This window comes from Acidovorax sp. ACV01 (assembly GCF_014851495.1).
Taxonomy (GTDB): domain Bacteria; phylum Pseudomonadota; class Gammaproteobacteria; order Burkholderiales; family Burkholderiaceae_C; genus Acidovorax; species Acidovorax radicis.
Genome location: NZ_JACUZT010000002.1, coordinates 1 through 114667 on the forward strand (window position 1 = coordinate 1; position 114667 = coordinate 114667).

Consider the following 114667-nt stretch of genomic DNA (forward strand, 5'->3'; position numbering starts at 1 on the left):
AGCTTTGAGCGCTGCCCGCATAGTGACCGTGCTGGGTGCGTTGCGGCCCATGTGCTCAGCCCAGGCCAGGGCCAACTCGGGCAGTGTGGCCTGTGGGTTAGCGCGCACCACTTCGCGCAAGGCCGCGTACTCACCGGGAGATATCACCGGAGGTCGGCCGGTCTTTGCCATCGTATTGCTCCTGCGGGATCAGCACCCCAGGAGCATAGTTTATTTCTTCGACACCCTCTTGGCGATGGTGAATCAAAGGGCCTGGCTCAGTGCATACCGCCATGCACTATATCCCCCGCCTGTACACGGAGCACAGGGAGGAAGATCGACGTACGGCCCGCCGATTTGGGCATGAGGTGGACCGTCGCGTCGGGCTGGCAACCACTCTGTGGCACCCTAGTAAACCCGGCGACTGCACGGGTATGGCTCCACGCCTACGATGCCGCATCTTTCCTCACTGGAACCCGCATGACCACGACCCTCAAGATCGATTTCGTCTCCGATGTCTCCTGCCCCTGGTGCATCATCGGCCTCAAGGCGTTGGAGCAGGCGGCCGACCGGCTGAAGGGCGACGTTGCACTGGATCTGCACTTTCAGCCCTTCGAGCTGAACCCGCAGATGGCGCCAGAAGGCCAGGACATTGGTGAGCATCTGCATGAAAAATACGGCGCGACGCCCGAGCAGAGCCAGAAGAACCGCGAGGCCATCGCTGCACGCGGCGCGGAACTGGGCTTTACCTTCAGCATGGACAAGCGCAGCCGCATCTACAACACCTTTGATGCGCACCGGCTGCTGCACTGGGCTGAAGAAAAGGGCGTGCAGCCCGCGCTGAAGAAGGCGCTGTTCAAGGCCTATTTCACCGACGGCCAGAACCCCAGCGACCACGAGGTGCTGGTGCGCGTGGCCGCTGAGGTGGGGCTGGACGCTGGTGAGACGCGTGCGCTGCTGACGTCCGACCGCTACGCCGACGAGGTGCGTGAACGCGAGCAGCTGTATCTGCAAAACGGCATTCACTCGGTGCCCGCCATCATCATCAACGAGCGCCACCTGATCCAGGGCGGCCAGCCTGTGGAGGTGTTCGAGCAGGCCCTGCGGCAGATTGCAGCGCAGGGCTGACCCGCCTTGGGGATGGAGTTTGCTATTAATTGGATAGCTGTAAACGCTCTACATAAAAGCGCTAATGGCCGATTTGACTAGGAAATTGCAGCTGAGGCGCTAGTTTTTTACAGGTCTTGCGGGTGCCGTGTGGCGGAATGCCAGCCGCTTCCCTCAGCTTCGCGGTGCAATGGCCCTGGCTGACTCTGCGGGCCACGAAGCTGAAGGCCTCATTCCAGCGCCTGCAGCAGCGTCTGCGCCCACTCGATCTCGCAAACTTCAAAGCGGATGCCGCGTTGGAGGATGGCTCGCTGGATGCGGTCCCGGCGGCTCAGGCCCTCCAGTTCGGGGAAGTCACGCTGCTCAATGGCCTGGTATTCGGCCAGGCGGGCCTGGTGCAGCGCCATATAGGCCTGGGCCTCGGGCCGCAGGTCCAGTTCTTCCATCACGGCGGCTGCGCGGACCTTGAGCGTGAAGGCATCGCGTGGCAACAGGTGTTCAGCGGGCTCGGCCGTCCAGCGGGCGAGTTCGCCCCGACCCGCGGGCAAGACCTGGTAAACCCGTTTGCGCGTGCGGCCCGCGTCGTCCGCTGCCTGGCCTTCGATCCAGCCTGCGGCTTCCATCCGGCCCAGCTCGCGGTAGATCTGCTGGTGGGTGGCGTGCCAGAAGTAACCGATGGAGCGCTCAAAGCGCCGTGCCAGCTCGAACCCGGAGGAGGGTTTTTCCAGCAACGAAATCAACAGGGCGTGGCTCATCGACATGGCCGGCAGTCTAGCTTGTGAAAAATCAATTCAACCAGTTGCATTGATGGGTTGGGTGGCATATATTTATGCAACTGGTTGCATTGTTTGGGCAGCCATCTGTCACCGTTGTCCTGCCATCCCCCACTGGAGCCACCATGTCATTGCCCGCCTCGCGCCTGCCAGCCCCGCTCAACCGCCTGCCGTTTCCGGTGATCGCCTCGCCGCTGTTCATCATCAGCACGCCCCAGCTGGTGATCGCCCAGTGCAAGGCGGGTGTGGTGGGCTCCATGCCGGGGCTCAATGCCCGGCCTGCCTCGCTGCTCGATGAGTGGCTGGCCGAAATCACCGAAGCGCTGGAGGCCCACAATCGGGCGCACCCCGACAAGCCCGCCGCGCCTTTTGCCATCAACCAGATCGTGCACAAAAGCAATGAGCGGCTGGAGCACGACATGGCACTGTGCGTGAAGTACAAGGTGCCCATCATCATCACGTCGCTCGGGGCCCGCGAAGACATCAATGCTGCCGCGCACAGCTATGGTGGCGTGGTGCTGCACGACGTGATCAACAACAGTTTTGCGCGCAAGGCGGTGGACAAGGGGGCCGACGGGCTGATTGCCGTGGCGACTGGCGCAGGTGGGCATGCGGGGGTCAAGAGTCCGTTTGCGCTCATCCAAGAAATCCGCCAGTGGTTTGACGGCCCTCTCGCGCTTTCGGGTGCGATTGCAACCGGTGGCGGCATCCTGGCTGCCCAGTCCATGGGGGCAGACTTTGCCTACATCGGCTCGGCTTTCATCGCCACCGAAGAGGCTCGTGCCGTGGAGGGCTACAAGCAGGCCATCGTGAACTCGAGCTCAGACGATATCGTCTACAGCAACCTGTTCACCGGGGTGCACGGCAACTACCTGCGGCCGTCCATCGTGGCCGCGGGGCTGGATCCTGAAAACCTGCCCACCAGCGACCCCAGCAAAATGAACTTTGGCGGGGGCGCCGCCAAGGCCTGGAAGGACATCTGGGGTTGCGGCCAGGGCATTGGCGCCATCAACGCCATTCGGTCCACCAGTGACTATGTCGACCAATTGAAGCGGGAATACAACCAGGCCCGCAGGTCGCTGCTCGAGGTGGCCTGAACCGGCCAGCACACAGGCCAGGGCGGTTCGGCCCCGGCGGTTACTTGCGCAGCGGTATCACCGTGGCCCGGTCCACTGGCACGGCGGTCACACTGTTCTGGGGTGATCCGTCGATGAGCTTTTCGGAGTAGGTGAGGTAGACCAGCGTGTTGCGGGCCGGGTCCACCATGCGCACGATGCGCAGGCGCTTGAACAGGATGGACATGCGTTCGCTGAACACTTCCTCCTGCTTCTTGAGTGGCTCGGGGAAGCTGATGGGCCCCACCTGGCGGCAGGCGATGGAGGCTTCGGCGCGGTCTTCGGCCAGGCCCAAGGTGCCTTTGATACCGCCGGTGCGCGCGCGGGAGACGTAGCAGGTCACGCCCAGCACAGCCGGGTCGTCATAGGCCTCCACGATGATGTCGTGGTCGCGACCTAGCCACTGGAAGGCCGTGTCCACCGTGCCGACCTTTTCGCCCGATGCCGCCTGGGCCAGTCCGGCACCGCCCATCACCCCAGCGATGGCGATCAGCACGGCCGTTGCAAAGCGCGCGCCCTTGCCGGGCACTGCAGGCTTTGTCATGCGGCGGCTCCGGCTTCGCTGCAGCGCTGGGCCAGGTGGGCCAGCGCTTCTTCCACCTGGTCCACCAGCACCAGGCACAGGTCACCTGGTTGCAGGCGGGCCAGGGCCGCGTCAATGGCAATGAACTCGCCCCGGATTTCTTCGACGTGCGTGGTGCGCGATGCGCCCGCCAGGCCCTCGCGCAGCAGGGCCATCACTTCGCCATCCGCGCGGCCGCGCTGGGCGGCATCCTGGTACAGGATCACGTCGTCGAACGCGGCACCCAGGATCACAGTCTGGTCGCGGATGTCCTCGTCACGCCGGTCGCCGGCGCCGCTGATCACCACGCTGCGGCGGTTGGCTGGCAGCGCTTCGACAGCGCCGACCAGCGCGCGCATGGCGTCGGGGTTGTGGCCGTAGTCGGCGATAACGGTGGCGCCCCGGTAGTCCATGATGTTGAAGCGGCCCGGTGCGTTGTCGCTGTCGTTCACGAAGCCCGACAGGCCGCGGCGGATGGTCTGCCAGGGCATGCCCACGCCCCAGGCGGCGGCCACGGAGGCCATGACGTTCTCGACCTGGAAGCCGATCTTGCCGTTGCGCGTGATGGGCACGTCGCGCAGGTGGATGGTCTCGCGCCACGATCCTTCCGAGGCCACGATGGAGTCGCCGTCCACGTACACGGTGCGGTGGCCTTGTGCGCGGTGCGTGGCCATCACGGGGTGGTGGCGGTCGCTGGCAAAGAAGATGATCTTGCCGGGGCAGGCAGGCGCCATCGCGGCGACGATGGGGTCGGCCGCGTTGAGCACGCCGTAGCCTGTGGTGGCCACGTTCTGCACGATCACGCGTTTCAGGACGGCCAGGTCTTCCACCGTGGTGATGTAGTTCAGGCCCAGGTGGTCGCCCGCGCCGATGTTGGTGACCACGGCTACCTGGCAGCGATCAAAACCCAGGCCTTCGCGCAGGATGCCGCCGCGGGCGGTCTCGAACACGGCTGCGTCCACCTCGGGGTGCAGCAGCACGTTGCGGGCGCTCTTGGGGCCACTGCAGTCGCCGCTGTCGATCTGGCGGCCGTTCACGTACACGCCGTCGGTGTTGGTCATGCCCACGCGCAGGCCCTGGGCCGTGAACAAATGGGCGATGAGGCGGGCCGTGGTGGTCTTGCCGTTCGTGCCGGTGACGGCCACGGTGGGGATGCGGCCGTCGTCGCCATGTGCATACAGCTTGTCGACCATGGCCTGGCCCACGTTGCGGGGCTTGCCGTAGCTGGGCGCCAGGTGCATGCGCAAGCCGGGGGCGGCGTTCACTTCGACAAAGCCGCCGCCTTGCTCTTCCAGCGGGCGCAGCACGGTCTCGGCGACCATGTCCACGCCGCAGATGTGCAGGCCCACCATCTGGGCGGCGGCCACGGCGCGTGCAGCCACTTCAGGGTGCACGTCGTCGGTCACGTCGGTGGCGGTGCCGCCGGTGGAGAGGTTGGCGTTGTTGCGCAGGATGACGCGCTGGCCCTTGGCGGGGACGGAGTCGGGTTTCAGATCTTGCATGGCAAGACGGGCCACAGCGATGTCATCGAGGCGGATCTTGGTGAGCGATGTAGCGTGGCCTTCGCCCCGGCGTGGGTCCAGATTGACCTGGTCCACGAGTTCGCGCACCGTGTGTTGGCCGTCGCCCAGCACCTGGGGCGGTTCGCGGCGTGCGGCGGCCACGAGCTGGTCGCCGACTACCAGCAGACGGAAATCATGGCCGGGCAAAAAGCGCTCGACCATCACGGTACCGTGTTCAGCGGCGGTGCGGAAGGCTTCTTCCAGCTGTGCGCGGTCGGTGATGTTGACCGTCACGCCCTTGCCCTGGTTGCCGTCCTGGGGCTTCACGACCACCGGCAAGCCGACTTTGAGCGCCACTTCCCAGGCTTCGTCCACGGTCTCGACGGGTTTGCCCAGCGGCACCGGCACGCCGGCAGCGTGCAGCAGGCGTTTGGTCAGGTCCTTGTCCTGGCCGATGGATTCGGCCACGGCGCTGGTCGAGTCGACCTCGGCGGCCTGGATGCGGCGCTGCTTGGAGCCCCAGCCGAACTGCACCAGGCTGCCGCGCGTGAGGCGGCGGTACGGAATGCCGCGTGCCACCGCCGCGTCCACGATGGAGCCGGTGCTCGGGCCCAGGCGCTCGTCTTCGTCGAGTTCGCGCAACTCTGCAATGACCGCATCGGCGTCAAAAGTCCCGGTGCCCTGTGCAGCTTCGACGAGCTGCTGTGCGTATTCAAAGGCCTTGCGGCCCACGGCTTCCTCGCTGTATTCGACGACCACCTGGTACACGCCTGCGTCGGTGGTGGCGGTGGTGCGCGCAAATGTCACCGGGCAGCCGGCCTGCGCCTGCAGAGCCAGCGCAGCAGCCTGGAGCACATGGGCCAGCGAAATTTCGCCGCCGCCGCTTTCAGGGTGCAGGGCACCGATGGCGGGGAACAGCGCCCGCAGCCGGGTTTCGAATCCGGGCATCTGGCCCACGGCGCGCTCGGCTTCCGAGCAGGCCACCACGGCTTCAATGGCCATGTGGCGGCTCCAGAGATTGGGGCCACGCAGGGCCCGGGTGCGGGATACATCCATGGGGGTCTCTTTCAGTAATCGATCGGGGCTCGCGGGCCGCGTTCCAGTCGAAGTCTTGCGTTGCTTGGCGGGATGGATCAGGAGGGCAATCCGGCCGGGGCGGGCAGGTCGGGTTCGAAGGTCTTGATGCCCGCGCCGATGAGGTCGGGGGCAATGTCCAATGCCCAGGCGGCGCCGATGGCAGCCAGCAGCGCGTCGGTGTCGGGCGCCACGGCATTGCGGCCAAAGGTCAGGTCCGCCAGCGAGCCCAGCACATGTTCGGCACTGCCGGTGGCCAGCACTACGCGCCCGTTCTTCACGACCACGGCGCGGCCGTTGTCCTTGGCGCGGTGTTCCACGATCACGGGCAGGGTTGCGTCCTGGGCATACAGCACGACGGCGCCATCCGACAGCGGGGCCAGATCGGCCACCTGCGGGATTGCGGCATTCAGCACGGCCGCGCCTTCGGCCAGCACCACGTCCACCTGGGTGCGCATCACCTTGGTCATCTGGTCCTGCTCATGCACATCGAACTCGGCCAGCGTTTCCACGCCGTCCATGTCCGTGACCACACCCACCTGGCAGCGGTCGTAGGCCAGGCCGTCGCGCAGGATGGTGCGCGCATTGCTTTCGATCACGGCGGCCTGCACCATCTTGTTCATGAGCAAGCGGTGTGCGGCTTCCCAGTGGGCGCAATCGGTCGATTCGACGCAGCGGCGGTCCAGGAAAAGCCCTTCCCGGCAGGCCAGGCCCGTGTGGTGTCCGCTCAGGTGCAGCAGCCAGGCCACTACGCGGGCGATGGTGGAGGTGCCGCGCGTGCCGGCCACGCCCACCAGGGGGATGCGGCCTGCCTGGCCTGCGTCGTCTTCCGATGGGAACAGGTGCTCTGCAATGGCCTGGCCCACCGGGCGCGGCGCGCCCACGGCGGGCTTGAGGTGCATCAGCAGGCCTGGGCCTGCATTGACTTCGACAATCGCACCGCCCTGGGCCAGCAGCGGCTTGGAGATATCGAGTGCCACCATGTCGATGCCTGCAATATCGAGGCCCACCACCTTGGCGGCCAAGGCCGCGATATAGGCGACCTCGGGGTGCACGTCGTCCGTGCAATCCACCGCCACGTTCCCGTTGCGCTGCACCACGATGTTCCGGCCCGCTGCTGGCACGGAATCGGCATCAAGCTCCTGGCGCTTGAGTTCCAGCTGCACGGTCACATTGGTCTTGATGTCGATGATTTCGAGCGGGTACTCTTCTTCGTAGCCGCGGCGCGGGTCAGAGTTGAGCTGGGTGTCGATCAGTTCCTTGACGGTGGACCGCCCATTGCCGGTGATGCTCACCACCTCGCCCCGCGCGGCTGCCACCACCTTGCCGCCCACCACCAGCAGGCGGTGCTCGTCGCCGGGGATGAAGCGCTCGACCATCACGTCGCTGCCCTCGGGGTAAGCCACGTGGTAGGCGGCTTCGATGTCTTCCTTCTTGCGCAGGTCCAGGGTCACGCCCCGGCCGTGGTTGCCGTCCGAGGGCTTGACCACCACGGGCAGACCGACGTCCTGTGCGGCCTCCCAGGCTTCCTCGGGGCTGTTGACCACCTGGCCTTCGGGGATCGGGACGCCACACGACTTGAGCAGGCCCTTGGTCAGGTCCTTGTCGCTGGCAATGCCTTCGGCGATGGCGCTGGTGAATTCGGTCTCGGCGGTCCAGATGCGGCGCTGGCTGGCGCCGTAGCCCAGCTGCACCAGGTTGCCATCATTCAGGCGGATGTGGGGGATGCCCCGGTCGGTGGCGGCGGTGACGATGCAGGCGGTGCTGGGGCCAAGGTACTGGTCATCCACCTCGGTGCGCACGCGGGCCACGGCGGCCTGCACGTCGAAGGGCTCGTCGTTGATGGCCGCCATGATGAGCGCATGGCCCTGGGCGAGCGCCACACGCGCCACACTCTCGTCGCGGGCACGGAACACCATGCGGTAGACGCCGCGCTGGCTGGTGCTGCGCGTCTGCCCGAAACCGGTGGGCATGCCCGCCAGGTTGAGCAGCTCGATCACGATGTGCTCCAGCACATGGCCACACCAGGTGCCTTCCTGCAGCCGCTGCAGGAAACCGCCGCGCTCGCCCACGCCGCAGTGGTGTTCGATCAGCGCGGGCAGCCAAGTGGTGAGCCGGTCGTTGAAACCCGGAAGGGTGTTGGAGGGGTGGTCCTCCAGCTCTCCCAGGTCCAGCCAGACTTCCAGTACAGGCCGATAGGTCCAGATATTGGGACCGCGCAGGTAGTTGATGCGAAGCAGTTGGATGTCGTTGAGTTTCGCCATGGATTGCAGCGGGTGTGGTTGTCCGGCCGGGTAAGGGCTATGCGGGAGAGGAAGAAACTGTGAAAGGAAACTTTTGTGGACGAGGATTGTGCTCCAGTCCGGGGGCTGCGCGCAGTGTCAGCCAAATGAGCGCCAGAGGCGTTAAATGAGGATGCCGTCGCACAGTGGCATGCAGTATCGGGGAGAATTCGCGCTTTCGCGAGATCGGTCACCGCAGGCAGCCGGGGGCGAAAATACCAACCAAAAATGCAACATCACCATTCTGTGGACGCCTCGGGTGTCTTTTCTGGCCCTCTGGGGGGCGATTTGCGGGCCATGCTCGCCTCCAAAGAGAACGTACTGGCAGCGCTTCAGGTTGACCTGAGCACCGCACTGCGTTTTGCGACAGGCTGGGTGGTGGTGACATCTGAGCGCCTGCTGGCCTGCGATCCGGGCACCACGGTCTGGCACAGCTGGCCTCTGGGCGACGGCCTGGCGCTCAAGCTCCAGGACCATGGCGGTGTGGGCTCACTGGAGTTGCACGGCCCGCAGGCCCGGTTGGCCCTGTGGCGCTTTACCCTGGCGCACCATGCCCAGGCACTGCGCCTGCTGCAGCGCTTCGAGCAGCAAAGCGCCCGGGGTGACAACGGCGCCGAGGACGAGGCTGACGAACCCGCCTGCCCCACCTGCCATACCCCCCTGCCGCCTGATACCGATGAATGCCCGGCTTGTGCCCGTGCCCAGCCGCCACAGACCTCTACCTGGGTGCTGCTGCGCCTGTGGCGCTTTGCCCGGCCCTACCGCAAGCAACTGGCGGCCGGTTTTGCACTGACCCTGGCCTCCACGGCGGCCACGCTGGTGCCACCCTACCTCACCATCCCGCTGATGGACGACATCCTGATCCCGTTCCAGAACGGCAAGCAGATCGAGCCTGGCCTGGTGCTGCTGTACCTCAGCGGCCTGCTGGCGTCGGCCCTGGCGGCCTGGGGCCTCTCCTGGGCGCGCACCTACATCCTGGCGTTGGTGTCCGAGCGCATCGGCGCCGACCTGCGCACCACCACCTACGAGCACCTGCTGCGCCTGTCGCTCGACTACTTCGGCGGCAAGCGCACCGGCGACCTCATGGCGCGCATCGGCTCGGAGACGGACCGCATCAACGTCTTCCTGTCCCTGCACGCCCTGGACTTCGTGACCGACGTACTCATGATCATGATGACGGCGGCCATCCTGTTCTCCATCAATCCCTGGCTGGCCCTGGTCACCCTGGTGCCGCTGCCCTTCATCGCCTGGATGATCCACACCGTGCGCGACCGCCTGCGCACCGGCTTCGAGAAGATCGACCGCGTCTGGTCCGAGGTCACCAACGTGCTGGCCGACACCATCCCCGGCATCCGCGTGGTCAAGGCCTTCGCCCAGGAAAAGCGCGAGGCCCAGCGCTTTCGCGATGCCAACCAGCACAACCTGGAAGTGAACGACAAGCTCAACAAGACCTGGTCGCTGTTCACCCCCACGGTGTCGCTGCTCACCGAAATCGGCCTGCTCGTGGTCTGGGGCTTCGGCATCTGGCTGGTGTCGCGCAACCAGATCACGGTGGGTGTGCTCACCGCCTTCATCGCCTACATCGGGCGTTTCTACAGCCGGCTCGACTCCATGAGCCGCATCGTCTCGGTCACGCAGAAGGCGGCCGCAGGTGCCAAGCGCATCTTCGACATCCTGGACCACGTGAGCAACGTGCCGGATCCGGCCCAGCCGGTGAAGGTGGACAAGGTGCAGGGCGCGATCACCATGCAGGGCGTGGGTTTCCGCTATGGCAGCCGTGCGGTCATCAAGGGTCTGGACCTGGATATCCGCCCCGGCGAGATGATTGGCCTGGTGGGCCACAGTGGCTCGGGCAAGAGCACGCTGGTCAACCTGATCAGCCGCTTTTACGACGTGAGCGATGGCTCGATCCAGGTGGATGGCATCGACATCCGCCGCTTTGCGGTGGCCGACTACCGCCGCCACATCGGCCTGGTGCTGCAAGAGCCCTTCCTGTTCTTCGGCACCATTGCCGAGAACATCGCCTACGGCAAGCCCGAAGCCACGCGCGAAGAGATCGTGGCGGCAGCCCGCGCCGCCCACGCGCACGAATTCATCCTGCGCCTGCCGCACGGCTACGACTCGCTGGTGGGCGAACGTGGCCAGGGCCTGTCGGGCGGCGAACGCCAGCGCATCAGCATCGCCCGGGCGCTGCTGATCGACCCGCGCATCCTGATCCTGGACGAAGCCACCTCCGCCGTGGATACCGAAACAGAAAAGGAAATCCAGAAGGCCCTGGACAACCTGGTGCAGGGCCGCACCACCATTGCCATTGCCCACCGCCTGTCCACCCTGCGCAAGGCCGACCGGCTGGTAGTGATGGACCGGGGCGAGGTGGTGGAAGTGGGTCCCCACGACGAACTCATGGAAAAGCAGGGTGCCTACTGGCGGCTGTACGAAGCCCAGGCCCGCCGCGCCGAAGAAGATGCGCAGGCCGCGGGGGTCATCATCGACAGCGGCTTGCTGCACCCCGCTCACCCGGCTGGCAATCCGTGACAACCGCATTGCTGGAAACTGCCATGAACTCCACTTCCTCGCTTTTGCAATCGCTGCCCGCGTTCACGCTGGCGCGCAATCCCCACGGCCGGCTGGTCCTGACGCTGCCCGACGGCACGGCCCACGAAGGGGTCACACCCGTGCGGGCTTTTCCTATCGCCGCGCCCGCCAATGGGCTCTCGCTGATCGGCTCCGATGGCCATGAACTGCTGTGGATCGACCGGCTGGACCAGCTGGAAACCACTGCACGCCAGCTGATCGAGGAAGAGCTGGAAGTGCGAGAGTTTGTGCCCACTATCGAAAAAATCGTTGCAGTGTCGAGTTTTTCGACCCCCAGCACCTGGCAGGTGGAGACTGACCGTGGGCCCGCCAGCCTCGTCCTCAAGGCCGAAGAGGACATCCGCCGCCTGGGCGGGCGCACCCGGTTGCTGATCGCCGGGGGCGACGGCGTGCAGTTCCGTGTCAAGGACACCACGGCCCTGGACCGGCATTCGCGCCGGCTGCTGGAACGCTTCCTCTGATTCGCTGGCCTGGCACGGGCTGTCCCCTGGGATTTCATCAACAAGGCGCTACCGTGGTGCCAGGCCACGCCGCGCCCGCTCCACGGGCAATCCAGCTATTTCAAGCCAAGTGTCGGTGATAGGCAGGGAGCGGGGTGGGTAGTCATCAATCGCACCGGGGCTCTCCAAAGCGTGACAAGAACTAGGGAAAACCCTAAATTTGGGCCAATCGGTGAAAAAGACCTAAATTTCCCCTTCTTTTTGCCGTAATGAATTACGAAGACGGCGAAAAAGCCTCTGAATTCCGAGCACATCTATCAACCATTGGGGCCACTGCCATGCAAATGCCACCTGTCGACCGATCGCCGAGTTGGCGTCCTCAGGGCGCTGATTTGTATTCCACTGGCGCCTCTGGCGCGCCGCCGGTGCGGCCCATCAATGCGTCCAACCCCGTCGAATCCATGGACCGGCTGGGGGAGGGCGCCATCGTGCGCGAGCCCGACAAGCCCTCTGCGTCCGATGTAGCCAACCGGGACTGGACCGAGGTCAAGAAAAAGGACACCGTTGAGGAGCCGCCAGAGCCGCCCAAGGAGCCCATCTACAAACAACTGCTGGAGCTGATCCAGTCGATGTGGCGGGCCAGCGGCAGTGCGGTGGAGGTGGCGCAGGACATCAACAAGATGACCCTGCAGGAGCGCATGGCTCAGCAGGTCAAGAATGAGCCGCTGACCTACTCGGACCCCAAGATCAAGCGCACAGGCGGCTTATGAAGGATGTGCTCCTGAAATAATAGCTATTAGCGCAATCCGGATAAGCGCCAGGACCAAATTTCATTCAATTTTAGTGGCATTTCCGGCGTCAAGGCCGGGGCGATGAGGCGGGAGCCGTTGCCTGGGCCGCCCGCTGGTGCTCCCGCTCCGCGCGGTACTTGGCGGCCAAGGCCCGCACTTCCTCGTACGACACATAGCCATCCTTGTCCGTGTCTGCATCGTCGAACGCGGCGGCCAGGCGGGGAAAGAGCTTGACCTCGGTGCGGCTGAGCTTTCCGTCCCCATTGAAGTCCAGCATCTTGAATTCGCGCATGGCCTTGATCTCTCCCTTGCTCAGGGCCGCCTGTGACTCTGCCGGGGCGCTGACGGCAGGTGGTACCGGCGCAGCGGCAGGAGGTGTGGCCAGTGCGGCGCTGCCCAAGGCTGCCGCCATGGCGCTCACCGCCAGGGAAAATCTGATGCGCAAAACAGGCTCCTTTGTGGACTGGCAACGATGTTGGCACAGTTGAGCGTGCGCGGGCGGAATGCAACCCAAGCTTTGCAGCTTTCACCCGGTGTTGCAGGGGTTTGCAGAACTTTTCGCAGAAACGCGGGCCCGCGTTCGGCGCCGGTTTACCCGCCTGCAGGGCGCAGGGGGTTGGAGATGCCACTGTTCACATGCCCGGCAGGGACATGGCGGGCCGCCGAGGTCACATGGCCCGTCTGGTCGTCGAAGAAAAAGTCGGGTTCGAACTCGCGCAGGAATTCGCCCTTGGGCAGGCCGCCCAGGAACATGGCTTCATCCACGTCGATGTTCCAGTCCATCAGCGTGCGGATCGCGCGTTCGTGCGCGGGGGCGCTGCGCGCCGTGACCAGGGCCGTGCGGATGCGCATGCCGGTGGTGCCGCCGGCCTCACCGGCGGATTGCAGCCGGTGCAGCGCCGCCAGCAGGGGCTTGAACGGGCCATCGGGCAGGGGCAGGGCGGCCTTGTCGGTCTCGTGCCGCTGGAAGGCGGCTAGGCCTTCGGCCTGGTACACCCGCTCGGCCTCGTCGGAGAACAGCACTGCGTCGCCGTCAAAGGCAATGCGCACTTCCTGCGGGTTCGCGTCGCCGGCCCGCACCGATTCGGTGATTACTCGCGCAGCGGGGTAGCCCAGGTGCAGCGCTTCGCGCACATCGGCCTCATTGGCCGACAGGAACAGGTGCGCGCCCAGGGGGCGCAGATAGCGAAACGGGTCGCGCCCCTGGGTGAACACGCCGCGCTGGATGGTCGGCAGGCCATGGGCGTTGCAGGAGCGGAACACGCGCATGCCACTGACCGGGTCATTGCGCGAGAGCAGCACCACCTCCACCCGCTGGTGCTCCGAAGTGTTGAAGGCGAGCAGCTTGCGCACCAGTGAGAACGCCACGCCAGGTGCGGCGGGCACGTCCAGGCGCTGGCGTTGCAGGTCCACATAGGCTCGGTCATCGCTCTCGTGCTCGAAGACGCGGTTTTCTTCCTCGAAGTTGAACAGCGCCCGCGAAGAGATCGCCACCACCAGCTTGTCGTCCAGGGTCACGGCCATAGAGTCACTTCACGAACTGGTTGAGTTGGATGATGGGCAGCAGCACGGCCAGCACGATCAGCATCACGATCATGCCCATGCCGACGATGAGCAAAGGCTCCAGGATGGTGGCCAGCGCCATGGCGCGGCGCTGCACCTCGGTGGAAAGCTGCCGGGCGGCGCGCTGCAGCATCACCGGCAACTGCCCGGTTTGCTCGCCCAGGCGCGCAAACATCGACAGCAGGCCGGGGAAACGCTTTTTCTGCGCCAGCGCCGAGGCCAGGGGCGCGCCTTCGCGCACCAGCACCAGCGCCTCCAGCGCGTCGGCGCGCAGTGCGCGGTTGTTCAGTGTTTCGGCGGCGGCCTGCAGGGCCTTGAGGATGGGCACGCCCGCACCTGCCAGCATGGCCAAGGTGCCCGCAAAACGCGCTGCGTTGTAGCCGCGCGCCAGCTTGCCCACCAGCGGCAGGTTGAGCCAGGCGGCATCGAATTTTTCGCGAATGTGGCCGATGGTGAGCGCCCAGCGTGTGCTGAAAGCTATCAAAACAAAAGCAATCAGCATCATCAAACCATAGCTGCGCACAAAAGCGCTGATGCCCAGCATGGCCACCGTCAGGAAAGGCAGCGCGCGCTTGGTGCCTGCAAACACGCTGGCCACCTGGGGCACCACGTAGCCCACAAGGAACAGCACGATCACGATGGCCACGATGGTCACGATGGCGGGATAAAGCGCAGCGCCCACCAGCTTGGCCTTGAGCGCCTGGCGTTCTTCGAGGTCGTCGGCCAGACGCTCCAGCACCAGGCCCAGATTGCCGCTGTGCTCGCCCGCGCCGATCACGGCGCAGTAGATGTCGGAAAACTCGCGCGGGTGCTGCGACAGGGCGCGCGCAAACGTGGCCCCCGCATTGACCTCGGCACGCAGCGCGGCCACCAGATGGCGCTGGCGTTCGTCGTCAGATTCTTCGGAAAGCGCTGTGAGGGCGCGTTCCAGCGGGAGGCCAGACGACACGAGCCCGGCAATCTGCCGCGTCCAGATCGACAGGGCCGTTGCGCTGAACACAGGCCGGGTGAACAGGCGCTGGCCGAGGCTGGCCGAGCGGCCATCCAGCGACTGGCCGGTCTGCACCAGCTCCACGGCCAGCGGCACCAGCGCCTGGGCCCGCAGCAGGCTGCGCGCGGCCTTGGCGGTGTCGGCCTCCATGAGGCCCTTGCGGGTCTGGCCCTGGGCGTCCAGGGCTTCAAAGGAAAAAGCGGGCATGCGGGCGTGGGCGGTAAGGCGTGGGCGTCAGGGAATCACACAACGGCGGGTGGGGGCAAAACTGCCCTGCAGTCCGTGATGGTAGCCGCTACCCGAGGGCACTTGCCGCGCGGTGGGTCCCTCTGTCAGCGGCGTGACCCAGGTCAAGGTGCCGGTACACCGGGCGCGCAGAATGAAAACGGATCTGTGGCATCGGGTTGCAGGTGTTCTGAAGGAACCAGGAGTCTTTCATGCTGAAGAACAAGGTGGCGTTGGTCACGGGGGCATCGTCGGGCATTGGGCGTGCCATTGCGCTCGTGTGGGCGCGCGAAGGCGCCAAGGTGGTGGTGTCGGATGTGAACGCGCAGGCGGGCGAGGAAACTGCTGCGCTGGTGCGTGCAGCGGGTGGCGACGCCATTTTTGTGGCGGCCGACGTGGGCAAGCCTGAGGACTGCGAAACGCTGGTCAACCGTGCTGTTGCCCACTACGGCCGTCTGGACGTTGCCTGCAACAACGCTGGCATCGGCGGCCCGCAGGCGGCCACTGCCGACTATCCGCTGGAGGGCTGGGCGCAGGTCATCAACATCAACCTGTCTGGCGTGTTCTACGGCATGAAGTACCAGATCGCGGCCATGCTCAAGAACGGTGGCGGCGCCATCATCAATATGGCGTCCATCCTGGGCTCCGTGGGGTTTGCCACCGCGCCGGCCTACACGGCCGCCAAACACGGTGTGGTGGGGTTGACCAAGGCGGCAGCCCTTGAATACAGCAGCCATGGCGTGCGCATCAATGCTGTCGGGCCCGCTTTTATCCACACGCCGATGATCACCGGGCTGGAGCAGGACGCGGGCATCCATGCCATGCTGGTGGGCGCACACCCCATCGGCCGCCTGGGGCTGCCCGAAGAGGTGGCCGAGCTGGTGGCTTGGCTGGCGTCCGGCAGGGCTTCGTTTGTGACCGGGGCGTATTACCCGGTGGATGGCGGATATCTGGCGCGGTGAAGCGCCGGTTCGGTGTCTGGTCCGTCCACCACGGATGGCGGCAAATGGCGGTATGGCGCTGGCGTGTTTCGGGGCGGAATGCTTCCCGTGGGCTCGGATGTGGCGCGGGCGAGACGGGTCGCCGTGGTATGCAATCTAGGCCTGTGCCACTTGCGGTACCTGCGCTTAAGATGCTCCAGTTAGGGTTGCCGCCATGGCGCCGGCCCCAGTATTGACTCACTAAGGAGAAAAACGTGAACAAGACGACTGCCCTGGGAGGGGTTTTTGCCGCTTTGGTGTTATCTGCGTGTGGCGGAGGCGGAGATGACGTGGTGGCGCCCCCGGCCAAACCTCCCGCAACCGTGGTCACGGGCGTGGAAGGCCTGTGGACCGGGGCGACCACCGACCCACTCAATGTGCAGGGTGTGGTGCTGGAGAATGGTGAAAGCTGGAGCATTCTGACCGACACGGTCGGAACCGTGGTGGGTATGTCGCTAGGTACCGTCCAGACAGCGGGCCCAGATGTCGTCTCTGGCAGCGGGCGTTTTCTCAATGTGGTCGATGAGGCAAACGTTGCCAACCGGAAGACGGAGCCTGTCAGCTACACCGGCAAATACGCGGTGCGGGACTCGGTGCAAGTCACGGCTTCCAATGGCGTGAAGTTCTCAGGCACCTATGGCGTGCTCTATGAACAGCCTGCTGTCGTGAGCGAGTTGCTGGGTAATTTCACGGGAACGGGCATTGGCAACCAGGTCAGGGAGCCCCTGATATCCGTCGCCATCACCACGGGCGGATTGGTGTCAATTCCTTCCTACCCAGGCTGCTCGGTGCGTGGGACCGTGGTGCCACGCGCCAGCGGCCGGAATGTGTTTGATCTGCCACTGACCTTCAGTGGGACCAGCTGCCCGGTGGGCGATGGTGTGGTCATCCAGAACGTCGTTCTTTACAACGACACGACCCAAGCGATCGTGATCATGGGTCAGAGCGCTAGCAAGGCGCAGACCTTCTTCTACACAGGGCAGAAAACCTAAGTCCTCACGGTCTTTGGTGGCGGTGCTCCTACGCTTCGGCGTGGGCCTGCGCCGCGATGTCCAGTGAGCGCAAGCGCAGCGCCGGGTCGTGCACATCGCTCACCAGCATGAGTTCATCGGCCCCGGTGGCCTCGCTGAGTTGTGCCAGGCCGGTGCGCACCGTGTCTGGACCCCCAATGACAGCGGCGGCCAAGAAATCGCCAATCGCGGCGCGCTCCTGCGGCTGCAGGTGCGCCGCATAGTTTTCGATGGGCGGCAGCAGGCGGCGGCGGTCGCCCGTCAAAATGCCCAGCACCCGCTGGTAGGTGCTGCTGGCCAGAAACTCCGCTTCTTCGTCCGTGGGCGCTGCAATCAGCGGCACCCCGATCGCCACATAGGGCTTGGGCCAGGCGGCGGACGGGCGGTACAGGTTGCGGTACAGGTCGATGGCCTGGTGCAGCAGGCGCGGCGCAAAGTGCGACGCAAAGGCATAAGGCAGGCCGCGCTCTGCCGCCAGCTGCGCCGAGAACAGGCTGGAGCCCAACAACCAGATGGGCACGTTGGTGCCCGCGCCGGGCATGGCGATCAGGCGCTGGTTGGGTTCGGCGGGTGCCAGCAGGCGCTGCAACTCGGCCACATCCTGCGGAAAGTCGTCGGCTGTTTCCACTCGGCTGCGACGCAGTGCGCGCATGGTGGTGGGGTCGGTGCCAGGAGCGCGGCCCAGGCCCAGGTCGATGCGGCCGGGGTACAGCTCGGCCAGCGTGCCAAAGGCCTCGGCCACCACCAGCGGCGCGTGGTTGGGCAGCATCACGCCGCCCGAGCCCACGCGGATGCGCGAGGTGCCGCCTGCAATGTGGCCCACCAGCACGGCGGTGGCCGAGCTGGCAATACCCGCCATGTTGTGGTGCTCTGCCAGCCAGTAACGGACAAAACCCAGCTTTTCAGCGTGTTGCGCGGTGCGCAGGGCAATCTGCAGCGCGTCGGCCACGGTACCGCCCTCTCGGACGGCGACAAGGTCGAGCATGGACAGGGCGGGGCGGGTGGCGTTGGACATCATCTGCGCATTGTCCGGCGGCCACCACATCGGTGCTGGCTGCCGGCGCAGAGCTGGCAGGAACAGAAGGGTTGCCTTGCGCAGTTTTTACCAGTGGGTGATTTTTTGGTAGCCAAAATGGCGCCGCACCCACAGAATGTTTCAAGGCACTTCCGGCGGGACCATTTCCGGTGCTGCGGGCGGGGCGCCTTCACAGGGACCAAGCATGGGTTTTTTCAGCCGTTTGTTCAAGATCCGGGAGCAAGACCCCACCAGCCCCGACACGACCTGGGCCATGGAAGACAACGGCAGCGAGCTAGTGCTGGACGCAGAGTACGCCTCCATGCTCATGACCGAGATCGACATCGATGCGGCCATCGCCAGCCATGAGCGCTGGCGCCTGCAACTGCAGGACATGGTCAATGGCCGCTCGCAGGAGGTGATGCGGCCCGAGCGCATCTGCCAGGACGACCGTTGCGACCTGGGCCGGTGGCTCTACGGCACGGGGCGCGTGCGGCTGGGGCATTTCCCGGCGTTCGACATGCTGGTGGCCCGGCACAAATACTTTCACCAGCAGGCGGCCGATGTGGTGACCGCGTTCCAGGCGGGCGAGCAGCAAAAGTCTGTGCAATTGCTCAACAGCAGCTGCCGCCATGCGTCCAACCAGGTGCTGCTGCTGCTCAAGGAACTCAAGCGGGGCCTGGGGCGCTGACACCTGGAGTGTTGCCGGCGTGCGCAGACAGGGGCGGTGCCCACCCTGCCATCGCGTGTTGTATGGGCTCATTTTTTAATAGCAAAAAATGTCCTTCAGCTAAGCGCTAGAGCCATTTTCACGGCAAATTCTGCGGTGGTTTCCGCCACCACGCCTGCGCCAGGCCTTGCCGCCTCGGTCCGCCCGCCAGCATCGGCACACAGTTCTTACATCTGAAGACACGGCTGCCCGTGAGAAACGGCACTTGCGTGGCTATCCTCCGGCGCGCGCCAACCATTGCTTGCAGTTGGTTGCGCAAAAACACAATCGATTCAAGACCAATCAAAAAACTGACTGACGTCAGAGAGGGAACCCCGATGGACCGCCGTAAATTGTTGACGCTCGTGACCCTGGCTTCCGGCGTGAGCGCCGTATCGCCCGTGTGGGCGCAGTTTGACCTGGGCAAGATGCTGGACGCGGGCAAGGACCTCGCCAAGTCCGAAAGCCTGTCGGACGAGGAACTCAAGAGCACGTTCGACCAGATGTCCGCCGAGATGGACCGCCAGAACAAGGTGGCCCCCGCAGGCAACCCCTACGCAACCCGCCTCACCAAACTCACCTCGGGCCTGGGCACGTACGACGGTCTCAAGATGAACTTCAAGGTCTATCTCACGCCCGAGATCAACGCCTTCGCCATGGCCAACGGCACCATCCGCGTGTATTCGGGCCTCATGGACAAGTTCACCGACGACGAAGTGCGCTACGTGATCGGCCACGAGATCGGCCACGTCAAGGCAGGCCACACCAAGGCCCGCATCCAGACCGCCCTGCGCACCAGCGCGCTGCGCAATGCCGTGGCGTCGAGCAACGGCAAGGCCGGTGCCATCGCCAGCTCGCAGCTGGGTGACCTGTTCGAGAAAGTGGTGCGCGCCCAGCACTCGCAAAGCAATGAGCGCGAGGCAGATGACTACGCCATGGGCTTCATGAAGGCCAAGCGCTACCAGCCCGCAGCCTGTGTCACGGCCCTGGAAAAGCTCGCCGCCATGTCGAGCGGAGATTCCACCAGCTTCCTGTCCACGCATCCTTCGCCCAAGGAGCGTGCTGATCGGCTGAAGACGCAGGTCGCCTGACCCTTCGCTGCTGCGGAAACCCTGGTGGGGCTGTACCGCGCTTTTGGGCGCGGTATTTTTTTGCCCGGCTTTTGTGCCGTAGGCAGGCCGTGTCCGGGTGAATCAGCCGCCCCCATGTTCCGGGGACGCCTGGGGGTCAGTAGCTGCGCCCGCCCTTGTACATTGCATGCTGGCGCCGGTTGAGCGTGGCCGCTTCCCCCAGCCGGCCCATGGCCGCCCCGGCATGTGCGTGGGTGATGGCCATGCCCAGGCCGTCGGCGGCGTCGGTGCCCGGCAGGCCGGGCAGGCTGAGCAGGCGCCGCACCATCTCCTGCACCTGGCTCTTGGCGGCGCGGCCGTGGCCGACCACGGCTTTTTTCATCTGCAGCGCGGTGTATTCGGCCACCGGCAGGTTGCTCGCCACCAGGGCCGTGATGCAGGCGCCGCGCGCCTGGCCCAGCAGCAGGGTGGACTGCGGGTTGACGTTGACGAACACGATCTCGACCGAAGCCACGTCGGGCTCGTAGCGCGCTGCCACTTCGGTGATGCCGTCGAACAGGATCTTCAGGCGCCCGGGCAGATCGCCCAGCGCCAGCGTGGTGGTGCGGATGGTGCCGCTGGCCACGTAGCTGAGCTTGTGGCCGTCCATGTCCACCACGCCAAAGCCGGTGGTCTGCAGGCCGGGGTCGATGCCTAAGATGCGCATTTGCTCATTATTTGATAGCATTTGGCGCTTATCCATCAAGCGCCAGCGGCCATTTTTGCTTGTAAATTGACTGCCGATCACCTAGAGACCGAAGTACCAGCGCACCGAATGGAAGAACACCGGCGCCGCAAAACACAGCGCATCCACCCGGTCGAGCAGCCCGCCCGCGCCGGTGACCGACATGCCCTGCATGCCCCAGCTCGTGATGCCACGGTCGCGCTTCAGGGCCTTCATCACCAGGTGCCCCAGGCTGCCCGCCACACAGGCGAGCAGGGCCATGCCCAGCGCCTGGCCGGGCTTGAACGGGGTGATGAACGTGAGCAGCCCGCCGGCCAGACCCCCGGCCGCCACACCGGCCAGCCAGCTCGTCCACTGAAAACTCTGGCTCACCTGCGGCGCCACGGGCTTGTGGGGGAAGCGCCGCCCCAGCAGGTGCTGCACCAGCATGCAGGTCTGCACCACAAACACCAGGAAGAACACCAGGAATGCGCCCTTGTCGCGGTAGCCCGGAAAGTCCAGCAGCAACAGCGCGGGCACATGGCTCATGCCATACACGCAGACCATGATGCCCCACTGCAGCTTGGCGTTGCGCTCCAGAAAACGCTGTGGGTCGTTGGCCAGCGCGCTCACCACGGGCAGGGCCAGGAACACGTAGACGGGGATGAACACCGTGAACAGGTCAAAGTGCTTGCTGCCCACGATCCAGAACTGCAGCGGCAGCACCACGAAGAACGCCAGCACCAGGCTGCGGTGGTCGCCACGCCGCGTGGGCGACAGCGTGATGAATTCGCGCAGCGCAAAAAAGCCCACGATGGCAAACAGCACCGTGGCCACCGTATCGCCCAGCACCCAGCCAATCCAGAACACCGTGGCCATGGCCCACGAGGTCTTGAGCAGGCCCCAGAAGCGCTTGGCCTCCAGCACGCGTGCTTCCGCTTCGGGGTCGTCGCTGGCGTGCTCGCGCAGATTGCGCACAAAGGCCCAGACGGTGACAACGGACAGGATGCCAAACATCACCAGGAACAGGGCGCCGATTTGCTGGGTGGCCGTGAGATTGCGGAGGAAGTTGTTCATGTCGTTGCCGCCCGGCCGCCCGAAGGCAAAGACGCTCCCCCCTGGGGGGCAGCGATACGCGAAGCGATGAGCGTGGGGGCTTCTAGTGCGGTTGCCGCCCGGCCGCCCGAAGGCAAAGACGCTCCCCCCTGGGGAGCAGCGATACGCGAAGCGATGAGCGTGGGGGCTTCTAGTGCGGTTGCCGCCCGGCCGCCCGAAGGCAAAGACGCTCCCCCCTGGGGAGCAGCGATACGCGAAGCGATGAGCGTGGGGGTCATCTTTAAACTTCCCGCAAGGCGATCACGGCGCGGCGTGCGCGGTCCAGGAACGGGCGACGTTCTTCGCCCGCTTCCAGCTGAACAGGCTCCCCAAAGGTCACCGAGCACAGGATGGGCACCGGCACTACTTCGCCCTTGGGCATCACGCGCTGCACGTTGTTGATCCAGGCGGGTACCAGCACCACCTGCGGAAACATCTGCGCCAGCTTGAACAGGCCGGACTTGAACGGCTGTGGCTCGTCGCCATGGCCGCGCGTGCCTTCGGGAAAGATCACGATGGAGTCGCCGCTCTCCAGCGCCCGCACCAGCGGGGCCAGCGGGTCGGACTCGGGCAGGGCGGCGCGCAGCTCCTCGGGGCTGGGCGTGCGGGGCGGGGCTTCGGGCGAGGGGTCGGGGCCTCCGGCCATGGCGGTGTCCGTGCTGGCAGAGGCGACGGCCATCGCGTCCAGCGCACCGGCCGATTCAGCCGCCACGGGCACAGGGGCGCGCGCGGGCGTGGCCTGGCGGTCTACATACACGGCGTTGAACACGGCGGTGGTGATCCACTGCCGAAACGGTGTTTTGGTCCAGTAGTCCTTGGCGGCAATGGGCCGGGTGATGCTGCGCAGCTCTTCGGGCAGCGCTGCCCAGATCAGCACCATGTCGGCATGGCTCTGGTGGTTCGCAAAATAAATGCGCTGCTCGGCCTTGGGCGGGCAGCCGTACCAGCGGGCCTGGGAGCCGGTCAGAAACCGCACGATCCCCAGCAGAAGGAAACTCATCAACTTGGCAAGCATGGCGCGGATCATACGGGGCGTAGGCGCGCTGGCCTTGGCGGGAGCTCGATTCGACTGCCGCCTGAACGGAGGTGGCCGAGCGAGGAACTTCCGGCGTCAACCTGTTACTCAGTTGTCGCTGGATTTACCCTGTTCTCAAAGCACATCGATTCTGACCACGTTCTGGTTCACAGGCCCCAGAGGCTGCGCAATGCACACCTCAGGGTGTTTATTGATGTTCTGCAACAGTCGGGGGTTCAACGGTTCGGTGTAGAACACCGCTTTCACGCAGGCCAACTCATCGGGCCTGGTCACTGTTTCCAGCAGGTGGGCCATCTGCGCTTTCATGTGGTCTTCGGTATGGTGGGGCGAGAGTTCACCAGAGCCATCCATGCGGAACACGACCAGATTGATTTTGAACTGGTGCCCATCAATCTGCCTGGATTGAAGACTACCCACCCAGCACCCGTCTATCCGTGGATTTGCGCTGATCGCATCGCGGAACAGGCCACGGGCCGTGGTGGATAGAGGTTCCAGGGGTTCGTTGGCGAAACGTATCCACAGGTCTTCGTCGATGAAGTTGCCTGTCCAGTGCAACGCGGAGTCCAGTTTTCGGATGGATCTTTCTATGGCGTGAGCGCAGTCGCCGTTCACGCGGTGCTCGAAGATCCTGCGCAAAGCTGAAGGCGCCATCTTTTTGTTCAACCGCACAGCGGCCTGCAAATAGTCAACGCCTTCCTCATGGTCGCCATCCAGCAACGCGCAACCGAGTTCGTAATTCAAGTACGCGTCGGACGGATGGTCTGCCACCAGTGCCTTCATCGCGTCGAGCGCTGCCGCGGAGCGGGATAGTGACGCCATCGCAACCGCTTGCTGCACCAGATCGTGAGGATTTGCGTCTGCTTGGGCCTGCAGCCAGCGCAGGCGATAGTGAGAAAAGCCCCAAGAGTTCTGGTGTTTGCTAACCCAAGAGGCCTGGTGTTCTTTAAAGATGGATGTCCATTCATCTGGGAACGCTTCAGCACCCGCGCACGGGCCGTCCCACTGCGGTGGTTCTATCGTGATGGACAAATGGCTTGCCCGCTGCTGAATACGCGGATGAGTGTCATGCAACCCTGAAGGACGCGTGCTGGTAGCTGCGAGCATGGGCACGAACGACTGTGGAGCATAGTGCTGCACCCTCTTGATGGTCGTCTCAAGGATGTCCTGCGGTGGCGCGTCTGACTGCATTTTCCATCGCACCCAGTCTGGTTGCATTGCGTGCTGCTGGATGTGCTCGTGCAGTTCAATTTTTACCAACGCATCTATCAAGCTCCTGGCCAGGCCCGCACGTTGGGCGCAGTCGTCTGCCTCGTACTCGCACTGGTGTGACCACGCGGAAGACTGGCGCAGGAAGAGCGGGATGAACCAGCGAGCCACTAGCTTTTGCAATGACTGGATGAATCCGTCCTGCGCAGATCGGCGGCCTAAAAGAAAAATGCTCCACTTGTATCGAACGCGGTAAACCCATTGGCCTGCCCGGTTGTGTTTAAGGGAGAAGTGCCCCAATTCGTGGGCCATGATGGCTTTGACTTCGTCGCTACGAAGGTAGTGCAACAACGGTAGCCCTATGCGGAGCGTTCTTCGTGCTCCCAGCCCCCAAAAACCTGGCGAGACAGAGGCAGAAGCATTGAAATCGTCGGTCAAGACAATGTGATGGATCCTACCTGCGTCCACTTTGGTAGAAAGCTCGCGGACCCAGTGGTGGAGCCCGCTGCCCGGCGCTACGGCGATGGCATCTCGGTCATCGACAGCGCCTGGTTGAATGGTCCACAGCACCACAAGAAAAAGTACAGCGCCTATCAACCATGCGGTTTTTGGCGCGTAGAAGATGGAGCAAAGCCAAGTCATTGCTGCCGCGGGAACAAGCGCCAGAACGTAGTAAATGCCTTCCACCAAAACACACAAAGCTAAAAGTCTCAATTTTTGAGAAGTCGAAAACTGCATGGATTTTTGAGAAGGGGTTGCCGATGGGAGTGTCTGATACGCCGCGTGGAGGGCGGTGCTCGACACTTGGGTCGCATTGAAACAGATGACGAACCTCGGTGCATCCACAGGGGTGGCTGGATCAGGACTTTGAAGAGCCGACGAAGTGCCTGTCGGTACCGCCGGGGCTACACCCAGATGCGATACGCCCAGAACGCTTCGTCACCGTAAATGCCGTCGTACAGCGCCTGCGGGGCGTAGCCGGTGATGCGCCGCGTGACGCGGCACAGGTGTGACTGGTCCGAGAAACCCGCGCCCGCCGCCACATCCGCCCACTTCACCGTGCCGTGGGCGGCGTCGGCTGCGATGGTGTCGAAGAACGCCTGCTCGGCCTTGCCAAAGCCGCGCAGCTCGCGCAGCGGCAGCCCGGCCCAGCGCTTGATGCGGCGCTCCAGCTGGCGCAGGCTGCGGCCTGGGGCCGACACGGCGGCGCGTTGCGCGAGGTGCATGGCCCAGTCGCCATAACGCTGCGCCTGCATTGCTTGCACGGGTCGGCAGGCTTGCCAGCGGGGCTCCAGAAACGCCTCCAGGCACTCCATGCGGGCGGCGTCATCGGGCTGGTGCTGCACGGCCTCGCACATCGTTATCCAGTCGGGCGGCAGCAGGGTTTGCGCGTCCAGCATGCGGTCGGTCAGCGCCTCAGGCTCCAGGCCGGTGAGCTGGTGCAGCGCATCGGGCATGAACATCACCATCATGGCGTGGGTAGGCTCGGCGCAATAGCTGGTGCTGGGCCGGGTGTGCGGGCCGGCCAGCACCCAGCGGCCGGGGATGGGGTCACGCGGACTGTTCAGGTCGGCCATGGTGTCGGGGCGCTCGGGCACCAGGCATTCGCTGCGCCCCTCAAACCACCAACTCAGGCTGCACAGGGGGGTGGCCGGGAAGCGGTTGATGCGTTGTGCATCACTGAGAACATGGCCAACCGTGCTGCGCACCAGCGTGCCGCGCAGGCATGCCGACAGGCTCGCGCGCGGTAGCCACAGCTGGCCCGAGGGGATCAGCCCCTGTGGATGCCGTGCGGAAGGTGGGACCAAGGTTGCCATGCGCCGCGAGTGTAGGCGAGTTGCGATGTCGAATTCGTTCAATACCTGGCCGCTGTTGCACCGCAACATGCACGCCATGACCCACACCACCACCACCGCCACCCCATCGATGCCAGCGGCACCCTCTCCCTCTGCGCAGACTGCACCAACCCGGGGCCACCAGCCCGGTGGCCCGGCCAGTCGCTGGTGGGGCCTGCCCTTGCTGAGGGAGATGCGTGCCGATTACCTCGGTTTTGTCACCCGCCTGCAGCGCGACCATGGCGACCTGACCCGCATGCGCCTGGGCAACGAAGACGCCTGGGATCTTCTGTCGCCCGATCTCGTGCGCGAGGCGCTGGTCACCCACGCGGACCAGCTGATCCGCTGGGAACGCGGCATTGCCGTGTTCGAGCAGGTGTTCGGCCAAAGCGTGCTGGTGACCGAGGGCGACACCTGGCAGCGCCAGCGCCGCATGTTGATGCCGGCTTTTACCCCCAAGCGGGTGGCGGGCTACGCGCAGCTGATGACCGATGCGGCCACCAGCGCGCTGGATGCTGCGGTGCCCGCAGGCCAAGCCGAGGCCTTGGTGGCCATGGACACGCTCTGGACCGATGTGGCGATGGATGTGATCCTGCGCACGCTGTTCAGCGAATCGGCCAAGGCGGACGCCCGCGATGCCGCCTGGGCCACGCAGACGCTGTCGGAGACGGCGTTCCGGGAAATGTTCATGCCCTTCACGCTGCCAGACTGGCTGCCCCTGCCCGGCAAAGCCGCCAAGCGCCGCGCGCTCAAGGCGCTCAAGGCGCTGGTGCAGCGCCACATCGATGCGCGCAGACGGGAAGAGGACGACCCGGCCGGTGTCCCACCACCGCGCACTGACCTGCTGCACATGCTGCTGGCGTTGCGCGACGAAGGCACCGGCGAGTCGCTGTCGCCGCAGGAAGTGTTCGACCAGTGCATGGTCAGCTTCCAGGCCGGGCACGAAACCAGCGCCACGGCCCTGCTGTGGTGGAGCCGCCTCATGGCCGAACACCCCGAGGCCGCCCAGCGCGCGCAGGCCGAAGTGGACAGCGTGCTGCCGTCCGGCCACACGCCCGGGCCCGAGCACATGGCGCAGCTGCCGTTTCTCAGTGCCACGCTCAAAGAGGCGCTGCGCCTGTATCCCCCGGTGGCGGCCTTGATGACCCGGCGCACCACAGCGCTTATCACGCTGACTGGCGTGGACGTGCCCCAGGGCGCCATGCTGCGCATCACGCCGTGGGTGCTGCACCGCGACCCGCGCTGGTTTGCGCAACCCGACCAATTCGTGCCCGACCGTTTTCTGGATGGTGCCCCGCCCATCCCCAAGGGCGCGTGGATCCCGTTTGGCGTCGGCCCGCGCGTGTGCATTGGTCAGCACTTCGCGATGCTGGAGATGACACTATTGGCGGCGCTGCTGCTGCAGCGGTATCGGTTGAGGTTGCCGGATGGGGCGGCGGCGTGCATGCCGAAGCTGCAGGTGACTTTGCGGCCGCAGATGCCGGTTCACATACGACTGCAGCGGCGGGCCCCGGGCGGGCGGCACGAGCAGTGAGCCCGGGCGTCCGTAAAGAGCCGCATGGCTCCAACAAAAGACCCATTGACTTGGCTGCTCGGGGGCCGTCAGGTCTGCCTGCGCGACGAGCCCGGCTGCATTAGTGGGTCGAGGGGGGTGATATGCCTTGCATGCCAATGAATCCCTCAAGCGCCATGAATTCCCTCAACCACCGTTGCACGCTGCTATAGGCAGAGAGATCAATGCCGCCTTCGGCAGCCAGGGCGGTATAGGGAAAGCAGGAAATGTCGGCAATGGTCGGACAGGAACCTGCGAGCCATGGAACATGGCTCAGGCGAAGGTTCAGCACTTCGAGAGCCCGCTTCCCGGACTGCTGGGCAAGCCCCAGATCTCCCTCGTATCCAAATCGCTGAATGGCACGTGCCAAAAAAAGCCCGGATTGAATCTCATTCTGTGCCAGTTCGAGCCATTGCATCACTTGAGAAAGATTCTTGGGATCACGGGGCAACCATCTTCCCGATGCGTCGTACTTCGATGCGACATAGCAAAGGATCGCTGTGGAGCCCCATACGACGACGTCCTCGTCCTGCAGCGTGGGAATCTGCCCTCTGGGGTTGAGCTGAAAATAATCGTCGTGAACCTGGTTGCGCCCATTCACGAGTGGAATGGGACATCGTTCATAGGCCATTCCCAAGAACGAAAAAAGCAGCCTGATTTTGTAAGAGTTCCCGGACGTCTCGCGCTCATACAGTTTCATGGGATGGCTTCCAGTCGATACCTGTAAAAAAGGGAAGGACACGCGATCTGCGTAGGAGGTAGAGATGCTATGACCCATGGCGCGATGCTGGTATCGCAATATTTTTCTGTTCAGCAATCGATTTTTTCGATGCTGACAGCGCGGTGGCGCATGGCTAGGGGGCTCCGGGCCGGGCAGAGGAAAGTCCATGCGACATTGATGGCTCCACAAGCCGTGCGGTCCGTGTTTTTTGCTGCCAGAGGTTCTGGCATGGCGAGGGCCGTCAAGGTTGCTTCGTGCTCCCTATTTGGGCCGAAACGGTCGGTGCCCTCTCCGCCAGCGCGCGGTGTGATTGCGCACGAACGTTTCCTGGACGATGCCCCGACCATCCCCAAAGGCGCGTGGATTCCCTTTGGCGCAGGGCCGCGCGTGTGCATTGGGCAGCACTTTGCGATGCTGGAGATGACGCTGCTGGCGGCCATGCTGCTGCAGCGGTACCGGTTGCGGCTGCCGGAGGGGGCGCCAGCCTGTGCGCCGAAGCTGCAGGTGACCTTGCGGCCGGAGATGCCAGTGGCGCTGCTGCTGACGCGAAGGGGATAGACGCTTTTATCTATTGAACTAGGCACTCCAGTTTGATGCCGAAGTGCTTCTACGCAGAGGTGCGTCGCCGATTCTTCAAAAACCGATAGATCGAGATGTAGGCCCACCACTGCGGCCCGCAGAGGGTAGTCCACACCAGTTGCTTGAAGGCCATAAAGGCGGCGAAGTCCTGGCCATAGAGAGCCTTCGCGGCAAGTGCGGCGGGCAACCACGAAGGGAAGTTCAGTGTTACCAGCACGGCCTCGGCATAGCCCGGGACGCTACAGCATGCTGAAAGCGGAATCCGGCCGTAGGCGACCCCGATGCTCCAGGCGCTAAAGACAGCGACCAAAGCGATATTCGCGGCAACCACCCAACGCTCGGTGTGGGTGAATTTCATCAGCACGTGGGGTCCTTCACGGCAGCTCCGCCCCCCCCATCCGCGCCAGGATGGTCCGCGTCCGCCCCGCCAGATACGCCGACCCCGGCGTCTTCTCAAACCGCTTGGGTGCGGGCAGCATCACCGCCAGGCGCGCAGCTTCGGCGGCGGTGAGGCGCGATGCGCTTTTGCGGAAGTAATGCTGCGCGGCCGCCTCGGCGCCGAACACGCCTTCGCCCCATTCCACGCTGTTGAGGTAGATCTCCAGGATGCGTTGTTTGCTCAGCAGTTGCTCCAGCAGCAGCGTGAGCACAAATTCCTGCCCCTTGCGCAGCAGGGTGCGTTCGCCCGACAGCAGCAGGTTCTTGGCCAGTTGTTGCGTGATGGTGGAGCCACCCCGGATCTTGGGCGCGCGCACGGGGCGGTCGGGAGCGCGGGACTGGGCCTTGTTGGCCAGGGCTTCGGCCTTGGCGTTGCGCTCCCAGGCTTTTTCAATGGCGTTCCAGTCCACGCCGTCGTGGCTCACAAAGCCATCATCTTCCGAGGCGATGACGGCGCGCTTGAGCGGGTCCGAGATGCTGGCGTAGGGCACCCACTGCTGGCGCCAGGGGACACTGCCCTTGGTGGTGAGCAGTGTCCAGGCCTCAGAGCGCTGAAAGCTGGTGGATTCCGGGTCGATGACCACCATGGCCGCAATGCGGACCACGAAGAACAGCTGCAGTGCCACGAAGGCGAGCACCACCAGTCCCAGCCAGCGCAGCACGGCTTTCATTGCGGTGTGTCTCCCCGTGTTCGGTGTTGTTATCTAGATGGCCTGCTGCATTTCCTGCAGCACCTGCGCCGATGGCGGTCGCACGCCGCGCCACAGCAAGAATGCTTCGGCGGCCTGCTCCACCAGCATGCCCAGGCCGTCACGCGGGATGGCACCGTGGCGCCGGGCCCAGTCCAGAAAACCCTGGGCGGCAGGGCCGTACATCATGTCGTAGGCCAGGCAGCCCGGGCGCAGCACGTGGGCGGGCACCGGCACTTCGGCACCGGCCAGGCTGCTGGCCGTGGCGTTGATGATGACATCAAAATTGGCATCTAGCGCTTGTGGGGAAAGCGCTAGTAGCTCTGATTTTTGTAGCGATGCCAGTGCACTGTGCGATTGCGCCAGGGCCTGCGCCTTGGCCAGCGTGCGGTTGGCCACGGTGACGTGGCGGGCACCGGCCAGCAGCAGCGGGCCCAGCACGCCCGCTGCGGCGCCACCGGCGCCCACCAGCAGCACATCGCGCCCCGCCAGGGAGACACCCGCGTTGCGCGTGATGTCGGCCACCAGGCCCAGGCCGTCGGTGTTGTCGGCATAGATGCTGCCGTCGGCGCGGAAGGTCAGGGTGTTGGCCGCACCGGCCAGTTGCACGCGTTCGCTGCATTCGGTGGCCAGACCGGGTGCCTCGGTCTTGAAAGGCACGGTGACATTGCAGCCGCGCCCGCCCTGAGCCGCGAAGTCGCGCACGCCCTGCGCAAAACCATCCATGGGCACCAGGCGGCGCTCGTAGGCGATGTGCTCACCCGTGAGCTGGGCAAAGCGGGCGTGGATGGCAGGCGAGCGGCTGTGCGCCACCGGGTTGCCCATCACGCAGTACAGGTCGGAGGCGAGAGGCGAAGAGGTCATGGGAACAACAAGGGCTGCATGCAGGGAGCGGGGTCAGGCCGGGGCTGCCGCGGAACTGGCTTTGCCAGGCCGCTGGCGGCGTCCCACAGGGGGAAGGCGCCGCAGGCGACTCAGGGGGGTTACCGAACACTGGTTTCGAGAGTTTGGTCCCGCGTGAACTTGAAGCGCGCCACCATGGCGATCTGGTCGGCTTTTTTGCGCATGTCGGCGCCAAAGGCGCCAAAGGGGCCGGCTGCGCGGGCAATGGCCTCGGCGCGCCGGTCCAGCGTGGGGTTGCCCGAGCCTTGCACCACCTCGGTCTCCAGCACGCGGCCGTCGTGGTTGACGGTGACGATCATGGTCAGCTCGCCATACAGCTTCTTGCCGCCCTGTTCGGGGAAGTTTTCGGTGCCCTTGTCTTCCACCTTGCGGCGCAGGCCGTCGTAGTAAATGGCGTAGGCCTCTTCGCGTGTGGCGGGGCTGATGTAGCGCTTCTTGGGGCGCGAGTTTTCTTCGTTGATGCGCTTTTCGATCTCAGCCAGCAGCTTGACGAGCTGGCGGCGCTTTTCCTGCTCGTTCGCCTGCTCGGTGCTCTGGCTGGCCTGGCGCGGATCGGGCTCGGGCATGGTGGCCAGTTGCTTGCGCAGCTGGGCCAGCAGCTGCGCCTGCTGCTCCTGCATGGAATCCATCTTGCGCTGTGCTTCCTCAAAGTCGTCGCCGATGGCCGTGAGGGCCGAGTAGGGCAGGGGGCTGGTGGCCCGGCCCTTCTCGGCGTCGCCACCGCCTGCCAGGTTGGACTGGGCAATCGCCTGGGCCTTGTCGGGGCGCTCGTTGGACTTGGCATTGACCAGGATGACTTCGAGCGGCGTGTCCTGGAACACGCGGTTGAAACCCTCGGGGTCAATGAAGCGCACCGAGATGAGCGCGGCGTGCACGGCCACCGAGACGCCCAGCGCGAGCTGCAGCGTGCTGAAAGTGCGGAGGAAGGCGGGGAGTTTCATCGCCGGCAATTATCAGGGGGTATTTCGGGGCTGTCGGTGGCTGTGGGGGGCAGTCAGGAAGTCGCGGCTGCCACAGTGGCTTCGGCAGGGGCCTCGTTCACATCCACCGCGATGGCGATCGGGCCGGCCACGGTGTCGTCGTCCTCGGCATCGTCTACCGGGCCGTCGTCGCTGGTGTCGGCCGGGTCGTCCAGGCGCTCGATCACGGTGCCATGGATGTCCAGCGTGATCTCGTCCACCTCGCCCAGCTTGACCAGGAGGCGCGCGCCGCGCGGCAGGTTCTGCGCGCCCAGCACCGGGAAGACCAGCGGAATGTCGTCCGCCCGCACCAAAAAGCTGCCGCCCGGGCCTTCCTTGAAGACGGTGGCGTTCAGCTCGGTGATGCCGTGCTGCTCTACATATTTGAGCGTCCAGAAGCGTTCCATGCCGGCCTGGTAGCCGTTGTAGGCGCTGTAGGCACCGTCGAAGCTGCTGATGATGGAGAACAGGTCGGCGTCCTTGGGCTTGAAGGGCGCGGCCAGCGCGGCGGTCTTGCCGTGGCGGGCGCACGCAATGATCTGCCACTGGTTGACCAGGTCGGTGTAGCGGCGCAGGGGCGACGTGGCCCACGAATACGCTTTGACGCCAATGCCCGCGTGCGGCAGCGCCTTGGTGCCCATGCGCACCTTCACGCCGGGCGCCATGCTGGCCTGGCTGCGGTAGATGCCAGGCACGCCCAGCTCGGCCATCCAGCTGCCCCAGGTGCTGTTGGCCACGATCATGGCCTCCGCCACGATCAGGTCGAGCGGCGCGCCACGCTGGCGCACGCTGATCTGCACCTGCTCGTCGCCCGTGGGCTCGGCGCCGTTGTTGCCGACCAGGCGGAAGTTGTAGTCCGGCCGGTTGAAGTTCTCGGGCTTGCCGCGCACCACCTCGCGGCGGGCCTTGAGGTCTTTGGCCAGGCGGTGCAAAAATGATAGCTGGTGGCGCAGGTCGGACAAGCGCTGGGGGTCATTTTGATGCTCGAACGCCGGGTTGGACAGCCATTCCTCCGTCACCACCGCGTCAAGCTGGTCGTGGCGCAGGTTGGCGACCACATGCACGCGCTCGAGCTTGGTCTCGGAGCTCTTGAACTCCAGCGTGACTTCGTCGATGGTCACGTACAGCGACACAGCCGGGTTGGCGCGGCCTTCGTCCAGCGTGTAGGTCTGCACCACATCGTCGGGCAGCATGGTGATCTTGTAGCCCGGCATGTACACCGTGGACAGGCGTGCGCGGCCGAGCTGGTCGATGGCGCTGCCCGGCTGGATCGCCAGGCCCGGCGCGGCGATGTGGATGCCCAGCACCACGGTGCCCGTGCCCAGGCCCTGCACCGACAGCGCGTCGTCGATTTCAGTGGTCTGCGAGTCGTCGATGGAGTACGCCTGCGCGGTAGACAGCGGCAGCTCGTCGGCAATGACAGGTGCCGTGACGGCCGGAAAGCCCGTGCCCTTGGGGAAGTTCTCGAACAGAAAGCGCTTCCAGTGGAACTGGTAGGCCGAGTCGATGGCGCCGGCCTTTTGCAGCAGGTCGAGCGGCGCGGTATGGGTGGCGCGGCTGGCGTCCACCACGGCCTTGTACTCGGGCGCGTTCTTGTCCGGCTTGAACAGGATCTTGTAGAGCTGGTCGCGGATGGGCTGCGGGCATTCGCCGCGTCCGAGGGCCGCGGCCCACTCGTCGATCTGCGCAAGCAGGGCTTTTTTCTTCTCGATGGCGGCCAGCGCCTGCTGCAGGATTTCGGCCGATGCCTTCTTGAACCGGCCCTTGCCCGCGCGGCGGAAGTAGTGCGGCGCGTCGTACAGGCGGAACAGGGCGCCGGCCTGCTGGACCAGGGTGGCGTTCTCGGAGAAATAGTCGCGCGCCAAGTCGGCAAAGCCGAATTCGTCTTCGGGCGCGAACTCCCAGGCCAGGTCCAGTTCTATGGACTCGGCCACGGCCTGCGCCTGGGCGATGAGTTCCGCCGGGGCCGGCTTTTCGAACTTCAGGAGGATGTTGGCGGCCTTGACCTTGACCCGCTTGCCGGAGTCGAGCTCGACCTGGGCGGATGTGTCGGCTTCGGACAGGATACGGCCGGCCATGAATTTGCCAGCTTCTTCAAACAATGCATGCATGGGCGGCATTGTCCCATGGGTGCCAAGCCGGTCCGGCGGCCCATAGGAACCTGCCGGATTTGGAAATCGTCGGCTGTAAATCGGCCGCAGCAGTCCATTTTTGGCTCCGCCGCTCTTCGAGAACACCGTCTTTTTGCCCCATAGCTCGGCTATGGGGCTGCAAATTCGGCAAAAACTGTCCTCGCTGGGGCCGGTTTCCGCTATCGACGCTCCAAGTCCGACAGGCTCCTAGGCCGCCCCTATGATCCAGGGCTTTACACGATGGCCCGGTTCTTTCGACATGTTTTTTGATGCCATTGCCGTTCCGCTGGCCTTGCTCGCAGTGGCTTTGCCGTTTCTGTTTGCCGTCACCGACGCCCCGATCGCCAACTTCTGGCCGCTGTTGACGTCCTGGGTGTGTGGGGCGGTGCTCTTGCTGCTGGCTGCCGGGTGGGCACGCGCCGGGGTATGGCGGCGCCAGGGGCCTGTGGGGTGGGGTTGGCTGCTGGCGGGTGGGCTGGGGTTGGCTGCGCTGGTGGCCAGCGTCATCGGACTGGTGCAGTACCTGGTCGGCGACGTGGGGCTGGGGCCGTGGATTCACGCCTCGGTGCCGGGCCAGGCGGTGGGCAACCTGCGCCAGCGCAACCAGCAGGCCACCCTGCTCAGCCTGGGCGCATGGGCCTGGCTGTGGTGGACGCTGCATGCCCGGCCGCAAGGCAGCGCGGACTTGATCGGGGCGCCTGCAGGTCCAGGCCGCCTGCCTTTCTCGGGGTTGTGGAACATGCTGGCCCCCGTGGTCCTGATGTGGATCGCTGTCGGCGGGGCCGCCACGGCATCGCGGACCGGGGTGGTGCAATGGCTGCTCATCCTGGCGCTTCTGGCTCTGTGGCGTGGCGCGGGCCGTGGTGGGGCGCTGCGCCTGGGCATTGCGGGTTTTGCGGTTTTTCTGGTGGCTGCCTGGGTGTTGCCCGAGGCGCTCTGGAAGTTCCAGGGCGTGCGTGCCGATGCCCTGTTCCATCGCTTCACCGATGGGTCGCACGCCTGCACCAGCCGGCGGGTGTTGTGGTCCAACGTGCTCACCCTGATGGCGCAGAAGCCGTGGCTGGGCTGGGGCTGGGGCGAGCTGGATTACGCGCACTACATCACGCTGTTCCCCGGCGAGCGCTTTTGTGTGCTGCTGGACAACGCGCACAACCTGCCCCTGCACCTGGCCGTGGAGCTGGGCCTGCCCGCAGCCGTGGCGTTGTGCGGGGCCGTCGTTGCATGGGGCCTGTGGGCCCGGCCTTGGCGCGAAACGGAGCCTGTGCGCCAGCTGGCCTGGGGGGTGTTGGCGATCATCGGATTGCACAGCATGCTGGAATACCCGCTGTGGTACGGGCCGTTCCAGTTGGTGGCCTTGTTGTCGGTGGCAATCCTGGTCTGGCCCCGGCGCGACGAAGAATCGGAAGGACACGCGTGGCAGGCGGGGGCCGCGGCGCTGGTGGCCGCCGTGGCGATTCTGGGTGTGTGTGGCGTTGCCGCCTGGGACTACCACCGCGTGAGCCAGCTTTACAAGCCCAGCGCGCAGCGGGCTGCGGCGTACCGCGAGGACACGCAAGCCAAGGTGTCCCATTCGCTGCTGTTTTCAAGCCAGCTGGACTTTGCGCGCTTGACCACCACGGGGTTGACCCGGGACAACGCAGCGCGCATGAACGCCCTGGCCCAGGAGCTATTGCATTACTCGCCCGAGCCCCGCATCATCGAGGCGCTGGTCGAAAGCGCCGTGATGCTGGGCAAGGACGACGAAGCGGCTTTCCACATGAAGCGCTACCGCGCGGCCTACCCGGACGACTATGCCCGCTGGATGGGGGCGGGAGGCAACCGGGCATCCCAGGCACGTTGAGCAGCTTCTGATGCGCTGGTGCCCCTGGCGCCTGGGCGATGTCAGGCCAGGTCGAGGAATTCCGTCACCTGGGGCAGGTAGTCGCTGAAATTGGCGAGGGCGTGCTCTCCGCCTTCTTGCACCACCAGCCGTGCTTGCGGGTAGCGCGCCACCATTTCACGCCAGTCCAGCACCTCGTCGCCTTTGGCAATGATGGCCATCTCCGGCGCGGCGGGTGGCTGGCCCGTGGTGTCGAGCGCGCGCAGCTCGTCAATGTATTCAGGCTGGAAGTAAAACCGCTCGGCCGGGTCGTGCCAGGCGGTCTGCTCGCCGATGTACCGCGCGAGGTCGCGCGCCGGGTGCACGGCTGGATTGAGCATGACGCTGGGGCAGCCCTTGTGCCGCGCCACCCAGCTGGCGTAAAAGCCGCCGAGCGACGAGCCGATCACCGCCATCGCTGCGCCGGGCCACAGGGCAATGCCTTGCGCCACCAGGTCCATCGCTGCCTTGGGGGATGGGGGCAGCTGGGGGCACCAGAAGGTGACGCCAGGGTGGCGCCGCGCCACATGCGCGGCCATCTGCCGGGCCTTGGCAGACTGGGGCGAAGAGCGAAAACCGTGCAGGTACAGGAGGTGGGTGGTGGTCATGGATGGGGAAAACGACAGGGCAGGGGAATCACTGCTGCGAAGGGGGTGGCCGGGACATAAGATGCATGGCATGGGCGCCGCGCGGTGCGCCCGCTGCCTTGATCCCCACCATGACTGATTTTGCCCCGCTTTCCACCGCCAGACGCTGGGCCCAGGGATCCGCCGACAAGCCGCCTACGTCGCTGGGCCGCTTCGAGCTGAAGAAGCTGCTGGGCCGGGGCGCCCAGGCCACGGTGTGGCTGGCGCTGGACCCGCGCCTGCAGCGTGAGGTGGCCATCAAGCTCATGCGCCCCGTGGAGGACCAGGACCCGTCGGTGCTGGAACACTGGCTGCGCGAGGCGCGGCATGTGGGGCGTCTCGCCCACCCCTTCATCGTGCCGGTGTTCGAGGCCGATGTGCAGGGCCGCCAGCCCTACATCGTCTTCGAATATGTGCCAGGCAAGACACTGGCCGAACACCTGGCGCAGCAGGGGCGCTGCACGCCGCACGACGCGGTGGCGCTGATGGTGGACGTGCTGGATGGTCTGCAGGCAGCGCACCAGGCCGGCATCGTGCACCGCGACCTCAAGCCTTCCAACATCATGATCGACACCCAGCGCCACGCCCGGGTCATGGACTTTGGCATGGCGGCACCGGTGCAGGCCGCACCGGATTCACAGCTGGCCAGTGGCACCCCGGCGTACCTCGCGCCCGAGGCGGCTGCCGGGGAGGCTCCTGCGCCGGCCATGGATGTGTATTCGGCCGCCCTGGTGCTGGTGGAGATGCTCACGGGCCAGCCGCTGATCCACCAGAAAGACACCTGGCAGGCGCTGTACCGCATCGCCAACGAAACCCTGGTGCTGCCCGAAGACCTCGGGCCGGGCGTGGATGACGGCCTGCGGGCCGTTTTGCAACGTGCGATGGCGCGCGAGGCGGGCCAGCGCTACCCGTCGGCGGCGGAGTTTCGCGATGCCTTGCGGGCCTGGGCCGCGCCCGCCAGCGCGCCCACGGCGGCCAGCAACGCCACGCTCGATTTCCTGCTGCGGCGCATGCGCCACAAGAGCGATTTTCCGGCGCTGTCGGACTCGGTGGCCCGTATCCAGCGCGTGGCCAACTCCGAGGACGACAGCATCAGCGATCTCACGCACGAGATCCTCAAGGACGTGGCGCTCACCAACAAGCTGCTGCGCCTGGTCAACAGCGTGCATTTTGCGCATGCGGGCCGGGGCACCATCAGCACCGTGTCGCGGGCCGTAAGCCTAGTGGGCTTCAACGCCGTGCGCAACATGGCGCTCAGCCTGGTGCTGCTGGACCATATGCAGGATAAGGCCCATGCGAGCCAGATGCGCGAGGAGTTTTTGCGCGCCATGATGGCAGGGTCGGTGGCTGCTGAGCTGTGCGAGCCCGGTCAGGCGGCCGAAGAGGCCTTCATTGGCGCGATGTTCCAGAACCTGGGCCGCATGTTGTGCGAGTTCTACTTTCCGGAAGAGGCGCGGCAGGTGCGCTCCCTGCTGGCGTCTGGCCGTGTGGAGGGGGGCGAAGAGTCGGCCGCGCTCCAGGTGCTGGGCCTAGGGTTCGAGGACCTGGGGGTGGGCGTGGCCCGCGTCTGGGGTCTGCCCGAAAGCCTGCAGCGCTGCATGCGCAAGCCCATGGGCTCGCCCATGCAACGCGCACCAGAGCAGGGCGTGGAGCGCCTGCGGTGGGTGGCGATGGCGGCCAATGAGGTGGCCAGCACCCTGCTGCTTGGCGAGGCGGCGTCGCTGGAGTCGCGCCTGGGGCAGATCGGCACACGCTATTCCCGCACGCTGGCGCTGTCCGCCGCCGCGATTTCCGAGGCCACCTTGCGTGCCCGCCACAAGCTCGTGGCGCTGGCCGAGGCGCTGGACCTGCGCGTCGACCCCGGGACGCCTGCCGCACGGCTGCTGCAGCTGCCTCCGGCCGCCGGTACCGGGCCCGCGCAGGACGACGCCCTGGGGTCGCACGAGTTGCGGGCCAGCGAAACCCAGCCCCTGCCAGCGGTGCTCGAATCGCAGGCCAGTGGTGTGGTGTCGGTTGCGCAGGTCAATGAGGTGCTGGCAGCGGGCATCCAGGACATCACCAACGCCATGGTCGAGAGTTTTCAGCTCAATGACGTGTTGCGCATGATCCTGGAGACCATGTTCCGCGCGCTGGGATTTCGGCGCATGGTGTTTTGCCTGCGCGAGGCGCGCACCGACATGCTGACCGGCCGCTTTGGCCTGGGCGAGGGCAGCGACGCCGCCGTGCGCGCCATGAAAGTCCCGCTCAAGGCGCCGGGCGACCTGTTTGCGGCCGTCTGCCTGCGCGGCGCAGACACGCTCATCAACGATGCGACAGAGCCCAGGATGCAGGCCCGCCTGCCCGAGTGGTACCGCACGGGGCTCAATGCCCCGTCGTTCCTGCTGCTTCCGTTGCAGATCAAGGGCCAGACGTTTGCACTCATCTATGCCGACCAGTCCACGGCCGGGGGCATCGTGGTAGATGACAAGGCCCTGGGCCTGCTGCGCACCCTGCGCAACCAGGCCGTGATGGCGTTCCGCCAGGCGGGATGACGACCGCCGGGCGTGGGTTCTGGCGCAGGGGTGGCCCAGCACACCGATAATCTCGCGATGGCCGTTGTTTTTGAAAAGCCCTCGCTCGCCCAGCGTTTTCTTCCCCTGTTCCGCGGGTTCGACCTGCCGCTTATCCTGGTGGTGGTGCTGCTCGCCTGTGCCGGGTTGGTGGCCATGTATTCCTCGGGCTTCGACCATGGGACGCGCTTTTCCGACCATGGGCGCAACATGCTCATAGCGGGCGCCATCCTGTTCATGGTGGCCCAGGTGCCGCCGCAGAAAATCATGGTGTTTGCCGTACCACTGTATGCGGCCGGAGTGGCGCTGCTTTTTGCGGTGGCGCTGTTCGGCATCACCAAAAAAGGTGCAACGCGCTGGGTCAATGTAGGCATCGTCATCCAGCCGAGCGAGATCCTGAAAATCGCCATGCCCCTGATGCTGGCCTGGTGGTTCCAGAAGCGCGAGGGCACCCTGCGCCCGCTCGATTTTGCGGCGGCGGGGCTGCTGCTGGCCATTCCGGTGGGGCTGATCATGAAGCAGCCGGACCTGGGAACCTCGCTGCTGGTTCTGGCCGCAGGGCTGTCGGTGATATTTTTTGCAGGCCTGTCGTGGAAGTTGATCTTGCCGCCCGTGCTGATTGGCGGCGCAGGCATCTTCACGCTGGTGCTGCTGGGCGACCAGCTGTGCGCAGACGGCGTGCGCTGGGTGGTGCTGCACGACTACCAGCAGCAGCGCATCTGTACCTTGCTCGACCCCACGCGCGACCCGCTGGGCAAGGGGTTTCACATCATCCAGGGCATGATCGCCATCGGCTCCGGGGGGATGTGGGGCAAGGGATTCATGGCCGGCACGCAGACGCACCTGGAGTTCATTCCCGAGCGCACCACCGACTTCATCTTTGCCGCCTTCTCCGAAGAGTTCGGGTTGGCGGGCAACCTTTTTCTGCTGGTCTGCTTCCTGATGCTCGTCTGGCGTGGCCTGGCCATCGCCGCAGGTGCCACCAGCCTGTTCGGGCGCTTGATGGCCGGGGCAGTGTCGATGATCTTCTTCACCTATGCCTTCGTGAACATGGGCATGGTCAGCGGCATCCTGCCCGTGGTGGGCGTGCCGCTGCCTTTCATCAGCTACGGCGGCACTGCCATGGTGACCCTGGGCCTGGCGCTGGGCATCCTGATGTCGGTGGCCCGGGCGCAGAAGCAGGACCCCAAGGACGCTCGGCCCGCGCTGTAAGGCCGTGCTTGCGATTCCCTGGGGATCGTGAACAGGTTCTAGGGTCTCTGTCCAGGCGTTGCGCGTGTGGCGGCAAGAGGGTACAAACCTGCAGGCCAACTGTGCCTTGGCCCATGCAACCGGAGGGATTCCCTATGGCGGCGAAGTTCGAGCTGAAGAAGTCGAAGAACGATAAATTTGTCTTCAACCTGCTGGCCACCAATGGCCAGGTCATCCTGACCAGCGAGCTGTATGAATCACGGGCCAGCGCGCTGAATGGCATTGAATCCGTGCGCAAGAACGCCCCGGACGATGGCCGCTTTGGGCGCCTGAGCGCCAAGGACGGATCGCCCTATTTCACGCTCAAGGCGGGCAATGGCCAGGTCATCGGGCAAAGCCAGATGTACTCCGGTGCCAAGGCGCGCGATGCAGGCATCGAGTCTGTGCAAACCCACGCGCCACAAGCCGTCCTGGATGATCAGGCGGCAGCCTGACGCCGCGGCCGGTTGCGCGGCGGCATAGGGGCATGTGCCCCCTTGTGCCGCGGGGCGGGGCTGCGCGCCTAAAATGCCCCGATGACTTTCCGCTCCACCACTGCCGCGCCCCAGCGTGCGGCCACCAGCCAGCGCATTGATGTCGCTCGCGAATTGCTGTTGACCCCGTTTGGGCTTGATGAAAGCCATCTGGCGCGGGCCCTGGCCGAGATCCGGACCCACCAGGTGGATGACGCCGACCTGTACTTCCAGTACACGCGCAGCGAAGGGTGGAGCCTGGAAGAGGGCATTGTCAAAACGGGCTCCTTCAGCATTGATCAGGGCGTGGGTGTGCGCGCGGTGAGCGGCGAGAGGACGGCGTTTGCCTACTCGGACGACATTTCAGAGGCGTCCTTGCTGGACGCAGCCCGCACTGTGCGCTCTATTTCGGCAGTAGCGCAGGCTGGTAAAGTGCGAGTAGCTCCTAAAAAAGTAGCGGCTGGCCGCAGTCTCTATCCAGGTGTGGACCCGATTGCATCGCTCGACAGCACGGCCAAGGTGGCCTTGCTGGAAAAGCTGGAGCAGCGCGCCCGCGCCAAGGACCCGCGTGTTGCGCAGGTCATGGCGGGGCTGGCCAGCGAATACGACGTGGTGCTGGTGGCCCGGGCCGATGGCACGCTGGCGGCCGACGTGCGCCCGCTGGTGCGGCTGTCGGTCACCGTGATCGCCGAGCAAAACGGCCGGCGCGAGATGGGCTCTGCCGGTGGTGGCGGTCGTTTTGGCCTGGCCTACTTCGACGACGAGCAAATGGGCAAATACGTGGACGAGGCCGTGAATGCGGCCCTGGTCAACCTCGAATCGCGCCCCGCCCCTGCGGGTGAGATGACCGTGGTGCTAGGCTCGGGCTGGCCCGGTATCCTGTTGCACGAAGCCATTGGCCACGGACTGGAAGGGGACTTCAATCGCAAGGGCTCCAGCGCCTTCAGCGGCCGCATCGGCCAGCGGGTGGCGGCCAAGGGTGTGACGGTACTGGATGACGGCACGATTGCCGATCGCCGGGGTTCGCTCAATGTGGACGACGAAGGCCATGCCAGCCAGCGCAACGTGCTGATCGAGGACGGCATCTTGAAGGGCTACATCCAGGACTCGCTCAACGCGCGCCTGATGGGCGTGGCCCCCACCGGCAACGGTCGGCGCGAGAGTTATGCCCATATCCCCATGCCGCGCATGACCAACACCTACATGCTGGGCGGCGACAAAGACCCACAGGAGATCATTGCCAGCATCAAGAAGGGTCTGTACGCCAGCAACTTCGGCGGCGGGCAGGTAGACATCACCTCCGGCAAGTTCGTGTTCTCGGCCAGTGAGGCCTATTGGGTCGAGAACGGCAAGATCCAGTATCCCGTGAAGGGCGCCACCATCATCGGCAGTGGCCCTGAGTCGCTCAAGAAGGTCACCATGATCGGCAACGACATGCGTCTAGACAGCGGCGTAGGCACCTGCGGCAAGGAAGGCCAGAGCGTGCCGGTGGGCGTGGGCCAGCCTACGTTGCGCATCGAAGGACTGACGGTGGGTGGAACGGCCTGACGACCGGAAACGGTGTTCTTGCTCGGGGCAACACGCTGGCTGTTGCTTGCTTCCACCAACTTCAGCCTTGTGCGGCGCACAAAGGGCATCGCACAGGCCTTGGCAGCGCAAAATGGCGTATGCCCGCTACGCGCCCTAGTCAGCTACTGACCCTTCAATCATTTGGAGACATCAGCCGCTTTCTGCGCGAAGGCGTGGCCGACGAGGAGTCTCGTCAACTGCGTGATAGCTTGAGCGCGCTGTCAACGCAGATCGACGAGGCAGTGCGCACCCGTCGCACCAGTACCGACACCACCGCCATCACCCGGCGTGTGCTGGCCTTGTCGCATTGCGCCCGCGAGCACCAGTTGTTCCTGACGGGTCTGGGCTCGGCCTGGCACGCGTTGTACGAGTTTGGTGCCTACCAGCGCGCGCTGAGGGAGTTGCGCAATGCGATCACGGACTGGCAGCAGATGCTGGAGCGGCGCAGCCCGAAGGAAAGTGCGAGCTTCGACCAGTTCGAACTTCTCGCCTGGCGCACGCTGGGCGAGGCATTGCTGCTCATCGACATGTATGAGCACCAGAGCGATCCGCCCAGCGACCTGCAGGATGCCGCGCCGCCGCGCAAGCAGTCTGCGTTGCAGCGCGTGCGTGCCTGGTTTCGTCGCTGGCGGCGTTGAACCTCTGCGGTGAATGCTGGGGGTTGAGAGGGCTTGTTCAAGCCCCTCCCGTATCGCAAAAACAACAATCCAGGGTTGCTGCACTGCCGCACTCCTGTGCTACATTGCTTTCCATGCAAGTTCGCAGCGCGTTTTATTTTTGGGTTTTTATCTCGGTCCCCGGCGGATGAGAGGAAAACGCGCAAGCAAACACAACCTCCCCATACCAACCGCCGACGCTGCAAAGCCCGGCGGTTTTTGTTTTTCTGCCCTCCCGTTTTTCCATCCCTCCCACTACTTTTACTCCACGAGGAAGCAACCATGACGGCCCCCACCACCCCGACCAGCGATGCCTGGTACCGCAGCGTCGAGAAAACCAGCCAGACCGACGACGAACGTATCAAGGACATCACCGTGTTGCCTCCTCCCGAGCATCTGATCCGCTTTTTCCCGATCCGCGGAACGCCGGTCGAGACGCTGATCACCCAGACCCGCAAGAACATCCACAACATCATGGCCGGCAAGGATGACCGCCTGCTGGTCATCATCGGTCCGTGCTCCATCCACGACCCGGCTGCCGCTGTCGAGTACGCACGCCGCCTCATGGCTGCGCGCGCGCAGTACGCCGACACCCTGGAAATCGTGATGCGCGTGTACTTCGAGAAGCCACGCACCACGGTGGGCTGGAAGGGCCTCATCAACGACCCGTACCTCGACGAAAGCTACCGCATCGACGAAGGCCTGCGCATTGCACGCCAGCTGCTGATCGAGATCAACCGCCTGGGCATGCCCGCCGGCAGCGAGTTCCTCGACGTGATCTCGCCCCAGTACATCGGCGACCTGATCAGCTGGGGCGCCATTGGCGCCCGGACCACCGAAAGCCAGGTGCACCGCGAGCTGGCCTCCGGCATCTCGGCCCCCATCGGCTTCAAGAACGGCACCGACGGCAACATCCGCATTGCCACCGATGCCATCCAGTCGGCCAGCCGGGGCCACCACTTCCTGTCTGTGCACAAGAACGGCCAGGTAGCCATCGTCAACACCAAGGGCAACAAGGACTGCCACGTGATCTTGCGTGGTGGCAAGACGCCCAACTACGACGCCGCCAGCGTGGCCGCCGCCTGCAAGGACCTCGAAGCCGCCAAGCTGCCCGCCACCCTGATGGTGGACTGCAGCCATGCCAACAGCAGCAAACAGCATGAAAAGCAGCTTGAAGTGGCGCGCGACATTGCCTCGCAGCTCGCAGGCGGCTCGCGCAGTGTGTTCGGCCTCATGATCGAAAGCCACCTCACAGCCGGTGCGCAGAAGTTCTCGCCGGGCAAGGACCTGCCCGGCGCGCTGGAGTACGGCAAGAGCATCACGGACGCCTGCCTGGGCTGGGACGATTCGCTGACGGCGTTGGCTGAACTTTCCGACGCTGTGAAGGCCCGCCGCGCGCGGTGATCTGCGCCGATTGCAGGAGGCCCTAAACTGGAAACCCGTGGCGGGCCGTGCAAGGGAGCACGGCAGTCGCCGCCACGGTTTCAGAAGAAAGGCAAACCATCATGCACAGCGAAGTGTCGGTCCGTCTGGCCGGAAACCAGGAATTCCGTTTTGATCTGGAGGGCGCCGAGCCCATGGGCCATGAGGCTGGCAGGCGCTGGCTGGATGAGCAGTTCACCGCGCTCGACTGCGAACCCCTGCGCGCCAGCGGCAAGGTGCTGCTGGCGGACAAGGTGCTCACCGTGGCCCTCGCTGCGGGGGCCTCGTTGCTGGCCGACCCGGTATGGTCCCGCGACTTTGCGCGTGCTGCCAGTGCGGCACTTGCCAAGCCGGTAGTGCGCGTGGACGTACCGGGTATGGCGGTATCGTTCTGATTTTTAAGAGAAATCAGGCTCTAGCGCTTTTCAGATAAGCGCAAGCAGCTATTTATTTTGTAGCGATTCCAGCAACTTGGCGTGAATGCCGCCAAACCCCCCGTTGCTCATGCACACGATGTGGTCACCTGGGCGGGCTGCTGCGGTGACCTGTTGCACCAGGGTGTCGATGTCGGCGGCGGTTTGTGCTCGCAGGCCCGGGCCCACGCCCAGAGGGGCAAGGGCTTGCGCAGCGTCCCAGTCCAGCCCGGCGGTGTGGCAGAACGCGAGGTCGGCAGGCTCCAGCGCCCACGGCAGCTGGGCCTTCATGGCCCCCAGCTTCATGGTGTTGCTGCGGGGCTCGAACACCGCCAGGATGCGCACGCCCTGGCCCAGGCTGCGGCGCAGGCCGTCCAGCGTGGTTCTTAGGGCCGTGGGATGGTGGGCGAAGTCGTCGTACACCGCAATGCCATTCACCGTGCCGCGCAGCTCCATGCGCCGCTTCACATTCTGAAAGGTCGCCAGTGCCGTGGCGGCGTGCTCAGGGCTCACGCCCACATGGTGGGCGGCCGCAATGGCCGCCAGTGCGTTGAGCTGGTTGTGCACGCCGGTCAGCGCCCACTCCACCCGGGCGGCCTTGCGCCCCTGGTGCAGCACGTCGAATGCCTGGGGGTCGCCTTGTGCCGAAAAGTCGCTGACGGCTTCGCCGAAGCTGGCCACTTCGCTCCAGCAGCCCGTGTGCAGCACGCGGGTGAGGCTTTCTTCGAGACCGTTGACCACCACACGGCCCGATGGCGGCACCGTGCGCACGAGGTGGTGAAACTGCCGCTCGATGGCGGCCAGGTCGTCAAAGATGTCTGCGTGGTCGAACTCCAGGTTGTTCAGCACCGCAGTGCGAGGGCGGTAGTGCACAAACTTGCTGCGCTTGTCGAAGAAGGCGGTGTCGTATTCGTCCGCCTCGATCACGAACAGCGGCGCAGCGCCCAGCGGCGAACTACCGGGCGATGGTCGCCGGGGCGCTCCAAGGCGGGCCGATACGCCGAAGTTCAGGGGGACTCCACCAATCAAAAAGCCCGGTTGCTGCCCGGCACTTTCCAGGATCCAGGCCAGCATCGAGGTCGTCGTCGTCTTGCCGTGCGTGCCGGCAACCGCCAGGACATGGCGGCCCTGCAACACATGCTCGGCCAGCCACTGGGGGCCGCTGGTGTAGGGCAGGCCCGCGTCCAGGATGGCTTCCATCAACGGAAATTTGGGCGAACCGTCGGGCAGGCGGACGCGGCTGACCACGTTTCCAATCACGAACATGTCGGGCTGCAGGGCCAGTTGGTCGGCGCCGAAACCTTCGATCAGGTCGATGCCCAGGGCCCGCAACTGGTCGCTCATCGGCGGGTAAACGCCGGCGTCGCAACCCGTCACCTTGTGGCCCGCTTCGCGCGCGAGGGCGGCCAGGCCACCCATGAACGTGCCGCAGATGCCCAGTATGTGTATATGCATGGGCGCAGATTCTAAGGTTCAATACAAAACAAGCCCCCAGCGCTTGATGGGTAAGCGCGAAGAGCTATGAAAAATATAGTGACCCTCGGGATGCCTGGGGGTAACCCGTGGTTCGGTTCAGTGCTTCAGGCCACAATGCAGTTTCATTCCCTGTTGCGACTTTCCTTGACCGCCATGCACACACCTTTGAGCGACGAAATCGCCCACACCACGGCCCGGCTGGTGGTGGAGGAGGGGCTGGAATGGGGCCCGGCCAAGCGCCGTGCGCTGCGCCAGATGGGCCTGCCTGCCCGTACTCCACTCCCGGACAACGACCAGGTCGAGGCCGCAGTGCGGGAGCACATCGAGCTTTTTTGTGCCGATACGCAGCCGCGCGAACTGCGGGCACTGCGCCAGCTGGCCCTGGTGTGGATGGAGCGCATGGCGGCCTTCCGCCCCCACCTGGCAGGTGCTGTCTGGCATGGCACGGCCACACGGCTGTCCGATATTTATGTGCAATTGTTCTGCGATGACCCTAAATCGGCAGAAATAGCACTGATCGATCACCATGTGGACTACGAGCCGCGCACGGTCACCGGTTTTCATGGCGAGTCGGTCGAGGCATTGAGCCTGGGCAGCAAGTCGCCTGAACTCAATGAGATGATCGGGGTGCACCTGATGATCTACGACCTCGATGACCTGCGCGGCGCCCTTCGTCCGGACGCTAAAGGGCGTGTGCCGCGAGGCGACATGACCGCTGTTCGGCGCCTGCTCCAGGAAGCCCCTGCCCCATGACATCCCATTCCGATCGCCCTGAATCCCTCTCTGCAGCCCGTGATGCACAACCATCTGCCGCGCGCCGGCGCCTGCTGTATGCAGGGGTGGCGGGCGCAGCAGCGTTGGGTGGCGCAGGCCTGGCATGGTGGAAGTTCCAGCCCCATGCCATGGAGCAGGGGGTGGAAGATGCGCTCTGGACGATGGAGTTTGAAAAGCCCGAAGGGGGCGTGGTGGCGCTGAAGGCACTGGCAGGCAAGCCGTTGCTGCTGAATTTCTGGGCCACTTGGTGTCCACCCTGTGTGGAAGAGCTGCCCATGCTCAATGCCTTCTATCGCCAACAGGCGCCGAACGGGTGGCAAGTTCTGGGATTGGCTATCGACCAACCTTCTGCCGTGCGCAAGTTCTTGCAGCGCATTCCCCTGGAATTCCCGGTGGGCCTTGCCGGATTGGGCGGCACCGACCTCGGCCGATCGCTGGGCAACCTCACGGGAGGACTTCCGTTTACCGTGGTGCTCGGAGGGAATGGGCGCGTCCTGCACCGTAAAATGGGGCAAGTCACCGCGCAAGATCTCCAGCTGTGGGCCCCCTTGCGCTGACCGGTCAAGCCTCCCATTCCGGCATTTTTGCAGGGGCCGGCCGCGTATGGGCATGATGTAGTTCATCAAAAATACCTGTGGAAGACGGAGATAGGCTGAAATTGGAGTAAATTCGCGCCCTATTCAGTCATGACTTGCGCAAAGCAGGGCCAGGCAAGCGGTTCGCCCCGGGGCGAGGCGGTTGTTGCGTCCGATGTGCGTAAGCCCTATCAGTTTTATAGCCGTTGGAGCTCCCATGGATCTGCGAAAACTCAAAACCCTCATCGATCTCGTGTCCGAGTCGAACGTATCTGAACTCGAAATCACGGAAGCCGAGGGCAAAGTCCGCATCGTCAAGAGCGTTGGTGGCGTGGTTCAGCAGTACGTTCCCGCCCCGATGCAGGCGCCTGCGGCACCCGCACCTGCCGCCGCCCAGGTCGCCGAACTGCCCGCACCCGCAGCCCCTGCGGGTCACATCGTCAAATCGCCGATGGTGGGCACGTTCTACCGTTCTTCCAGCCCGGGCGCCAAGGCCTTTGTGGAAGTGGGCAGCCAGGTCAAAGAAGGCGAGACCATCTGCATCATCGAGGCCATGAAGATCCTGAACGAGATCGAGGCCGACAAGTCGGGCACGGTCACCCGCATCCTGGGCGAAAACGGCCAGGCCGTGGAATACGGACAGCCGCTGTTCGTGATCGAATAAGGCGCTCATGTTCAAGAAGATTCTTGTTGCCAATCGCGGCGAAATCGCCCTGCGAATCCAGCGCGCCTGCCATGAGCTGGGCGTGAAGGCGGTGATGGTCTACTCCGAGGCCGACCGCGACGCCAAGTACGTCAAGCTGGCTGAAGAGGCGGTGTGCATCGGCCCTGCGCCGTCCCCGCTGTCCTACCTCAACATGCCGGCCATCATCTCGGCTGCCGAAGTGACCGACGCCGAAGCCATCCACCCCGGCTACGGCTTTCTGTCCGAGAACGCCGACTTTGCCGAGCGCGTGGAAAAGAGCGGGTTTCAGTTCATCGGCCCCACGCCGGACAACATTCGCACGATGGGCGACAAGGTCTCGGCCAAGCAGGCCATGATCCGCGCCGGCGTGCCCTGCGTGCCAGGCTCCGAAGGCGAGCTGCCCGACGACCCGGTCCAGATCCGCCGCATTGCCAAGGCCGTGGGCTACCCCGTGATCATCAAGGCCGCAGGCGGCGGCGGTGGCCGCGGCATGCGCGTGGTGCACACCGAGGCAGCCCTCGTCAATGCCGTGCAGATGACCAAGGCCGAAGCGGGCGCCGCGTTCGGCAATCCTGCGGTGTACATGGAGAAGTTTCTCCAGAATCCGCGCCATATCGAAATACAGATCCTGGCCGACAAGCACCGCAATGCGGTGTACCTGGGCGAGCGCGACTGCTCCATGCAGCGCCGCCACCAGAAGGTGATCGAAGAGGCCCCGGCTCCTGGCATTCCCCGCAAGCTGATCGAGAAGATCGGCGAGCGCTGCGTGGCCGCCTGCAAGAAGATCGGCTACCGCGGCGCGGGCACGTTCGAGTTTCTTTACGAGAACGGCGAGTTCTACTTCATCGAGATGAACACCCGCGTGCAGGTGGAACACCCCGTGACCGAGTGGATCACCGGCGTGGACATCGTGAAGACGCAGATCATGGTCGCGGCGGGCGAGAAGCTGCCGCTCACCCAGCGCCAGATCGAGATCCGCGGCCATGCCATCGAGTGCCGGATCAACGCGGAAGACCCTTACAAATTCGTCCCATCCCCCGGACGCATCACCACCTGGCATCCACCGGGCGGCCCGGGCGTGCGGGTGGATTCGCATGCCTACACCAACTACTTCGTGCCGCCCAACTACGACTCGATGATCGGCAAGATCATCGTGCACGGCGACACGCGCGAGCAGGCCCTGGCCCGCATGCGCACGGCGCTGAACGAGACCGTGATCGAAGGCATCAACACCAACGTGCCGCTGCACCGCGAGCTGATGGTGGACGCCAAGTTCATGGCCGGTGGCACCAACATCCATTACCTGGAAGAGTGGCTGTCGCAGCACAAGCGCTGAAATCGTATTGCGCAGTCATTCACATGCTGGCTCCTGGCAACGGGTGCCAGCATTTCACTTTTTCTGAGAGGCTTCTATGTTTGAGCTGAGTCTGATGTGTCCCGAGGACCGGATCGAAGCGGTCAGCGATGCGCTGGATGCGCTGGATGCGCTGAGCGTGTCGGTGGAGGATGCCGATGCCCAGACCGACGCCGAACAGGCCTTGTTTGGCGAGCCCGGCATGCCTCCGCCCAAGGATGGTTGGCAACGCAGCCGGGTGGTGGCGCTTTTTCCGTCGGAGGTGGCTGCACGGGAGGCGCAGCAACTTCTGACCGTGCAGGACTTTTTTGCGGGCTGCCAGGTGCTGGGGGTTGCCCATGTGCCCGAGCAGGACTGGGTGCGGCTCACACAATCGCAGTTTGCGCCCGTGGATATCACGCCGGATTTCTGGATTGTTCCTACTTGGCATGAATTGCCGGCCCAGGCAAAGCGCAGCATCCGGCTGGACCCAGGTCTGGCCTTTGGCACCGGCACCCATCCTACGACCCGCATGTGCCTGCGCTGGATTGCCCGCAATGGCGCAACCGAACCCTCCATGGGCAATCCACTGGGCCGGGTTCTGGACTATGGCTGCGGTTCCGGCATCCTCGCCATTGGCGCGGCCAAGTTTGGAGCCATGGACATTGATGCGGTCGATATTGACCCTGCGGCCGTCGAGTCCACTGCGCTGAATGCGCAGGCCAATGAAGTGCAGCTCCATGCGGGCCTGCCCGACAAGGTGCGGGGCGAATACCAGACGGTGCTGGCGAACATTCTTGCCACTCCCCTTCGCGTGCTTGCGCCCCTGCTCTGCAGCTATGTCGCACCCGGAGGGCATCTGGTTCTGGCAGGCATTCTCGATCGACAGGCCGATGAGCTGAAAGAGGCTTACGCTCCCTGGCTTCAGCTGGATGTCGCGGATGCAGAAGATGGCTGGATCTTGATGACGGCCCGTCGCTGAGACAGGGAAGACGCCCGCCTCTGCGGGGTCGCACGCGCCTCTACAATCCATCGCTGATGAGCCAGATCACTCGCTGCCCGTCCTGCGCTACCTCATTCAAGGTGGTGGCGGACCAATTGCGCATCTCGCAAGGGTGGGTGCGTTGTGGTCAATGCAAAGAGGTTTTTGATGCTTCGGCGCACTTGCTTCCTGCAGCTCCTCCGGCACTGTTGCCGGATGTCTCGCTGGCCGACATTCGGCCGCCACTTGCCCCCGTAGCGCGCAAGGCGGAGGCTGGGCGGGCCTGGGGTGAGCCACCACCCTCGCAGCCGCCGGCTTCCCCACCCTTGGGGGGGCGGCCTGGGGTCGCAGATGCCGCAGCGTTCTCTTTTTCCCCCGTGAGTGTTCCCTCCGAGGCGGCTGGGGGGTATTCGGAGGTGCATACGCCTGTGGGATCCCCTGTGCTGGAGGTGCCTCAGCCTGCGGTGCCCGCATTTCTCTCCGCAGCGGGTGGGGTGGTCGCTTCTGGTGAAAATTCTGGTGTGGGCCATCTCGTGCCATTTGCCTGGCGGCCGGACACAGCATTCAACGTGCCTGCAACTGGTGGGGGGGGCACAGCGTTGCAGGGCGATTCCCCGCCCCCGGTGGTTTTTGCGGGGACGGCTGTCGGTGGCCATGGGCCCTCGTCGGAGGCGGTACAAATGCGGGTCGCCTCTCCTCCTTCGCCAGCTGCTGTGCGGGGTGTGGGCCATGGAGAGCCAGGTTACGAGCTGCCCTTTGCCGCTCTGCGAGACGCCGAGGATGGAGCCCCTGATTCGGTGGCGCCTGTGGCGCTGACCCCGATGGGCTATCCGGCGCTGGAGTTGCCCATCAAGCCGCCGGTCGTTCCTTTGCAAGACACGGAGCCGGACCATGGTGCCCCGGCGACGCCGTCTGCGGCGAAGGGAGTGACAGAGCCCCTGCCGCCGGTGGATTTTTCGCAGTCGCCTGAGATCACGGAGTTTGAGCCAGAGGCACTCGCGCTGGTCGAAGACCATTCACCGGCAACCGTGTTGCAGGCACCTTCCCGCAAGCCCTCTTCAGCCCGGGAGAGGGCGGACCCTGCCGACGAAGATGAAGGCCTGGACGCCGGACAAGAGGTCAGCTTTGTGGTCGCTGCGCGGCGCAAGGCGTTCTGGCGCAAACCGATGGTGCGCGTGGTGCTTGCCGTGCTGCTTCTGTTGTCTGTAGTGGGGCTTGGGCTGCAGGTCGCCGTCCAGGAACGTGATCGCCTTGCAGCAATGGATGTTCGAACAAGGCCGTGGTTGATGGCGCTGTGCGCTTCCCTGCGGTGCGAAATTGCGCCGCAGCGCGAGATTGCGGATGTGGTCATCGACAGTTCCTCGTTCAACAAGGCCAGGGGTGACAGCTATCAACTTGCCCTGACCATGAAGAGCAAGTCATCGACACCTTTGGCGATGCCTGCCGTCGAGTTGACGTTGACCGATGCGCAGGACCAGCCTGTGCTTCGGCGCGTGCTGCTGCCGACCGACATGGGGGCTCCGATGGAACTGCCTGCACGTGGTGAGTGGAGCGCGTCGGTGTCCGTGCTCGTGACCACTGGAGGCGCGCGCGTCGCGGGCTATCGGTTGCTGGCGTTCTATCCCTGATATTTTTTACCAACCTACCTTTCTGATATGGCTGCCCTCATTTGCGGTTCTCTGGCGTTCGACACCATCATGACCTTCGAGGGGCGTTTTGCCGAGCAGATACTGCCTGACCAATTGCACATCCTGAACGTCTCTTTCCTGGTGCCTTCGTTGCGACGTGACTTTGGAGGCTGCGCGGGCAACATCGCGTACAGCCTCAAACTGCTGGGCGGTGAACCGTTGCCGATGGCCATGCTAGGGAGTGATGGCTCTGAATATCTGCAGCGCCTGGAGTCACTCGGTATCAGTGCGCGACATGTAGGGCAGGTGCAGGACACCTATACCGCACAAGCAATGATCATGACCGACCGTGACAACAATCAGATCACGGCATTCCACCCCGGCGCGATGATGCAGGCGCATTTGAATCGTATTGATGCCAATGCGGGTGTGAGGGTGGGGATCGTTGCTCCAGATGGGCGTGATGCCATGCTGGAGCATGCCGCCCAATTCGTAGCGGCGGGTATTCCTTTTGTGTTTGATCCAGGCCAGGGCCTGCCCATGTTCAATGGGGAAGAGCTGGCGCAGTTTGTTGGTCAAGCGTCCTGGGTGGCGGTCAATGACTATGAGGGGAAAATGCTTTGCGACCGCACGGGTTGGACCCTTGCCGAGATCTCGCGCAAGGTGCTGGGGCTGGTGGTCACGCTGGGCGCAGAAGGTTGCGAGGTGTGGGTCGACGGAGAGAAAACCCATGTGCCACCGGTGGTGCCAGCCCAGGTGGTGGACCCCACGGGGTGTGGTGATGCCTGGCGCGGTGCGTTGTTGTTTGGCCTGGAAAAGGGTTGGCCGCTGGTCCGTTGTGCCGAATTGGGCAACCGGGTAGGTGCCCTCAAGATCGCGCAGCGAGGCCCGCAGAACTACACACTGGATTTCACCCCCGGGTAGCCTTGCGCTTTGGCGAGGTTGCGGAAACGCAGTGAGGCATGGGTTGCGGATGCTGTGCTGCGTGTGGCGCACAAGATATCGACAGGCATAAAAAAACCCGGTGCATAGGCACCGGGTTGAGCGTGTGATACGCCAGGATTAGGGCTTGTTGCCCGTGGGGAAAGGCCAGGCCGCCTGAGGGTTCAGGGTGGTCTGGGCTGCTGGAGCGGCAGCAGCAGGGGCAGGGGCCTTGGGGGCCTTCTTGGCCGGTGCCGCTTTCTTTGCAGGAGCCTTTGCGGGGGCTGCCTTCTTGGCGGTTGCTGCCTTCTTGGCGGGAGCGGCCTTCTTTGCCGGTGCTGCTGCCTTCTTGGCGGGTGCAGCCTTCTTCGCTGCTACTGCCTTCTTGGCGGGAGCGGCCTTCTTTGCCGGTGCTGCTGCCTTCTTGGCAGGTGCGGCCTTCTTCGCTGCTACTGCCTTCTTGGCGGGAGCGGCCTTCTTTGCCGGTGCTGCTGCCTTCTTGGCAGGCGCGGCCTTCTTCGCTGCTACTGCCTTCTTGGCGGGAGCGGCCTTCTTTGCCGGTGCTGCTGCCTTCTTGGCAGGTGCAGCCTTCTTCGCTGCTACTGGTTTTGCAGGTGCAGCTTTTTTCGCTGGTGCAGCCTTCTTAGCGGCTGGTTTTTTCGCAGTTGCCATCATGTTCTCCTTGGGTCAATTTGCAAAGAGCACTTCCTGTCTGCAGTGGACAGAAAGCGATCCATGGAGATGGAGAAAAACTCCATCTCCATGAACACGGAAACGCCCCACACGGCGGCGCTCTGAGGCGCTGTCTGTGGTGGGCGTGGTGTAGATATCCATGGTGGTGTGATGCCTGCAAATAAAAGAGGCGCTAGTCCCAGGACAGCGCACCACCGGACTGGTATTCAATCACTCGGGTTTCGAAGAAATTGCGTTCTTTCTTCAAGTCGATCATTTCGCTCATCCACGGGAACGGGTTCTCCTCATTGGGGAACAGCGTCTCGAGTCCAATCTGCGTGGCGCGGCGGTTGGCGATGTAGCGCAGGTAGCCCTTGAACATCGATGCGTTCATGCCCAGCACGCCACGCGGCATGGTGTCCTCGGCGTAGCGGTACTCGAGCTCCACGGCTTTCATGAATAACGCGTTGATCTCGGCCTTGAACTCGGCCGTCCAAAGGTGTGGATTCTCCAGCTTGAGCTGGTTGATCAGGTCGATGCCAAAGTTGCAATGCATCGACTCGTCACGCAGGATGTATTGGTACTGCTCTGCAGCGCCGGTCATCTTGTTCTGTCGACCCAGCGCAAGGATCTGTGTGAAGCCCACGTAGAAGAACAGGCCTTCCATCAGGCAGGCAAACACGATCAGCGACTTGAGCAGCGTCTGGTCGGTCTCGAAGGTGCCGGTGTGGAAGTTGGGGTCCATGATCGCTTCGATGAAGGGGATCAGGAACTGGTCCTTGTCGCGGATCGAGGGCACTTCCAGGTAGGCGTTGAAGATCTCGCCTTCGTCCAGACCGAGTGACTCCACGATGTACTGGTAGGCGTGTGTGTGGATTGCTTCCTCGAACGCCTGGCGCAGCAGGAACTGGCGGCACTCGGGTGCCGTGATGTGGCGGTAGGTGCCCAGCACGATGTTGTTGGCGGCCAGCGAGTCGGCGGTCACGAAGAAGCCGAGGTTGCGCTTGATGATGCGGCGCTCGTCTTCGGTCAGGCCGTTCGGGTCCTTCCACAACGCGATGTCGCGCGTCATGTTCACCTCTTGTGGCATCCAGTGGTTGGCGCAGGTGGCGAGGTACTTTTCCCACGCCCACTTGTACTTGAACGGGACCAGTTGATTGACGTCGGTCTGGCCGTTGATGATGCGCTTGTCGGCAGCGTTCACGCGGCGTTGCGTGGCTGCGGCGGGCGCTGCTTGCGGTGCTGCGGAGGCCGTCAGCGATGCGTGCACGGCCTGCGAGGAAGGGGTCTGGAAAGACAGGGGCGGCTGTCCCACCGAGTGGCTCTTGTTCAGTCCACCGTCCAGTTGATTTTGCGATGAGGGCTTGACTTCTTCGTCCCAGGACAACATAGATTTTCCAGTGTTCGGATTATGAAAGCAGTGCTGCAAAAAGAAAAGCACTGAAGCGTTGTGCAGCAACGATTTGTTGCTTCACAGCACACGCGCGACACCTCAAGAGAGTCCGAGGCGTCGCGCACGAAGTCCTTATTGGCAGGCTTCGCAACCGGGATCGTCGATGGCGCAGAACTTAACGTCGGTAGCAGGCACAGCTGCTGCTTGATGGGCGGCTGTAGCGGCCGCCGCCTCCAGCGCGCCGGGCTGGGCTTGAGTGGGCGCCGAAGCGGACGATGCGCCGCTGTCGTTGCCTGACGAAACCGCGTTGAGTTGGCGCGTGTTCACGGTGCTCATTTCGACGTGCGTGGCGCTCTGTGTGCGCAGGTAATACGTGGTCTTGAGGCCACGGATCCACGCCAGTTTGTAGGTGTCGTCGAGCTTCTTGCCCGATGCACCTGCCATATAGATATTCAGGCTCTGTGCCTGATCGATCCACTTCTGGCGACGCGATGCCGCTTCGACCAACCACTGGGCTTCGACTTCAAAGGCCGTCGAGTACAGGGCCTTGATATCCTGGGGCACGCGATCGATGGGGTGCAAAGATCCCTTGAAGTGTTTGAGGTCCATGATCATCACGTCGTCCCACAGGCCCAGGCGCTTGAGGTCGCGTACCAGGCCGCCGTTGATCACGGTGAACTCACCCGACAGGTTGGACTTGACCGACAGGTTGCCGAACGAAGGCTCGATCGAGGCGTCCACGCCGATGATGTTGGAGATGGTGGCCGTGGGGGCGATGGCGACGCAGTTGGAGTTGCGCATGCCGTCCTGGGCGATCTTCTTGCGCAGGGCATCCCAGTCGAGCGTGGCAGAGCGGTCCACTTCCACGTAGCCGCTGCGTGCCGTGGCCAGCATGTCCAGCGTATCGAGGGGCAGGATGCCCTGGTCCCACAGTGAGCCCTTGTAGCTGGAATACTGGCCGCGTTCCTTGGCCAGCTCGGTCGAGGCCCAGTAGGCGTAGTAGCAGATGGCTTCCATCGACTTGTCGGCGAACTCCACGGCCGCCTGCGAGGCGTAGGGAATGCGCAACTCGTACAGACTGTCCTGGAATGCCATCACACCCAGACCTACCGGGCGGTGACGCAGGTTGGAGTCACGGGCTTTCGTGACTGCGTAGTAGTTGATGTCGATCACGTTGTCCAGCATGCGCATGGCAACGGTGATGGTCTTCTTGAGCTTGTCGTGGTCGAGTTGGCCGTCTTTAATATGCTGCAGCAGATTCACCGAGCCCAGGTTGCACACGGCGGTTTCAGTGTCGCTGGTGTTCAGCGTGATCTCGGTGCACAGATTCGACGAATGCACCACGCCGGCATGCTGCTGGGGCGAGCGCACGTTGCAGGCATCCTTGAAAGTGATCCAGGGATGGCCGGTCTCGAACAGCATGGTCAGCATCTTGCGCCACATGTCGGTGGCTTGCACCGTCTTGGAGGGCTTGATCTCGCCGCGCGCAGCCTTCTGTTCGTAGGCCACGTAGGCCTTCTCGAACGCGGTGCCGAACAGGTCGTGTAGGTCGGGCACGTCGGAGGGCGAGAACAGGGTCCATGTGCCCTTTTCCATCACCCGGCGCATGAACAGGTCGGGGATCCAGTTGGCGGTGTTCATGTCGTGCGTGCGGCGGCGGTCATCGCCGGTGTTCTTGCGCAGCTCCAGGAACTCCTCGATATCCAGGTGCCAGGTTTCCAGGTAGGTGCAGACGGCGCCTTTGCGCTTGCCGCCCTGGTTCACGGCCACGGCCGTGTCATTCACCACTTTGAGGAAGGGCACCACGCCCTGCGATTCGCCGTTCGTGCCCTTGATGTGCGAGCCCAGGGCCCGCACGCGGGTCCAGTCGTTGCCCAGGCCGCCGGCAAACTTGGACAGCAGCGCGTTCTCCTTGATGGAGTCGTAGATGCCTTCGAGGTGGTCGGGCACGGTGGTCAGGTAGCACGAGGACAGCTGCGAGCGCAGCGTGCCGCTGTTGAACAGCGTGGGCGTGCTGGACATGAAGTCGAAGCTCGAGAGGATCTCGTAGAACTCGATGGCACGGGCTTCACGGTCGGCTTCGTTGAGCGACAGGCCCATGGCCACGCGCATGAAGAAGCACTGGGGCAGCTCGATGCGGGTCTTGCGCACGTGCAGGAAGTAGCGGTCGTACAGGGTCTGCAGGCCCAGGTAGTCGAACTGCAGGTCGCGGTCGGCCTTGAGGGCGGCGCCCAGGCGGGCCAGGTCGAACGTCAGCAGGCGCGGGTCCAGCAGTTCGTTGTCCACCCCCTTCTTGATGAACTGAGGGAAGTACTCGATGTACGCTTGGCCCATTGCATCCTGCGTGACTTCGCGGCCCAGTACTTCACGCACGATGGTGTGCAGCAGCAGGCGGGCGGTGGCGTAGGTGTAGTCGGGGTCTTTTTCGATGAGCGTACGTGCCGCCAGGATGGACGCCTTGTAGACCTCGTCCATGGGGACGCCGTCGTACAGGTTGCGCATGGTCTCGGCCACGATAGGGTCGGCCTTCACGTCGGCGCCCAGGTTCACGCAGGCAGACTCAATCAATGCTTGCAACCGCCTGGGGTCGAGCGCGATGCGCTCGCCACCGTCGATGACTTGCAGCAGCGGGGTAGACACCACCGGAGCTTGCTGCTCGGTCTGGCGAGCGCGCTCCTGGGTGCGGCGCTCGCGGTACAGCACATAGGCGCGGGCGATTTCATGGTGGCCGCCACGCATCAGGCCCAATTCCACCTGGTCCTGTACGTCTTCAATATGGAAGGTGCCGCCGCCGGGGCGCGAGCGCACCAGGGCCCGGGTGACGTTGTGGGTCAGGGTGTCCACGACCTCGCGCACGCTGGCGGACGCTGCGCCTTGTGTGCCATGCACTGCCAGGAAGGCCTTCATCATTGCCACTGCAATTTTCTGTGGCTCGAACGGCACGACCGCTCCATTGCGGCGAATGATCTGATAGTGCGCCAGCGAGTTGCCAGCCGCAGTTTGTGCGGGCTGGGAGGCCGAGGTCTCGGCAGAGATCGCTTGGGGCGTGGAAGGCGTGTTCAAAGCAGCTTGCATGGGGGTCCTCTTCTGTGGGCTGTCTGGGGTGTGGTGCGCGGCCTGGATGCCGTCGCAGCGTGTGATTGATGCGGCGGACTACTGTCTGGCGCACACTATATATGGTGTGTCATATGCATTCAAGACACTACCGGTAGTGTACTGCCCTAAACCCTCGGGAAAAGCGAAACAGCATGTCAGCGCTGCCAAAAGCCCTTGGGATGACCCCGTTGGAATCCCTTGCCACTGCGAAAAAGTAGAAAGAAACCCGCGCAAAAACAAGCGTTTCGAGCGGGTTTTCTCCCCGAAGCCGCACGGTGTCTGGGTATGCACTTATGTGCAGTTGCACAAAGAAAAAAGTCGCTTGACGTGGCGCTGCCACCATGCATTCAGCTGGCGGCTTGTATGGCGGGCCGGGTGGGCAGTGGAAAGCGCAGCAGTGGCCAGTGCAGTGCTTTTTGCACCCGCACCCAGTCGAACCCCGGCCCCGGGTCTCGCTTGCGTCCGGGTGCGATGTGTTCATGCCCGGCGATGTGTTCGATGGGGTAGCGCTGCTCGATGTCCCGGCAGAGCATGGCCAGTGTCTGGTACTGCGCGGACTCGAACGCCAGCCCCTCAAGGCCCTCCAGTTCAATGCCGATCGAATCGTCATTGCACTGGCCGCGCCCGCGATAGGCCGACTGGCCAGCGTGCCAAGCCCGGCGGTCGCAGTCCACAAACTGCCAAACGGCGCCAGCGCGGTCAATGAAGAAATGCGACGACACCGCCAAGCCTCGGATGCTCTGGTAATACGGATGAGCGTCCCAGTCCAGCGTGTTGGTGAACAGCTGTTGCACTGCGTTCCCTCCATATTCGCCTGGCGGCAAGCTGATGGAGTGCACCACGATCAGGTCGATGAAGGACGCTGCTGCGGTGGGACGCAAGCCGTGGTTGGGGGATTCCAGTCTTGTGGCTGCGCGGTGCCACCCCCCATCCCAAGGCGGGAGTCCGCCTGGCTCCGCTTCAGCCGATTTCGTCATGCGGGTCCTGGTCATTGGGAACGGCGATGTTCAGCCGGGCGATGCGGTAGCGTATTTGGCGCAGGCTGATGCCCAGCCGGGCTGCAGTCGCGGTCCGGTTGAAGCCCGCCTCGCGCAGGGCGCGGATCAGGATGTCCCGCTCCTGCTGGTCCAGCCAGGCCTGAAGGTCATTGGGCAGAGCTACCGAGCCGCCCACATTGGCGGCGGGCGCTGGCGGTGAGTAGGGGACCTGCGCCTCGGCGTGGTTGGGAAGGGCGGGCGCTGTAATCGGGCGCGCCTTCAGCGGGTCTGGGGTGCCAGAGGGCCAATCCACATTCAGTTCGTCCCCGTCACTGAGCGCAACGGCCCGGTGCAGCAGGTTTTCCAGTTCCCGGACGTTGCCGGTCAGGGGGTGCGCCGCAATGGCCTGGAGCGCGTGCTCCGTGAGGGAGGGTACCGGCATGCCGGATTCCTGGGCAATGCGCGCCAGCAGCGCGGAGCACAGCACAGGCAGATCTTCGCGCCGTTCGCGCAACGGGGGGATCACGATCTCGATCACATTGAGCCGGTAGTAGAGATCCTGCCGGAAGCGGCCCGATTGCACGTCTGCGGCCAGGTCGCGGTGCGTGGCACTGACGATGCGCACATCCACCGTCTCTTCCTGGGTGGAGCCCAGCGGTCGCACGCTGCGTTCCTGGATGGCGCGCAGCAATTTGGACTGCATGGCCAGGGGTAGGTCACCGATTTCGTCCAGAAAAAGTGTGCCGCCACGGGCGGCCTGAAAGTAGCCATCCCGGTCCTGGTTGGCGCCGGTGTAGGAACCTTTCCGGGCCCCAAAAAATTCCGCCTCCAGCAGGTTCTCGGGGATGGCGCCACAGTTCACGGCCACCAGCGGCCCATCTGCACGCTGGCTGCTGGCATGCAGCGCCTGCGCCACCAATTCCTTGCCCGTGCCGGATTCACCATGAATCAGCACGGGCGCCATGCCGCGCGCCACCTTGGCCACCCGCTGCTTGACGTTGCGGATGGCCTCGGAGGCCCCCACCATCCGGTCCAGCGCGGAGCCCGCCGCCAAGGGATCTGCGCTGAAAGTGCCCTGCCGACCTTGTACGCCCCCCGTACGTGTTGCCCGGGGCGCAGGGACGCCCCCCGTCCCCTGTACGGCCGATGCGACCACCGAACGGAACTGCTTCAGGTCCACGGGCTTGGTCAGGTAGTCAAACGCACCGGAGCGCAGGGCTTCCACGGCGTTCTCGGCCGACCCATACGCCGTCATGACCACGCAGCGCTCACGGCGCTGCTGGTCGCGCAGGTCCTGCAGCAGTTCCATGCCGAAGCCGTCGGGCAGGCGCATGTCGGTGATGACGGCATCGAAACGGTGGGCTTTGAGCTGATCGCGAGCCTCCTGGACGCTGGATGCGGTTTCCACACGGTAGCCTTCGCGCAGCAAGGTCAGCTCGTACAAGGTGCGCAGATCAGGTTCGTCGTCCACGACGAGGATGGAAGCAGTAGGGGCGTTCATGGCAAGGCGTTTCAGACCACGATGGTGTCAAACAGCGTGGCGGCTTCGGCAGGGCGTGTGGTGCGGCGAAAGCCGATGGTGAAGGCGTTGCCTCCCACCTCGCCCCGCAGGGTGGTGCGGGTAAGCCGCTGATAGCTGATGGACGCCCCATGGCGCTGGCACAGCTCGCGGCAAATATAAAGGCCCAGACCGCTGGAGCGGCTTTCGGATGAAAAAAATGGTTCGAACAGATGGCGCTCTACGGATTTGTCCATGGGAGCACCGTCGCTCCAGACTTGCAGGCTGGTCTGGCCAGAAGGCAAGGTGCGGGTGGTCACCGTGAGGGAGTCCGGCTCCTGGCCCACGTAGCGCAATGCATTGTCCAGCAGGTTCACGAGCACGCGGCGCAGGTGCTCGGTGTCGAATTCCACGTGCGTATTGCCAGCTTCCAGCATCACCACCGCCCGGCGCTGCACGGGGTCCTGTGCCTGCCAGTCATTCCATACCTGCGATACCGTTTCGTCCAGCGGCAACGTGGACGCTGGTGCGTGGCTGATCTGGTGCTGCACACGGGCAATGTCCAGCACTTCCTCGGCAATGCGCGCAAGGCGGTCGGCATTCTGCTGCACCATGTGGGCCAGGCGCTTTTGTGCCGGGTCGTGCAGATCTTCTTCGAGCAAGGCATTGGCCTGCACGATCGCGGCCAGCGGGTTGCGGATTTCATGGGCCACGGCGGCCGACATGCGACCCATGGCGGCGAGTTTTTCCGTGCGCAGGCGGGCTTCCATTTCGCGCAGGTCGTGCAGGAACATCACGCACAGCCGCTCGGTCTGTGTCTGGCGCGCAGCCTCGCGCGTCGAAGTCAACCAGGTGCGTACATGCAGTCCGGTGGGACTTTGCCCCGGATGCAGCAGATCCACGTCCGCGGTCTGGGACTGCTCCTGGCGGAAGGTGCGCCGCGCCAGGATAACGAGCGGATTCCAGGGGGCTTCGGATGCCAGGATGAACGGCAGTTCGGGCAGGGACGCCCCACCAAGCAACTGGAGTCCTGCGGGGTTTGCGATTCGCACGACATCACTTTCGTCCACCACCAGTACCCCGTCGGTCAGGTTCTGGATGACGAGTGCGCTGACCTGTGTCTGCACCCGGGCGGTGACCTGGCTCTGCTGCGCCACCTCCTGCTCGCGCGCCAGGCGTGTCGCGAGCTGGTGCACCAGGTAGCTCACGATGAAATAGCCCGTTCCGGTCAGCGCGCTTTGCAGGTAGCGTGGCGCGTCGTCGCCTGCGGTGCCCGAACCCAGCCACCAGGCCCAGCCCAGCAGCAGCAGCGTGACTCCTGCCGTGGTGCCAAGTGCCAGGGTCAGCGTCCCGAGCACGGCCGCCATCAGGATGGGCAGGCCGAACAGGGGGGTGTAATTCATGGTGCCCGCATTCAGCAGTTGCAGAGCGGTAATTGCGGCAAGGTCCAGCCCGATGGATGGCAGCCACTGGGGGCCAACCCTGGGCGAGGGTGGTTTGTGCCTGGCTAGCACACGCAGCATGATGGCGGCCACCAGATAGGCGGCGCACACCGCCAGCACGGCCGGCTCGGTGGCTTGGTTGATAACCTGCCCAGCCCCTTGCAGCACCAACAGGGCCAGCGCCACCATGACACGGCCCGTCAGAAAGCCGCGCCACAGGCGCACAAACGGCGCATCGATGACGGATGTCAAGGAGCCAGGGGGCAGCGTGCGCATGGTCGGATTCAGGCGGGGCCCAGGTGCCGGTGTTCTGCGCAGCAGTAGGCGTTGCTGCCGACCATCAAGGCTTCGGCCTGCGGAATGTGGATGCCGCAGTGGGCGCAGGCCAGCATGTTCTGGGGGAGCGCCAGTGGTGGCGCAGGCGGTTTGGAAGGGGTTGCATCTGGCACGCGGCGGCTGCGCCAGATACCGATGGCGACGGCCAGGACCACCAGCAAGACCAGGTATTTCATACGCTGCGGCCCAGAACGACTTCCATGACAAAGCGGGAGCCCACATAGGCCAGCAAAAGCAGTGCCGCGCCTGCATAAAGCACGCGCACAGCGTTGCGGCCCCGCCATCCGAAGCGGGCTCGTCCCACAAGCAGGGTTGCAAACGTGAGCCAGGACAGCAGCGAGAACACAGCCTTGTGGTCCCATCGCCAAGCCCTGCCGTACAGCGTGTCGCCAAACAGCCAGCCCGCCAGCAGGGTGGCGGTCAGCAGGATGAAGCCTGCCGTCACAAAGCGGAAGGTCAGGCGCTCCAGTGTGAGCAAGGGGATGCCGCTGTGGGGGTCTTCGGCCTGGCGGATGCGCTGCTCTGCGCGTGTCATGAGCCAGGCGTGCACCACGGCGGCGGCAAACAAACCGTAACATGCAATGCCCAATGCCAGGTGCAGCGGCAGCCAGGCGGAAGCCGCCACGTGCAGCGGCTGGCCGGGAAAGAGCACTGCCAGCACGATGGCCACGGCGCCCAGTGCCGCCAGAACCCAGCGCGACTGCATCTGCGGAAAGAGCTGTCGCTCCACCGCATACACCGTCAACACCAGCCAGGCGGTCATCGACAAGGCGGGCGCAAAACCAAATCGGGGGGCGTCGCCCCACAAGCCCCATACCAGTACCGCGCCGTGCAGTACCCAGGCCACCAGCAGCGCATTGCGTGCCGCTGTGGCCCCCAGCCGTGAGGACGCGGCGGCGGGCACGGCGTATGCCACGGCAGCGGCCAGGGCCAGCAGCCAGCTGGCGGGGGAAGCACTGGGTAAAATCATGGATCGCAGTTTAGCCTTTCGCCCCACCGCCAGCTCCCTGGCGCGCAGGCAACACCGGACATCTTCCCTATGGCCTCCGCCCTTACCGACAAACTCACGCGCCTCGTCAAGGAGATGCGTGGCCAGGCCCGCATCACCGAATCCAACGTGCAGGACATGCTGCGCGAAGTGCGCATGGCGCTGCTGGAGGCCGACGTAGCCCTGCCGGTGGTGCGTGACTTCATTGCCCGGGTCAAGGACAAGGCCCTGGGTCAGGAAGTGTTGGGTTCACTCAAGCCTGGGCAGACACTGGTCAGTATCGTGAACCGGGAACTCGCCGCCACCATGGGTGAAGGAGTGGCCGATATCAATCTGGCCGCCCAGCCACCGGCCGTGATCCTGATGGCCGGCCTGCAGGGCGCGGGCAAGACCACCACCACGGCCAAGCTGGCCAAGCATCTGATCGAAAAGCGCAAGAAGAAGGTGCTCACCGTCTCGGGCGACGTGTACCGCCCTGCGGCCATCGAGCAGCTCAAGACGGTCACCAAACAGGCCGGTGCCGAGTGGTTCCCGAGCACGCCTGACCAGAAGCCGCTCGATATCGGCCTGGCCGCGCTCGACTATGCCAAGAAGCATTACTTCGACGTGCTGCTGGTGGACACGGCCGGCCGCCTGGCGATCGACGAAGTCCTGATGAAGGAAATCAAGGACCTGCACGCAGCGCTGAACCCGGTGGAAACGCTGTTCGTGGTCGATGCCATGCAGGGGCAGGATGCGATCAACACGGCCAAGGCGTTCAAGGAGGCGTTGCCGCTCACCGGGATCGTGTTGACCAAGCTCGATGGCGATTCGCGTGGTGGTGCCGCGCTGTCGGTGCGACAGATCACGGGGGCCCCCATCAAGTTCGCCGGGGTGTCCGAAAAGCTCGATGGCCTGGAAGTGTTCGATGCCGAGCGCCACGCGGGCCGCATTCTGGGCATGGGCGACATCGTGGCGCTGGTGGAGCAGGTCACAGCCGGTGTGGACATGGAGGCGGCGCAAAAGCTGGCGGCCAAGGTCAAGAGCGGTGACGGATTCGATCTGAACGACTTCCTCTCCCAAATTCAGCAGATGAAACAGATGGGTGGGCTTTCCAGCCTGATGGACAAGCTGCCGTCGCACCTCACCGCCAAGGCCGGTGCCGTGGACATGGACAAGGCCGAGAAGGACATCAAGCGCAAGGAAGGCATCATCCAGAGCATGACGCCGCTGGAGCGCCGCAAGCCCGACCTCATCAAGGCCACACGCAAGAAGCGTATCGCGGGCGGCGCGGGCGTGCATGTGCAGGAAGTCAACCGCCTGCTCAAGGAGTTTGAGCAGATGCAGGGCATGATGAAAAAGATGAAGGGCGGCGGCCTGATGAAGATGATGAAGAAGATGGGCGGCATGAAGGGCATGGGCGGGGGCGGCATGCCCAAGATGCCTTTCTGAGCACCGCGGGCATTGGCATGAAAAAACCCTGAAGAGGCGCTGCTTCTTCAGGGTTTTTGCATTCTTGGAAGCGGCCGTGCCTACGGCTCTTGCAGCCAGTTCTTGAGGGGCTGGTCTGCCCAGGCCTTGGCCTTGTCTCCGACAAAGATGCGTGGCTGGGACGCTGAGACCTTGCGGCGCTTTTCCTGTGCTGCGATGGCCTTTTGCGCTTCTCCCATCCAATCGGTCATCGAACGGTTTTCTGCACCTGACTGGCCAAACAGCGCTTCGGAAAATGGCGTGTTGTTGCCGTTGTATTGGCAATTGAAGGTGGTGCGGCCCACGTCCGTGGCCGCGAGCACCACCCGGTTCGGAGCCTTCAGGGGCTCGACGAACGCACCGCTGTAGCAGGCGGAAAGCACCACCAGCGTGGGCACCTTGTTCAGCGGCGCCAGCGCATCGCTGAGGGCTTTGGTGGTGATGGGCGGCACGTGTTTGCCGCCCACGCTGATATTTAGCAGGCCGGGGTTGCTGTGGGTCGATATGAGCAGCAGAACGCGGTCCTGCGGGCGCGCCACTTCAGCCATTTTTGACATCACCAGCGAAAAATTCTCTGGGGTGGCCTGTGGCCAATCGGTGGGCTGGTCGCGTGCTGGATTGGCCAGCTTGAGCATCAGCGCGTTTGGATCGATGGCTTTGACCAGCTTTTCGGCAAGCAGCACGTCGTTGCGGAAGGCTTTGGACTGCGAATGCATCGCAAATCCCGCAAAGATGACGCGCCCTGGGGGCTCGGGGGGGGAAGGAGGAGGTGCTGGTGCGGCGACCGGGGCAGATGCTTTTACAGGCGCTTGCGCGGGGGGCATGGCGCAGCCTGTGAGTGCTATGGCCAGGGTGAGTGTGCTTGCGTGGAACAGCCGCCAGCGGGCGACAGGTGAAAACAGAGACGAGGGCATTGATAGCGGGGCCGCGCACTGCCTAAAACCGCAATAAGCGGTTGTAGGCATAGGGGCTGGGTGGAAAGGATACGCATCGTAACGGGCGCAAGACCGAGGTTCAGGGCGTATTGATGCTCCATGGTTATGCAATTTTCAGGTCCTGGCGCTTGATGGTAGACATTTTATTGCTATTAATATGGTAGCGATATCAAAAAAGCCGGTGCATGCACCGGCTTGTGGTTTGTGTGAAATTTCTCACACTTTCACAGCGTCGCCAGCGGCGCTGGTCGTGCCAGTCGGCTTGCATGCAGCCATGCACGGCGCAGCACGGGGGGCGACCAGGATTCCTCGGGGATGAGCAGAAGGCGTTGCGCACGCATGGCCTTGCCCAGAGCGATCTGGCTCGTCAATACAGCCAGCGGAATCGCCAAGGCCAGCGGCAGTCCGACGGGCATGAGCCACAACAAGGCGCTGCTGTCGATCAATGCCACGCCCACGGCCAGAAGACCGATCACCAGGCTCATCGGAGCCAGCTGGCGTGCGGCATGGCGCCACGGTACGGCGTGGGCTTCGCGCGGGGGCGACTTCCATTCCAGCTTCAGGCCTGTGAGTGCAATCAGTACAAACAGCGAATGCGCCAACATGCGGATAGGCGCCTGCAGGATGGCCAACACGCTCTCCAGCGCAGCGCTCTTGAGCAGGCTGACGGTGCCGCCGTACTCCTTTTGCTCGCGGCGCATGAACACGGCGGCTACCCCCAGGATGCGGGGCAGAAACAGCATACACAGTGTCCATGCCCACAGCGAGAGCAGTTCGGCCGGCAGAATGTGCCAGTCGGCCACGAGCTTGGCGCCCGAAAGCCACAGGGCCGTGCCCAGCGTGAGGAAGGCCAGCCACAGCGGTGCCGACAAGTAGGCCATGGCCCCTGTGATGAACATCGAGCGGTGCACGGCGTGGATGCCAGGTTCGGCCATCAGGCGTGCGTTCTGCAGATTGCCCTGGCACCAGCGGCGGTCGCGCTGCAGCTCGGCCAGCAGGTCGGGGGGCTGCTGTTCATAGCTGCCGATCAGGTCCGATACCAGCCACACGTGGTAGCCGGCGCGGCGCATCAGCGCAGCTTCGACAAAGTCGTGCGACATGATGCCGCCCGCCAGGCCGCCTTTACCCTTGATGGGGGCCAGTGCACAGTGCTCCATGAAGGGAGCCACGCGGATGATCGCGTTGTGGCCCCAATAGTGGGATTCGCCCAGCTGCCAGTACTGCATGCCCAGCGTGAACAGGCGGCCCGTGACACGCGATGCGAACTGCTGCGCGCGGGCGTGCAGCGTGACGTGGCCAATGGCCTGCGTCGCGGTCTGGATGATGCCGGCCGTGGGGTTGGCTTCCATGAGCTTGGCCATCGAGACGATGCAGTCACCGCTCATCACGCTGTCGGCGTCCAGCACCACCATGTAACGGTAGTCCTTGCCCCAGCGGCGGCAGAAGTCGGCCACGTTGCCGGCCTTGCGGTGTGTACGGCGGGCGCGCAGGCGGTAGTAAACCTGCACTTGCGGTTGCTGGCTGTGCTGTGCCAGGGCGCTGCGCAGTTCTTCCCATGCGGCGCGCTCGGCCCGGGCGATGGCGGGGTCATAGCTGTCGGACAGCACATACACGTCGAAGGTGGCCCCGTGGCCGGTGGATGCCACCGACTCGCACGTTGCCCGCAGCCCTGCAAACACCGTGGCCACGTCCTCGTTGCAGATTGGCATGATGATGGCCGTGCGCGCGTCAGGCGCCAGCACATGCTCCACAACGCTGCGTACGGACAGCGCATGTTTGTCGCCGCGCAGCATCACCCAAAAACCCATCAGCCCCGTGAGGAAGCCTGTGACCACCCAGGCAGACAGCAGTGCGAACAGTGCGATCTGGCCGTAGCCCAACCAGGGGTTCTCATACTCGGGTTGCACCCCCGCAAACAGAAAACTTGCCAGGGCCGTGGTCAGCACGGTCAGCACGGCAAAGGTCCAACGGCGGCGCTGCGCGGCGCCTTCCCATGCCTGGGTTGGCCGGTTTTCGGGTGATGCGGGATGGCTGACCTTGGCGCGACCGGTCAGCTTGAGAAGCAGGGCTGTGCCCACGCTGTTCCAGAAGCCGCGCCAGGGGACGGGCGCCATGGAGCCTCGGTGGACCGGCGGTGCGGTGACGGCATTCGGGTGCCGTTCCTCGCGCAGTGCACTGCGCTGGGGGTGGTGGTGCACCGTGGGGCTTACTCGGGAAGAATGATGTGCGTCCATGTTTCACTCACAGCGTTGTTGTCGTGTTGAAGAAAAGCGCGCAGCTCGATCGGACGATCGGCTTTTTGGCGCTGTACGCGAACAGTCATGCGCCACTGGTCGGTGGCGGGATTGCGGTAGACGATGTTTTCCAGCACCTTGCCGTTGGCGTCGGCGCTCACCACCGCCTTGACGACAGCTTCGGCCGGCAGGGCCTTGAGTGCGGGGCCGTCGAAGTCGACAACAAACTGCGCCTGCTGGCGCAGGGCGGCAGCGGTCTCTTTGGTGTAGCCCATGCCGCGTCGCGATTGCGTGGCCCAGGCGCCGGGCGGCCGCTGCTGCTCATCGCCTTGCCAGCTCAGCTCGTAGGCAAATTCCAGGGGCTGGCCGGGTGCGGGCATCTGGGCAGGCACCCAATACGCCACGATGTTGTCGTGCGTCTCATCGGGGGTGTTGAGCTGCACGAGTTCCACGCGGCCTGCGCCCCAGTCGTGCAGGGGGCGCACCCAAGCGCTGGGGCGGCGCTCATACCGGGCTTCCACGTCCTCATAGTTCGCCCATTGGCGGTCACGCTGCATCAGGCCAAAACCCTTGGGGTTCTTTGTGGCGAACGACGTGACCTGGGTCTGCTTGGGGTTCTGCAGCGGGCGCCACAGCCACTCGCCCTCGCCGGTGGCGATCATCAGGCCGTCGGAGTCGTGTACCTCGGGCCGGAAGTCGTCCTTGCGGGGCTGGTTCTCGCCGAAGAAGAACATGCTGGTCAACGGCGCAATGCCCAGCGTGGCAATGGGCTTGCTGCCAGCGCCGGGCCGCACAAAGATGCGGCTGCGCACGGTAGTGGTGGTCTGCGTGCCCGGCTGGATGTCGAAGCGGTAGGCGCCAGTGGCGCGCGGCGAATCCAGCAGCGCATACACCGTGACTTGCGTGGACAAGGGATCGGGCCGCACCAGCCAGAACTCCGTGAAGCGCGGGAACTCTTCGCCACTGCCACCCACGGTGTCGATGGCCAGTCCGCGCGCAGACAGGCCGTACTGCTGGTCCTTGCCCAGTGCGCGGAAGTAGCTGGCGCCCTGGAAGACCACCAGTTCATCCTTGTAGGCGCTGGAGTTGAGGTGGTTGTGCAGGCGAAAGCCCGCAAAGCCCAGGTCGCCCCAGGCCTCGGGCCGCACTTGGTTCTTGCCGTAGTCGAAGTCCGCACGGCTGTAGCCGATGTGGCGCGCGCCTTGGGGCGTCACTTCATTGATCAGCACCGGCTCCTTCTGGTACAGGCCCAGGTGGAAGAACATGGCCTCGAACGGCAACTTTTCGGCGCGCCACAGGGCACGGTCGGGGCGCCAGCGGATGTCGCGCACCTGGTCGTAGTTGAGTTTGGCGAGGTCGGCGGGGAGCTTGTCGCTGGATGTGCGATACGGCTTCTCCGCCCGTTCCCGGGCCATGCGGGTGACGCTGTCGAAATCGAAGCTTTGGGCCTGTGCTGCGCTTGCCAACAGGGCGGTGGCCAGCGCCATTGCGGCCTGTGGGAGCCGACCGGTGAAGCGTGAACGGTGAGAAAAAACAGCTTGCATGCTGGAACTAGGGCAAACCCTGTGCCAGCTTGGAAAAACTGTTTTAAATCAATGGCTTATGTAGTTAACCGCATGTAAGCAGTTGTGCAACCCGTGGATCGGCGTGCAAATACAGAGTTTCTGTCGCCATGTGGCGACAGCGAGACGGAGCGCTTGAGAAAAACTGAGGAAAAATCAAAGGCTTAGTCGTGTCGCTCATCAGCGACGTCTTCATTGTCGGCTGCGTCGTTCTTGAAGTGTCCGGGGGTCAGTGCATGTTTTTGCAGCAGCCGGTAGAACTCCGTGCGGTTGCGCTGTGCCAGGCGCGCGGCGTCGGCCACATTGCCATCCGTCATCTTGAGCAGACCCACCAGGTACTCGCGCTCAAAGCGCTGGCGGGCCTCGGAAAAGCTCAGCACCTGCGTGGACGGCGTGCGCAATGCGCGCTGTACCAGCGTCAGGGGCACCAGTGGCGTGGTGGACAGGGCGCACACCTGTTCGACGACGTTGTAGAGCTGGCGCACATTGCCGGGCCAAGCGGCCAGGGTCAGGGCCTTGAGCGCCTCGGGCGCGAAGCCCGACAGGCGCTTGTCGTACTTGCGCGCCAGCTTGTCGAGAAAGTGGTTGGCCAGCAACGCGATGTCCTCGCGACGGTCTGCGAGGGTGGGCAGCGCCAGTGTGACCACATTGAGCCGGTAGTACAGGTCTTCGCGGAACTGGGTCGTGGCCATGGCGGCCTCCAGATCGCGGTGTGTGGCCGAGATGATGCGCACGTCGATGGGAATCGACTGGCTGGCCCCCACGGGGCGTACCGCACGCTCTTGCAGCACCCGCAGCAGCTTGACCTGCAGGGCGGGCGGCATGTCTCCAATTTCGTCCAGCAGCAAGGTGCCGCCTTCCGCAGCCTGGAACAGCCCCTTGTGGTTGCTCACTGCATCGGTAAAGGCACCTTTGACGTGGCCAAACAGTTCGGATTCGAGCAGGGCTTCGGGGATGGCGCCGCAGTTGACGGCAACAAAGGGATGGCGTGCCCGCGGACTGGCGCGGTGGATGGCCTGGGCCAGCAGCTCTTTGCCCGAGCCGCTATCGCCCAGCAGCAGCACGCTGGCGTCCGACTGGGCCACCATGTAGGCCTCGGCCAGCAAGTCGGTCATGCGGTTGGAGCGGCTCACGATCTCGGCGCGCCAAGCCTCGTTGGCATGGGCATGTGTGACGGCAGGTGCGCTCAGGGCAAGGGCCTGGGCAATTTTTTCCAGCAGTTCTTTGCCGTCGTAGGGTTTGGTGAGGTAGGTGAATACCCCGCGTGACGTGGCTTCCACGGCATCGGGAATGGTGCCGTGCGCAGTGAGCAGGATGACCGGCAGCGAAGGGTGCCGCGCACGCACTTCGTCGAACAGCGCAAGGCCATCGCGCCCAGGCAGGCGCACATCGCTCAGCACGAGCTGCGGGCGCGCCATGTCCAGCTGGGCCAGCGCCGCCTCGGCCGAGCCCACGGCGACCACGTCATATCCTGCGGCCTGCAGGCGCAGCGACAGCAGTCGCAGCATGTCGGCATCGTCGTCCACCACGAGGACACGGGCGCGTGGCGTTGCGCGGGATGGGGTGGAGGTAGCTGCCATGGCGGGTTCTTTCGCACCTTCTGGAGAAGGTCAGGGCGCTGGGCGTTGGGGGCTGCTGCCCGGAAGAGAGGCCGGTGCCGCGGGAAGCGGGGCAGGGCGTGTGGTCAGGCTGCGTTCGATAGCGCGCACCGCCTCCAGCCGCTCATTGAGTTGATCATTGCGGCGCTGCGCCTCGCGCAGTTGTTGGGTTTGCCGCTCCAATTGGTCTTCCAGCCGGCGTTGCTGCAGAAGCCGCGATTCCATCAGTCGCGCCAAGGGGTGCAGGACTTGCGCCGCAGCCGCGGTGTTGCCCATCACGCGCTGCACCAGGCCCAGGGCGCGGGCCGTATCGACGGGTTGGCGCGTTTGCGCCAGCGCTGTGGCCAGAAGAAGCGAGGTCTCCACCGATGCATCTTCCACCTCGCCCAGGCGGGCAATCTCTTTGGCCAGTTCTGCGGGTGCCATGCGCAGGGTACGGTCCGTTTGCGCCAGCACCTGCAACACCGGGGTCGCATCCTGGGGGGTCTCGGTGGCGGAGATCTGGCGGGCGTTGGGAGATTCCGCAGCCACGGGGGGTGGGGGCGCAATGGCCGTGGGCTGTGCAGGCGCGGCCACTGCCTGGGGGGCGGTTGCATTGCAGCCTGCCATCGTGAGTGCCGCCACCAGCAACAAGACCCGCGCCGGAAGGTTCAGAGGGCGTGGGTGGAGCGGGTGGGCGGAAAGAATGCTAGGCAGCATGCGGTAGTTCCATGCGAAAAAAGGAGTGGACGCCATCTTCCACCAGCCGCACGCTGCCGCCGTGGGCGACGACGTACTCCTGGACGATTGATAGCCCGATTCCGGTGCCTCGCACGGCGTCGTCAGGCTGGCGTATGCCCCGGTAAAAGGGCTCAAACACGCGGTCGCGGTCGGTTTTGGCCACGCCGGGTCCCTGGTCTGAGATATCCACGCGCACGCAGTCCGCATCGCGAGAGAGAGACAGCCGCACCGTTCCACCTTTGGGGGAGAAACGAATGGCATTGGACAGCAGGTTGCTGACCGCCGAGGCGATTTTGTCGGCATCGATTTGCAAAGAGACGGCGGGGCCCTCCACGAGTAACCTCAGGCCCCGGGCCTGCCACTGCAGGCGCTGGGCCTCCACTTGGGCTTCCAGCAGCGCGAGCAGGTCGGTATCGCGCCGCTGCAGCTGGCGCGCCTCAAAGGCCGCTGCATTGAAGCGCAGCAAGGCTTCGATCTCCCCCTGCAAGACCAGCGTATTGTGGTGAAGGATCTGTGTCACTTCGCGCTGACCGGCATTGAGTTCACCGGTCACTCCGTCCTGCAAAAGTGCCACACCCTCGCGCAGCGCGGCCAAGGGTGTCTTCAGTTCGTGCGAGACATGGCGCAGGAAGCGGGCCTTGTCGGAATCCAGTTCCAGCAGTCTGAGCCGCAGCCACTCCAGCTGTTGCCCCACGCGGCGCACGTCGTCGGGGCCGGAGATCACGACGGGCGCTTCGAGCTGGTTTTCGCCCAACCGCCGGATCGTGCCTTCCAGTCGCTTGAAAGGACGGGCGAGCCAGATGCCCAGTGCCAAGGCCAGTACCAGCGCCAGGACGATCACTCCCACCACCTGGTGCGTCACGTTGCTGCGGCTCGCCTCCACCTGGTCCTGCAGTGCACGGTTGCGTTGGGCATTGATGTCCTGGACGGATTGCACGATGTCAGTGTGCAGTGCCTCCAGTGCGACAAATTTTTCCGCGACCAGTTGCTCGTTCTCCAGCGCCCGCTCCGGCGGGGCATCCAGCAGCGCCTTGACGGCGTCGAGATGCGCGCGCCATTGGCTGGTCTGGTCTTCGGGAAGGCCGCCCTGGTGCAACTGGTCGAGAATGGCCTGCGCTTCCACGGACATTTCGTTGAAGCTGCGGCGCAGCGGCGCATCCCGCAGCACCAGGGACTGGCGGGCCGCGCGTTCCAGCGCTTGCCCGCGCTGGTTCAGCGCCTGGGCAGCTGTGCTGAGGGCGATGGCCTCGGCGGCACCATGGCGGCTTTGAACCATGAGCTGTTCCAGCGTATAGAGCGCGCGCAATGAGCTCACCCCCAGCAATCCTGCTATCAGCAGAAACGCCAGCAGCAGTAGCTGTTGGAACGAGAGGCCGCGCAGCGGGCCGTCGGCCTTGTGCAGATCTGCGTGCGCCAGGTTGTCTGCAGGTTTTGCCACGGGTGTCGGGTGTGCGTCAGGCAGCGAGCGCCGCCTCGCTGATGCACACTTCTCCGCGCAGCGTGTAGGCCTTTGCTTCGGTGATCGTCACATCCACCATCTGGCCCACCAGGCGGGGCTGGCCCACAAAATTGACCACGCGGTTGCATTCGGTGCGCCCCATCAGTTCGGTGGCGTCGCGTTTGGAGGCGCCTTCCACCAGGATGCGCTGCACCGATCCCACGCGGCTTTCGCTGATGGACTTGATGTTGGCGTTGATCACGCCCTGCAGGTGCTGCAGGCGGCGCAGCTTCACATCGTGTGGCGTGTCGTCGTGCAGGCCGGCGGCAGGCGTACCGGGGCGCGGGCTGAAGATGAAGCTGAAGCTGTTGTCGAAGTGGATGTCGTCGATCAGCTTCATCATCTTGTTGAAGTCGTCTTCCGTCTCGCCCGGGAAGCCGACGATGAAGTCGCTGCTCATGGCCAGGTCGGGGCGGATGGCGCGAAGCTTGCGCACGGTGCTCTTGTACTCCATGGTGGTGTAGCCGCGCTTCATGGCCATCAGGATGCGGTCGCTGCCGTGTTGCACGGGCAGGTGCAGGTGGCTGGCAAGTTTTGGCAGTTTGGCGTACGCCTCGATCAGCCGGGGCGTGAATTCGTTGGGGTGGCTGGTGGTGTACCGGATGCGTTCGATGCCTGGGATGTCAGACACGTATTCGAGCAGCAGCGCGAAGTCGGCGATCTCTGCCGTGCCGCCCATCTTTCCCAGGTAGGCGTTCACGTTCTGGCCCAGCAGCGTGATCTCCTTGACGCCCTGGTCGGCCAGGCCCGCCACCTCCACGAGTACATCGTCGAACGGGCGACTCACCTCTTCACCGCGCGTATAGGGCACCACACAGTAGCTGCAGTATTTGCTGCAGCCTTCCATGATGGAGACAAAGGCGCTCGCACCTTCGACCCGCGCCGGTGGCAGGTGGTCGAACTTCTCGATCTCGGGGAAGCTGATGTCCACCTGGGGCTTGTCCAGGCGATCGCGCTGGTTCAGCAGCTCAGGCAGGCGGTGCAGGGTCTGGGGGCCGAACACCACGTCCACATAGGGCGCGCGCTTGATGATCTCGGCGCCTTCCTGGCTGGCCACGCAGCCGCCCACGCCGATCTTCACACCGCGTGCTTTCAGGTGCTTGATGCGGCCCAGGTCGCTGAACACCTTCTCTTGCGCCTTCTCGCGCACCGAGCAGGTGTTGAACAGAATGAGGTCGGCTTCGTCCACATTCTGCGTGGGCTCATAGCCCTGGGCGGCGTTGAGCACGTCGGCCATCTTGTCCGAGTCGTACTCGTTCATTTGGCAGCCGAAGGTTTTGATAAAGACTTTTTTGGCCATGGCGGGCTCGCTATCGGAAAAAGGGCAGGGCGGAGCGCCACTGCGCACCGCAAGCGTTGAATCGACTGCGCCGTGGCGTAGGGCGCAGTCGCTGTGTTATTTCTTGATGGGGTCGGATTCGGCGCGGTAGTTGCGCTCGACCGTGTCACTGCCCTTGCGGGGTTGTTCGGCCTCACCCTGGGTCAGGATCCACGCGGTGATCAGCATGCCTGTGCTGGTTTCGATGACGTAGTTCACTTTGTAGCTCTGGCCTAGCACAGTGTGGGCCATGACCAGCGTGTTCTGTGGGCTCAGCAGCCGCATACCGGGCGCCATGCGGATGGTTCGGCCATTGAGCGTGGCCTCCGACACCGTGTTGAGGGTCAAGGTGCCGCGCAGAGCCGCGTCGGGGAAGTTGCGCATGCCTCCGAGCCCCGGCTGGACCTGGGCAGCAGCAGGCAGCGCGGCATACAGCAAAACACTGGCAAGCCCAGCGACTAGGTGCCGACTGAGATTCCGCATGGGAGAGGCGTGGGAGGTTGTGCAGCGATTCATGGTTTACATCCAGGGGCTGAAAGAAGAATTTTAGGGCGTGCCTGCCGTTTGAGGGGGCTCTTGAACCCGCAGGCCATCCGAGGCCGGTGACGCACGCCTGCGCGGGCATGCAGTGATGCCCGGCACATGCGCCAGCAGCACGGCACCAATGAAAAACCCACAGTGGGTTGCCGCACTGTGGGTTTGATTTGGTGGTCGTAGGTGGACTTGAACCACCGACATCAGCATTATGAATGCTGCGCTCTAACCAACTGAGCTATACGACCGAAGCCCCAAATTATAGAACAAAAATTATTGGTGTGTGAAGTTCGCGGCGCGTTTGTTCATGAAAGCGTCCATACCTTCCTTTTGGTCCTGGGTGGAGAACAGGGCGTGGAAGAGCCGGCGCTCGAACATCACGCCGTCCGACAGGCTGCCTTCAAAGGCACGGTTGACCGATTCCTTGGCTGCCATCACGGCGATTTGTGAGAAGCCTGCAATGATGATGGCGGCACCCAGCGCTTCATCCATGAGCTTGTCATTGGGCACCACACGGCTGACCAGACCGGCGCGCTCGGCTTCCACCGCGTCCATCATGCGTCCTGTCAAGGCCATGTCCATCGCCTTGGATTTGCCCACTGCGCGCGGCAGGCGCTGCGTCCCGCCCGCGCCGGGGATCACGCCCAGCTTGATTTCTGGCTGGCCAAACTTGGCGTTTTCAGCGGCGATGATGAAATCGCACATCATGGCCAGCTCGCAGCCTCCCCCCAGGGCAAAGCCGCTGACAGCGGCAATGACGGGCTTGCGGATGGCTCGGATGGCTTCCCAGTTGCGGGTGATGTAGTCCCCCTTGTAGGTGTCGGCAAAGCTGTATTTCGCCATGGCACCAATGTCAGCACCCGCCGCAAACGCCTTTTCGCTGCCAGTGACGAGAATGCAGCCTATTTTTTCGTCCGCATCGAAAGCTTTCAGCGCCGTGCCCAGTTCGTTCATGAGTTGGTCATTCAGCGCATTGAGCTGCTTGGGCCGGTTGAGCGTGATGATGCCGACCTTGTCCGCTTCGATGCGGACCTCGATGGTTTCGTAGGACATGAAATCTCCAGGGTTTATAGGTGGTTATGACTGCACGGACGAATATACCCAAGCAGGCCCGAACCGCGCGCTGGTAGGTAAAACACCGTATCGCGCCAGACGCATGTCCCCTGTTCAGTTCAGCCAGCGCCCTACGGCGGCGGCGTTGGCAATCGACAGGCTGACCGTGTCCGGCACCGTCGTGGTCGGCGTGGTGCTGCGGGAGCCCTTCTTTGACAGAGCGGTCGGGCTGCGGGCTGGGAGATCGAGCTGCAGGCGCAGCAGACGCCCGTCCCGTGCTACCAGAGCGGTCAGCGATGTCTCGGTGCCAGCGTAGAGCGCTACGTCTTCCAGTTTGCTAATGCGCCAACCCTGACCGTTCACGTCGATGCCCAGCCACTCGTCACCTGGCGCCATGCCTGCCTTTTCGGCAGGGCCGCCTCGTAGCACGGTCTTGATATGGATGCTGTGGTTTTCCCCCACCCGCAGTCCCAGCCGCTGCGCCCATTGGGGTGTCTCAGCCTTGAGTGACACACCGTTGGCTTCCAGAAGCTCTACCAGAGGGAGTTCCGTGGTGCTGTGCACCCACTGCGCCAGCTCCGTACCGAAAGATCGGCCAGACAGTTCTTTCAACACAGCAAGCACATCTTCCTGGGTCATCGGGCCACCCTGGCACTGCGTCCACAGCGTGCGCATGACCTCGTCCAGGTTCGTCTTTCCCTCACGGCGGAGGGCGAGGTCCAGGCACAGGGCCACCAGTGAGCCCTTGGTGTAGTAACTGACCGTCGCGTTGGGGGTGTTTTCGTCCTGGCGGTAGTACTTGACCCAAGCGTCAAAGCTGGACTGCGCCACGGTCTGTACGGTCCGACCCGGGGTCTGCAGTACCTGGTTGATGGTCTTGGTGACGAGCTTCAGATAGACCGCATCATCGATCAATCCGGCACGGCGCAGCAGCAGGTCGTCGTAGTAGCTGGTGAAGCCCTCGAAGAACCACAGCAGTTCTGTGTAATTTTCCCGCGCGTAGTCGTATTCAGCAAACTCAGCGGGGCGCAGCCGCTTGACGTTCCAGGAGTGGAAGTACTCATGGCTGATCAGTCCCAACAGGGTGGTGTATCCATCGCCAGTTCGGGTCTCATCCATCCGTGGCAGGTCGCGCCGGCCGCAGATGAGTGCGGTGGAGTTGCGGTGCTCCAACCCCCCGTAGCCGTCGCCCACGGCGTTGAGCATGAACAGGTAGCTCTTGAAAGGAGCCTTGCCCTCGCCATGCCAGAAGCGGATCGCGGTCTCACAGATCTTCTGGGTGTCTCCCAGCAGGCGTTTGCCGTCAAAAGAGGGAGCCGCTCCGGCCACCACAAAGCGGTGCGGAACACCGCAGGCTGTGAAACGGCCGGTCCAGAACAGGCCCATCTCTACCGGGCAATCGACCAGCTCGTCGTAGTTTGTCGCCACATAGAGGCCAAAACCCTTCTTGTCTATCTTGAGGGGAGAGAGTCCGGTGGCCGCCGACCAGGCGGCTGTGGCAGATGTGCTGGCAATATCGAGCGTGTGGCGTTGCTTCTCCTGCCCGTGCACGCGCAGGCACAGACTGGTGCCATTGAAAAAACCGCGCGATGCGTCAAGCCAGGCTGTGCGCACCGAGGTGTCGTAGGCGCAGACGACATATGTCAGGACCAGTGGCTTGTGCGCGCTGCAGTCTGCTTGCCACCGGTGCTTGTCCAGTTGCGTGAGCTTCACCTCCTGCTTGCCCTGGCGGGCTTTCAGTTCTTGCAGGTTTTTGGAGAACTCCCGCACCAGATAGCTCCCTGGAATCCAGCTTGGCAGCGAGACCTCTTGCAGCGCCTTCGGATGGGTGATCGTCAGTGCTATGCGAAATAGATGAGCGTGCAGGTCCCACGGCTCAATACGGTAGTGGATGGCGGCGGGTTCCGGCTTGGGGGGTGGGGGCATGGGCAGCTGCTGGTGTTCGGACTTCGCGGAGGGGTGGCGCAATCCATGAGGGCAAGGGGCTGCGCGAATGCGAAACGCGTGTCAGTTGGCTGAGGGCGTTTCGCTGCTGGCTTCGGCCAAGCGTTTTTCCACCTCTTTGGCACCGATGGCTCCTGGCACGCGGGCACCGTTGGCAAAAATCAGTGTAGGTGTCCCAGTGATCTTGTGCTTGCGGCCAAACGCCAGGTTGCGCTGCAGAGCGCTGGTATCGCAGCTTGCTGCGGGCGCGGGTTTGTCCCGCACCATGAGATCCTGCCAGGCCGTCACCTGGTCCTTGGCGCACCAGATATTGCGCGACTTTTCGGCGGAGTCTGGGCTGAGGATGGGGTATAGGAACAGATATACCGTGACGTTATCCACGTTCTGAAGGTCGCGCTCAAAACGTTTGCAGTAGCCGCAATTGGGGTCTTCAAACACCGCCACCTTGCGTTTCCCGTCTCCCCGCACGATGGTGAAGGCGTCTTTGATTGGCAAGGCAGAAAACTCGACGGCCGTGAGCTTGGCAATGCGGTCTTCCGTCAGATTCCTGCGCACCTTCGTATCGATCAATTCGCCCTGGATCACGTAGTTGCCCTTGGCGTCGGTGTAGAACAGGTCCGTCCCGATGCGTACCTCGTAGAGGCCCTTCATGGGCGTGGAGCGCACTTCGTCGATCTTGTCCATTTGGGGAATGCGTTCGGCGAGTGCCTTGCGGATGTCCGCTTCCTGCGCGGTGGCAGCGAGACTTGAGGCCAGCGCAGCGGCTGCGAGCAAGGTGGGAATCAGTTTCATGGTGTTCTCGTTCAAGCGATCTGGCGGTCTGCCGATGGCGGCTACCGGTTTGGTCAATAGTTTCCCATGGCCTGGCGGGCCACGAAGTTCTTCAAGGGGCCGCTCAGTTCAAAGCCCTTCATTCCCCAATTGCGCAGCGCTTGCAGTGGCCCCTCCTGACGAGAGAAAAGCTGCTGCAGGCCGTCTGTCGCCAATCCCATTGGCAACAGGGCTGCCTTGCGCTTGCGCTCATAACTCCGCAGCAGCCGCAGATCAGCCACGCTGCGCCAATAGTCGCGCCCGTGCAGAATGTCTGCGAGGGTCTGGGCATCCGCCAAGCCCAGGTTCAGCCCCTGGCCTGCGAGCGGATGCACGTTGTGCGCTGCGTCACCAGCCAACACCCAGCTTCGCGGGCTCTTGTCATTGGTGGGCACGGTGCCACACCAACGGTCTGCCGTTGCAAGCTGCAAGGGCCAGGTTGCGCGGTCCGCACTTAGCGCCAGCGTACCCAAGGTTTCCTGGCTGACCACCTGGAGCTTCTGTGCGAATTCTTCGGGGGACAATGTCATCAGCGGCGCTACCTGCTCCTGCAAGACGGACCATACAACCGCCACGGAGTTCCCCAGCGGACCCCCCAAAGGCAAAAAAGCCAGGATGCCGTCGGGCAAGAACCATTGTCGCGCCACCTGTTCATGGCCCCGTTCGCATTGCAATCGGGTGGCGATGGCGTGCTGCCCATACGGGGTCACCCGAAAATCCACACCAAACTCTTCGCGCGTACGGCTGGCACGGCCCTCGCAAACCACTGTCAGTGCCGCCGGCACTGGAGAATCGACCATTTCCACCTGGGGCTGGTAGCGCACGGCTTCGGCGAGGCGCGCCTCCAGGGCGGGCACGTCCACGATCCAGGCCAGGGCCTCAACCCCCTGGGCGGCTGCATCAAAATGCACGGCGCCATCCTGGTCGCCCTTTACCCGCATAGACCTGACCGCCGTAGCGTGCTCCGCATCGGGCCAGCTGCGAAGCGATTCGAGCAGGTGGCGCGAGACCGTGTTCAGCGCGTAGGCCCGCACATCGGCAGCTGCGGAGACTCCGGTGCCGGGGGCGGGTAACAAGGCCACTTTCAGCCGTTCGCGGGCCAGCAGCAGCGCCAGAGTCTTGCCCACAATGCCGGTGCCGCGAATACAGATATCAAAGGTTTGGGCCATGGCGGCATTGTAGGAGGGGGCTTGTGCCACCGGGTACGGTGCAAAATCGGGCTCCCATTCCCCTGGTCTTTTTTGAGGAGCACTTCCGCGTGAGTTTCTACCCTGATTCCGACCTGTCCGGCACCATCGCGCGCCTCTTCGTTTATCCCGTCAAGTCGTGCGCGGGCATCGAGGTACAGGAGGCGCAGCTCACTGAAACGGGGCTGGACCTGGACCGTGCATGGATGGTGGTGGATGCTGAGGGCATGTTCCTGACCCAGCGCGTGCTGCCGCGCATGGCCTTGATCCGGCCGCAGCTCAAGAGCGACGAGATGGTGCTGCGCGCCCCCGGTATGCTGGCCTTGCATGTGGCCATCGATGCCGTTGAGGGGCCCGCCACGGTGACCGTATGGCGAGACACGGTGCCCGCCTGGGACATGGGCGCCGTGGCGGCACAGTGGTTCACTGATTTCCTGGGTCAGCCCTGTCGTCTTGTCCGTTTTGACCCCGAATACCGGCGCTTGTCCAGCATGGAGTGGACGGACGGTGTCGAGGCTCCGAATCAGTTCGCCGATGGCTTCCCTATGCTGGTGGCCAGCGAAGCGTCCATGGACGAGCTGAATGTACGCCTTCAGGCTGCAGGCCATGCCGCCGTGGGCATCGAGCGGTTTCGTCCGAATGTGGTGCTGGCCGGGGTGGATGCACACGACGAAGACCGGGTGGACCTGGTGCGGGTGGACGCTGCCGAGGGTGAAATCCACCTGCAGCCCGTGAAGCCTTGCTCGCGTTGCCCTATTCCCGACATTGACCCCACTACGGCCCAAAGTACCCCTGTGGTGGGTGACATGCTGCGGACCTACCGGCAGGACAAGCGTCTCGATGGCGCCATCACGTTCGGAATGAACGCCATCGTGGGCCGGGGGGCGGGCCAAGTGCTGCGAGTGGGGCAGCGGGTGGCGGCCAATCTGCGCTTTGATTGAGGGTGTGAACAGGCCGTGGAAATGCGATTGCTGGCGGGCCCGTAAAATCGGCGGTTTGTCTCCGAATTCCAGAAAGCCCTGCCATGAGCCTCCAATGCGGCATCGTGGGCCTGCCCAACGTCGGCAAGTCCACCCTTTTCAACGCGCTGACCAAGGCCGGCATCGCCGCCGAAAACTACCCCTTCTGCACCATTGAGCCCAATGTGGGCGTGGTGGAAGTGCCAGACCCCCGTCTGCAGCAACTCGCCGAGATCATTTCGCCCGAACGCATTGTTCCGGCCATTGTCGAGTTCGTGGACATCGCCGGCCTGGTGGCAGGTGCCAGCCAGGGCGAAGGCCTGGGCAACCAGTTCTTGGCCCATATCCGTGAAACCGATGCCATCGTGAACGTGGTGCGTTGTTTTGAAGACGACAACGTGATCCACGTGGCCGGCCGTGTGGACCCGATCTCTGACATCGAAGTCATCCAGACGGAACTGTGCCTGGCCGACATGGGCACTGTGGAAAAGGCGCTCAACCGCTACACCAAGGCTGCCAAGTCGGGCAACGACAAGGACGCAGCCAAGCTGGTGGCGCTGCTCACGCGCATCCAGGCCGCACTCAACGAAGGCAAGCCTGCGCGCTCGGTCGAGATCACCAAAGAAGAGCAGCCCCTGCTCAAGTCCCTGTGCCTGATCACGGCCAAGCCTGCCATGTTTGTGGGCAACGTGAGCGAAGACGGCTTTGAGAACAACCCATTCCTTGACCGCCTCAAGGAATACGCCGCCAGCCAGAACGCCCCTGTGGTGGCCATCTGCGCCAAGATGGAAGCCGAGATGGCGGAAATGAGCGACGAAGACCGCGACATGTTTCTCGCCGAAATGGGCCAGACCGAGCCCGGCCTGGCCCGCCTGATCCGCGGCGCCTTCAAGCTCCTCGGTCTGCAGACCTACTTCACGGCAGGCGTGAAGGAAGTGCGTGCCTGGACCATCCACATCGGCGATACGGCGCCCCAGGCGGCCGGGGTGATCCATGGCGACTTCGAGCGTGGCTTCATCCGCGCACAGACCATCGCCTTTGAGGACTTCATCGCGCTCAAGGGTGAGCAGGGTGCCAAGGATGCAGGCAAGATGCGTGCTGAAGGCAAGGAATACGTGGTCAAGGACGGCGACGTGCTGAACTTCCTGTTCAACGTCTAACGCTGAAAGCTGCATCGGGCCACAGGCCCGATGGCCCCGCATCCCTGCAAGGCCCCTGGCGTGCAGGGTTTTTTTACGACCATTGATGAGGTGGTGGCCATCGCCAGCACGCATTGCCGTTTTCTATGAACACTGGAATCCTCTACGCCGCCATGGCCTACACCGCCTGGGGCCTCTTTCCCCTGTATTTCAAACAGGTGGCAGATGTGCCCTCGCTGGAGGTGGTGATGCACCGCACGCTGTGGTCGCTGGTGTTTGTTTTTGGCGTGTTGATGGTGCGCAGGCAATGGTCCTGGATGGGGACTGTGCTGCGCCGGCCCAAAGTGCTGGCGGCATTTGCCTTGTCAGCGATGCTGCTGTCGGGTAACTGGCTTACCTATGTGTGGGCGGTGCAGAACGAGCATGTGGTGGACGCCAGCCTGGGCTATTTCATTCTTCCGTTGGTGAATGTTGCGCTGGGCTTTGTCTTCCTGCACGAGCGGCCTCGCCCAGGCCAGTGGCTTGCAGTGGCAGTGGCCGCTGCCGGGGTTCTGTGGTTAGCCGTGCAGGCTGGGCGCTTGCCCTGGATTGCACTGGTGCTGGCCCTGAGTTTTGGCTTCTATGGCTTGTTGCGCAAGGTCGCCGTGCTGGGTGCTCTGGAAGGTCTGGCGCTCGAAACCCTGGTGCTTGCGCCGGTGGCCGCCATCTTGCTGGGCTGGTGGGTGTGGCAGGGAGAAGGTGCGCTGGTGCAGGGCCCTCCCACCACCATTGGGTGGCTGTTTCTCGCAGGCCCCATGACAGCGGTTCCATTGCTGCTGTTTGCGGCGGGCGCCCGCCTTATTCCGATGTCCACCTTGGGCATTCTGCAGTACATCTCGCCCAGCCTGCAGTTCGCGCTGGGCGTGTGGCTTTTCCATGAACCGTTCCAGCCTACGCGCTTGGTAGGTTTTGTCTTGATCTGGGCTGCGCTACTGGTCTACACCCTGGAGGGCTGGTGGACGCGTCGCCAGGTTATCGCGGCCTGACGGCGTCGGTCTCCAGGCGCGCGAGTGAAGATTGGGAAGCTTGCCCCACGGTGAAAATCACCTCTGTGCGGGCTTGTTTGCACAGCCTGAGCTACTGGAAAACACGGAGCGCGACCGTGTCAGTTCTGCGTAAGATGCGCGGGCCTGCCTGCCGGGTGTCGGTTCCTGCAGCTTGCGCATTTCGGTGAGCTGTCACCCGAACGAACCTGGGCCCAGGCCTGCCTCCACATGTTTTTTGGTCGCAAGAATCCGTTTTCGACGACGGACGCCTTCCCCCTGTCCGACGCTGTCATGGAGTTCGATGACTCGTCTTCGGCCTCGGTGCACCCTGCACGCCGCGCGCTGGATGGCGTGGGGCCGCGAAACGGACGCAGCGCGGGTGAGAAATGGCTAATGGCGTTGGGGCTGATAGGCCTGTACGGGCTGGCGGTGGCGGCGTTTTGCACACTGGGCGTGGTGGACCTGCTGGTGCTCGCCGTGTTCGGTGTGCTGGTCGCTGTGGTTTGTACGGCCTTTTGGGGTATTTTTCGCTCGGGCCTCTACCAGAAGGTTCGCCATCGCCACCTGAAGTTGGCCATGGTGGCCACAGCGCTGATGTGCATGCTCGGGCTGTTTTATCTGGCCCCGGTCACGCAGATCCTGCTGGCGCCGTTCACTTTTGTGGCCGTGGCTTATGGCATTTTCACCGTTCCGCGATCCGCCCTGCTCGCCCTGTCTGCTTGTATGTTGTGCCTGTATGCCGTGGTGATGGGGCTGCACTACCTGGATCAGCAAAACGAAGCGCTGCTGCGCCTGGAGGCGTTGCATTGGCTGGCGTTGGCGGTTTCTTTGCCTGCCTTCATTGCGCTCATGGGCCGGGTACAGCGCCTGTACCGCAGCCTGTACCACGCCAGCCGCAAGATCAAGAATATCCAGGAAGACGCCCAGCGCGACCCGCTGGTGGGATGCTTCAACCGGCGCTATGTGTTGGCCGCGCTGGAAGAACAAAAGCAGTTGGCTGACGAAAGTGGCATCCCGCTGTGCCTGGCCGTGCTGGATATTGACCATTTCAAGCGCATCAACGACGAGCTGGGACATTTGGGGGGCGACGAGGTGTTGCGCACCTTTGCCCGCATTGCACAGCAGGGCGTTCGCGGAGGCGATGTGTTTGGCCGCTATGGGGGTGAAGAGTTTCTGCTCATCTTCCCTGGCACGTCGTTGCTGCCTGCGCTCAATACCTGCGAGCGCATTCGTGCCCAGGTAGAAACCCATGCCTGGAGCGGTTTGCTCAAGGGCCGGGTGACGGTTTCCATTGGCGTCACGCAGTATATTTTGGGCGAGTCGGTGCTGGAGTTCTTCTCACGCGCCGATACCGCCATGTACATGGCCAAGGAAGGCGGGCGCAACCAGGTGGTGGTCGAAGAGCCGGTTGCCAGGGGGCATTCGTTGCTGCCCGCATCCAGCGCCCACTCTTTTCTATGAGGTGCAGGGCTACTCCTGAGGGTACATCTCAAAGCGAATTGACCCATGCTTGCGCAGCCAGGTTTCCGCGCGGATCAGTCGATGCTTTCGCAATAGTGGTCATCTAAACCGTGCGTTCCCTGGGGATGCATTCGTCAAGGTCGACCCGCCGCGAGCACAACTGCCTCGATGACGCGGCCGACCTCTCCATCAGTCATGCCTGGAAAGATGGGAAGCGCAAGCGCCTGCTGCGCGTGGGCCTCGGCATGGGGGAGGGGCACCTCGGGAAAGCACTTCAGATACGCCGGTTGCCTGTGGATCGGATCGCTGTAGTAGATCCGGGTTTGCACACCTTCTTGTGCCAGCATTGCGCGCAGCCTGTCGCGCTGCGCGCACCGCAGGACAAAGTAGTTCCAGGCGTGTCCATCGTGATGGTGAGGCAGTGCAATGCCGGGAAGCCTGCCCATGCCCGCCAGGTAACGCCGCGCGATGCTTTTCCGTTGGCTCAGCCAGGTGTCTAGCTGGCTCAGACCTTGCGCCAGCGCCGCAGCCTGAAATTCATCCATGCGGCTGTTGTAGCCAACCTCGGAATGGCATCCTGCGTGCAGCCCGTGATTGCGCAGCGACATCGCACGGTCAACGAAATGCGCATGGCGGCTGGTCAGCGCACCGGCGTCGCCCGGCGCGCCCAGGGTTTTTGTGGGGTAGAAACTGAGCGTTCCAACGTCGCCCAGGGTGCCGGCCTGCAGCAACCCCTGACCTTCAACATGCACCTGGGCACCCAGCGCCTGTGCGGCATCCTCTATCAGCGGCACCCCCATCGCGCGGCAACTCTGTGCGATGGCTGGAATCGCACTGGCATCGCCAAACAACGGAACCGCCATCACTGCGCGGGTGCGAGGTGTGATGCAGGCAAGCACTTCCGGTTCGCCACAGACGAAGTCGTGGGCCTGGGAGTCGCACAGCACCGGCACGGCCCCTGTGCGGACCACTGCTTCAAAGCAGGCAAAGAATGTGTAGGAGGGGAGAACGACTTCATCACCAGGTTCCAGGTTGAGCAACCGGAGCGCGAGCACCAGGGCATCGGTTCCCGAATTCAATGCAACCACTGGGGTTTCCAGTCTGGCGGAGAGGGCTTGTTCAAAGCCCCGCACACGCTGCCCCAGGATGTACTGGCCACTTTCCAGAATTTCTGCAAACGCAGCACCGAGGCCAGTGGCATTCGCAGGCACCTGCCAGGGGCTGCGAAAAAAGGGCACCGTCATAGCCTTGCCGCGATCGCGAGGGCGCGGCGGGCAGCGGTTGCGCCCTCCATCGCACTGGCCAAATGCGAAGGCTGTCCTTTGAGCATGCTGTGAAAGGCGGTGTATTGGCGTGTGAGTGCGTCCGGTTGGGTCGGCTCTGCGCGGTGCGACAGGGGCAGTTCGCAGACGGCCGTGGCTTTGTGCCAGCGGATGGTCGCACTGGAAGAGTCCGCGCCATGGAGTGCGTGGAAATTCACGACGGTCGACCCCATCGCCACCTGTGCGGAGACGCCGTCGCCGTGCTCCTGGACGGAAAGGATGTGAAACGAGTCCGGTGTGTGGCAGCGCAGCAGGTGGGCGGCCAGATCCAGGTCGTGGACCATCAGGTCCAACACCACCGAATGGCTGCACCCTGGAAGGCGCGACTGCCGTGAAAACACGATGCTCCCCGGCGTTGTGTCCCACGGAGCGGACATCAGCGCCTGATTGAAGCGCTCGATATGTCCCGTGAAGAGCCGGCGACGGGTCGCCTGGGCCGCATCGAGCATGGTGTCGATCTCCGCCTCTGAGCTCGCCATGGGTTTCTCTACCAGCACATCGATCCCCCGGTGCATCAACGTGATCGCAATCTCGGCGTGGGTATCTGCGGGGGTCACCACCGAGGCCGCCTCCACGCCACGGGGGAGGTCATTCAGGGACGCGATGGCGTTGAAGCCGTCGGCTTGCGCCGCATTGCGGGCACCGGGTTGGGGGTCGACCACACACAGCACTTCGAACGCAGGATGTGCTTGGGCACGCAGGGCATGCACGCGCCCAAAGCGGCCATAGCCAATCACTGCGATGCGGGTGCGGTTCGCCATGGGGTCCACTTCAGCGCTGGGGTGCGAAGGACTGCACCAATTGCCTCAGGTGCTGGGCCTGGATGACGTGCTTGTAAATACCTGCCAGACGTCGCTCTTCGCCAATGCGCTCGAAACTGGGCATCGCGTCGGGGACCTTGCCGTCCTCATAGGGGGTGCGGCGCGCTGTGTACAGGCACTCTGTGGCGAACGCTTGCTGCCCATAGCTATCCAGCATGGTCTTGAGCTCTTGCTCGAGCACTGGACTGCAACGCCGGGCGTAGTCCTGCATCTTGGCGAGTTTCTGGGCCAACTCTGGCGCAGACAGTGTGATCTTGACCTCGGCCTGTTCCTCGTGGGCGGGATCACAGGGGTGGCCGACCAGTGGAATCTCCAGGTTGCGGACCTGCCGTCCGGCCTGCCCCATCTGCTGCACCAGACAATTTGCCAGTACCCGGCACAGGTCGTGCGTTGGGTTGTAGCCCTCTGCCTGGTCGGACACCAGCACATCGATGCCCTCTTGCAGGGCGGCCTGGGTGAGCTGGGTCAGCCAACCGGTAAACGGGGATGGTGCGGTGCCGAGCAAGGCTTGGTACACCGCAGCGTCTGACACCGGCTCCAGCCAGTCGCGGCGCACGCGAACGCCGATGTCGGCCAGCAGATCCTGGGTGTCGCTCAGGCGTGCCTGCCCGATGGAGCCGTCACCGTTCGTCAGGATCACCACGTGGGGCTTCACTCGGCGCACCCACTCAAAAATGCGCAGTTCGTGGCCCGGGTGGGCTACCAAAAGAAGAGGCTTCATGGTCGTTGGGGTTTAAGTGCTTCGGTGCGCCGCGAGCCAGCGCAAGGGCGCGGTCAGTCGCCAGGACCAGCTGGCGCGCAATGCGCCAATTTGCCCCTCCAGATCGGCCGCAAGGGCCTTCGTGGCAGCCAGTTCCAGCGCCTGTGGATCGGAGTGGGGATGGGGGGCGGGCGCTGGCGGGTCGGCGATGGGCGAGGTCGGGCTGTGCCGTGCCTTCAGCGATTCGACCCGTTCGAGCAGGATGCCGGTTTGCACCGCCACCTGTGCAACGCCAAACGGCATGAGATTGTCTGCAACATGCTGGGCGAACTCGCGGAGTTCTTCCTGAGGGCTGACCGGGCGGCGGGTGGTTTCGGCATGGACGATGCGTTGTGCCAGGCGCTCCACGGCGTCCGCAGTGGCGGCCAGTGATACGTGCTCGCGTACGTAGGCGCTCACGGCCTGCGCATCTGGCGCACAGTAGCGTTGTATCTCCTGCTCGATGGCATCGCGGTGAATGCGCTGTTGCATCAGCCGGCGTCCAAAGTTCCAGCGATGCCATTCCTTGACGTTGCCTGGCGTGACCATGCCTGCCAGGCCCGTGCCTTCGTTGAGAAGGATGACAGCACACCCCACCGCCATCGCCTCCATGGCACAGCGGGCCTTTGCAAACACCAGGTCAAACTGCGCCAGGACTTTTTCTGGAGAAGCCTCCTGCCGCCCGACGCCTTTTCCAATGACCTCCAGCGATATGCCAAGCGCCGCGCAGGCTGATCGGATGGCTGCGGTTTCTTCGCTCTCTGTGGAGTAATTGCTGAATATCGCCGCGCGCAGCGGTTTGGCGGGCAACGGTGGGCGAGGGCGAAATCTTTCCAAGTCGACGCCATTGGAAATGATTTCTAAAGACGATCGCGGAATGCCATTTTCGAGATACAGGCGTTCCGCACAATTCTCATCTACCGCCACATGTTGCCGAATGCGGGTCAAGCGCGGCGGTTTTCCGTGCAAAGCTGTGCGGTCGTGGCAAATGGATATGGCCGGGGTGGACAAAAAATGCGCCATGCAGGCCACTGTATCGTCGCGCATATTTCCGATAATGATGTCCGGCGGTTCGGACATACAAGACAACTCGGCAATACAAGCAATACAGCGCGAGCGCAGTTCGTCCGCCAGATCACCCATGATGGGGGCATACACCACGATGGAATGGCCACGCTGGTGGAGGGCGAGTGCAAGATCGCGAACAAAAAGCTCTGCACCGCTGCGATATTGCATGCCGCACACTGCAATAAGGATTTGCACAGGGGACCTTTGAACTCAGGGATGTCTGAAGGCGAAGCTGTAGCGGGCGCTTGCCAGTAAAGGAAATGATACGCGATGGGCCTCCAGCATTACTGGCAGCGGCTTTGCAAAGGCCGAGCGGTGCAAGCACCCTTGCCAGCCCTTCCCCCCATGCCGATCATCGTCGGCTCACCCCGATCGGGGACCACCCTTTTGCGGCTGATGCTGGATGCACACCCCGCGCTCGCCATTCCGCCAGAGACAGGGTTTCTCGCCATGCCCCTGGACGGTTTTGGCACACCCGATCCGCGCACCTGGTTTTGCAACGCCGTCACGGGTTTTCCTCCCCACGCGCCGGGATGGGCGGACTTTGGCATCGACCGGGCTGCTTTTTCACAGGCTCTGGAATGCGTCGATCCCTTCAGTCTCCCCGACGGTTTCCGGGTGTTCTATCGGATGTATGCCGCCAGGTTCCACAAGACGCGGTGGGGCGACAAGACGCCGCTTTATGGCCTGCACATGCCCTATCTGCAGCAACTGCTGCCGGAAGCGCATTTCATCCACATCGTTCGCGATGGGCGGGCATGCGCTGCCTCGCTGCGGGATCAGTGGTTTTCACCCGGGAGATCCATGGCTGTCCAGGCGCGGCACTGGCGGGACAACGTCACCACCACAAGAAGCAACGGCGCGCTGTGCCAGAACTACCTGGAACTCCGCTATGAAAACCTCATTGCCAATAGCGAAGCAGAACTGCGAAGGGTGTGCGATTTCATCCGGATCGATTTTGATACGGCCATGCTGGGTTACCACACCCGAAGCGGAGAACGGCTCCAGGAGCACAAAGGCCGTGTCACCGCAGACGGTGCGGTCATCGTGTCCGAAGAGCGGCGGCGAGCGCAGCAGGCCAGAACCCTGCAGGCACCAGACCCGCAGTTGCTGGATGCCTGGCGCAGCATCTTGTCAGCGGATGAGATCCTCGAATTTGACGCGGTTGCGCATGACTTGCTCAGGGAGCTGGGCTACATCGCCTGATACGGCGGCCTGCGCCTGCACACATCGCCGGCACTGTCACGGCACGATGTGCCCGGGCATGAAGTACAGCAGCACGCTGGTCATGACCAAATAACGGAAAAACTTGCCCACTGCCATGTACGCCAGGCAGGGCCAGAACGGTAGCTTCAACCACCCCGCCACAGCGCACAGCGGGTCGCCCACCACGGGCAGCCAGCTCATCAGGCAAGCGCGCGCGCCAAAACGCTGGAGCCAGTGGAGGGCGCGCACGTCGGTGGCGTTGCCACGGGCCTTGTCCACCGCCTTGTGGGCGCCCAGGCCCATCCACCAGCTCACACCACCGCCCAGCGTGTTGCCGGCCGTAGCCACCAGGATGGCGGGCCAGAAGAGTTCGGGGTTGATCGTGATCAGGCCGAGCACCGCAGGCTCCGAGACCAGCGGCAGCAGCGTGGCAGAAATGAACGCCACCATAAAAACCGTGCTCAGGCCGAACTGCGGCAGCGCAAGCCATTCCAGCAGCTGGTGCATCCAGATTTCCATATGCGGCAAGTGTAGGGCGGTGCAGCCGGTGCTTTCTTGCCAGGGGGCGCCGTCCTACGCCGGTCCGCGCCATCTGCGCATGGCCTGTAGATGGCGTCTTTCGTATCGTGATACCCACACCGTCCCTCAAAAAATCCACACGGAGGAGGCCCCATGCACAGTTTTCAACCCCATGTCGTTACTGGCAGTCCGGCCCAGGCGGGCCTGCCGGTAGGTCCGCGCTGGGCACCGCTGGTCTTGGCACTGCTGCTGGCCGCATGTGCACACAGCCCACGGGCTGCGGTGCCCGAACTGTCCGCCGCCGAGGTGCCGACCGCCGCCTTCACCACCTGCACCGAAACACCGTCGGCGCGCGCGGCCTTGCAGCGTGCTGGCCAGGAGCTGCAGGCGCAAGGCATGGTGCTGCAAGCCACCTGCCCGGCGGCTGGCGGTGGCTGGGTGGTGAAGGTGCGTGTGGTGGACGGAATGAAGGCCAGCAAGGTGGTGCGTGGGCCGCTGGCAGATGGGCATGACGTGGACATGGGCACGCCCGCAGGTGTGGAGCTGGCAGGCGCGGCAGCGGCTGCGCAGGGCTTTTCGCCCGATGTGCGGCACAACCGTGATTGGCTGCGCGCGATGATGGCCCGCCATCAGTTCGAAAACACCCCGGATGCCTGGTGGCGCTTTGCGCAGCGCGGCACTGCACCTGTGCGCACCGCAGACGCCGACCTCGCTGCACGATGAGCTTGCCCAGCCGGGACAGCGTTTGATGGACGCGAGGTCCCACGGAGGCGCTCCCGTCCAATTTTTCAGGGGGCAAAACATTTCATTTGCTGAAATTTTCAGCAGGTACAATCCTGCCTCCTTTTTCAGCATCTGCTGCTGCCTCTATCTCACCCCCCGTCCATGCACATCGGCCACATTCCTTTGGCGAACCGGTTGTTCGTCGCCCCGATGGCGGGCGTCACAGACCGGCCGTTTCGCCAGTTGTGCAAGGCGCTGGGGGCTGGGTATGCGGTGAGCGAGATGGTGACCTCGCGCAAGGACTTGTGGAACAGCCTCAAGACCTCGCGCCGGGCCAATCATGAAGGGGAACCGGGGCCCATTGCCGTGCAGATCGCCGGCACCGATGCGCCGATGATGGCCGAGGCCGCGGTCTACAACGTGGAGCGTGGCGCGCAGATCATCGATATCAACTTGGGTTGCCCGGCCAAGAAGGTGTGTAACAAGTGGGCGGGCTCCGCGCTGATGCAGAACGAGGCGCTGGCGGTGGAAATTGCCGAGGCCGTGGTGCAGGCCTGCGCGCCCTTCAACGTGCCCGTCACGCTGAAGATGCGCACCGGCTGGTGCCAGGAGCACAAGAACGCGGTGCAACTCGCGCGGCAGTTCGAGGCCGTGGGTATCCAGATGCTCACCGTGCACGGCCGCACGCGCGAGCAGGGCTACAAGGGCCATGCGGAGTACGACACCATCGCGGCCGTCAAGGCGGCGGTGAAGGTGCCTGTGGTGGCCAATGGCGACATCACCTCGCCCGAGAAGGCGCGTGATGTGCTGGCTGCCACCGGCGCTGACGCGATCATGATTGGCCGCGCCGCCCAGGGCCGCCCGTGGATCTTCCGCGAGATCGGCCACTTTCTGGCCACGGGCGAACACCTGGCGCCACCGCTGGTGGCCGAGGTGCGGCGCCTGCTGCTGGACCACCTGCAGGACCACTACAGCCTGTACGGCGAGCTGACCGGGGTGCGCAGTGCACGCAAGCACATTGCGTGGTACCTGCGCGCGCTGCCGGGCGGCGAGGCCTTCAGGCAACACATCAACACGATCGAAGACTGCACCACGCAGTGGCAGGCCGTGGCCGACCACCTGGATGCCCTCGCGCAACAGATGGACCGGCTACCCGCCGCCACGGGCGTGGATGCAGAACCAGAAGAACAAGAGGGATTGGCTGCATGAGCAAGAAACACATAGAAGAATGCGTGCGCGAGAGCCTGCAGGGCTACTTTCGCGACCTGGGCGGTGAGACACCCGATGGCATGTACGAGATGCTGGTGCGTGTGGTCGAAAAGCCGCTGCTGGAAGTGGTGATGACACACGCCGACAACAACCAGTCCCGCGCGGCCGAATGGCTGGGCCTGAACCGCAACACGCTGCGCAAAAAGCTCGTCGAGCACAAGCTGCTCTGACGCCATTGTGTCATTTGCTATTCAATTTATAGCTGCTGACGCTTGATGGATAAGCGCCAGGGCCTGTTTTTATTCAAACCCTCCCCACCCACACCATGAACGCACTCCTCTCCGTCTCCGACAAGACCGGCATCGTCGAATTCGCGCAAGCCCTGCATGCCCTGGGCATCAAGCTGCTGTCCACCGGCGGCACCGCCAAGCTGCTCGCCGACAAGGGCCTGCCCGTGACCGAAGTGGCCGAGGTCACGCAGTTTCCTGAAATGCTGGACGGCCGCGTGAAGACGCTGCACCCCAAGGTGCACGGCGGCCTGCTGGCGCGCCGCGAGCTGCCCGAACACATGGCGGCTTTGAAGGAACACGGCATCGACACCATCGACCTGCTGGTGGTCAACCTCTACCCCTTTGAAGCCACCGTGGCCAAGGCAGGTTGCACGCTGGCCGACGCCATCGAGAACATCGACATCGGCGGCCCCGCCATGGTGCGCAGCGCCGCCAAGAACTGGAACGACGTGGGCGTGATCACCTCGGCCGACCAGTACGACGCCGTGCTGGCCGAGCTGAAAGCGGGCGGCAAGCTGTCTGACAAATTGCGTTTTGCTCTGTCGGTGGCAGCATTCAACCGCATCGCCCAGTACGACGGTGCCATCAGCGACTACCTCTCGTCCGTCACGTTTGAAGAAGAAAAGCTGTCGGAAACCTATGTGCCCACACGCGCCCAGTTCTCCGGCCAGAGCAACGGCATCTTCACCAAGGTACAGGACCTGCGGTACGGTGAAAACAGCCACCAGCAGGCCGCGCTGTACCGCGACCTGCATCCCGCGCCCGGCTCGCTCGTCACGGGCGTGCAGCTGCAGGGCAAGGAGCTGAGCTACAACAATATCGCCGATGCCGACGCTGCCTGGGAATGTGTGAAGAGCTTCGAGGCCCCGGCCTGCGTGATCGTCAAGCACGCCAACCCCTGCGGCGTGGCCGTTGGCCTGGATGCGCTGGATAGCTACAGCAAGGCCTTCCAGACCGATCCGACCAGCGCCTTCGGCGGCATCATCGCCTTCAATCGCACGGTGGACGGCAACGCCGCGCAGCAGATCTCCAAGCAGTTTGTCGAAGTGCTGATGGCCCCCGACTTCACGGCCGAAGCGCTGGAAGTGTTCAAGGCCAAGGCCAATGTGCGCCTGCTCAAGATCGCACTGCCTGCACACGGTGGCAAGACCGACTGGGCGCGTGGCCGCAATGCCATGGACGCCAAGCGCATCGGCTCGGGCCTGCTGCTGCAGACTGCCGACAACCATGAGCTCTCGCTCATCGACCTCAAGGTTGTGACCCAGAAGCAGCCCACGCTGGAACAGATGGAAGATCTGCTGTTCGCCTGGAAGGTGGCCAAGTACGTCAAGAGCAACGCCATCGTTTTCTGCAAGGGCGGCATGACCATGGGTGTGGGTGCGGGCCAGATGAGCCGCCTGGACTCGGCCCGCATCGCCAGCATCAAGGCCGGGCACGCCAACCTGTCGCTGCAGGGCACCGTGGTGGCCAGCGACGCCTTCTTCCCCTTCCGCGACGGCCTCGACGTGGTGGTCGATGCAGGCGCCACCTGCGTGATCCAGCCCGGTGGCTCCATGCGCGACAACGAAGTCATCGACGCTGCCAACGAGCGCGGTGTGGCGATGGTGTTCAGCGGCGTTCGCCATTTCCGCCACTGAATTCGGTACATCCCCCTGAGGCGCTGCGCGCCTTCCCCCTTCTCTCGAATGGCTGCGCCATTCGGGAAGGGGGACGCACCCGGCGCGGCGGGGCGGCCCTTGCGCGGGTGCCCTGGCATGGGCTGCGCGCTTTCTGTCGGCAGAGGGAAAAACAAAAGGCGGTCTGAGCCGCCTTTTTTTTTGTGCACTGCGGCACCAAGCCGTCCGCTTTCCAGGGCAGGTGGCGTTCTGCCTCAGGTCCCGAAGTTCATCGGCAGTCCGACATAGTTCTCGGCCAATGAGACCGAGGCGGCGCGCGAGTTGATGAGGTAATCCAGCTCGGCCTCCTGGATCTTCTGGCCGAACTCGCCCGTCTCGGGGAAGCGGTGCATCAGCGAGGTGAACCACCACGAGAAGCGCTCTGCCCGCCACACCCGGCGCAGGCAGCGGTCGGAGTAGGTGTCGATGCCCACGGTTGATTTCTCTGTGTAGAACTCGGTGAGCGCGGTCCAGAGGTAACCCACGTCGCTGGCCGCCAGGTTCAGGCCCTTGGCGCCCGTGGGCGGCACGATGTGGGCTGCGTCGCCCGCCAGGAACATGCGGCCAAAACGCATGGGTTCGGCCACAAAGCTGCGCAGCGGGGCAATGCTCATCTCCAGCGCCGGGCCGGTGACCAGATTGGCACGTGCCTCGGGGTCCAGGCGGTTGCCCAGCTCGGTCCAGAACTGGTCGATGGTCCAGTTCTCGATCTTGTCGGTGTTGGGGACCTGCACGTAGTAGCGGCTGCGGGTGGCGCTGCGCATGCTGCACAGCGCAAAGCCACGTTCGGTGTTGGCATAGATCAGTTCGTGCGAGACGGGCGGCACGTCGGCCAGCACGCCCAGCCAGCCGAAGGGGTACACACGCTCATAGGTCTTGAGCACGTCGGCCGGGGCGCTTGCGCGGCACACGCCGTGGTAGCCGTCGCAGCCTGCGATGAAGTCACAGGCCAGCTCGTGCGTCTGACCGTCCTTCTGGTAGGTCACGCGGGGGCTTTGGCCGTCGAAGTCGTGCACTTGTACGTTCTGCGCGTCGTACACGGTGGTCAAGCCTTCTGCCGTGCGCGCATCCATCAGGTCGCGCGTCACTTCGGTTTGGCCGTACACCGTCACGCGGCTGCCGCCGGTCAGCGCGTGCAGGTCGATGCGGTGCCGTGCACCCTTGAACAGCAGCTCGATGCCGTCGTGCGGCAGGCCTTCGGCATGGGCACGGGCGCCGACGCCGGCCTGGTCCAGCAGGTCCATGCTGACCTGCTCCAGCACCCCGGCGCGGATGCGGCCCAGCACGTAGTCGGGGCTGCGCTGTTCGATGACGACGGCGTCGATGCCGGACTTGTAGAGCAACTGGCCGAGCAGCAGACCGGCGGGGCCTGCGCCGATGATGGCAACCTGGGTACGCATGGTGGACAACCTCACAAAGGCGTTGGAGAGCGGTAGATGAACAGGGTCAAGCGTAGGTTGATCCAGGTCAATCCGGGGTCCGGCCAGGGCGCTAGTGGGCGATAGATAGATGCAATGTGCGATCATCGCGCAATCTTCCGTGCCAAGGGACCTCGGTACGCCAACCGCTGGTTCGCCCGTTGAGCCGCATCGCGTCTCAGGCCACCCATCGGCCGACTGACCCACCCACTCTGGAACCCGAATGACCACCGTTCCCATCGCCAAAGCAGACTTCATCGAAGGCATGGCCAAGGGCATGGCGGTGCTGGAGAGTTTTGACACCGAACGCCAGCGCCTGAATGCCACGCTGGCAGCCCAGCGCACCGGCCTCACGCGCGCGGCGGCGCGGCGGCACCTGCTGACCCTGGCGCACCTGGGGTATCTGGAGACGGACGGCAGCTACTTCTGGCTGGCGCCCAAGGTGCTGCGGTTTTCAGGCAGCTACCTGGCCTCGGCGCGGCTGCCGCGTGTGCTGCAGCCCACGCTCAACCGGCTGGCGGCACAGACGCAGCAGTCGTTTTCGGCGGTGGTGCTGGATGGCAGCGAGGTCGTGATCGTGGCGCGCAGCGGGGTGTATGGTGCGCCGTCGCGTGTGCTGGCCTATGGACTGCACCTGGGGGCGCGGCTGCCAGCACACCCCACGTCCACGGGGCGGGTTCTGCTGGCGGCGTTGCCGCCGGCGGGGCTGACGGCGTGGTTCAAGGCCTGTTCGTTGCACCGCCTCACACCCCACACCATCACCCAGGTCGGCCCGCTGCGGCAAGTGATTGCCAAGGTGCGGCGTGACGACTACTGTCTGGCGGTGGAAGAGCACGAGCTGGGCGTGCATGCGCTGGCCGTGCCCCTGCGCAACCTGCAGGGCGACACGGTGGCGGCGCTCAATGTGGTGGCGTCGCCCAAGCAGATCGATGAGGGCAGCCTGCAGCGCGATATGCGGCCCCTGCTGCACGAGGCCGCGCGCGAGTTGCGGGGGCTGTTGTGAAAGCTAAAGCGGGTAGGTAAGCGGGAATATCAGTAAGAATGGCCTCTGGCGCTTGATGGTAAAGCGCCAGTAGCTATTATTTTGATAGTTCTTTGAACACTTCGCGGGCGGCTGCCACGGTGGCGGCAATATCGTCGGCCGTATGGGCCGAGCTCACGAAACCCGCCTCGTACAGCGCCGGCGCAATGTAGATACCGCGGTCCAGCAGGCCGTGGAACAACTGGTTGAAACGCGCGCTGTCGGTCTTGAGCACCTGGGCGTAGTTCTGGGGCAGCTCGGGCATCAGGAAGAAGCCGAACATGCCGCCTTCGCTGTCGGTGCTGAAGGGCACGCCCTCGGCCGCCGCTGCAGCGGCCAGCCCATCGACCAGCGAGCGTGTGGTGGCCGAGAGGGCGTCGAAGAAGCCAGGTTTCTTGATCTCGCGCAGCGTGGCCAGCCCGCAGGCCGTGGCCACCGGGTTGCCCGACAGCGTGCCCGCCTGGTACACGGCACCCAGCGGGGCCAGGTGTTCCATGATGGCGCGCGGGCCCCCAAAGGCGGCCAGCGGCATACCGCCACCGATCACCTTGCCGAGCACCGTGATGTCGGGCTTGAAGCCGGGGATGCTCTTGGCGTACACGCTCTGCGCGCTGCCCAGGGCCACGCGAAAGCCGGTCATCACCTCATCAAGTACCAGCAGCGCGCCGTGTTCGGTGCACAGCTCGCGGCAGCGCTTCATGAACGGCACGCTGGCGCGCACCAGGTTCATGTTGCCCGCGATGGGCTCGATCATCACGCAGGCCAGTTCCTTGCCATGCAGGGCGAAGGCTTCTTCGAGCTGGGCGACGTTGTTGTATTCCAGCACCAGGGTGTGCTGCACCACTTCGGGCGGTACGCCCGCGCTGGTGGCATTGCCAAACGTGGCCAGGCCCGAGCCGGCCTTGACCAGCAGCGAATCGGCATGGCCGTGGTAGCAGCCCTCAAACTTAATGAACTTGCTGCGGCCCGTGGCACCGCGCGCCAGGCGGATAGCGCTCATGCCGGCTTCGGTGCCCGAGCTGACCAGGCGGATCATCTCCATCGAAGGGACGAGGCTCAGGATTTCCTCGGCCAGCTCCACCTCGCGCTCGGTCGGCGCACCAAAGCTGAAGCCTTCAAGCGCGGCGCTCTGCACAGCTTCGAGCACGGCGGGGTGGCCGTGGCCCAGGATCATCGGGCCCCAGGAGCCGATGTAGTCGATGAAACGCTGGTCATTGGCGTCCCAGAAGTAGGCGCCCTTGGCACGTTTCACGAAACGGGGCGTGCCGCCGACGGCCTTGAAGGCCCGCACGGGCGAGTTCACGCCGCCGGGGATCAGCGCCTTGGCGCGTTCGAACAGGGGGATGTTGAGATCAGTGCTTGGTGTCATGGGGGGGCATCACAAAGCCTTCGAGGGCTTGCGCTTCGTCAATCAGGAGTTCTTCTTCGTCGCCGTCGGCCTCGTCATCGTCGGGCTGGGCCCAGAACATGCGATCGGGCACGATGTGCCCCATTCCGGGGCGAAAGCCGGCGTCCAGGCAGCGGTCGAGGTAGCCCAGGGCTTCGCTGGTGGCTTCGCCCAGGTCGTTGCCGCTGGCCACCAGGGCCGTGAGGGCGGCGGACAAGGTGTCGCCCGCGCCGGAGAAGGTGGCGTCGAACAGTTCGAACTTGCCACTGCCCAGCACGGTCTGGGGGGATGCGAGCACGTTCTCGACAAACTGCTCGGGCAGCGGAATGCCGGTGACCAGGGTGTAAGGCACGCCCATCTCGGAGGCGGCCCGGGCAATGTCGCGGGCAGTGGGACTGCGGTCGCTGGTCCAGTCGGGCAGCAGCCAGCGCCACAAGGTGCTGTGGTTTCCAACCAACACCGAGGTCTGCGGTAACAACAATTCGCGGAAGGCATCCAGGTACTCGTCGATCAGCTCGTCGCGCCACCAGGACAGGTTGGGCATGTAGGCGATCACGGGGACTTCGTCGTAGTCGGTCGTGATCTCGGCAATGGTGCTGATGTTCTCCGGGCTGCCCACGAAACCGACCTTGATGGCCTGTACTGGCAGGTCTTCCAGCACGGCCCGGGCCTGCTCGGCCACAGCCTCGTCGTCAAAGCTGAAGTGGTCAAAAATCTCTGCGGTGTCGCGGGCATAGGCGCCTGTGACCACGGCAATCGGATGCCCGCCCACGGAGGCAATGGTGGTGATGTCGGCTGTCAGCCCACCGGCACCGCTGGGGTCGCTGGCATTGAAGACGAGGACACACGCAGGGCTTGCGTCCTCAGAACCGTCATCTTCAATGTCTATGCTTTCGGGGGGGGGAGGGGATGCTTTGGTGGTCATGGACCAGATCCTGCTTGAGGGGTGGCACCGAAGCCGCAGCCCACGGAGATGACTAGATACAATCGTTGCATTCTATGTGAAGGCCCTTTAAGCTGTGATCGACTCTAAAACTTGGATGTGTTTGATTTGCGGTTGGATTTATGACGAAGCAGAGGGTTCACCTGAGCACGGCATTGCACCCAATACACCCTGGGATCAGGTTCCGATGAACTGGACCTGCCCCGAGTGTGGGGCCCGCAAGGAAGACTTCGAGATGGTTCAGATTTGAGGCGCACCAGCATCATGTGCTGCTGCGTTGTTTTTTTCTCCATCAGGAGCAGTAACAATTGACTACAACAGGCGCATCTTTCAAAGTGCTCGTGGTGGATGACAGCAACACCATCCGTCGAAGCGCCGAGATTTTTCTCAAGCAGGGGGGGCACGAAGTCTTGTTGGCCGACGACGGCTTTGATGCTTTGGCCAAAGTCAATGATTACCAGCCTCAGCTGATTTTCTGCGACATCCTCATGCCCAAGCTCGACGGGTACCAGACCTGCGCCATCATCAAGCGCAATGCCCGTTTTGCAGATACTCCGGTGGTGATGCTGTCCTCCAAGGATGGCGTATTCGACAAAGCGCGCGGGCGCATGGTCGGCTGCCAGGAATATCTCACCAAACCGTTTACCAAAGACCAGCTGTTGCAGGCAGTGCAGCAGTTTGGCAATTCCCAACAAGGAGCGATGTAATGCCCATCCAGAAAGTATTGGTCGTCGACGACTCGAAGACCGAGTTGATGTTTTTGACGGACCTGCTTCAGAAAAAAGGCATGCAGGTCCGCACCGCAGAAAATGCCGACGAGGCTTTCCGCCGTCTGGCGGAAGAAAAGCCCGACCTGATCCTCATGGACGTCGTGATGCCCGGGCAGAATGGCTTCCAGCTTACACGCGCCATCACCCGCGACCCGCTGTATGCCGATGTACCCATCATCATGTGCACGAGCAAGAACCAGGAAACGGATCGCGTCTGGGGGATGCGGCAGGGTGCACGGGGCTATATCACCAAGCCCGTGGATCCCGCTGAACTGCAGGCCAAAATCGACGCTCTGAACTAAGGCAGCGGCGCGTTCATGGCCAACCGCGAAGCCCTGCGAGAGCTCCAGACCCGACTTGCCAGCCGCCTTCAGGCTGCAAGAACTGAAGGGGCCTCTGTTTCATCCTGGCTGGCTGTCGAGTCCGCTGGGAGTTTTTACTTGCTGCCACTGGGACAGTCGGGGGAAATCTTCCCCTGGGTCTCGATTCAGGCGGTGCCCTATACCCAGAACTGGTTTCTGGGGGTTGCCAACCTGCGCGGTGGCTTGGTTGGTGTGGTGGATTTGGCCGGCCTTTTGGGTTCTGCAGCGCCCCGCACAGAGCAAGCACTGTCGGAAACCAGCCTGCTGGCCTTCAACGCTGCCCTGGAGGTGAACGCCGCGCTGTTGGTGGATCGCCTTGCGGGACTGCGTGGAACCGATGCATTTGTGTCGTCCGAGCCACCCGCCGAAGATTCGCCCGCGTTCTTTGGCACCACCTATATCGATTCCAGCGGCACACGCTGGCAGGAGCTGAACTTGCAGATCCTGTCCCAACATCCCGCTTTCCTGAGCATCAGTGCTTGAGTTTTTCTGTAAGGCTGCACCATGTCCGTCGTCAATCAATTTGGAAAACTGTTCAACCGGAAACCTGCCACGCCGGATACCGGCGCGACTGCCGGCACCGCCGATGACGGGCAGGATCTCCTTGCTGCGGGCTCGCTGGACGGCGGGCAGCTGCGCGACACCTACCAGGCTGAAGCGATGAACAGCGTTCAAGGCGATCCGGATGGTTATGTGCCGGAATTGACGGCACCCGATGCGGAGGAGGATCTCATTGCTCTGCCGCTGCTTGGTCGTTCCACGGCGGCGGCCCACCAGCGGCGACTGCTCGGGCTGTTGGCTATTGGTGTGATCGTCCTGGCGTTGATCGCCGCCTGGGTGTTGCGCCAAGCCGACCGCTCTGCGCAGCAACTTGCGGCGACCGGTCAATCCCTGATGCAGTCGCAGCGGCTGGCCAAGTCGGTATCGCAGGCACTGGTGGGCAGCCCGCAGGCCTTCCCGGACGTGGTGGAAAGCTCCGGCGTGTTGGCGCGCAATGTGCGCGCCCTCAATGCGGGCGATGGAGAGCTGGGCGTCGAATCCCTGGGTGAGCCCTACAAGCCTGACCTGGACGCTGTCAATCCGCTCATGGAGCGTGCAGAACGCAATGCCAGCGTCGTGATGGGCCAGCAGAAGATCCTGACGCAGGTGGGCGATGCTCTGCGCACCATCAATCGCCAGTCCTCGGATCTGCTCGAAATCGCAGAAACCGTGTCGTCCCTGAAGCTGCAGCAGAACGCTCCTGCTGCTGAGATTTCCGCTGCTGGTCAGCTCGTGATGTTGACCCAGCGTATCGGCAAGTCCGCCAATGAATTCCAGACCATGGAAGGCGTGAGCCCCGAGGCCGTGTTCCTGCTGGGCAAGGACTTGAACTCGTTCAAGGAAATCGCCCAGGGCCTGTTGGATGGAAGCCCTGAACTGCGCTTGGCTGCGACGAAGGATGCCCAGACCCGCGAACAGCTGGAAGCCTTGGTGAAGCTCTATGAGCAGACCCGCACCCAAGCCAGTGCCATTCTGGGCAATCTGCAAGGCCTGGTGTCTGCCCGGGAAGCACAATCCGCCATCATTGCCGACAGTGAGCCGCTGCGTCGCCAGCTCGAAGGCCTGCAAACCAAGCTGTCGGCCCAGACGGGTGTGGGTGGTGGTCAGCTGGCAGCTCTCGCGCTCGCCGGTTTGTTTGTGATCTTTTGCGGTGTGGGAATTTCCCGCGTCCAACTGCTCGATAGCCGGGGACGCCAGGCTGCAGCTGAAATGCAGCAAAAAGACGCCAAGCGCCAGGAGCAGGAAGCGAAGCGTGTCAATGACGCCAACCAGGCCGCCATTTTGCGTTTGATGAACGAACTGCAATCGGTCGCTGAAGGTGACTTGACCCAGGAAGCCACCGTGACGGAAGACATCACAGGCGCCATTGCCGACTCGGTGAACTACACGGTGGAAGAGTTGCGCCAACTGGTGGGCAGCGTGCAGAACACGGCCACCCGCGTGGCCCAGACGACCGCCCAGGTGGACAACACATCCACGGAACTGCTGGCCGCTTCGACCGAGCAACTGCGTGAAATTCGCGAAACCGGCCGCTCCGTTCTGGACATGGCGACCCGAATCAATGAAGTGTCTACACAGGCCCAAGAGTCCGCCACTGTGGCCCGCCAATCGCTGCAAGCTGCTGACTCGGGTCTCCAAGCCGTGCAAAACGCCATCGGCGGTATGAACTCCATCCGCGATCAGATTCAGGACACCTCCAAGCGGATCAAGCGCCTGGGCGAATCGTCGCAGGAAATCGGTGAAATCACGGAACTGATTTCCGACATTACCGAACAGACGAACGTGCTGGCTCTGAATGCCGCTATTCAGGCTGCTTCCGCCGGTGAGGCCGGCCGAGGCTTCTCAGTGGTGGCCGAAGAAGTGCAGCGACTGGCTGAACGTTCTGCAGATGCAACGCGCCAGATCTCTGCGCTGGTGAAGGCGATTCAGACCGACACCCAGGATGCCGTGGCCGCTATGGAACGCTCCACGCAGGGTGTGGTGGAAGGGGCTCGTCTGTCTGACAGCGCAGGTACTGCACTGACCGAGATTGACCGTGTGTCACGTCGCCTTGCCGAGCTGATTGAGCAGATTTCGTCGTCAACATCGCGGGAAGCTGTTCTGGCTAACGAAGTGGCCGACAACATCCAGCACATTTTTGCGGTGACCGAGCAGACGGGTGAGGGCACCCGCACCACAGCGCAGCAGGTGCGCGAGCTCTCGCACATGGCTGAGGAACTGCGCCAATCGGTGGCACGGTTCAAGATCGCCTGACGCTTAGTCATCAACCAGCTGGCTCATAGCAGCCGGGGACGAATCCATGTCATCTATTGATGTCAACAATGCACCGGCCGCGGATGGGACCCAGGGGGATCAGGACCTGGGTCCTTTGGCTTGGGTGCTTGACGAACTGCGCAAATCCCTTGATGGAGCTGTCAAGGCGATGCGGCGCTTTGTGCGCGATGCAGAAGCTGCCCGCGAATCAGATCTTGCGGCATTGGACGCAGGCCCACTGCGTATCGCCCGCCAGCAGCTGCACCAAGCGTGTGGCGCGCTGGAAATGGTGGGCATGGGCCCTCCGGCGCTGGTCCTGCGGGCCATGGAGTCGGCGGTCCAGAAGTTCGTGCAACGTCCGGAAACCTGCAGCGACGATGCTGCAGCGGTGATCGAGCGTGCGAGTTTTGCGCTGATTGAGTATCTGGAAACCGTTCTGGCCGGCAAGGCGGCTTCGCCCGTTGCGCTGTTCCCTCAGTACCGCGATGCCCAGGCATTGGCGGGCGCGGACCGTGTCCATCCTGCCGATCTGTGGCCGGTGGAGCGCCGGTTTCGCGAGCCCGAGGGTGCTGTTTCTGTCACGCCGCTGCCCTATGGGCCCGAAGCGCGTGCCCGGCTGGATGCTGCGGTTCTGAGAATCGTGAAATCCGGGGATCTCCGTGCCTCATTGAGTCTGCGGGATACCTGCCTGGGATTCGTGGCGGCACAGCATGACCGCCAGTCCCGCGCATTCTGGAAAATATGTGCAGGCTTTTTTGAAGCCTTCGGTTCAGGCCTTTTGCCTGCTGACGTCTATGTCAAACGCGTGGCATCCCGCGTGCTGATGCAGTACGCCACGCTCGCCAAGGGTGATACGACGATTGCAGACCGCCTGGTTCAGGATCTGCTGTTTTTCTGCTCACAGGCCAAGCCAGCCGATTCGGCGGGTATTGCAGCGCCGTCTCTGCAGGCGGTGCGTCAGGCTTTTGCGCTGGACCGGTTCAAGCCCGTGGACTACGAGGCTGCGCGTTTTGGCCGGTTTGACCCGGCCATGCTGGCCCAGGCACGCAAGCGGATTGCCGCTGCCACGGAAACCTGGTCCGCGCTGGCTGGGGGTGATCGTAACAAGCTCAAGCCCGCGGCAGATCAATTCAGCCTGGTCTGCGACTCGCTGCGCAAGTTGCATCCTGGCAGTGAAAGCCTTGCCCAGGCGCTGACTCGCGTGCTGGAGTCCACTACGCGTTCCGGTGAACCTCCTTCGGCCGCGTTGGCCATGGAGGTGGCAACCTCAGTCCTGTATCTGCAAGCTGCTTTTGAAGAGTTGGATGCGGACGACGATCAGATGGAAATCCGCGCTGCCCGGCTGGCAGAGCGCCTGGATGCGGTGGGCGCTGGCGCGGAGCCAGAGCCCCTTGAACAATGGATGGAAGAGTTGTACCGCAGGGTCAGCGACAACCAGACCATGGGCAGTGTTGTCGACGAACTGCGCTCTACGCTCGGCGAAGCGGAGAAGGCGCTTGACCAGTTCTTCCGCAGTCCTCAGGACACCGCTGTCCTGGCAACTGTTCCGGGGCACCTCGCTCAAATGCGCGGTGTGTTGTCGGTGCTGGGCCTTGATCAGGCTTCGCTCGCAGTGGTCCGCATGCGCGACATGGTGGAGCGCTTGCTCATCAACGAAGTCCCAGAGGCAGATCGTCAAGGAGTGTTCGAGAAGCTGGGCAACAGCCTGGGCGCCTTGGGGTTCCTGATCGACATGCTGAGCTACCAGCGCACGATGGCGCGCAAGCTGTTCGTGTATGACGAAGAACTGGGCGAATTGCGCATCCTCATGGGCAAAACCCGGCCGCGCGCTTCAGACGCCGTGGAAGAGGCCCCTGCCAAGCTGGAGGAGCGGTCGGCCATTCCCATGCCCGATGTGGTGCCGCGTTTTCCTGTGCAGGAACCCCTCAGCGAGCCCACCGATTTTGGTTCGTTGCCTTCCTTGCCGGACATTCCCGGCGTTGCAGCCAACGCGCCCCTTGCTTCGGTCGATCCTAATTCACTCGCCCCCGATATTTCGTTCGATCTGCCCGCCGTGGCAGAAAGTGGCGAGGCACCGCTGCCGCAGGCTGCGGCAACGCCTGCGCCTGTATCGGTGCCTGAAATCGAAGATGAATTGCTCGAGGTTTTCCTGGAAGAAGCCCGTGAGGTGGTGGTCAATGGCTTGGCCGCGATCGACGTTCTCAGGGATGAGCCGGGCAATCTCAGCGAACAGACCACGCTGCGCCGTGCCTTCCATACCCTCAAGGGCAGTTCGCGGATGGTGGGGCTGAACGATTTTGGCGAGGCCGCTTGGTCGATGGAGCAATTGCTCAACGCCTGGTTGGCCGAGCAAAAACCGATGCAACCCAGTTTGTTGGATCTGTCTTCCGATGCGTTGCGTGCCTTTAGCCGTTGGGCTGACGACATCGCAGCGGGCCGTGCTTCTGGCTGGCAGCAGGACGCATTCCGCCAGTCGGCGGATGCCATGCGCCTGGACGGAACCCTGTTGCCGCTTGTGGTGCCCTCCGCCGGGGCAGAGAGCCCTGTTCTGGCCGTCATTGCGCCTGAGCCCGAGGTCGCAGCGCTGGAGGATCTGCCCCTTGAGGCGCCTCAAGAGGCGATTGCAGAGGTGCCCCTGGCTGTGGAAGAAGAGCTGGTGGTACCAGACTTTGAAGCTACCGAGATTTTCGACCATGTGCCAGAATCGCCGGCAGACTTGGCGACTTCGGCCCCCGAAGTGGCCGAGGAGATCGATTTCTCCGTGTTTGCTGCCGCGCTCAACGAAGCGCCTGCCGTCCCTGGGGTTCTCGATCCCTCCAGCATCGATTTCGTACTGGATCTCGAACTGCCGGACTTGGAGCCAGCCACAGCGGGTCCTGATGTGGGCGCTCTGCCGCAGGTCACCGTGTTGCCTGATGAACCGGTGGCGGATGGTGCTTTTGCGCTGCCTGTCGAATTGATGGACGCAGCCGAGCCGCTGGAGGTGCAGAACCTGGCAGAGCCCGAGCCGATGCTGCCAAGCACTGATGAGCTGGAATCTGTGGCCCAGGAGGAAGTGTCTGCAGAAGTCGCAGAAGATGTGGCTGCGGGAGCGTCTCCTGAGGAACCACAGGTAGCCGATGCGCTGGCGCAGGAGCTGGAAGACAGTGCAGGTGACGAAGCGGTCAAGGTCATTGACACGCTGCGCATTGGCATCCCGCTCTACAACGTTTATTTGAACGAAGCCGATGAGTGGTCGCGCCGACTGGTGACCTGCCTGCAGGAATGGTCGCTGGAACTGCATGAACCTCTGCCGGACATGGCGGTGGCGCTCGCGCACTCGCTGGCGGGCAGTTCGGCCACGGTGGGGTTCAATGCCCTGTCGGAGATGGCCAGGGTGCTTGAACATGCGCTGCAGCACGTGCAGTTGCAGTCTGGCGGCACACAGGAGCAGGCCGAGGCCTTCATGGCGGCAGCCGAGGATATCCGGCGTTTGCTGCACCAGTTCGCAGCGGGTTTCCTCAAGGAGCCCAGCCAGGAGGTGTTGGAGCAACTGCGTCAGATCTTGCAAACCGAGGTGGACAACACCTTGTCTCCACCCGAAGAAGAGGCTGCAGGCGAGTACCTGTTGGAGCAAGAGCCAATCACTCCAGTGGAGGCAGAAGCAGCGCAGCCGTTGCCCCCAGTAGAACCTGAACCCGACGTGGCAGCCATGCCGGAGCCCACGCCGGTCGTGGTGCCCAGGGGACATGTGGCTCCCGCTTTGTCTGCCGTGGTCCACGACCACGACCACGACCAATACGTTGATGACGCGATTGCCCACGCTGTGGCACTCGGTTCGGATGTGGATGACGACATCGACGCGATCGACGTTATTGATCCGGATCTGTTCCCGATCTTCGAGGAAGAGGCTGCAGAACTGTTGCCTCAGCTCGGTGGTGCGTTGCGTCAATGGGCCTCGCGCCCCGACAATCTGGGTGCCCGCAGTGAAGTGCTGCGTGCGCTCCACACCCTCAAAGGCAGTTCGCGCTTGGCCGGTGCCATGCGCCTGGGTGAGATGGCCCACCGGCTGGAGTCCGCTATAGAGCAGCTTGACGCTGAAACGGTGACAGCGGACCAGATCGAGCCTTTGCAAGGGAGCTTTGACGGTCTTCAGGCGAACTTCGACGCACTGCGCGCCATTGGCCAGGGGCCTGCGGATACGGTGGTCTCTTTGCCGGTGGAGACACCGCGCACCCGTCCCGAAGCCTCCGAGGCACAGGTGGCCCCAGCATCTGCCGCTGTCCACGCATCGGTGACGCCTGCCGCCCCAGCGGTACGCCTGCCTGGTCCGTCGCAGCTTGCGCCTTTGCGCGTGGCCGCCAATCAGTCGGTGCGCGTGCGCGCCCAGTTGCTGGACCGCCTGGTCAATCAGGCGGGTGAAGTGATGATCAGCCGTTCGCGCCTGGACGTGCGATTGGGGCAGTTCCGCAGTTCGCTGACCGATTTGTCGGGGAACTTGGACCGCCTGCGCCAGCAGTTGCGGGACATCGAATTGCAAGCTGAATCGCAGATGCAGTCGCGCCTGGCCCTGTCGAAGGATTCCGCTGCCGGCTTCGATCCACTGGAGTTTGACCGCTTCACCCGCGTCCAGGAACTCACGCGCATGATGGCCGAGTCGGTGAACGACGTGGCCACCGTGCAGCGCAACCTGCAGCGCGCCATGGAAGGTGCGGAAGATGACCTGATTGCCCAGGGCCGCCAGGCGCGGGAACTGCAGCGCGACTTGTTGCGCACCCGCATGGTGGAGTTCGAAGGCATCGCAGAGCGCCTGTATGCCGTGGTGCGGCAGGCCTCCAAGGAAACCGGCAAGCAGATCAAGCTTGATATTACCGGCGGCTCCATCGAAATGGATCGTGGCGTGCTGGATCGCATGACCCCCGCGTTCGAGCATTTGTTGCGTAACTGCGTGGCACACGGTATCGAAGATCCCCAGGTGCGCACGGCAGCGGGCAAGCCTGCTTCGGGCACGATCACCGTGGAGTTGCACCATGAAGGCAACGACGTGTCGGTGGAGTTCCGGGACGACGGTGCCGGGCTGAATCTGCCCCGCATCCGCGAAAAAGCGCTGGCGCAAGGCATCGTGGCGCCTGATACCGAGCTGAGCGATACCGAGGCCGCCAACCTCATTTTCATGCCCGGGTTCTCCACGGCCTCCGAAGTGACCGGCTTGGCAGGGCGGGGCATTGGCATGGACGTGGTACGTGCCGAAATCAACGCTTTGGGCGGTCGGATCGAGACATCGACAGAAGCTGGCAGGGGAGCCGCCTTCCGCATGGTGCTGCCCTTGACCACGGCGGTGACGCAGGTGGTGATGCTGCGTGCCGGTGATCTGGCGATCGGTGTGCCCGCCAACGTGGTCGAGATCGTGCGGCGCACCTCGGCGGCAGACCTTGAAGTTGCATACCGCACCGGCCATTTCGACGATGGCACGGAGCAGCTGCAGTTCTTCTGGTCCGGGGCGCTGCTGCAGGCTTCTGCGCGCAGCAACGAGCCGGCTGGCAAGACGCGACCTGTGGTGATTTTCCGCAGCGCATCGCAGCGCATCGCCATGCATGTGGACGAAGTTCTGGGCAACCAGGAAGTCGTGGTGAAGAACCTGGGCCCTCAGTTGTCCCGTTTGCCCGGCTTGGCCGGCATGTCGGTGTTAGCGTCGGGTGCCGTGGTTCTGATCTACAACCCTGTGGCGTTGGCCACGGTGTACGGAGATCAGGTGCGTGCCGCCAGCGCGGGTCTGCCTTCAGTCCTGGAGGCTGATGGCTCATCAGGTGCTGGCAAGTCGGTCGTTTCTCCCCAGCTTGCTGGCCCCAGCCAGGTGCCATTGGTTTTGGTGGTGGACGATTCAATCACGGTGCGTCGGGTCACGCAGCGGTTGCTGCAGCGCGAAGGCTACCGTGTTGCGCTCGCGGCCGATGGCTTGCAAGCGCTGGAGCGCCTACAGGAAGAGCGTCCGACCGTCGTGTTGTCTGACATCGAAATGCCCCGCATGGATGGTTTCGACCTGGCGCGGAATATTCGTGCAGACGGTGCCTTGCGCGACCTGCCCATCATCATGATCACCTCGCGCATTGCTGAAAAGCACCGCGAGCATGCCATGGAGCTGGGCGTCAACCATTACCTGGGCAAACCGTACTCCGACGAAGAACTGCTGAGCCTCATTCAGCACTACGCCCGCATCGCGGCGACCGCAGAGGCCTAGCCAGCATGCAGATGCACCACAGGCCTGCCTTGAACCGGCGGGCTTGTGGCCAGCAAATGCACGCATCGATTCCGACAGCTGCTTTGTCAGTTCCGTTCCAGAGGTTGTCCTGATGGAATCGCCGGCAACTGCTTCCTCTCCCGACCCCCGTCTCCTGGCTTGTCTGGCCGTGGTGGTGCGGGAAAAGGCCTCTGATCTTTTCATCATGGCGGGCGCGCCGCCAACGCTCAAGCGCCAAGGGGTGTTCGTGGCACTGGGGCAGCAACTGCTTTCGGCAGACGATGTCAGGCAGATGGCGTACTCCATCCTCCGCGAAACGCAGCGGCAGGAGTTCGATGCCACCATGGAGTGCGACCTCTCCCTGCAGACCCCGGAGGGTGAGCGGTTTCGTGTGAATGTGCACCGGCAGCGTGGCCAAGTGGGCATGGTGATCCGTCATGTCATTGCCCACATCCCTAGCCTGGAGGCGCTTGGTCTTCCGCCCGTACTCCAGCAACTGGCATTTCTCAAAGGGGGGCTGGTGCTCACGGTGGGGTCGGCAGGCTCGGGCAAGACCACCACATTGGCGGCGTTGCTGGACCACCGCAATGCGCACACTGGCGGGCATATCCTGACGGTGGAAGACCCCATTGAGTACTTGCACACCCACAAGAAGTCACTCGTGACGCAGCGCGAGGTGGGGCTCGATACGCTGTCCTACGACGAGGCCCTGCGCCGCGCGATGCGCGAGGCCCCGAACGTCATCATGATCGGCGAGATCCGAGACCGGGCCACCATGCAGCACGCGCTGCACTATGCCGAGTCCGGCCATCTGTGCGTCTCCACGTTGCATGCCAACAATGCGAACCAGGCGGTGCAGCGCATCCTGAACTTCTTTCCTGAAGAGGCCCACCGCCAGCTGCTCATGGACCTCTCCCTCAACCTGCGCGCAGTCGTGGCGCAGCGCTTGGTGGCGGGGCGGGCGGGCGGCCTCGTGCCTGCCACCGAGATCATGTTGCTCACGCCCTACGTGGCGGAGCTGATCCAGAAGGGCCAGATTGATGAGCTCAAGACTGCTATCACCCGCAGCGGCGAGCAGGGTATGTGGAGCTTCGACCAATCCTTGCTGGCCATGGTCGAGTCCGGCGCCATATCTCCCGAAGAAGCGATTGCCAACGCCGACAACCGCACCGATGTGCGGTTACGACTTCGGCTGGCGGCCGGTGCTTCGCTGGGGGGTGAGGGCATGCAGATGAGTCCCGACGAGCCTGCCGGGCCAGATAGCGTTCCACCGCCTACCGCGCGCCGCTGAGTGTGGGGCTCAGGCTGCGGCTGACTTCACCACTGCATACCGTTCCAGGGTGCGGTGCCGCGCCGTGTCGTGCTCCACCACCGGTAGCGGGTAGGTATCCCCCAGCCGCACTCCTGCACCTTGTAGTTCCATGGGGCGTGCCAGCCAGGGCGCGTGCAATGCTCTGGTGGGTAGCCCGGCCAGCTGCGGCAGGTAGCGGCGGATGAACTTGCCCTCCGGGTCAAACTTCTCGCTCTGGCTGACCGGATTGAAGATGCGGAAATAAGGCTGTGCATCGCACCCGCTGGAGCTGGCCCATTGCCAGCCACCGTTGTTGGCGGCCAGGTCGAAGTCATTGAGGTGCGTGGCAAAGTAAGCCTCGCCCCAGTGCCAGTCAATACCCAAGTCTTTGACCAGAAAGCTCGCCACCACCATGCGCAGGCGGTTGTGCATATAGCCCGTCTGGTTGATCTGCGCCATGGCGGCATCTACCAGCGGATAGCCCGTGCGCCCCTCGCACCAGGCGGCAAACAGGGCGTCGGCCTCGGGGCCGGACTCCCACTGGATCGCGTCATACGCGGGCTTGAAACTGTGGCCCACCACATGGGGGTGGTGGTGCAGGATCTGAAAGTAGAAGTCCCGCCAGATCAGTTCGCTGAGCCAGGTCGTAGCGCCCGGGTTGCCTTGCAGCATCAGCCCGTGTGCGGTGCGCGCTAGCAGGCGCGGCGAGATGGTGCCAAAACGCAGGTGCACGCTGAGGTAGCTCGGCCCTTTGACCGCCGGAAAGTTGCGCGTGTCCTCGTACCGCTCAATGCGGCCGAGAAAATCATCGAACAACTGCTGTGCGCCGCTGGCACCGGTCGGCAGCTTGAGCTGCGACAGGGCCGTGGCCTCGAAACCCAGCGACGCCAGGGTCGGCACCGCTTGGCAGTGCTCCTGCGGGCGGGGGGTCAGGCGGTGTGCATGGCGTTCCACAGGGTAGCTTGTGAGCTGAAAGGCATCCACCTTCTTGAGCCAGGCATTCTTGTATGGCGTGAACACGCTGTACGGGTTGCCGGTTTGCGTGAGCACCTCGCTGCGTTCCAGAATGGTGTGGTCCTTGAAGGTGTGAAAGGCCCTTCCGGCAGTGGCCAGCCGTGTGCGCACCCGGCTGTCGCGTTCCAGGGCCTGGGGCTCGTCATCGTGGTTGGCAAACACAGCTTGCACGCCCAGGGCGTTGGCCAAGTCTGGAATGGCATCGCTGGCCACCGCGTGCCGCACGATGAGGCCACCCTGTGCATGCCCAGAAAGCGAGCGCAGCGTTTCATCCAGCTCCACCAGAGACTCGCGGATGAACTCCACCCGCCGGTCAGTCCGGGGCAGGGCATCCAGGATCTCACGGTCAAAAACAAAGGCGCAATGCACCTGCTGGCACTGCGTGAGTGCGCGGTACAGGGCGGCCTGATCGTTCGCGCGCAGGTCGCGGCGGAACCAGACAAGACCGCTGGGGTAAGAGGGCTCGGAGGAGGGGGCCATGTTCACCGTTAAAATTGCCGGATGTCTTTCGATTCTGCGCCCATCAACCTGACGCATCACTTCCTGATCGCGATGCCCGGTCTGGAAGATGAGTCTTTCTCGCGCAGCGTCGTTTACCTGTGCGAGCACAGCGAACGCGGTGCACTCGGCCTCATCATCAACAAGCCTTCGGACATCACCCTCAAAGGCCTTTTTGACAAGGTGGACCTGTCCTTGCGGCGCGAAGACCTCACCAAGGAGCCCGTGTTCCAAGGCGGCCCGGTGCAGACCGAGCGCGGCTTTGTGCTGCACGAGCCTATGCTCATGGACAGGGCCGAAACCGATGAATCGGTCTATGCCTCCACCATGACCATCCCTGGCGGGCTGGAGATGACCACTTCCAAGGACGTACTCGAAGCGCTGTCCACGGGCGCAGGCCCCCGCCGCGTGCTCATCACGCTGGGCTATTCGTCGTGGGGCGAGGGGCAGCTCGAATCCGAACTGGCCGAAAACGCCTGGCTGACCGTGGCGGCCGACCTCTCGGTGATCTTCGACACCCCTGTGCCCGAGCGCTACGACCGCGCCCTGGCGCTGCTGGGCCTCAAGGCCTGGATGCTGTCGCCCGAGGCGGGGCACGCATGACCGGCTTGCCCGCTCAGCCAGCCGTTCCTGCGCATTTCCAGACCTTTCTTGCTTTCGATTTTGGCCTCAAGCGCACAGGCGTAGCTTCGGGCAACCGCATGCTGCGCAGCGCCACGCCGCAGGCCACCATCAAGGCTGAGGGCGATGCCCGTTTTGTTCAGGTGGCGCAGCGCATCAAGGAATGGCAACCCGACGCACTGGTGATCGGCGTGCCCTACCACCCGGACGGCGCGAGCCACGAGAACACCGAGCGCGCGCTCAAGTTCGGCCGCCAGTTGCGTGGGCGGTTTGGTTTGCAGGTGTTCGAGGTGGACGAGCGCTATAGCACCACCGAGGCCATCGCGGGTGGTGCCAAGGATGCCGACGCTGCGTCGGCCTGCATCATCCTGGAACAGTTTTTGAGGAATCTTCCATGAGCAACCCCTCTCCTGCAGCTTCTGGCAGCCTCGTGCTCGATGCCGAATCGCTGTACCGCGAACTGTTGCGCGGCGTGCGCAGCAGGCTCACACCCACCACGCGCCTGGCGGGCATTGCCTCGGGCGGTGCCTGGCTGGCCGAGCGTCTGCAAAAAGACCTGGGCCTGGAAGGGCCCGCTGGCGTGCTGTCGTCAGTGATGCACCGTGACGACTTTGCCCAGCGTGGCCTGTCGGCCAGCGCGCAGACCGCGCTACCGTTCGACGTGAACGGTGCCGATGTGCTGGTGCTTGACGACGTGCTCTACACCGGCCGCACCATCCGCGCCGTGCTCAACGAGCTGTTCGACTATGGCCGCCCCGCCAGCGTGCGCCTGGCCGTGCTGGTGGACCGGGGCGGGCGCGAGCTGCCCGTGCAGGCCGACTTTGCGGCTGCACGTGTGGCCTTGCCTGCCGCCCAGTCGCTGGCGCTGGCGCGCGACGACAGCGGTACCTTCCAATTCCAAGTCAAAGAGGCCTGACCGTGCTGAAGAAGCGCAACCCCCAACTCAACGGCAACGGCGAACTCATCCACCTGCTGTCCATCGAAGGCCTGCCGCGCGACATCGTCACGCACATCCTCGATACGGCCGCCAACTTTGTCTCCGTCAACGACCGCGAGGTCAAGAAGGTGCCGCTCCTGCGCGGCAAGAGCGTGTTCAACCTGTTCTTCGAGAACAGCACGCGCACGCGCACCACGTTTGAAATTGCCGCCAAGCGCCTGTCGGCCGACGTGATCAACCTCGACATCGCGCGCAGCTCGGCCAGCAAGGGCGAATCCCTGCTCGACACCATCGCCAACCTCAGCGCGATGGCGGCTGACATCTTCGTGGTGCGGCACAGCGAATCGGGCGCGCCCTACCTCATCGCCCAGCATGTGGCGCCCCATGTGCACGTGATCAACGCGGGCGATGGCCGCCATGCCCACCCCACGCAGGGGCTGCTGGACATGTACACCATCCGCCACTACAAGAAGGACTTCAGCAACCTCACGGTGGCCATCGTGGGCGACGTGCTGCACTCGCGCGTGGCGCGCTCCGACATCCATGGCCTGACCACGCTGGGCTGCGCCGAAGTGCGTGTGGTGGGCCCACGCACCCTGGTGCCGTCGGACATGGCGCAGATGGGCGTGCGTGTGTGTCACACGCTCGAAGAAGGCATCAAGGACGCGGACGTGATCATCACGCTGCGCCTGCAGAACGAGCGCATGAGCGGCGCGCTGCTGCCGTCGAGCCAGGAGTATTTCAAGAGCTTTGGCCTCACGCAGGAAAAGCTGCAGCTGGCCAAGCCCGACGCCATTGTCATGCACCCCGGCCCCATCAACCGGGGGGTCGAGATTGACTCCGCTGTGGTCGATGGCAAGCAGAGCGTGATCTTGCCGCAGGTCACATTCGGCATTGCCGTGCGTATGGCCGTCATGTCCATCGTTGCCGGCAATGAGGCATGAAGCCCGGAATGAATGCTCCTGTTTTCATAGCTGTTAGCGCCTGTTCAATAAGCGCTAACAGCCAATTTGGCTTGAAATCATGAAGATACTGATCCAGAACGGCCGTGTGATCGATCCCGCTTCGGGCCTCGACCAGACCTGCGACATCGCCATCGCGGCGGGCCGCATCGTTGGCGTCAACCGCGTGCCGCCCGACTTTGCGCCCAAGCGCGTGGTGGACGCCACGGGCTGCATCGTGCTGCCGGGGCTGGTGGACCTGGCCGCGCGCCT

General features: G+C 63.9%; 99 protein-coding genes, 1 tRNA gene and 1 pseudogene (1 of these 101 cut by a window edge). 50 read left to right on the forward strand and 51 right to left on the reverse strand.

Features of this window, described 5'->3' with window-relative positions; translation table 11 throughout:
• Positions 1–459 precede the first annotated feature (459 nt).
• Positions 460–1107: a DsbA family oxidoreductase gene (locus IB243_RS04570; protein WP_192425414.1), complete on the forward strand. Its 648-nt coding sequence runs from the start codon at positions 460–462 to the stop codon at positions 1105–1107.
• Between the two features lie 209 nt (positions 1108–1316).
• Here IB243_RS04570 and IB243_RS04575 read toward each other — a convergent pair whose 3' ends face one another.
• Complete coding sequence (locus IB243_RS04575) at positions 1317–1847, reverse strand: PadR family transcriptional regulator (RefSeq protein ID WP_010466513.1); 531 nt, start codon at positions 1845–1847, stop codon at positions 1317–1319.
• Between the two features lie 137 nt (positions 1848–1984).
• Between IB243_RS04575 and IB243_RS04580 the strand changes: the two genes are divergently transcribed.
• Positions 1985–2956, forward strand: a complete 972-nt coding sequence (locus tag IB243_RS04580; protein WP_192425416.1) for a nitronate monooxygenase family protein — start codon at positions 1985–1987, stop codon at positions 2954–2956.
• 40 nt (positions 2957–2996) lie between these two features.
• Here the strand turns inward: IB243_RS04580 and IB243_RS04585 are convergent, their stop codons facing one another.
• From IB243_RS04585 to cphA (IB243_RS04595), 3 genes are all read right to left on the reverse strand, one after another.
• Positions 2997–3446 (reverse strand): CreA family protein, encoded by a 450-nt coding sequence (locus IB243_RS04585; protein WP_085940322.1) that lies wholly within the window; start codon positions 3444–3446, stop codon positions 2997–2999.
• Between the two features lie 68 nt (positions 3447–3514).
• Positions 3515–6094, reverse strand: a complete 2580-nt coding sequence (cphA, locus tag IB243_RS04590) for a cyanophycin synthetase (RefSeq protein ID WP_010466507.1) — start codon at positions 6092–6094, stop codon at positions 3515–3517.
• Positions 6095–6171: 77 nt separating this feature from the next.
• Complete coding sequence (gene cphA, locus IB243_RS04595; RefSeq protein ID WP_192425417.1) at positions 6172–8376, reverse strand: cyanophycin synthetase; 2205 nt, start codon at positions 8374–8376, stop codon at positions 6172–6174.
• Positions 8377–8622: 246 nt separating this feature from the next.
• On the opposite strand from cphA (IB243_RS04595), the gene IB243_RS04600 reads away from it, so the two are divergent.
• The 3 genes from IB243_RS04600 to IB243_RS04610 all read left to right on the forward strand — a co-directional run bounded on the left by IB243_RS04600 (position 8623) and on the right by IB243_RS04610 (position 12199).
• Positions 8623–10929, forward strand: a complete 2307-nt coding sequence (locus IB243_RS04600; protein ID WP_029414344.1) for an ABC transporter ATP-binding protein — start codon at positions 8623–8625, stop codon at positions 10927–10929.
• Positions 10930–10952: 23 nt separating this feature from the next.
• Positions 10953–11450, forward strand: coding sequence for a DUF1854 domain-containing protein (locus IB243_RS04605; protein ID WP_192425419.1), 498 nt, complete (start codon positions 10953–10955; stop codon positions 11448–11450).
• A 317-nt stretch (positions 11451–11767) separates the two neighbouring features.
• Positions 11768–12199, forward strand: a complete 432-nt coding sequence (locus IB243_RS04610; RefSeq protein ID WP_192425422.1) for a hypothetical protein — start codon at positions 11768–11770, stop codon at positions 12197–12199.
• Between the two features lie 88 nt (positions 12200–12287).
• Here the strand turns inward: IB243_RS04610 and IB243_RS04615 are convergent, their stop codons facing one another.
• The 3 genes from IB243_RS04615 to gspF all read right to left on the reverse strand — a co-directional run bounded on the left by IB243_RS04615 (position 12288) and on the right by gspF (position 14981).
• Positions 12288–12665 carry an EF-hand domain-containing protein gene (locus IB243_RS04615; RefSeq protein WP_192425424.1) on the reverse strand — a complete coding sequence of 126 codons (378 nt, stop codon included), beginning with the start codon at positions 12663–12665 and terminating at the stop codon, positions 12288–12290.
• Between the two features lie 146 nt (positions 12666–12811).
• Positions 12812–13744, reverse strand: coding sequence for a 5'-nucleotidase (locus tag IB243_RS04620; RefSeq protein WP_192425426.1), 933 nt, complete (start codon positions 13742–13744; stop codon positions 12812–12814).
• 4 nt (positions 13745–13748) lie between these two features.
• Entirely contained in the window at positions 13749–14981 is a 1233-nt protein-coding gene (gene gspF, locus IB243_RS04625; protein WP_192425427.1) for a type II secretion system inner membrane protein GspF, read from the reverse strand.
• Between the two features lie 230 nt (positions 14982–15211).
• Between gspF and IB243_RS04630 the strand changes: the two genes are divergently transcribed.
• Together IB243_RS04630 and IB243_RS04635 are read left to right on the forward strand one after the other, a co-directional pair.
• Positions 15212–15961 carry an SDR family NAD(P)-dependent oxidoreductase gene (locus IB243_RS04630; RefSeq protein ID WP_192425428.1) on the forward strand — a complete coding sequence of 250 codons (750 nt, stop codon included), beginning with the start codon at positions 15212–15214 and terminating at the stop codon, positions 15959–15961.
• Between the two features lie 233 nt (positions 15962–16194).
• On the forward strand, positions 16195–16971 hold the full coding sequence (locus IB243_RS04635) for a hypothetical protein (protein ID WP_140426215.1): 777 nt from the start codon (positions 16195–16197) through the stop codon (positions 16969–16971).
• Positions 16972–16999: 28 nt separating this feature from the next.
• Here the strand turns inward: IB243_RS04635 and IB243_RS04640 are convergent, their stop codons facing one another.
• Positions 17000–18007: an LLM class flavin-dependent oxidoreductase gene (locus IB243_RS04640; protein ID WP_192425429.1), complete on the reverse strand. Its 1008-nt coding sequence runs from the start codon at positions 18005–18007 to the stop codon at positions 17000–17002.
• A gap of 202 nt (positions 18008–18209) precedes the next feature.
• Here IB243_RS04640 and IB243_RS04645 point away from each other — a divergent pair, with 202 nt between their 5' ends.
• Positions 18210–18695, forward strand: coding sequence for a CZB domain-containing protein (locus tag IB243_RS04645; RefSeq protein ID WP_010466485.1), 486 nt, complete (start codon positions 18210–18212; stop codon positions 18693–18695).
• Between the two features lie 356 nt (positions 18696–19051).
• The gene (locus IB243_RS04650) at positions 19052–19804 is read left to right on the forward strand and encodes a M48 family metallopeptidase (RefSeq protein ID WP_029414342.1); all 753 of its coding nucleotides are present in this window, start codon (positions 19052–19054) and stop codon (positions 19802–19804) included.
• 136 nt (positions 19805–19940) lie between these two features.
• Here the strand turns inward: IB243_RS04650 and ruvC are convergent, their stop codons facing one another.
• The 5 genes from ruvC to IB243_RS04675 form a co-directional block, all read right to left on the reverse strand.
• Positions 19941–20489 (reverse strand): crossover junction endodeoxyribonuclease RuvC, encoded by a 549-nt coding sequence (gene ruvC / locus IB243_RS04655; RefSeq protein ID WP_010466481.1) that lies wholly within the window; start codon positions 20487–20489, stop codon positions 19941–19943.
• Positions 20490–20570: 81 nt separating this feature from the next.
• Positions 20571–21563: a phosphatidate cytidylyltransferase gene (locus IB243_RS04660; RefSeq protein ID WP_057270229.1), complete on the reverse strand. Its 993-nt coding sequence runs from the start codon at positions 21561–21563 to the stop codon at positions 20571–20573.
• Positions 21564–21822: 259 nt separating this feature from the next.
• On the reverse strand, positions 21823–22596 hold the full coding sequence (locus tag IB243_RS04665; protein WP_192425430.1) for a 1-acyl-sn-glycerol-3-phosphate acyltransferase: 774 nt from the start codon (positions 22594–22596) through the stop codon (positions 21823–21825).
• Positions 22597–22731: 135 nt separating this feature from the next.
• Positions 22732–24561, reverse strand: coding sequence for a M48 family metallopeptidase (locus IB243_RS04670; protein WP_192425431.1), 1830 nt, complete (start codon positions 24559–24561; stop codon positions 22732–22734).
• Positions 24562–24728: 167 nt separating this feature from the next.
• The gene (locus IB243_RS04675) at positions 24729–25640 is read right to left on the reverse strand and encodes a helix-turn-helix domain-containing protein (protein ID WP_225584753.1); all 912 of its coding nucleotides are present in this window, start codon (positions 25638–25640) and stop codon (positions 24729–24731) included.
• 25 nt (positions 25641–25665) lie between these two features.
• Here IB243_RS04675 and IB243_RS04680 point away from each other — a divergent pair, with 25 nt between their 5' ends.
• Complete coding sequence (locus IB243_RS04680; RefSeq protein WP_225584754.1) at positions 25666–27192, forward strand: cytochrome P450; 1527 nt, start codon at positions 25666–25668, stop codon at positions 27190–27192.
• Positions 27193–27292: 100 nt separating this feature from the next.
• Here the strand turns inward: IB243_RS04680 and IB243_RS04685 are convergent, their stop codons facing one another.
• Positions 27293–27910, reverse strand: a complete 618-nt coding sequence (locus IB243_RS04685; RefSeq protein WP_192425433.1) for a glutathione S-transferase family protein — start codon at positions 27908–27910, stop codon at positions 27293–27295.
• 303 nt (positions 27911–28213) lie between these two features.
• Here IB243_RS04685 and IB243_RS04690 point away from each other — a divergent pair, with 303 nt between their 5' ends.
• A complete protein-coding gene (locus IB243_RS04690) occupies positions 28214–28489 on the forward strand; it encodes a cytochrome P450 (protein WP_370540312.1) in 276 nt (91 codons plus the stop codon).
• Positions 28490–28538: 49 nt separating this feature from the next.
• Here IB243_RS04690 and IB243_RS04695 read toward each other — a convergent pair whose 3' ends face one another.
• The 5 genes from IB243_RS04695 to IB243_RS04715 form a co-directional block, all read right to left on the reverse strand.
• Complete coding sequence (locus IB243_RS04695; protein ID WP_010466471.1) at positions 28539–28868, reverse strand: hypothetical protein; 330 nt, start codon at positions 28866–28868, stop codon at positions 28539–28541.
• 16 nt (positions 28869–28884) lie between these two features.
• The gene (mtgA, locus tag IB243_RS04700) at positions 28885–29619 is read right to left on the reverse strand and encodes a monofunctional biosynthetic peptidoglycan transglycosylase (RefSeq protein WP_192425435.1); all 735 of its coding nucleotides are present in this window, start codon (positions 29617–29619) and stop codon (positions 28885–28887) included.
• Positions 29620–29652: 33 nt separating this feature from the next.
• Complete coding sequence (aroE, locus tag IB243_RS04705) at positions 29653–30501, reverse strand: shikimate dehydrogenase (RefSeq protein WP_192425437.1); 849 nt, start codon at positions 30499–30501, stop codon at positions 29653–29655.
• A 119-nt stretch (positions 30502–30620) separates the two neighbouring features.
• Positions 30621–31481, reverse strand: a complete 861-nt coding sequence (locus tag IB243_RS04710; RefSeq protein WP_010466467.1) for an energy transducer TonB — start codon at positions 31479–31481, stop codon at positions 30621–30623.
• A gap of 53 nt (positions 31482–31534) precedes the next feature.
• Positions 31535–33610: a ribonuclease catalytic domain-containing protein gene (locus IB243_RS04715; RefSeq protein ID WP_192425439.1), complete on the reverse strand. Its 2076-nt coding sequence runs from the start codon at positions 33608–33610 to the stop codon at positions 31535–31537.
• Positions 33611–33890: 280 nt separating this feature from the next.
• On the opposite strand from IB243_RS04715, the gene IB243_RS04720 reads away from it, so the two are divergent.
• Entirely contained in the window at positions 33891–35471 is a 1581-nt protein-coding gene (locus IB243_RS04720; RefSeq protein ID WP_192425441.1) for a Wzy polymerase domain-containing protein, read from the forward strand.
• A 41-nt stretch (positions 35472–35512) separates the two neighbouring features.
• Here the strand turns inward: IB243_RS04720 and IB243_RS04725 are convergent, their stop codons facing one another.
• Positions 35513–36097, reverse strand: a complete 585-nt coding sequence (locus IB243_RS04725) for a YqiA/YcfP family alpha/beta fold hydrolase (RefSeq protein WP_192425443.1) — start codon at positions 36095–36097, stop codon at positions 35513–35515.
• A 110-nt stretch (positions 36098–36207) separates the two neighbouring features.
• Here IB243_RS04725 and IB243_RS04730 point away from each other — a divergent pair, with 110 nt between their 5' ends.
• From IB243_RS04730 to IB243_RS04760, 7 genes are all read left to right on the forward strand, one after another.
• Positions 36208–38646, forward strand: coding sequence for a serine/threonine protein kinase (locus tag IB243_RS04730; RefSeq protein ID WP_192425445.1), 2439 nt, complete (start codon positions 36208–36210; stop codon positions 38644–38646).
• Between the two features lie 57 nt (positions 38647–38703).
• Entirely contained in the window at positions 38704–39876 is a 1173-nt protein-coding gene (gene rodA / locus IB243_RS04735; RefSeq protein ID WP_192425447.1) for a rod shape-determining protein RodA, read from the forward strand.
• 134 nt (positions 39877–40010) lie between these two features.
• Positions 40011–40349: a YegP family protein gene (locus tag IB243_RS04740; protein WP_010466461.1), complete on the forward strand. Its 339-nt coding sequence runs from the start codon at positions 40011–40013 to the stop codon at positions 40347–40349.
• Between the two features lie 81 nt (positions 40350–40430).
• The gene (gene tldD, locus IB243_RS04745; protein WP_192425449.1) at positions 40431–41915 is read left to right on the forward strand and encodes a metalloprotease TldD; all 1485 of its coding nucleotides are present in this window, start codon (positions 40431–40433) and stop codon (positions 41913–41915) included.
• 119 nt (positions 41916–42034) lie between these two features.
• Positions 42035–42574, forward strand: coding sequence for a hypothetical protein (locus IB243_RS04750; protein ID WP_192425451.1), 540 nt, complete (start codon positions 42035–42037; stop codon positions 42572–42574).
• A gap of 300 nt (positions 42575–42874) precedes the next feature.
• Complete coding sequence (locus tag IB243_RS04755; RefSeq protein WP_010466458.1) at positions 42875–43996, forward strand: 3-deoxy-7-phosphoheptulonate synthase; 1122 nt, start codon at positions 42875–42877, stop codon at positions 43994–43996.
• Positions 43997–44097: 101 nt separating this feature from the next.
• The gene (locus tag IB243_RS04760; protein WP_192425453.1) at positions 44098–44409 is read left to right on the forward strand and encodes a hypothetical protein; all 312 of its coding nucleotides are present in this window, start codon (positions 44098–44100) and stop codon (positions 44407–44409) included.
• 48 nt (positions 44410–44457) lie between these two features.
• On the opposite strand, the gene mpl is transcribed toward IB243_RS04760, so the two are convergent.
• The gene (mpl, locus tag IB243_RS04765) at positions 44458–45882 is read right to left on the reverse strand and encodes a UDP-N-acetylmuramate:L-alanyl-gamma-D-glutamyl-meso-diaminopimelate ligase (RefSeq protein ID WP_192425455.1); all 1425 of its coding nucleotides are present in this window, start codon (positions 45880–45882) and stop codon (positions 44458–44460) included.
• 174 nt (positions 45883–46056) lie between these two features.
• On the opposite strand from mpl, the gene IB243_RS04770 reads away from it, so the two are divergent.
• From IB243_RS04770 to IB243_RS04800, 8 genes and pseudogenes are all read left to right on the forward strand, one after another.
• On the forward strand, positions 46057–46656 hold the full coding sequence (locus IB243_RS04770; protein ID WP_192425457.1) for a hypothetical protein: 600 nt from the start codon (positions 46057–46059) through the stop codon (positions 46654–46656).
• Positions 46653–47234, forward strand: coding sequence for a TlpA disulfide reductase family protein (locus IB243_RS04775; RefSeq protein ID WP_010466454.1), 582 nt, complete (start codon positions 46653–46655; stop codon positions 47232–47234). The genes IB243_RS04770 and IB243_RS04775 overlap by 4 nt, the downstream gene beginning before the upstream one ends.
• A 235-nt stretch (positions 47235–47469) precedes the next feature.
• Positions 47470–47916 carry an acetyl-CoA carboxylase biotin carboxyl carrier protein gene (gene accB, locus IB243_RS04780; protein WP_010466453.1) on the forward strand — a complete coding sequence of 149 codons (447 nt, stop codon included), beginning with the start codon at positions 47470–47472 and terminating at the stop codon, positions 47914–47916.
• A 7-nt stretch (positions 47917–47923) separates the two neighbouring features.
• Complete coding sequence (gene accC / locus IB243_RS04785; RefSeq protein WP_192425459.1) at positions 47924–49273, forward strand: acetyl-CoA carboxylase biotin carboxylase subunit; 1350 nt, start codon at positions 47924–47926, stop codon at positions 49271–49273.
• A gap of 76 nt (positions 49274–49349) precedes the next feature.
• Entirely contained in the window at positions 49350–50252 is a 903-nt protein-coding gene (gene prmA, locus IB243_RS04790; RefSeq protein ID WP_192425461.1) for a 50S ribosomal protein L11 methyltransferase, read from the forward strand.
• Positions 50253–50308: 56 nt separating this feature from the next.
• Positions 50309–50374, forward strand: a pseudogene (locus IB243_RS27415) (MJ0042-type zinc finger domain-containing protein); the annotation flags it as partial.
• Between the two features lie 684 nt (positions 50375–51058).
• Entirely contained in the window at positions 51059–51880 is an 822-nt protein-coding gene (locus IB243_RS27075; RefSeq protein ID WP_010466450.1) for a DUF3426 domain-containing protein, read from the forward strand.
• 27 nt (positions 51881–51907) lie between these two features.
• On the forward strand, positions 51908–52804 hold the full coding sequence (locus IB243_RS04800; protein WP_010466449.1) for a carbohydrate kinase family protein: 897 nt from the start codon (positions 51908–51910) through the stop codon (positions 52802–52804).
• 138 nt (positions 52805–52942) lie between these two features.
• Here IB243_RS04800 and IB243_RS27080 read toward each other — a convergent pair whose 3' ends face one another.
• From IB243_RS27080 to IB243_RS04840, 8 genes are all read right to left on the reverse strand, one after another.
• The gene (locus IB243_RS27080; protein ID WP_225584755.1) at positions 52943–53473 is read right to left on the reverse strand and encodes a histone; all 531 of its coding nucleotides are present in this window, start codon (positions 53471–53473) and stop codon (positions 52943–52945) included.
• A gap of 193 nt (positions 53474–53666) precedes the next feature.
• Positions 53667–54863, reverse strand: a complete 1197-nt coding sequence (locus IB243_RS04810) for a ribonucleotide-diphosphate reductase subunit beta (RefSeq protein ID WP_057270216.1) — start codon at positions 54861–54863, stop codon at positions 53667–53669.
• Positions 54864–54998: 135 nt separating this feature from the next.
• Positions 54999–57941, reverse strand: a complete 2943-nt coding sequence (locus tag IB243_RS04815; RefSeq protein WP_192425467.1) for a ribonucleoside-diphosphate reductase subunit alpha — start codon at positions 57939–57941, stop codon at positions 54999–55001.
• Positions 57942–58309: 368 nt separating this feature from the next.
• Complete coding sequence (ampD, locus tag IB243_RS04820) at positions 58310–58939, reverse strand: 1,6-anhydro-N-acetylmuramyl-L-alanine amidase AmpD (protein ID WP_192425469.1); 630 nt, start codon at positions 58937–58939, stop codon at positions 58310–58312.
• Complete coding sequence (locus IB243_RS04825; protein WP_192425471.1) at positions 58923–60440, reverse strand: sigma-54 dependent transcriptional regulator; 1518 nt, start codon at positions 60438–60440, stop codon at positions 58923–58925. Before IB243_RS04825 ends, ampD begins: the two co-directional genes overlap by 17 nt.
• Before the next feature lie 11 nt (positions 60441–60451).
• Positions 60452–62155, reverse strand: coding sequence for an ATP-binding protein (locus IB243_RS04830; RefSeq protein WP_192425473.1), 1704 nt, complete (start codon positions 62153–62155; stop codon positions 60452–60454).
• A gap of 8 nt (positions 62156–62163) precedes the next feature.
• On the reverse strand, positions 62164–62391 hold the full coding sequence (locus IB243_RS04835; protein ID WP_010459599.1) for a PP0621 family protein: 228 nt from the start codon (positions 62389–62391) through the stop codon (positions 62164–62166).
• Complete coding sequence (locus IB243_RS04840; RefSeq protein ID WP_057270213.1) at positions 62388–63185, reverse strand: inner membrane protein YpjD; 798 nt, start codon at positions 63183–63185, stop codon at positions 62388–62390. The genes IB243_RS04835 and IB243_RS04840 overlap by 4 nt, the downstream gene beginning before the upstream one ends.
• Positions 63186–63254: 69 nt before the next feature.
• Between IB243_RS04840 and ffh the strand changes: the two genes are divergently transcribed.
• Entirely contained in the window at positions 63255–64634 is a 1380-nt protein-coding gene (ffh, locus tag IB243_RS04845; protein ID WP_010459595.1) for a signal recognition particle protein, read from the forward strand.
• Between the two features lie 80 nt (positions 64635–64714).
• Here ffh and IB243_RS04850 read toward each other — a convergent pair whose 3' ends face one another.
• The 13 genes from IB243_RS04850 to IB243_RS04910 form a co-directional block, all read right to left on the reverse strand.
• Entirely contained in the window at positions 64715–65368 is a 654-nt protein-coding gene (locus tag IB243_RS04850) for a C13 family peptidase (RefSeq protein ID WP_192425475.1), read from the reverse strand.
• A 443-nt stretch (positions 65369–65811) separates the two neighbouring features.
• On the reverse strand, positions 65812–67821 hold the full coding sequence (gene mdoH, locus IB243_RS04855) for a glucans biosynthesis glucosyltransferase MdoH (RefSeq protein ID WP_192425476.1): 2010 nt from the start codon (positions 67819–67821) through the stop codon (positions 65812–65814).
• Positions 67794–69308: a glucan biosynthesis protein G gene (locus tag IB243_RS04860; protein ID WP_192425478.1), complete on the reverse strand. Its 1515-nt coding sequence runs from the start codon at positions 69306–69308 to the stop codon at positions 67794–67796. The genes mdoH and IB243_RS04860 overlap by 28 nt, the downstream gene beginning before the upstream one ends.
• 239 nt (positions 69309–69547) lie before the next feature.
• Positions 69548–70963 carry a sigma 54-interacting transcriptional regulator gene (locus IB243_RS04865; RefSeq protein ID WP_192425480.1) on the reverse strand — a complete coding sequence of 472 codons (1416 nt, stop codon included), beginning with the start codon at positions 70961–70963 and terminating at the stop codon, positions 69548–69550.
• A gap of 30 nt (positions 70964–70993) precedes the next feature.
• Complete coding sequence (locus IB243_RS04870; RefSeq protein ID WP_370540313.1) at positions 70994–71680, reverse strand: hypothetical protein; 687 nt, start codon at positions 71678–71680, stop codon at positions 70994–70996.
• The gene (locus tag IB243_RS04875; protein WP_370540314.1) at positions 71670–73139 is read right to left on the reverse strand and encodes a sensor histidine kinase; all 1470 of its coding nucleotides are present in this window, start codon (positions 73137–73139) and stop codon (positions 71670–71672) included. Before IB243_RS04875 ends, IB243_RS04870 begins: the two co-directional genes overlap by 11 nt.
• Before the next feature lie 16 nt (positions 73140–73155).
• A complete protein-coding gene (gene miaB, locus IB243_RS04880) occupies positions 73156–74499 on the reverse strand; it encodes a tRNA (N6-isopentenyl adenosine(37)-C2)-methylthiotransferase MiaB (RefSeq protein WP_192425482.1) in 1344 nt (447 codons plus the stop codon).
• Between the two features lie 96 nt (positions 74500–74595).
• Positions 74596–75000, reverse strand: coding sequence for a hypothetical protein (locus IB243_RS04885; RefSeq protein WP_225584756.1), 405 nt, complete (start codon positions 74998–75000; stop codon positions 74596–74598).
• Between the two features lie 222 nt (positions 75001–75222).
• Positions 75223–75299: transfer RNA gene (locus IB243_RS04890), tRNA-Met, on the reverse strand.
• A 25-nt stretch (positions 75300–75324) separates the two neighbouring features.
• On the reverse strand, positions 75325–76104 hold the full coding sequence (locus IB243_RS04895; RefSeq protein ID WP_192425486.1) for an enoyl-CoA hydratase: 780 nt from the start codon (positions 76102–76104) through the stop codon (positions 75325–75327).
• A gap of 114 nt (positions 76105–76218) precedes the next feature.
• Positions 76219–78030, reverse strand: a complete 1812-nt coding sequence (locus IB243_RS04900; protein ID WP_192425488.1) for a M61 family metallopeptidase — start codon at positions 78028–78030, stop codon at positions 76219–76221.
• An 81-nt stretch (positions 78031–78111) separates the two neighbouring features.
• Positions 78112–78840, reverse strand: coding sequence for a DsbC family protein (locus IB243_RS04905; protein ID WP_010459574.1), 729 nt, complete (start codon positions 78838–78840; stop codon positions 78112–78114).
• A gap of 53 nt (positions 78841–78893) precedes the next feature.
• Positions 78894–80027, reverse strand: coding sequence for an FAD-dependent monooxygenase (locus IB243_RS04910; protein WP_010459572.1), 1134 nt, complete (start codon positions 80025–80027; stop codon positions 78894–78896).
• A gap of 89 nt (positions 80028–80116) precedes the next feature.
• Between IB243_RS04910 and IB243_RS04915 the strand changes: the two genes are divergently transcribed.
• From IB243_RS04915 to IB243_RS04930, 4 genes are all read left to right on the forward strand, one after another.
• Positions 80117–80986, forward strand: coding sequence for an MOSC N-terminal beta barrel domain-containing protein (locus tag IB243_RS04915; RefSeq protein ID WP_192425490.1), 870 nt, complete (start codon positions 80117–80119; stop codon positions 80984–80986).
• Positions 80987–81069: 83 nt separating this feature from the next.
• A complete protein-coding gene (gene ychF, locus IB243_RS04920) occupies positions 81070–82164 on the forward strand; it encodes a redox-regulated ATPase YchF (RefSeq protein WP_010459569.1) in 1095 nt (364 codons plus the stop codon).
• A gap of 125 nt (positions 82165–82289) precedes the next feature.
• Positions 82290–83168, forward strand: coding sequence for an EamA family transporter RarD (gene rarD / locus IB243_RS04925; protein ID WP_192425492.1), 879 nt, complete (start codon positions 82290–82292; stop codon positions 83166–83168).
• Positions 83169–83396: 228 nt separating this feature from the next.
• Positions 83397–84629, forward strand: a complete 1233-nt coding sequence (locus IB243_RS04930) for a diguanylate cyclase (protein ID WP_192425493.1) — start codon at positions 83397–83399, stop codon at positions 84627–84629.
• Between the two features lie 134 nt (positions 84630–84763).
• Here the strand turns inward: IB243_RS04930 and IB243_RS04935 are convergent, their stop codons facing one another.
• The 4 genes from IB243_RS04935 to IB243_RS04950 are packed head-to-tail and all read right to left on the reverse strand — an operon-like array spanning position 84764 to position 88747.
• Complete coding sequence (locus tag IB243_RS04935; protein ID WP_192425495.1) at positions 84764–85873, reverse strand: DegT/DnrJ/EryC1/StrS aminotransferase family protein; 1110 nt, start codon at positions 85871–85873, stop codon at positions 84764–84766.
• A complete protein-coding gene (locus tag IB243_RS04940) occupies positions 85870–86712 on the reverse strand; it encodes a Gfo/Idh/MocA family protein (protein ID WP_192425497.1) in 843 nt (280 codons plus the stop codon). Before IB243_RS04940 ends, IB243_RS04935 begins: the two co-directional genes overlap by 4 nt.
• A gap of 10 nt (positions 86713–86722) precedes the next feature.
• The gene (locus IB243_RS04945) at positions 86723–87493 is read right to left on the reverse strand and encodes a hypothetical protein (protein WP_192425499.1); all 771 of its coding nucleotides are present in this window, start codon (positions 87491–87493) and stop codon (positions 86723–86725) included.
• 12 nt (positions 87494–87505) lie between these two features.
• The gene (locus tag IB243_RS04950; RefSeq protein WP_225584757.1) at positions 87506–88747 is read right to left on the reverse strand and encodes a glycosyltransferase; all 1242 of its coding nucleotides are present in this window, start codon (positions 88745–88747) and stop codon (positions 87506–87508) included.
• 177 nt (positions 88748–88924) lie between these two features.
• On the opposite strand from IB243_RS04950, the gene IB243_RS04955 reads away from it, so the two are divergent.
• Positions 88925–89785 carry a sulfotransferase gene (locus IB243_RS04955; protein ID WP_192425503.1) on the forward strand — a complete coding sequence of 287 codons (861 nt, stop codon included), beginning with the start codon at positions 88925–88927 and terminating at the stop codon, positions 89783–89785.
• 36 nt (positions 89786–89821) lie between these two features.
• Here IB243_RS04955 and IB243_RS04960 read toward each other — a convergent pair whose 3' ends face one another.
• On the reverse strand, positions 89822–90292 hold the full coding sequence (locus tag IB243_RS04960) for a YqaA family protein (RefSeq protein WP_192426311.1): 471 nt from the start codon (positions 90290–90292) through the stop codon (positions 89822–89824).
• A 165-nt stretch (positions 90293–90457) separates the two neighbouring features.
• Here IB243_RS04960 and IB243_RS04965 point away from each other — a divergent pair, with 165 nt between their 5' ends.
• From IB243_RS04965 to purH, 4 genes are all read left to right on the forward strand, one after another.
• Entirely contained in the window at positions 90458–91027 is a 570-nt protein-coding gene (locus IB243_RS04965) for a D-Ala-D-Ala dipeptidase (protein WP_192425505.1), read from the forward strand.
• Between the two features lie 162 nt (positions 91028–91189).
• A complete protein-coding gene (gene dusB, locus IB243_RS04970) occupies positions 91190–92236 on the forward strand; it encodes a tRNA dihydrouridine synthase DusB (protein ID WP_192425507.1) in 1047 nt (348 codons plus the stop codon).
• The gene (locus IB243_RS04975; RefSeq protein WP_010459546.1) at positions 92233–92466 is read left to right on the forward strand and encodes a Fis family transcriptional regulator; all 234 of its coding nucleotides are present in this window, start codon (positions 92233–92235) and stop codon (positions 92464–92466) included. Before dusB ends, IB243_RS04975 begins: the two co-directional genes overlap by 4 nt.
• Positions 92467–92561: 95 nt before the next feature.
• Positions 92562–94163 (forward strand): bifunctional phosphoribosylaminoimidazolecarboxamide formyltransferase/IMP cyclohydrolase, encoded by a 1602-nt coding sequence (purH, locus tag IB243_RS04980; protein WP_192425509.1) that lies wholly within the window; start codon positions 92562–92564, stop codon positions 94161–94163.
• 233 nt (positions 94164–94396) lie between these two features.
• Here purH and pobA read toward each other — a convergent pair whose 3' ends face one another.
• Entirely contained in the window at positions 94397–95581 is a 1185-nt protein-coding gene (gene pobA, locus IB243_RS04985) for a 4-hydroxybenzoate 3-monooxygenase (RefSeq protein ID WP_192425510.1), read from the reverse strand.
• Between the two features lie 241 nt (positions 95582–95822).
• Here pobA and IB243_RS04990 point away from each other — a divergent pair, with 241 nt between their 5' ends.
• Positions 95823–96602 carry an IclR family transcriptional regulator C-terminal domain-containing protein gene (locus IB243_RS04990; RefSeq protein ID WP_192425511.1) on the forward strand — a complete coding sequence of 260 codons (780 nt, stop codon included), beginning with the start codon at positions 95823–95825 and terminating at the stop codon, positions 96600–96602.
• Positions 96603–96678: 76 nt separating this feature from the next.
• Here IB243_RS04990 and hemL read toward each other — a convergent pair whose 3' ends face one another.
• Both hemL and IB243_RS05000 read right to left on the reverse strand, forming a co-directional pair.
• A complete protein-coding gene (gene hemL, locus IB243_RS04995) occupies positions 96679–97989 on the reverse strand; it encodes a glutamate-1-semialdehyde 2,1-aminomutase (RefSeq protein ID WP_057226233.1) in 1311 nt (436 codons plus the stop codon).
• Complete coding sequence (locus IB243_RS05000) at positions 97973–98932, reverse strand: bifunctional hydroxymethylpyrimidine kinase/phosphomethylpyrimidine kinase (protein ID WP_192425512.1); 960 nt, start codon at positions 98930–98932, stop codon at positions 97973–97975. Before IB243_RS05000 ends, hemL begins: the two co-directional genes overlap by 17 nt.
• Positions 98933–99026: 94 nt before the next feature.
• Between IB243_RS05000 and IB243_RS05005 the strand changes: the two genes are divergently transcribed.
• From IB243_RS05005 to IB243_RS05035, 7 genes are all read left to right on the forward strand, one after another.
• Positions 99027–99200, forward strand: a complete 174-nt coding sequence (locus IB243_RS05005) for a rubredoxin (RefSeq protein WP_008903269.1) — start codon at positions 99027–99029, stop codon at positions 99198–99200.
• A 58-nt stretch (positions 99201–99258) separates the two neighbouring features.
• On the forward strand, positions 99259–99657 hold the full coding sequence (locus IB243_RS05010) for a PleD family two-component system response regulator (RefSeq protein WP_005796099.1): 399 nt from the start codon (positions 99259–99261) through the stop codon (positions 99655–99657).
• Positions 99657–100022 (forward strand): PleD family two-component system response regulator, encoded by a 366-nt coding sequence (locus tag IB243_RS05015; RefSeq protein WP_010459520.1) that lies wholly within the window; start codon positions 99657–99659, stop codon positions 100020–100022. Before IB243_RS05010 ends, IB243_RS05015 begins: the two co-directional genes overlap by 1 nt.
• 15 nt (positions 100023–100037) lie before the next feature.
• Entirely contained in the window at positions 100038–100565 is a 528-nt protein-coding gene (locus IB243_RS05020) for a chemotaxis protein CheW (protein ID WP_029413284.1), read from the forward strand.
• 21 nt (positions 100566–100586) lie between these two features.
• The gene (locus tag IB243_RS05025) at positions 100587–102875 is read left to right on the forward strand and encodes a methyl-accepting chemotaxis protein (protein ID WP_010459516.1); all 2289 of its coding nucleotides are present in this window, start codon (positions 100587–100589) and stop codon (positions 102873–102875) included.
• A 46-nt stretch (positions 102876–102921) separates the two neighbouring features.
• Positions 102922–109092 carry an Hpt domain-containing protein gene (locus IB243_RS05030; RefSeq protein ID WP_192425513.1) on the forward strand — a complete coding sequence of 2057 codons (6171 nt, stop codon included), beginning with the start codon at positions 102922–102924 and terminating at the stop codon, positions 109090–109092.
• Between the two features lie 112 nt (positions 109093–109204).
• Positions 109205–110383, forward strand: coding sequence for a PilT/PilU family type 4a pilus ATPase (locus IB243_RS05035; protein ID WP_192425514.1), 1179 nt, complete (start codon positions 109205–109207; stop codon positions 110381–110383).
• A 9-nt stretch (positions 110384–110392) separates the two neighbouring features.
• On the opposite strand, the gene IB243_RS05040 is transcribed toward IB243_RS05035, so the two are convergent.
• On the reverse strand, positions 110393–111877 hold the full coding sequence (locus IB243_RS05040) for a deoxyribodipyrimidine photo-lyase (RefSeq protein ID WP_192425515.1): 1485 nt from the start codon (positions 111875–111877) through the stop codon (positions 110393–110395).
• A 21-nt stretch (positions 111878–111898) separates the two neighbouring features.
• On the opposite strand from IB243_RS05040, the gene IB243_RS05045 reads away from it, so the two are divergent.
• The 5 genes from IB243_RS05045 to IB243_RS05065 all read left to right on the forward strand — a co-directional run.
• Positions 111899–112498, forward strand: a complete 600-nt coding sequence (locus tag IB243_RS05045; protein ID WP_057226243.1) for a YqgE/AlgH family protein — start codon at positions 111899–111901, stop codon at positions 112496–112498.
• Positions 112495–112914 (forward strand): Holliday junction resolvase RuvX, encoded by a 420-nt coding sequence (ruvX, locus tag IB243_RS05050; protein ID WP_057226245.1) that lies wholly within the window; start codon positions 112495–112497, stop codon positions 112912–112914. Before IB243_RS05045 ends, ruvX begins: the two co-directional genes overlap by 4 nt.
• A complete protein-coding gene (pyrR, locus tag IB243_RS05055; protein WP_192425516.1) occupies positions 112911–113432 on the forward strand; it encodes a bifunctional pyr operon transcriptional regulator/uracil phosphoribosyltransferase PyrR in 522 nt (173 codons plus the stop codon). The genes ruvX and pyrR overlap by 4 nt, the downstream gene beginning before the upstream one ends.
• Positions 113411–114397 (forward strand): aspartate carbamoyltransferase catalytic subunit, encoded by a 987-nt coding sequence (locus IB243_RS05060; protein WP_370540327.1) that lies wholly within the window; start codon positions 113411–113413, stop codon positions 114395–114397. Before pyrR ends, IB243_RS05060 begins: the two co-directional genes overlap by 22 nt.
• A gap of 79 nt (positions 114398–114476) precedes the next feature.
• Positions 114477–114667, forward strand: the beginning of a protein-coding gene (locus IB243_RS05065; protein ID WP_192425517.1) for a dihydroorotase. It continues 1105 nt past the right edge of the window; only the first 191 of its 1296 coding nucleotides appear in the window; the start codon lies at positions 114477–114479; the stop codon falls past the right edge of the window.

Excerpts from the sequence above, each read along its gene's own strand:
- cphA (WP_192425417.1), bottom strand. The coding sequence starts at position 8,376 with ATGGCGAAACTCAACGACATCCAACTGCTTCGCATCAACTACCTGCGC.
- IB243_RS04630 (WP_192425428.1), top strand. The coding sequence starts at position 15,212 with ATGCTGAAGAACAAGGTGGCGTTGGTCACGGGGGCATCGTCGGGCATT.
- IB243_RS04960 (WP_192426311.1), bottom strand. The coding sequence starts at position 90,292 with ATGCACCAGCTGCTGGAATGGCTTGCGCTGCCGCAGTTCGGCCTGAGC.
- pyrR (WP_192425516.1), top strand. The coding sequence starts at position 112,911 with ATGAGCAACCCCTCTCCTGCAGCTTCTGGCAGCCTCGTGCTCGATGCC.
- IB243_RS05040 (WP_192425515.1), bottom strand. The coding sequence starts at position 111,877 with ATGGCCCCCTCCTCCGAGCCCTCTTACCCCAGCGGTCTTGTCTGGTTC.
- mtgA (WP_192425435.1), bottom strand. The coding sequence starts at position 29,619 with ATGAAAGCCGTGCTGCGCTGGCTGGGACTGGTGGTGCTCGCCTTCGTG.
- accC (WP_192425459.1), top strand. The coding sequence starts at position 47,924 with ATGTTCAAGAAGATTCTTGTTGCCAATCGCGGCGAAATCGCCCTGCGA.
- IB243_RS04825 (WP_192425471.1), bottom strand. The coding sequence starts at position 60,440 with ATGAACGCCCCTACTGCTTCCATCCTCGTCGTGGACGACGAACCTGAT.
- cphA (WP_010466507.1), bottom strand. The coding sequence starts at position 6,094 with ATGGATGTATCCCGCACCCGGGCCCTGCGTGGCCCCAATCTCTGGAGC.
- IB243_RS04580 (WP_192425416.1), top strand. The coding sequence starts at position 1,985 with ATGTCATTGCCCGCCTCGCGCCTGCCAGCCCCGCTCAACCGCCTGCCG.
- tldD (WP_192425449.1), top strand. The coding sequence starts at position 40,431 with ATGACTTTCCGCTCCACCACTGCCGCGCCCCAGCGTGCGGCCACCAGC.
- ampD (WP_192425469.1), bottom strand. The coding sequence starts at position 58,939 with ATGACGAAATCGGCTGAAGCGGAGCCAGGCGGACTCCCGCCTTGGGAT.
- IB243_RS04750 (WP_192425451.1), top strand. The coding sequence starts at position 42,035 with ATGCCCGCTACGCGCCCTAGTCAGCTACTGACCCTTCAATCATTTGGA.
- IB243_RS04755 (WP_010466458.1), top strand. The coding sequence starts at position 42,875 with ATGACGGCCCCCACCACCCCGACCAGCGATGCCTGGTACCGCAGCGTC.
- IB243_RS04715 (WP_192425439.1), bottom strand. The coding sequence starts at position 33,610 with ATGCATGCATTGTTTGAAGAAGCTGGCAAATTCATGGCCGGCCGTATC.
- IB243_RS04850 (WP_192425475.1), bottom strand. The coding sequence starts at position 65,368 with ATGCATTCGCAGTCCAAAGCCTTCCGCAACGACGTGCTGCTTGCCGAA.
- IB243_RS05020 (WP_029413284.1), top strand. The coding sequence starts at position 100,038 with ATGGCCAACCGCGAAGCCCTGCGAGAGCTCCAGACCCGACTTGCCAGC.
- IB243_RS04600 (WP_029414344.1), top strand. The coding sequence starts at position 8,623 with ATGCAACATCACCATTCTGTGGACGCCTCGGGTGTCTTTTCTGGCCCT.
- hemL (WP_057226233.1), bottom strand. The coding sequence starts at position 97,989 with ATGACACCAAGCACTGATCTCAACATCCCCCTGTTCGAACGCGCCAAG.
- IB243_RS04930 (WP_192425493.1), top strand. The coding sequence starts at position 83,397 with ATGTTTTTTGGTCGCAAGAATCCGTTTTCGACGACGGACGCCTTCCCC.
- IB243_RS04800 (WP_010466449.1), top strand. The coding sequence starts at position 51,908 with ATGGCTGCCCTCATTTGCGGTTCTCTGGCGTTCGACACCATCATGACC.
- IB243_RS04685 (WP_192425433.1), bottom strand. The coding sequence starts at position 27,910 with ATGAAACTGTATGAGCGCGAGACGTCCGGGAACTCTTACAAAATCAGG.
- ruvC (WP_010466481.1), bottom strand. The coding sequence starts at position 20,489 with ATGCGCATCTTAGGCATCGACCCCGGCCTGCAGACCACCGGCTTTGGC.
- IB243_RS04830 (WP_192425473.1), bottom strand. The coding sequence starts at position 62,155 with ATGCGCACGCTGCCCCCTGGCTCCTTGACATCCGTCATCGATGCGCCG.
- IB243_RS27080 (WP_225584755.1), bottom strand. The coding sequence starts at position 53,473 with ATGGCAACTGCGAAAAAACCAGCCGCTAAGAAGGCTGCACCAGCGAAA.
- IB243_RS05035 (WP_192425514.1), top strand. The coding sequence starts at position 109,205 with ATGGAATCGCCGGCAACTGCTTCCTCTCCCGACCCCCGTCTCCTGGCT.
- IB243_RS04840 (WP_057270213.1), bottom strand. The coding sequence starts at position 63,185 with ATGATTTTACCCAGTGCTTCCCCCGCCAGCTGGCTGCTGGCCCTGGCC.
- IB243_RS04940 (WP_192425497.1), bottom strand. The coding sequence starts at position 86,712 with ATGGCGAACCGCACCCGCATCGCAGTGATTGGCTATGGCCGCTTTGGG.
- aroE (WP_192425437.1), bottom strand. The coding sequence starts at position 30,501 with ATGACCTCTTCGCCTCTCGCCTCCGACCTGTACTGCGTGATGGGCAAC.
- pobA (WP_192425510.1), bottom strand. The coding sequence starts at position 95,581 with ATGCGTACCCAGGTTGCCATCATCGGCGCAGGCCCCGCCGGTCTGCTG.
- IB243_RS04650 (WP_029414342.1), top strand. The coding sequence starts at position 19,052 with ATGGACCGCCGTAAATTGTTGACGCTCGTGACCCTGGCTTCCGGCGTG.
- IB243_RS04730 (WP_192425445.1), top strand. The coding sequence starts at position 36,208 with ATGACTGATTTTGCCCCGCTTTCCACCGCCAGACGCTGGGCCCAGGGA.
- IB243_RS04775 (WP_010466454.1), top strand. The coding sequence starts at position 46,653 with ATGACATCCCATTCCGATCGCCCTGAATCCCTCTCTGCAGCCCGTGAT.
- IB243_RS05000 (WP_192425512.1), bottom strand. The coding sequence starts at position 98,932 with ATGACCACCAAAGCATCCCCTCCCCCCCCCGAAAGCATAGACATTGAA.
- IB243_RS04870 (WP_370540313.1), bottom strand. The coding sequence starts at position 71,680 with ATGCTGCCTAGCATTCTTTCCGCCCACCCGCTCCACCCACGCCCTCTG.
- IB243_RS04835 (WP_010459599.1), bottom strand. The coding sequence starts at position 62,391 with ATGAAATACCTGGTCTTGCTGGTGGTCCTGGCCGTCGCCATCGGTATC.
- IB243_RS04860 (WP_192425478.1), bottom strand. The coding sequence starts at position 69,308 with ATGGCGCTGGCCACCGCCCTGTTGGCAAGCGCAGCACAGGCCCAAAGC.
- IB243_RS04660 (WP_057270229.1), bottom strand. The coding sequence starts at position 21,563 with ATGAACAACTTCCTCCGCAATCTCACGGCCACCCAGCAAATCGGCGCC.
- IB243_RS04645 (WP_010466485.1), top strand. The coding sequence starts at position 18,210 with ATGGGTTTTTTCAGCCGTTTGTTCAAGATCCGGGAGCAAGACCCCACC.
- IB243_RS04965 (WP_192425505.1), top strand. The coding sequence starts at position 90,458 with ATGCACAGTTTTCAACCCCATGTCGTTACTGGCAGTCCGGCCCAGGCG.
- IB243_RS04955 (WP_192425503.1), top strand. The coding sequence starts at position 88,925 with ATGCCGATCATCGTCGGCTCACCCCGATCGGGGACCACCCTTTTGCGG.
- IB243_RS04665 (WP_192425430.1), bottom strand. The coding sequence starts at position 22,596 with ATGCTTGCCAAGTTGATGAGTTTCCTTCTGCTGGGGATCGTGCGGTTT.
- rodA (WP_192425447.1), top strand. The coding sequence starts at position 38,704 with ATGGCCGTTGTTTTTGAAAAGCCCTCGCTCGCCCAGCGTTTTCTTCCC.
- IB243_RS04935 (WP_192425495.1), bottom strand. The coding sequence starts at position 85,873 with ATGACGGTGCCCTTTTTTCGCAGCCCCTGGCAGGTGCCTGCGAATGCC.
- IB243_RS05015 (WP_010459520.1), top strand. The coding sequence starts at position 99,657 with ATGCCCATCCAGAAAGTATTGGTCGTCGACGACTCGAAGACCGAGTTG.
- IB243_RS04895 (WP_192425486.1), bottom strand. The coding sequence starts at position 76,104 with ATGTCCTACGAAACCATCGAGGTCCGCATCGAAGCGGACAAGGTCGGC.
- IB243_RS04720 (WP_192425441.1), top strand. The coding sequence starts at position 33,891 with ATGTTTTTTGATGCCATTGCCGTTCCGCTGGCCTTGCTCGCAGTGGCT.
- ruvX (WP_057226245.1), top strand. The coding sequence starts at position 112,495 with ATGACCGGCTTGCCCGCTCAGCCAGCCGTTCCTGCGCATTTCCAGACC.
- IB243_RS04815 (WP_192425467.1), bottom strand. The coding sequence starts at position 57,941 with ATGCAAGCTGCTTTGAACACGCCTTCCACGCCCCAAGCGATCTCTGCC.
- prmA (WP_192425461.1), top strand. The coding sequence starts at position 49,350 with ATGTTTGAGCTGAGTCTGATGTGTCCCGAGGACCGGATCGAAGCGGTC.
- mdoH (WP_192425476.1), bottom strand. The coding sequence starts at position 67,821 with ATGGACGCACATCATTCTTCCCGAGTAAGCCCCACGGTGCACCACCAC.
- IB243_RS04640 (WP_192425429.1), bottom strand. The coding sequence starts at position 18,007 with ATGATGTCCAACGCCACCCGCCCCGCCCTGTCCATGCTCGACCTTGTC.
- IB243_RS04905 (WP_010459574.1), bottom strand. The coding sequence starts at position 78,840 with ATGAAACTGATTCCCACCTTGCTCGCAGCCGCTGCGCTGGCCTCAAGT.
- miaB (WP_192425482.1), bottom strand. The coding sequence starts at position 74,499 with ATGGCCAAAAAAGTCTTTATCAAAACCTTCGGCTGCCAAATGAACGAG.
- IB243_RS05045 (WP_057226243.1), top strand. The coding sequence starts at position 111,899 with ATGTCTTTCGATTCTGCGCCCATCAACCTGACGCATCACTTCCTGATC.
- IB243_RS04740 (WP_010466461.1), top strand. The coding sequence starts at position 40,011 with ATGGCGGCGAAGTTCGAGCTGAAGAAGTCGAAGAACGATAAATTTGTC.
- mpl (WP_192425455.1), bottom strand. The coding sequence starts at position 45,882 with ATGCATATACACATACTGGGCATCTGCGGCACGTTCATGGGTGGCCTG.
- IB243_RS04680 (WP_225584754.1), top strand. The coding sequence starts at position 25,666 with ATGTCGAATTCGTTCAATACCTGGCCGCTGTTGCACCGCAACATGCAC.
- IB243_RS04675 (WP_225584753.1), bottom strand. The coding sequence starts at position 25,640 with ATGGCAACCTTGGTCCCACCTTCCGCACGGCATCCACAGGGGCTGATC.
- accB (WP_010466453.1), top strand. The coding sequence starts at position 47,470 with ATGGATCTGCGAAAACTCAAAACCCTCATCGATCTCGTGTCCGAGTCG.
- dusB (WP_192425507.1), top strand. The coding sequence starts at position 91,190 with ATGCACATCGGCCACATTCCTTTGGCGAACCGGTTGTTCGTCGCCCCG.
- IB243_RS04900 (WP_192425488.1), bottom strand. The coding sequence starts at position 78,030 with ATGCCCCCACCCCCCAAGCCGGAACCCGCCGCCATCCACTACCGTATT.
- IB243_RS04975 (WP_010459546.1), top strand. The coding sequence starts at position 92,233 with ATGAGCAAGAAACACATAGAAGAATGCGTGCGCGAGAGCCTGCAGGGC.
- IB243_RS04575 (WP_010466513.1), bottom strand. The coding sequence starts at position 1,847 with ATGTCGATGAGCCACGCCCTGTTGATTTCGTTGCTGGAAAAACCCTCC.
- gspF (WP_192425427.1), bottom strand. The coding sequence starts at position 14,981 with ATGCCCGCTTTTTCCTTTGAAGCCCTGGACGCCCAGGGCCAGACCCGC.
- IB243_RS04605 (WP_192425419.1), top strand. The coding sequence starts at position 10,953 with ATGAACTCCACTTCCTCGCTTTTGCAATCGCTGCCCGCGTTCACGCTG.
- IB243_RS04710 (WP_010466467.1), bottom strand. The coding sequence starts at position 31,481 with ATGAAACTCCCCGCCTTCCTCCGCACTTTCAGCACGCTGCAGCTCGCG.
- IB243_RS04725 (WP_192425443.1), bottom strand. The coding sequence starts at position 36,097 with ATGACCACCACCCACCTCCTGTACCTGCACGGTTTTCGCTCTTCGCCC.
- IB243_RS04760 (WP_192425453.1), top strand. The coding sequence starts at position 44,098 with ATGCACAGCGAAGTGTCGGTCCGTCTGGCCGGAAACCAGGAATTCCGT.
- IB243_RS05030 (WP_192425513.1), top strand. The coding sequence starts at position 102,922 with ATGTCATCTATTGATGTCAACAATGCACCGGCCGCGGATGGGACCCAG.
- IB243_RS04910 (WP_010459572.1), bottom strand. The coding sequence starts at position 80,027 with ATGGCCCAAACCTTTGATATCTGTATTCGCGGCACCGGCATTGTGGGC.
- IB243_RS04865 (WP_192425480.1), bottom strand. The coding sequence starts at position 70,963 with ATGGCAGCTACCTCCACCCCATCCCGCGCAACGCCACGCGCCCGTGTC.
- ychF (WP_010459569.1), top strand. The coding sequence starts at position 81,070 with ATGAGCCTCCAATGCGGCATCGTGGGCCTGCCCAACGTCGGCAAGTCC.
- IB243_RS04950 (WP_225584757.1), bottom strand. The coding sequence starts at position 88,747 with ATGCAATATCGCAGCGGTGCAGAGCTTTTTGTTCGCGATCTTGCACTC.
- ffh (WP_010459595.1), top strand. The coding sequence starts at position 63,255 with ATGGCCTCCGCCCTTACCGACAAACTCACGCGCCTCGTCAAGGAGATG.
- IB243_RS04810 (WP_057270216.1), bottom strand. The coding sequence starts at position 54,863 with ATGTTGTCCTGGGACGAAGAAGTCAAGCCCTCATCGCAAAATCAACTG.
- IB243_RS04570 (WP_192425414.1), top strand. The coding sequence starts at position 460 with ATGACCACGACCCTCAAGATCGATTTCGTCTCCGATGTCTCCTGCCCC.
- IB243_RS04770 (WP_192425457.1), top strand. The coding sequence starts at position 46,057 with ATGCACACACCTTTGAGCGACGAAATCGCCCACACCACGGCCCGGCTG.
- purH (WP_192425509.1), top strand. The coding sequence starts at position 92,562 with ATGAACGCACTCCTCTCCGTCTCCGACAAGACCGGCATCGTCGAATTC.
- IB243_RS04990 (WP_192425511.1), top strand. The coding sequence starts at position 95,823 with ATGACCACCGTTCCCATCGCCAAAGCAGACTTCATCGAAGGCATGGCC.
- IB243_RS04610 (WP_192425422.1), top strand. The coding sequence starts at position 11,768 with ATGCAAATGCCACCTGTCGACCGATCGCCGAGTTGGCGTCCTCAGGGC.
- IB243_RS05025 (WP_010459516.1), top strand. The coding sequence starts at position 100,587 with ATGTCCGTCGTCAATCAATTTGGAAAACTGTTCAACCGGAAACCTGCC.
- rarD (WP_192425492.1), top strand. The coding sequence starts at position 82,290 with ATGAACACTGGAATCCTCTACGCCGCCATGGCCTACACCGCCTGGGGC.
- IB243_RS04585 (WP_085940322.1), bottom strand. The coding sequence starts at position 3,446 with ATGGGCGGTGCCGGACTGGCCCAGGCGGCATCGGGCGAAAAGGTCGGC.
- IB243_RS04695 (WP_010466471.1), bottom strand. The coding sequence starts at position 28,868 with ATGAAATTCACCCACACCGAGCGTTGGGTGGTTGCCGCGAATATCGCT.
- IB243_RS04885 (WP_225584756.1), bottom strand. The coding sequence starts at position 75,000 with ATGCGGAATCTCAGTCGGCACCTAGTCGCTGGGCTTGCCAGTGTTTTG.
- IB243_RS04620 (WP_192425426.1), bottom strand. The coding sequence starts at position 13,744 with ATGGCCGTGACCCTGGACGACAAGCTGGTGGTGGCGATCTCTTCGCGG.
- IB243_RS04670 (WP_192425431.1), bottom strand. The coding sequence starts at position 24,561 with ATGCAGTTTTCGACTTCTCAAAAATTGAGACTTTTAGCTTTGTGTGTT.
- IB243_RS04945 (WP_192425499.1), bottom strand. The coding sequence starts at position 87,493 with ATGAAGCCTCTTCTTTTGGTAGCCCACCCGGGCCACGAACTGCGCATT.